Genomic DNA, 112474 nt, shown 5'->3' on the forward strand with positions numbered 1-112474 from the left:
TATGTGGTGCGGCCGAACCTGAGCATCTCTGAGGACGGGACCGAGGGGTACGACACCCCACTGTTGTGAATCCTCAGCGCGTAGCCCCGTGGAGATCGGTAGGCGCGGCAGGCGATTCGGGATCGATTTCCACCCCGTAGGACGTGATGGACGTTATCTCGCGGCCGGCGAATTGGCAGATGTGGCAACTGGAGACGATGGTGAGGCCGTCCGGGCGCTGGTACCGGCCGAGTACCTCTACGACGACGGTGTCGTCCTGCTCGACGGTCAGGCACCGGTCCCAGGTCGCAACGGTTCCGGCCAGGCCGCCCGCGGTCTCCCGGCAGGTGGCGGCGACCGCGTCGGCGCCCTCGAGCACCGAGAAGCCGACAATCGTCCACGCAACGTCACGGGCCAGGTGCGGGAGGGCCTCGCCGAATCGGTGCTGGGCGAAGGCGCGCGCGATCTCCGCTCGGTCGCCAACCTCGGTCATGTCCGCTCCTGTCCTGCACCCTGCCGTCGAGGCTAGCGGCAAGCACGCGAAGCTGGCCCGCGCCGGCCCGACGGCAGCGGTAATGTCTGCCCAATGAGCCCCGGCCACGACCACAAACCCGAGCGTGAACTTCCACCCGGTATGGCCGAGCAGCTGGATCTGCCGTATTCGGGAATGGTCTCGTTCGGGCAGCGCCCCTTCCTGACCGAGCCCGAGCAGCTGGATAGCTGGAAGCCGGATGTGGCGATCGTCGGGGCACCATTCGACATCGCCACCACCAATCGGCCCGGCGCAAGGTTCGGCCCGCGGGCGATCCGGTCCACCGCCTACGAACCCGGCACCTATCACATGGATCTCGGGCTGGAGATCTTCGACTGGCTGGAGGTCGTCGACTTCGGCGACGCACACTGCCCGCACGGCTCCACCGAGGTGTCGCATGCGAACATCCGCGAGCGGGTGCACACCATCGCCTCGCGCGGCATCGTCCCGGTCGTCCTCGGCGGCGACCACTCGATCACCTGGCCGTCGGCCACCGCTGTCGCCGATGTGCACGGCTACGGCAATGTCGGGATCGTGCATTTCGACGCGCACGCCGACACCGCCGACATCATCGACGGCAACCTGGCCAGCCATGGCACCCCGATGCGCCGGTTGATCGAGTCCGGCGCCGTGCCGGGAACGCACTTCGTCCAGGTCGGGCTGCGCGGCTACTGGCCGCCGCAGGACACCTTCGAGTGGATGCAAGAACAAGGCATGGTCTGGCACACCATGCAGGAGATCTGGGATCACGGCTTCAAATCCGTGATGGCCAAGGCCGTGAGCGAAGCCCTCGCCAAGGCCGACAAGCTTTATGTCTCAGTCGATATCGACGTCCTCGACCCGGCCCACGCACCCGGCACCGGCACCCCCGAGCCGGGCGGAATCACCAGCGCCGACCTGCTACGCATGGTCCGGCAGCTGTGCTACGAGCACGATGTGGCCGGCGTCGACGTGGTGGAGGTCGCGCCGGCTTACGACCACGCCGAGCTCACGGTCAACGCCGCACACCGGGTGGTGTTCGAGGCACTCGCCGGGATGGCCGCCCGTCGCCGCGATGCGGCGAAGGTCAAGCCGGGCCCGCCGTCCCCGTTGGCCACCTAAAGGAACTCAGTAGTCGGACTCGGCGGCCAGGATCTCGGCCAGATAGGCGTCGGGTCCCGGCTCGGCCAGCCGGTTGCGGGCGAATCTCCGGACCCGCGCACGGGATTGGGCGGGTTCGGCCGTCTCGGCCCCGACAGTGACAACGGTAGCCGACCAGTTCTGGTCCCACGCCTGGGTGACGGTAGCCGGCCGGCCCGCCGCATCGATAAGTTCGAGGCTCGCCCGCCCCGATTCATCGAGCGCGCCAGCAGCGGTAAAAGCATTGCAGCGCAGTCTGATCGGGATACCGGCGGGCGACCCGGGACCCACCACCGCGACCTGCAACACGGCGTTGACCCGATCACCGTCGGCCGTCACCGCCCAGCCGACGGTGTCCTCGGCGGCGTCGAACACGCCGCCGGGCACCGCAGACCAGGCCATCGACGTGACACCCCTGGCGATCAACCCGGCCGGCGTAGGTCCGGTATCGGTGCCGGCCGCCAGCGCGTAGTCGTCGTGGTGCGCGGATACCAGCGCCGGCGACGCTGTCATCTGCTCGACCGTGTCGGCCAGGTCGGCCCAGCCCGGGGCGTCGACGCCGACGTCCTGGGCCAGCTCCACACACCGGACCACCAACTCCACCACCCGCGGCTCACCGACAATCAAATGCAGGGTCAGCGCAGCGGCGTGCGGGGCCAGCAACGCGCCGATATCGGCGTCGAGGCTGTCCTCCCCCATGAAGTCCTCGGCTTGCGCGGTGAGCAGCGCGATTTCGGCGTCGAGCAGGGCCGGGTCCAGGCCGATGATGCCGTCTTGAACGCTGACCGGCCACCACCGACGCAGCCAGTGCCCGATGGCCAGCCGGCGCAGCCCGTCCAGTGTTCCTGAGCGCACTTCGACACTCGGAAGATCCACTCCCCTATCGACGTCCGGTGGCTGCGCCGCCGCAGCGGCTACGGCTCGGTGTCCGTCCTCGCCGAGTACGCGCCACAACCAGTCGGCTCGGTCGGCATCGGTCAGCGTGATCTGGGCCTGCTTCTCGGCCTCGTCCACGGTCCATGCCAGCACCGCGCCGTCGACCTCCACGACCGCCACCAACGGCACGGCGGCAACGGCGGGGCCGGTGCGCCACAGTCCGGATTCGGCGACCAATCTCATTGCTTCACCTGGACTTCCAGCATGGACTTGATCCGCTGCCGGTGATCGAGGCTCACTGAACGGGCGACCCCCTCGAGCAACGCGCGCAGATCGTCGACGTCCTCGCAGGGTTCCTGCCACACATCGCGCCCGTGCAGCCGCGCCCACAGCCGACCCAGGTACGGCCGGGCAAAACTGGCCAGATCGTCGACGACTTGGCGCTGACGCGGATGAAGCGGCGCGACATCGGCCATGGCGCGGCGCGCATGCAGGACATAGGCCTCTTTGCGCAACCTGGCCTGAATCGTCGCGGCCAGCTGATACCGGCTGCTGGCTCGCTCATCGAGCGGAGTCAGCTGGCCGGCCACCTCGATCCCGGCCACTAGCGCGGCCTGCTTGTCCTCGCCGAGGAAACCCCAAGGGGCGCAGGCACGGTCGACTTCTTCGGCGCACAGTAGTGGCACATCGGGAAGCTCGTCACGATCCAGTGCGCGCCGCAGCGTCGCCCGGACGCGGTCCACCACGCTGCGGTCCAGCGGCCGGTCGCGATCCGATCCCCCGGACAACGGTGGCGGGCGCAGCGGCAATGCCGACGTCAGGCCGAGCTCCAGGATCGACCATGGCAGTGCCGATGGTTGGGTGCGCGCCTGGGCGCCCAGATTGTGCGGGGTCGCGTCGGCGATCAGCGCCGACCACACCCGTTGACGCGCAACGGTGGCGCGATGTCCCTCGGCCGGACCCAGAACGGTGGTCAGACCGGCCAGGAACGGTCCGCTGATGCTGCCGTCGGCACGCACATCGGCCCAACTCCGCTGCAATTGGGCCGAGAGCCGGGAAAGCACCTGCGGCGACGTGACGAGCTCGTTGAGCACCTCGACGCCGGTGCGGTCACGGTCATCGTGCACGGCGCGTAGCGCCCCCGATGCCCTCTGCACACCATCGTCACCGGGTGCACCGTTGGTCACCGCGAGCTCGAAACAGACTGGGAAATAGAGGTCCTGGGCGTTACCGGCGGTGACGCGCAGCCGGCGACGTTCGGCCTTCATCAACTCGAACCATGCCGCGGCCGAGCGCAATCGCTCGGCGTGATCTGCGATCAGGTCAGCCATCTGGGTGGCCACGTCGGCGTCAACGAACGCGGCGGAAAACGCGGGGTTGCTGCGCAGCCGCAAGACGAGGGGGTCGAGGATCCGCTTCACCGTTCGGCGTAGCGGCCCGCCATCGTCGCCGCTGAGGATCTCCACACCGGGTCCGATCGCCCGCCACGCACGGTCGATCACCGCGCGCCGCGGCTGCGACGTGCTGACGGCGGTGACCGTGGTCGAGCCGGCGCTCATCCGGACAGGATAGAGGCAGCGCGAAGTTGGGTTCGGTAGCCGGTGCCCGCAGCCACGCTGCTCCCCATGTCTGATGCACTGCTGGGCGCCATCGCCGTCGTCTCCGCCATCGCACTCGCGTCGATCATCGTCGCGGCCGGCCTGGCCGGCCAGCCACCGAGGGCGCCCCGCTCCCGCCGAACGCGCTGCGTGCGGGCGGTCGGCGTCGGGACGGTCCAGATGGTGGCCGAGGCCGATGACCCTGTCATCGTCATTGAGGTGGAAAGCGTTGCCGGCCATCGTTTCACCGGACGGCTGTGCCACGGCCATGGCGATCCGGTGGTGTCGGCCTTGCGTCCCGGGGTGATCGTGCTGGTGTCCTTCGACCCGGCCAGCCGCAAGGAGCTCTCGCTGGCCGACGACGCCATCGCAGTGCGGGCCGCGGTCGACAACACGCTGCTGCGCCAGGGCGTACTCACCGGCGATCAGCTGGACGTGATCCGGTTCGGCACCCGCTCGTGCGGTGTCGTGACCGGGATGCGACCCACCGGCCGTGAGCGCGCCGACTGCCGCGAGGTCGAACTGGACCTCATGGTCACCCGCCCGGGCGGCGGCCAGTTCCCGGCCCGCGAAACCACGCTCGTGCCCGAAGCCGCGCTGGCCAAAGTCTCCCCCGGCAGCATCATCGACGCCTACTACCTGCCGGAGGACGAGTCCGCGATCGCCGTCTGCCTGCCCCCGGCGTGACAAGTTCACCTCGCACCCCCGACCGCGAAGGTGACCACCGCGGCCCAGTACAACGGGCTGGCGCCCACGTTGCCGGCGCGCCACCGGCGCATCTGCTCCCGCTGCCAGCGGTTCAGGCTCAGCACCGCGTCATCGGCCTCATGCGCGTCGTCGACGGCAATGACGACCTGGGCCATCGGATCCTCAGTGCGGGCGGTGAACCGCCGGTATCCGGCGGTTGTGGGCAGTGACCACAGCGTTGCGGTCACCAGTTCGCTGCCGCAGAGCACCATTGCAGCGACCAGGCCGGTCGCCTCGTCGAACTGATAGTCGCCGCCTGAGCCGCACGCGAGTAGCGCCACCCGGGGCGGCAATGGCAGCTGTACGGCCATCAAGTCCGCGGCCAACAGCGGGCGGTGATCGCCGACGGGTTCGGCGGCACCCTCCGCGGCGGACGTGCAGGCCAGATGCAGAGCTGCGCGGTCGGCGTAGCCGTGCGTACGGTCGGCGGCGCTGGCATGGCCGACGAACAGCAACCTGCTGGGGGCACGTTCCAGGACTGCGGCGAGCCAGCTCCGGTCGGCGTCGCTGCGGCGGAACAACTCCACTGCGGCGCCGACCGCGGGCAGCACCGTGCGGCGTGTGAGGAGCTCGCCGAAATGCAGGGACAGCGTGCTCTCACCCGACGGTCGCCCTAGGACTGACCCCAGCGGTGAATCAGGTCGCTGGCCCGGCACGCGGGGGTCCATCACCAGAAGTGCTGGGGCGCTTTTCCTTTCACGCCAGCACGCGGGTATACGCGACGCGTGGACGATGTTGGGAGGCACCGCCATCACCACGTCGACCATCTCCATGAGACGCAAACCCTCGGTGACGCTGGCGATGTCGACGAGCTGCCATGGAATGTGCGCGGCGTTGGTCCCGGTGAAGGTGATCGCCGATTTCCGGGCGGCAAGCAGCTCCTCGGGGTTGGGGCCGGCCAGCGGGACCGCCAGCAGGCCCCACGGGATACGCGCCAGCCGCGCACTCGGGGAGATGAACAGCACCGGCCGCGGATCGGCGACGTGTTCGGAGATCAGCTGCCAGGCAGGTGCGGGAATCAGCAGCACACCCAGGATGTAAGCGAGGGTCAATTCACCCTGCGCGGTGGCGAATGGTCCGCGGGTCAGGGCCCGGTCGAGAGCGTCTGTGAGGCTTTCGTCGCCGTCGGGGTCGGGCAGCGCCCCCCGCAGCTCCTCGAGCGCGGCCAGCAGGATCGGCTCGTGCACCACCCAGGTGATCGTGCGATCGGGCTGCCCGACCACACGCAGACTGGCGTATGTGGCGACGCCGAGATCGGCGAACCGCAACACGAGTTCGGTGTTCATGGCCACGTCGACCACACGGGGCCGCCGGAGGTGACGGCTTGGCCGTAGCGGCTCTGCGCCAGAATTCGGTAGCGCGCCAGGATAGGTGCGCTGTCGGGGTCCATCTGCAGGGCAGGTAGTGGCCCCAATGTCGTCAGAGTCAGCGCATCGACCGAGAGGCCACTGGCGGCCAGCGCCTCCTCGTCCACGGTTTCGACGGGAACCGTCACCGTCGCCGGGGCGTCCCACCCGCCGGCTTCGCCGCGTGGCTCGCTCGCGAACGTGCCACGCGCACAATGGTATTCGATGAGTTCGCTCAGTAGCGCGTCGTTCTCCCATTCCCAGGCCACCGAGAAGGCGCCGGCGAGCATGCGTGCCGAGACCTGGGAGGCCCATCGCCAGCGCGCGTCAGCATCGGTCATGGCGTATCGCACGGAGTCGACGGCCAGGGCGGCGGGGATCTTGAGCTCGGCGGCCTTCTCTAGCTTCTTGCGCGCGCTGCGGTGGCGCTCGCTTCCGGGGTCGAATCGCGTGACGCCGAGGGAGTCCACTTGGCGTTCCTGGATCTGCTGCCAGCTGTCCGACGGATCGCCGATACCGTCGAAGTTCAGGTCGGCCAGGGCGTCGGCGCGCCAGATCGAGCCGAGGTGGTCGTCAAGGCGGGCATATTGCAACCAACTCGATCGCGGCCAGCTGTCCAGAAACGCGCGGGCCTCGGCGACCTGTTCGACCGCCTCTGCGAACCGGCCGCGGAATACCGAGATCCAGCTGCGCTGCATCAAGATGCGGTGGATGTACAGCGGACGGCCCAATTCGCGCCATTGCGTTTCGGCGTGCCCCCAGGATTCGTCGGCCTCCGCCAGCCAGCCGACGCCCAGCCGGGTGAGCCCGAAGTACAACCAGCACCGAGCGACGTCGTTGGCCCGTGAGTGCTCGGCGATCACCGGATAGGCGGACCCGACCAGTCGTTCGGTGGACTCGTGGTCACCCCGCATCCAGGTGGCTGCGGCGGTCTCGAGTTCGGCTCGCGCCCAATACAGTCCCCACCCCCGGCGTTGAGCCCGGGCGCCCGCCCGGTGCAGCCACAGTTCGCCTTCGGCCAGCCGACCGGTCTCGACGCAGAACCGGCCGTACGCGATGCCGGCCGCGACCAGCAGCTGGTCGGCTTCATCGGTGCCGTCGGGCAGCCCGTCGATGATCGCAATGATGTTCTGCCACAGCTCCGCCGCCGGTACATGCAGGTCGTCATCGCACAGCGCCGTCGCGCACAGGACGCCCGCCAGGGTCGACAAGTGACGGTGTTCGGGTTCTAAGTCGGTGAATCGGTGTGCGGCGTCGTCCTCACGCAACCCGGCCAGTTCGGATGCGGCTTCTTCGTGATCACCGGCGGACGCGGCAAGGCCGGTGCGCAGGAAGCGGGCCCGCAGGGTGTAGCGGGCGACCATGTGGTCGACCTCGACGGCGTCGCGGGCATCGGCGTACTGCGCCAGGCAATCGGTCATCCGTCGCAGGCACTCACGGGTACCGTCGTATGCCGTTCTGGTGAGATAGATTTCGCCGAGCTGGGCGAAAGCCTCGAGTGCCAAATCGTCGCGGTCCTCGCGTTCGATCTCCGGCATGAGCGACAGCAGGAGCTCCTTGGCCGCCTCCTCCTTGGCTGCGAGCGCGAGCTGGCGAGCCCGCTGTAGCTCACCGGTAATGGACACGGCTGGATCATAAGTCGGCCGGCGCAGACTCTGGAGATAACGCCGAGACGGCGGACGTGCTCGGCACGTCCGCCGCCCCTGGCCCGGGATGCTCGTCACCTCACTTGCAGGTGACGGAGATTTCGAACTTCTTGCTGATCATGCCCGCCATGGGGTTCTTCATGTCGGCGCCGGCCGCCTCCCCGGTGATCGTGTAGGTATTGCCGTCCACCTTCACCTCAGCAGAACCGGTCTTCATGCCCATGTTGTCGCTCACCGCGAGTGCGTTGCCATCGACGACCATCCCCAGCGACTGGACCTTCGGCGGCTGACCGTCGGTCATGACCACACCGAGACCCTGCTGACCACCCACGGCCCCGCTGGCGATATTGATGGTGCTGCCCTGCTTCACGCACGTCACGGTGTTCAGGTCCAGGCCCTGCAGGTCGTTTCCCTCGACCTTCACCGATGTCTTCCCGCCGGAGGCGACCGCGGCGCTGGTGGGTGCCGAACCCGTCGCCGAGCTGGTGCCCTTGCTGCTGTTGTTGTCGGAGCACGCCATCAGCAGCATGCTGCAGCCGATAACGCCGACACCGACCGCGAGAATTCGCTTCACCTGTGTTCCCTTCGTTCGCGCGGCGCCTTGGTGGCACCGTCACGAGCCAAGTACAGGCGCCGGCCGTGGCTACCGATCCCAAACTTTGTGGCGCGTCACGGTGGGTACACGTCGATGCCGACGGTGGTGTGAGGCTCACTCGAACTTTCGCGCGCCGGCGTCGATCTCGCCGCCCCGGGCGTGGTGTCAGGTCTTGGCGAGTTGCTGTGCGGCGTAGCGCTGCGCCCACTCCTTGCGGGAGCGGATGGACACGTCGACGTCATTGGCCCTTGCCCGGAGCGCGGCAACCGTCGTGTCCTGCTTGGCGGTGCGGGCGAACGGATCCCAGCTAAAGAACCGGCAGGAATTCTCCCAGGTGATCTTGTTGATATCGGAATCGGAGGCGCCCGCGGCGTCCAGTTCGGCCAGCACTTTCTCGGGGGCGTCGGGCCAGAAGCAGTCCGAATGCGGATAGTCGCACTCCCAGGCGATGATGTCGATGCCGATCTCGTGACGCAGTTTCAGCGACGTCTTGTCGGTGACGTAGCAGGCCAGCGAATGCTCGCGGAACACGTCGCTGGGCAGTTGAGAGCCGAAGTCGCGGCGCAGCCATTTCTGGTTGGTGTAGTGCCGGTCGCTCCTATCCAAGTAGAACGGGATCCAGCCGATACCGCCCTCGGAGAAGGCGAACTTCAGGTCCGGGTAGTTGCGCATCGCCGGGCCCCACAACAGGTCCTGAGCGCACATCGCCGAGATCTGGGTGGCCAGGATGATCATGTTGTCGATCGGCGCATTGGGGGCCGTGCTGATCGCGCCGAACCCGGTGCCGATGTGCAGGCACATCACCGCGTTCTCCTCGGACAGCGTCCGGAACACCGGACCCCAGTAGTCCTCGTCGTGGTAACTCGGCAGACCCTCCAGGTGCGGAAGCTCAGGCATGGTGACCGCCCGGCAGCCCTTGGCCGCAACCCGGCGGATCTCGGCGCACATCCCCTCGGGCGTCCACGTGGGCAGGATCGCGATCGGGATGAAGCGGTCCGGGTACGAACCGGCCCATTCGTCGATGTGCCAGTCGTTGTAGGCCGACACCATCACCAACGTGACGTCTTCGCGGGTCATGTTGAGGTGGCGTGCGGAGAAGCCGGTGAACGTCGGGAAGCACATCGAGGCCAGGATGCCGTTACGGTTCATATCGCGGACCCGCTCGTGCACGTCGTAGACGCCGGGACGCATCTCGGCGAAGCCGGCCGGGTCACGGCCCCACTCCTCGGGCGGCCAGGACACCACGGCGTTGAGACCGCTGACGCCCTGCGGACGGCCCTGGTACATCCACTGGTCGACGCCCTGAGCGTCGGTGACGACGATCGGGGCCTCGGGCTTGAACTTGGCCGGGACGTGGTTGAGGAACATGTCCGGGGGCTCGACCACGTGGTCATCGATGCTCACCAGGATCAGGTCGTCGACGTTCATGGCTTAGTTGTACCCTCGATCTTCGTGACCGTCTCCGCACATTCGGCCAGAGACTTGGCCCAAACGGCCAAGAATCGGCCGGACGCTCGACCGGCCAACATCGGCCAGGTGGAGCTTCGCCGTGGCGGGCGGGTGCTGGCCGGCAGCTACCTCTATGAAGGCGAACTGCTGGTCACCGGGTGGCATTTCCACGACGTCCACCAGATCGAATACGCGATCGGCGGAGTCGTCGACGTCGAGACGGCGTCGGCGCACTACCTGCTGCCGCCCCAGCAGGCGGCCTGGATTCCCGCGGGTCTGGAGCACCAGGCGACCATGAATCCGTCGGTCAAGACGCTGGCGGTGATGTTCGACCCGGAGCTCGTCCCCGCCGCCGGCGACCGGGCCCGGATCCTGGCGGTGTCTCCGCTGATCCGGGAGATGATGCTGTACGCGCTGCGCTGGCCGATCTATCGGGAGTCGGGGGCCGCCGAAGAGGACACAGCGTCCGACTCGTTCTTCCGCACGCTGGCCAATCTCGTGGCCGAGGCGCTGGATCATGAAGCGCCGTTGAGTCTTCCGAGCTCAGATGACCCGGTGGTCGCGGCTGCGATGGCCTATACCAAGGACCACTTGCAGTCAGTAAGCCTGCAGGAGGTGTGTCAGGCGGTCGCGGTCTCCGAGCGCACATTGCGCCGTCAGTTCCAGAAAGACGCTGAGATGTCCTGGCGCACTTATCTTTTACATGCCAGGATGCTGCGGGCGATGGCCCTGCTGGCCGCACCTGTTCAGAGTGTCCAGCAGACCGCGACCGCTGTCGGCTTTGACAGTGTGGGTTCGTTCACCCGGGCCTTCAGCCAGTTCTGTGGGGAAACCCCGTCGTCATACCGTAGGCGTGTCACCAGCACTGGTGTATGAGATGACTGCGCGCCGATGGGTGCGCTCGTGCCAGCGTAGGCGCAACAACAACAATCCGCGGTGCGCCTCGAACCCCAGCGCCAGCGGATGCCGCCAGGGCCCCGATCGTGATCGCCGTGTTTGTGTCACCACACCACTGTGCCAGCCGCCTGATACCTGACGCCGCGCCACGCGGCCCGATGTGCCGCTCGTCACCTGAAGTTCGTTGTCTGTCAAGAATCCTCATCGGTACCGGTGATCGCGGCGACCAGCGTTCCGGGTTCGCCGCCGATCGCGCCGCGAACCTCCTGGCCGGCCCGCTTGGCTGACTCGCTCACGTCGCCGCGAGCTGCGACCGCCGTGGCCCGCAGTTCTTCGATATTGCGGTCGAACACCTGGCGCACGTCGTCGCCCTGCGCCGCGGCGGTCGCCACCGCGAAGACGCCATCGAGGGCCGAACCCGCCACAGTGCCCTGGGCGGAGACCAGCGAACCAGCGATCTCGCCGGCGTATCCGAGGACTGCGACCGGCAACGTGGCCTGATGGCCGACGTAGGTGGTGACAGCCGTGCGCAGCCGGCCGGCGGCCTCGCCGAGCGCGTCCTGCACACCGGCGCCGGTGTGCTCCCAGGCAGACGCGATGGTCTCGCCGTCCTGGATGGCACCCGCAAACGTTGCAGGAGCATGGGCGATCGCGGTGGTCACATCCGTTGCAGCATCCATCAATTGGCTACTCAGTGCTTGGCCGACCGCGATCTGACGCTCGAGGACCTGGCGGATGACAAGTTTCATTTGTTCTTCTTGCTCGTTCCGCTCGTCGTCAGCGGTCGCCTCGCCCGGCAGCCTCTCTTGGTCGACGGGCGAAGCGGTGGAGGCAGTTTCGGAATCGGTTGTGGATTCAGACATGCGCCCAGTCAACGCGTGCGTACCGACCGGACGACATCTGCGAAGTGACGGGCGGTCCTCCGGCAGGCAAAGAGAAGGCAGCGCGGCCATCCGCGGCTACCAGGCTGCAACCAGCTATCCCCCAGCTTGTTGCCAGAAAGCCGTCCTATTCTCAGCTTTCGCGTCCCGGCGACTGTGACGCGCCTTGTTGGTGTCTCCGCTGGAGGACGTTTCTATGACGAAGTTCATCCGAATCGGATTGGGCGCACTGGCCCTTGGTGCGATGTCGATTACGTTCGGTTCCGGTGCCGCACTGGCCGACGACTACGCCGGAAAGTCGTACGCGGACGCCTCTTCGGCGATAAGCAGTGCCGGGCAGAAGTCCGTCATCGCCTCCTCATTCGGCGATGGTCTCAGCCAGAGTGACTGCGTAGTGACGCACTCGCAGAAGGCGCCGTGGCTCAAGGGCGACAACTTCTCCCCGGTCACCGACACCGTGCTGCTGTACCTGAACTGCAACGCCAAGCTCGCGAAGGCGGGCAAGGCGGGCAACTCGCTGGCCAGCCCCGAAGGCCAGGCCGAGAAGGCGGCCGAGGACGAGCAGGCCGCCAAGGATGCCGCTGCTGCTCAGCAGGCAGCCGCGCAACAGAACCAATCGAGCGAGCTGGCCACCCCCGGCGGCGACTGACGATCTCACCCCCCGCTTGCCGCCGGGGCTCTCGGCGGCGAGGATTCGGTGGCAATGGATGCCACATACGCCGCTGAACTCGCTGATCTCGACACGATCGGGCAGGCCGCGCTGGCCGCGTCCGGGGAAGTGACGGCCCTCGAGCTTCTCGACGCGGCGATCACCCGAACCGAAGCTGCCCGCGGGCTCAACGCCGTCATCACCGATCTCTTCGAACGCGGGCGCGAGCAGGCCGCCGCCCTCGATCGATCCGGATCGCTGCGTACCGGTGCGGCCGGTCCGTTGGCTGGCGTTCCGTTCCTGCTCAAGGATCTGGGCGCATCGCTGGCCGGGGCCCCCGAGGCAATGGGTTCGCGGGCGCTGCGCAGCCACGTGGCGACCCAGACGGCGTGGATCGTCGAGCGCTACTTGGCCGCCGACCTGGTGGTGTTCGGCAAGACCAACACCCCAGAATGGGGCAACCACTGCACCACTGAGCCGTCGTTGTTCGGCCGCACCGCCAACCCCTGGTCGCCGGATATCACCCCGGGCGGTTCCAGCGGCGGGTCGGCCTCGGCGGTGGCCGCCGGTATCGTGCCCGCCGCCTCGGGTGGCGACGGAACCGGTTCGATCCGGGTGCCGGCGGCCTGCTGTGGACTGGTTGGGCTCAAACCCCGCCGCGCGCGCACCTCCTTCGCGCCGTCGGGCCACCTCCTGGAGGGGTTGGCCGTCGAGCACGCGCTGACCCGCACCGTCCGTGACAGCGCCGCACTGCTGGACGCGGTGGCCGGAAGCGCACCGGGCGATCCGTACAACGCGCCGCCACCGGCCCAGCCCTTCGTAACTGCCGCCGGCCAGCCGCCGCCACCACAGCGGATCCTGATCGCGACCCACTCCCCCTTTCCCGCGCCGCCGACAGATCCGCGTGTGGCAGCCGCCGTCGAAAATGCCGGGCGCGCACTGGAATCGATCGGTCACCAGGTGGAGCCGGGAGCGCCGGGTTTCGACACCGACGCCGTCGCCAACGCAATCGCGGTGCTCCACAACGTCAGCAACGTGCAGCTGTACAACGTCGCGAAGTCTCATCTCGGCCGCGACCCGTACGAGGACGAATTCGAGCCCAGTAGCTGGGTGATGATGCGCGAGGGCTTCACGACGACGGGTGTGGACTATGCCGACGCCATCGACACCATCCATGCCCAGACCCGCCAGTTCGTCGCCGGAATGGGCGCCCACGACGTGCTGCTGGTTCCGACGCTGCTGGCGCCGCCACCGCACTATGGCGTCCTGGATCAGCCCCGGGGAACCACCCGGGCGTTCTTCGACGTCGAGTTCGCCCACACCGGCTGGACGACGATGGGCAACGTGACAGGCTGGGCGGCCATCTCGCTGCCCCTGGCGATCACCGAGGACGGCCTGCCCATCGGGGTGCAGCTGATGGCACCCGACGAGACGGTCCTGTTGCAGCTGGCCAGCCAGCTCGAGCAGGCCATTCCGTGGGCCCAGCGACGACCGCGGGAATGGCTCGGTACGCCCCCGTCCTGAGCGTTGTGCCTTTGGATGAACCGCACAGTGGCGATCGTCGGCCGTGACACACTGTGCCCATGGTTGTCTCTATCGCGCGTCCGAAGCTGGAAGGCAATGTCGCTGTCGGTGAGGACCGCCAGATCGGTTTCGCCGAATTCGGCAGCGCTGTGGGCCGGGCCATTTTCTGGCTGCACGGCACCCCGGGGGCCAGACGGCAGATTCCAATGGAAGCCAGGGTCTTTGCCGAACAGAACAACATCCGGCTGATCGGGATCGACCGGCCGGGCATCGGGGCCTCGACCCCGTTCCAGTACGACAACGTGCTGGCCTTCGCAGGCGACCTGGCGATCATTGCCGACACCCTCGGTGTCGACAAGATGGCCGTCGTCGGGCTGTCCGGCGGCGGTCCTTACACCCTGGGCTGCGCGACCGCGATGCCCGACCGGGTGGTGGCCGCCGCGGTGCTCGGCGGGGTGGCCCCGACGGTCGGTCCGGACGCCATCGGCGGCGGGTTGATGAAGGTCGGCACGGCCGCTGCCCCGCTCATCGAGCTCGCTGGGGCGCCGCTACGGCTGGCGGCCGTCAGTCTGATCCGGTTGATCAAACCGGTGGCCGAGCCTGCCCTCTACATCTACGCCGGCATCTCCCCCGAAGGCGATCGCAAGATGCTGGTCCGCCCCGAATTCAAAGCCATGTTTCTCGACGACCTGCTCAACGGCAGTCGCAAGCAGCTGGCGGCGCCGTTCGCCGACGTCGTGGTCTTCGCCCGGGACTGGGGGTTTCGGCTCGATGAGGTCAAGGTGCCGGTCCGCTGGTGGCATGGCGACCGCGACCACATCGTGCCGTTCGCGCACGGCCAGCATGTGGTCGCCAGGCTGCCCGACGCCGAGCTTCACGAGCTTCCCGGCGAGAGTCACCTCGCGGGTCTTGGCCGTGCCGAGGATATCTTGAGCGCCATGCTCGAACTCTGGGATCGTGACGAGTCTGCGACCTAGTTGCGGCGAATTCACGTCGCCTGCAATCGATCTGACCAGCGAGCCCCGCGCCGCGCAGATGGACCAGCGCGGCGCGGGACGGCGGGTCTACGCGCCCAGCTGACTCTTGATCAGCGCGTCCTGCTGCTTGCCGAAGTCGGTGACCAAGTCAAGCGGCACCGGGTCGCCGACCGGACCGGTGAATTCCAGTGCCGAGGCCGCATTGCCCTGGGTGAAATACAGGACACTCAGCGATTTCGTGCCATCCGGGGTTTTTCCGGAGATGAGCTGTCCGTTCTGTCCCACCGGAACGGACACGGTCTTCGAATTCGCGACCGGAGTGGCTGCCTGCGCCGAGCTGATCGCGCCGGCTGCGGCGCCGGGATCGGCCAGCACCCAGACGGTGTCGGTGATCGTGCGTCCGTCGCGGTGGGTGTAGACCGTCGTAGCGCCGGGCGTGCCACCAGGGTTGAGGACCGGCGGGGCCGCGGTGTACGCCATTGAATCGGTCACCACGTTGGGATCGATCAGCAATACGGTGTAGTCACCGGGATCGGCAGCGGCCAGGCCGGTGCCGAGAGTCATTCCGGCCGACAGCAATGCGGCGGCGGTCACGCCGCCGAGATGACGAGAATTCATTACGAAGGCTTCCGTTCGGGGAGTTTTCCATTGGCAGGTCATTTCGTCGGTGTGCTTGATCAGCAGGGGTAGCAGCCCCAGCCGTGCCATCCGTCGCGCCAGAAAAAGCCTGAGCCACAACCCATATTGCCCGTGCCGCCCTGGCAGTCCAATGCGGTGATGATGGGCGATTTACCCGGACCAGATGGTGTTGGGTTGGTGGTAGAGGCCGCATTTGCGGTCACTGCGCCGGCTAGCGAGCCGGCGACCATGGCCGCGGTTGCAATACCCATGACAAATTTACGCATCAAAGCTCTCCCCCTATTTGGGTCACGCTGGGTCGGACTTCCATACGTTACGACAGGTAATGCGCGACCAGCAGGAATTTGCACGGTTTGTTTACCAAGGTTTCGGAGTCGGTAATGCCCAAGGCCCCCATGGGCGAGGGCCAGAAGTCCCTGTCGTCCGGGTAGCACAGCGGGAGAAGCTGATTCGCGTCACCGAGACGCGGCGCACCGACGCGCAGGCGGCACCCTGCTATGGAAAGGTCCAGCTATGAATGACGCCCTCGCCGAGCGCAGCTACGCGTGGCGGATGATCCGCACCGCGCGGCTGTCTCAGTCCGCCGCAGCGCATGCCGACGGCGCCGATATCGTCTCGGTGCTCAGCGAAGCCCTCGACGCCGGGCTGGGCCGGGCTGAGATCATTGTCGAACTGGCCGACCTCGCGGCGCGGATGTTTGCCCTGTGCAATCCGGAGCTGACCGACGGCGAAGCCGAATTCTGCCCGGCTTAACTCCGCAGCCCGAGGAGGGTGCGCCGCAGCAGGTGCATCGCCACCGTGGTCGATCGCTCGCGAATGTCGGCTCGCTCCCCGGGTAGGTGCACCGGCCTCGTCACTGTGGAGCCGTCGGCGAGCATCACGCAAAACCACACCGTCCCCACCGGTTTGGCCTCGGTTCCGCCCCCGGGTCCGGCGATCCCGGTGATCGCAACCGCCGTATCGGCGCCGAATCTGCGCAATGCGCCGGCCGCCATGGCCTCGGCGACCTCCTGTGACACCGCGCCGTTGGCGTCGATGAGCGCCGGATCGACACCGAGTACGTCGACCTTCGCCTCGTTCCCGTAGGCCACGACCGCGCCTGCGACATAGGCCGACGAGCCGGGCTGGTCAGTCAGGCGGGCGGCTAGCAGGCCGGCGGTGCACGATTCCGCCGTCGCGATGCGCCGGCCCGCCAGCAGTCGGGCGATCTGGTCATCGATCAGCGAACCATCTTCGGAGAACACCATTTCCCCGTGCCGAGCCCGCACCAAGTCCATCAGCTGCGCGTAGACCTCCGCGCTGTGCGGCTCGTAGCGGGTGACCATTTCGACTTCGCCCCGGCGCAGGCAGGTGGTGATCTCCAGACCGGCGAAGCCCGGGATGTTCTCGGCTTCACGCAGCGTCTCGGCGAGTCCCGACTCGGCCAGGCCGAACATCCGCACCGTGTCCTGGCGGTAGACGGTCCGCCCAGCGATCGCCTGCTGGACGGCGTCGTCTGCGATGGCGGCCGGCCACATCGCCTGAAGTTCGCGCGGGGGTCCGGGAAGCACCAGCACGGTCGGGGTGCCGGGGACCACAACGCCGGGTGCGGTCCCGACCGGGTCGAGGACGTGCGCGTCGACCGGAACCATCGCCTGCTTGCGGTTGGCGGCGCGTACGTCCTCGAAATTGACGCCACTGAACCGGGACATCAGGTTCTTCAGGATGGCGGCGATCTTGGCTTCCAGTTCGGCGTCGAGCGTTAATTCGCGGCCGCAGAAGCGCGCCACGATCTCGACGGTCATATCGTCGGCGGTCGGCCCGAGACCGCCGGTCGTGACGATCAGGTCAACGCCCTCGGCAGCCAGGAAACGAAGCTGCGCCTCGATATCGGCGGCACGATCACCGCAGATGGTGATGTGAGCGAGTTCCACACCTAACTCCAGCAGCCGGTCGGCGACCCACGGGCCGTTGCGATCGGCCACGCGTCCGGTCAGAACTTCCGTGCCGGTGACCACGATTCCCGCGCGCACACTCATACCGAGCGAGACTACGCAGTTCAGCTGACCGGGTCGGGCGTCAGCCCGGTGGCCTCTCCCAGCGCCTGCAGCCAGGTGCTCGTATCGGGGACATAGAAGCCGATCTCACCGGTGGCAGTGCGCAAGACGAGATGCGTCCAGCCGCCCACGACACTGCCCTTGAAGACCTTCGCCAGGCGCAGCCCGACGATCGCGTCGAGCGGAACGCTGATCGTGGTGCCCGTCAGCGTCAGGAAGACCACGCGCCGCCGGGTCAGCGCGATGCGGCCGCTGTTCTTCACCCCCGGATAACCGGGAGCTGTCGCACCACGGTAATTACCCTTCTCAAAGGGCCGGATGATCGTCTCGGCAGCCAGCTCGGTGGTGAGCTGGTCAGCGCCGGCGCGGTACTTACGGCGGTAGATCAGCACGATCGGCAGCGCGATCAGCGCAAGAACAATCGCGATACCGACGACCAGCAGGATGACGTGTACCGCGATGTTCATCCTGGTCGACCTGTCAGCGTGGTGCCGCGCCTGGAGCCCGGATCACAAGGGGCACAGCGGGGAACGCGGCCGCCATCTCCGTGCGGGACTTGCGAAGCGCGCTGGTGCCATAGCCTTTCTTCCGGTGGTCGGGGTGGATCCAGATCCGGACGTTGACCTCGCCACCGACCAGCTCACCGAACACCATGCCGACCTTGTGTTCACCGTCGATGGCGACGAACCAGGCCGCCTCTTCAGCGCTCAATCGGTCACGTGCCGAACGGATTTCGTCATCCAGGTCGCCGGCGGGCGCACCAGAACCGTCACCGGCGGCACCGACCTGCTGGGTCCGGGCGGCGAAGATGTCGCGGTCGGTCTCATCCGAGAACGGCCGAAGCTGCAGGCTCTCGTCCAAGCTTGCCGGGCGCTCCCCGAGCGTGAACGACAGCTGACTGTTGAGGTCGTTGAGTTCGGCGGCGATGCGGTCGCGGGAATCCTTGGTCACCTGGGCGAAGGACAACCCCAGGACTGCTTCGGTGCCCAGGCGGGACGTACCGAGCAGCGTGGTGATGGCGTCCACCGCAGAGGCCCGATCATCCGAGTCGACAATGACGTCGAGCACTTCGTGGCGGCGTTCCAGGGCATTGAGCAGAGCATCGGCAATCTCGCGGCGGGCGGCGGCGCGGTCGAGGTCAGTCATGGGAGCAAGCGTAGTGCGACGGGTGGCGTTCGGCGGGGGTCCGGAGCGAACTCCATCATCGACGTGCACCGATGCCGGTCGACATGCCGTGTTGGGCTCTAGTGCGCATGATGATGACGTTCCCCACGCGTGCGATGCCGGATGCGGCGCGGGCGCTGTCCCTCTGCCAAGATGAACGCGCGGCAGATGATCGGTTGCGCTGGGGTGTCCTGTCGAAGATCGTGATACGAGGAGTTTGAGGACGGTGGCGAAGACCTTCGGGACGATCTTCGTCATCCTGCTCTTGCTGATGTGCGCGGGTGATCTGCGGGTGTTCAGCGGGCCGCAGCCACAGCCCGCGCAGGACATCGAGCTGGCCGACGGCTGGCGGCTCACCTCTGCGCAGGACGTGCCTGACGGCGGTGCGACGATCTCGGCGAACGGCTACGACGCCGCGGCGTGGCATCCGGTGCGCCGGATGCCCGCCACCGTGCTGGAGACCCTGCAAGACGACGGTGTCTACCCCAACCTCTACTACGGCAAGAACCTGCTCGAGGATGTGCCGCAGGACCTCTACCAGCAGGACTGGTGGTACCGCACCACGTTCACCGCGCCGGGTGACTACCCCAACTACGTCCTGGACTTCCCCGGGATCAACTACCGCGCCGAGGTCTGGCTCAACGGCCGCCGCGTAGCCGACAGCCGACAGGTCGTCGGGATGTACAACGACCATCAACTCGACGTCACGCGCTGGATCGCCCCGGGCACGTCCAACACGCTGGCCGTCAAGGTCACCCCGGAACGGGCCATCCAGGATGTCAACGGCGTCGAGCTCGCCGACAGCTGGTACGACTGGATCAACTGGCGCTACCTGGGCTACCAGGGGCCGGACAAGAACCCCGCCAACGGCAATTCATTCGTGCCCGACCGCAACGCCGGGATCTGGAAACCTGTGTACCTCAAGACATCTGGGCCGGTCTCGATCGGCGAGGCCACGGTCAACACCGAGCTCCCCTTGCCCGATACCAACAGCGCCCGGCTGACGGTCTATGCGCCGCTGCGCAACTACTCCGCCGACAAGGTGCGCGGTGTGCTGCGAGCCACCATCACCCGCGACGGCAAGGCGCCCATCCACGTCGACGAGCCGGTCTCGCTGATGCCCGGCGAGCAGCGTGAGGTCACGCTCAGCCCGGATCGATTCGCGGCGCTTGTCGTCGACCATCCCGACCTGTGGTGGCCCTACACGATGGGCCGGCCTGATCTCTACGACCTGAAGCTGGAGTTCCTCCAGAACGGCACACCGACCGAGTCCTCTAGCCTCAAGTTCGGGATCCGCACCATCACCCAGGGCCGCGACTCCGACGATTCCTTCGCCGAACTGGGCACCGGTGGCAACTTCTACCTGCAGGTCAACGGCAAGAACTTCCTGGTTCGCGGCGCCACCTATACCCCCGACCTGCTCTACAAATACGACCCCGACCGCGACGCCGCGATCCTCGGCTATGTCAAAGATCTCGGGCTGAACATGCTGCGGCTGGAGTCCAAGATCTCCTCGCAGCGCTTCGTCGAGATGGCCGATGAGCTCGGCATCCCGCTGATGTATGGGTGGATGTGCTGTAACCAGTGGGAGAAATGGCAGCAGTGGGACGACGAGGATCGCCGGGTCTCGCAGGAAAGTATGCGATCTCAGATCGCGATGCTGCGCTCGCACGCCTCGGTGTTCGTGTGGGCCAACGGCAGCGACGGCCGGCCACCCACCGAGGTGCTCACCGACTATCACCAGATCCTGTCCGACCTGCACTGGCAGAACGCCACCGTCGACACGGTGTCGTCACTGAACCGGGACGCCGACGGCCAGCAGGTGTGGGACGGCATTCAGATGGCCGGTCCGTACACGTGGCGGCCACCGTCCTACTGGTTCAGCGGCGAGTACGGAGCGGCCCGCGGATCATCGGCCGAACAGGGTGACAACGAACACATTCCGCCGTTTGCGAGCCTGCAGAAGTTCATCCCGCCCGACAAGCTGTGGCCGATCAACGACACCTGGTACTTCCACGCCGGATCGGATCCGCAGAACTCCCGCCTGGCCAACGTCCAGCGCGTCATCGATCGCCGCTATGGTCCGTCGACCAACGCGCACATGTTCGCGGACAAGGCCCAACTGGCGCACTACGAGGCCACTCGCGCGCAATTCGAGTCGTTCGCTGCCAACGGCTGGGACGGCCACAAGATGACGATCTACTGGATGCTCAACAGCCACTGGCCGTCGTTCTTCGGCAACATCTTCGACTACTACCTGCGCCCCGGTGGCGCGTACTACGGCGCCAAGAAGGGTCTGCAGCCGCTGTCGGTGGTGTTCGACTCCTACGCCACCGGTAACCACCGCCAGGCCAGAGTTTCGGTTGTCAACCAGACTCAGGACTCGCGCGAGAACCTGCGCGTGCGGGTGCGCACCTACGACCTGAAGGGCGCCCTGCGCGACGACCGCGCTTCCGACGACATCAGCGTCGATCCGGGTGGCGCCGTCGCGGCGATGACACTGCCGCCCGGGCCGGCCGACTCGCCCGTCTTCTTCGTGCGCGCCGAGCTGCTCGACCCGGCGGGCAATGTCCTGGCCAACAACGTGTACTGGCAGTCACGGCAGGCCGACGACGTCGGCCCGCCGGCCAACGATGCGGCGTTCAACTCCAATCAGGTCAGCTGGGCGGATATGACCGCACTGAACTCGATGACGAAGGTGCCGCTGGACGTCACCGCCACCGGCGGTGCCACGGACGGGCGCGACGTCACCATCAGTCTGCACAACCCGACCCGGCAGATCGCGTTTTTCGAGCGGGCCGAACTGCTGCCCAGTCCGTTGGCCGACGAGATCCTGCCGATCGAATACGACGACAACTACGTGACCGTGTTCCCCGGTGAGACCGTCCAGATCAAGGGCCGAGTGCCCGAGTCAGGACCCTCGCCGAGCTGGGTCAGGGTCACCGGGTACAACAGCACACCGGTGGTAGTACAGGTCCGCTGACACGCACGGCGCACCTGCGACCGGCCATCGTTTGCTCGCGTGCCCTACATTCGGTTCTAACGTCGACAGCCCCGACATCGGCGGCCCCACAGACCTCGGAAGGGACGGATCTTGCTGCAGCACGCCCTCGTCGTGGCAGCCGCCCTTGCCGCTGCGGTGTTCGCCGCCATTGGAATCGTGGTGCGCCAGCGGGCCACCATGGACGTGCCCCGCGATCAGGGCGTCAGCACCGTGATGTGGTCCACCCTGCTGCGCCGCCGGCTGTGGTGGGCCGGCACCGCCGCCGCGGTGACGGGTTACGCCTTCCAGGCCGTCGCGCTGGCCTACGGGTCGCTACTGCTGGTCGCCCCGCTGATGGTGTCGGCGCTGCTGTTCGCCCTGCCGCTCAGCGCGCGGCTGGCCCACCGCCGAGTCACCCGCGCCGAATGGGGTTGGGCCGTGGTGCTCACCATCGCGCTGGGGGTATTCGTGGCACTGGCCCGCACCAAGCCCGGCGACTACGAGGGTGCACAGCTGCCGGCCGTGGTCGTGGCCGGAATCAGCCTGCTGTTCGTATCCGGCTGCCTGTTGGTGGCGCTGCGGCTGTCGAACTGGCGCCGCGCGATCCTACTGGCGGTCGGTGTCGGCGTCCTCTTCGGTGTGGTGGCCGTACTGACCAAACTTGTCACGCATATCGTGCGCGCAGACAGCGTGCTGCGGCTGATGACCACGCCCGTGCTCTACGTCGTCGTCGCCGTCGGGGTCATCGCGACCCTGCTGCAGCAGTCGGCCTTCCACGCCGGGTCCCTGCGGGCGTCCGTCCCGGCGATGCTGGTGCTCGAACCGGTGGTGGCCGTGCTGCTCGGCGAGGTGGTGCTCGGCGAGCACCTGGCGGTCAGCAAGCCAGCCGCGGCGGTGCTGGCCATCGCCGTCGTCACCATGGGTGCCGCCACGATCGCACTCGGGCGCGACGAGGGCGCCTGGGAAGAGGAACTGGAAGTGAAGGCCAAGACCCGGGTGCCCGAGGGCGGCTGATGCCGCTGATGCCTCGGCCCACCCAGCCTTAGCCCACCCAGGGGCCGACGCCGCCGATCGAGTCGATCCGGATCCGGGTCAGATATCCCGGTGGTGCGTCGTCGGGCGGGAACGAGATGCCCTCGGCCGTGATCATCACCGCGGCCAGCTCCTGCAGGAGTTCGGGTGCGCCGCCTTCGACGATGCGGGCGGTGCCGGTCACCGACAGATACGGCCGCATCACCGCGCCCGGCTCGGTCGAGACAATGGTCAGCGCGACGCGGCCGTCCCGACGCACGTTACGGACCTTCTTGTATTCGGCCAGGTGAGCTGTCACCAGCTCGTCGCCGTCGTCGCCGGATTGCAGCGCCACCCACACCACTGACACCTGCGGGCTGCCGTCCGGGTTGATCGTGACCAGCGTGGCATCCGCACCAGATCCGATCAGGGCACGAGCCGCGTCGTTGAGCTTCATGTGGCTGTGCAACGCCGCTCGGCGTGAGCCATTCCCGCATGGTCTGGCGTGTTCGGCGTCACGGTGCGTTGGCGAGAGACAGCGTCACCGCTCCACCCCGCGGATCGACGCCGTCGAGGATGCTCGACGGGACCCGGAAGACCCGTCCCGGCGACGCCGGCCAGAGCAAGGTCTTCCTGCCGACAGTCCTACCATCCTGGTGCGCAACGACTTTGGGCGTGCGAACCAACCTGTCGGTCCACAACAGCAGCCGATGCCTGGCGGGTGCGGGATCGCCCGGCCGCAGGATGTTCGGCGCGACCCAGCGCAGCGGATCCGCCGCCTCGATGCGCACACCCGATTGGGCCGGGCGGCTGCCGTTCAGGTGGGCGCGAACGTGCGTGGCGACGTGGCGGCCGTCCAGGGCGGCGATATCGGCGGTGTCCACCGGATGCAGAAGGTTGCCCACAGCGAAGACGCCGGGCCTGCTGGTGCGCAGGGCGGTATCGACCGCGGGACCCAATGTGCCGGGATCGATGTCCAACCCGGCAGCCCTGGCGAGCTCGTGGTCGGGAATCCAGTCGCCGGTGAGCACCACGGTGTCGCACGGGACGACGCGCCGTTCGCCGGTATCGAGACTTTCGATCTCAACACCGCTGACGACTGGCTTTCCGATGATGCGGGTGACACGTGTTCGGCGGGCGATCGTGACGTCCATCAGCGGCGTCTTGGCTGCGAGATTGAACAGTCCGTAGGACTCGGGCGACGGATACTCGGTTGTCATGAGTTCGGTCCGGCAGCCCGCATGCTTGAGCGTGAGTACCGCCGAATAGCTGACCAATTCGGCACCCACGATCACGGCTCGCTGCCCGACCGCGCGGTGTTTGAGGTGAACCAGGTTCTGCAACTGTCCTGTGGTGTAGACGCCCGCGGCGCGGTCGCCGGGGATCAGCCGGGCCGCCCTGGGTCGCTCCCGTGCGCCGGTGGCCAACACGACGGCCCGAGCTTCCAGGGGTGTGCGCCCCTTCGGCGAGGTGGTATCCAGCGTCATTTCACCGGCCCAGCCGATGACCATCGTGTTGGTCTGGATCGTGGCGCCCGCCTCGATCGCACGTTCGGCGAGCCGCCGGGCGTAGGTCGGTCCGCTGATGAACGTCTTCATGTCGCGGATGCCATAGCCGGGGTGGTCGCTGTGTCGCGGGATGCCGCCGGGTTCGGATTCTCGTTCGGCAACAATGACTTTGAGGCCCTGGCCGGCAAGAGTCGCGGCGGCGGTGAGGCCGGCGGGGCCGGCGCCGACAATGGCGACGTCTGCAGTGTCGCTGGCGGTCATCGCTGCCTTCCTGAGCAGGTGTCGAAGAGGTCTTGCACTTCTGCCCCGCAATAAAACGCTTGGCAGCGGCCGTTCATCGCCCGCGTGCGCCGCCGCAGCCCGTCGAGTCCGGCCGGTGGAATCACCGACTGGCACGCGTCGCGAATCTCGCCGTGGGTGACCCGTTCGCAGAAGCACACGATCCGGCCGTACGCAGCGTCGGCGGCGATGGTGTCGGCCTGCTGATATGGCCGCGGAAACGCCTCACCGAGGTTGGGCATCCGCGGTGGATCAGGCAGTGCGCGGCGCGGTGTGAGGGTCAGTCCCGCCGTCGCGAGTTGGCCGCGGACGTATTCGGCGACGGCCATCCCCGCGGTGAGACCGGTGGAGCGGATGCCGCCCACCAGCAGGTAGCGCTGTGCCGGATCGGCCTCGATGAGGTAGTCGCTGCGATCAATTGCCGCTCGCAGCCCGGCGTAGGTGGCGGTGACTTCTTCGTCGAGCAGCTTCGGCATGAGCTGACGGCCCTTGCCGAGCAGGAACTCGAAACCGGCTTCGGAGGTGCCGGTAGCAGCGCGGTCCTGCAGATCTTCGGACGTGGGCCCCAGCATGACGTTGCCGTAGATGGTGGGGCTGATGAGGACGCCTTTGCCGCGGGCGGTCGGAACCGGGAGCACGATCTTGTCGACCAGCGGGCGGGCGAGCTTGTCATAGACGATGAGTTCGCCGCGCCGGGGGGTGACCGTGAACCTGTGGTACCCGAACAGGGCGTCGAGGTGGTCGGCACCAAGCCCTGCGGCGTTGACGATCCATCGGGCCGTGACGGTTTCCTGATTGGTGTGAACCGACGTGGTCGCCGGGGCCACCTCGATCCCGGCGACGCGATGGTTCGTCAGCAGCGCCACGCCGCGGTTCACGGCGTCAGTGGCTAACGCGAGATTGACTGTCCAGGTGCAGATGATCGATTCGTCGGGAACGGTCAGGCCGCCAAGGGCGCCGGCGCCGAGATGCGGCAATTCGGCGTATACGGCTTGTGCATTGACGATTTCGCACCGCTGGTAGCCGTTGGCTTGGGCTTTCTCCAAGAGACCGGGTAACGCATCGAGTTGCTCATGGTCCCAGGCCACCAGGATCGCACCCGTGTGTTCGATCGGAATTCCGGTGCGTCCCGCATAGTCCGACAACAAGCGGTAGCCCCTGCTGACCAACGTCGACTCCAGGGTACCGGGCTTGGTGTCGTACCCGGTGTGCAGGATCGCGGTGTTGGCCTTGCTAGTGCCATCGCCGACGTCGTCGCGCGCTTCGATCAGCGCGACCGACAGCTCGTAACCCGCCAGCTCGCGGGCGATAGCAGATCCGACGATGCCACCACCGATCACCGCCACGTCGTAAACAGCAGTCATCTCTGGCCCTCCTGGGAGTAGGTGGTGTCGGCCAATTGCCGCCAGCGGTCGGCGAATTCGGCCGCGCGGGTCGGGGTCCAGCTCGGCTCGTACGTGGCCGATGGTTGCCAATCGGAGACGACCTCGCGGACCGACTGCTGCGGTTGAAGGCTCAGCCGGGCCAGCGCCGCGGCGCCGAGTGCGGTGGCGTGCGCCGATGGATAGATTTCGACGGGCAACCCAACGATGTCAGCGCAGGCCTGCATGAGCACCTTCGAATGCGTCAGTCCGCCATCAGCGCGCAGCGTCGTCAACGGGCTGGCGGTGTCGGCGTTGATGGCGCTGACCAGTTCGGCGATTTGTGCGGCAATGCCCTGCAGGACCGCCAGCACGATGTGCCCGCGGCCGGTCGACAGCGTCATACCCGAAATCGATGCTGTGGCATTTGCTTTCCACCGCGGCGCGGCCAGGCCGGCGAAGGCGGGGACGCACATGACCCCGCCGTTGTCGGGGGCGGCCAGACCGTCCATCTCCTCGGCGCCGTTGATGACGCCGAGTGAGGAAAGCCACCGGATTGCCGATGCTGCGGTGTAGACCTGACCGTCGACGCAGAAGGTGTCGTTGCCGGCTATCCGCCATGCCAGAGATGAGGTGAGACCGCTGGCTGAACGCACTCCGGTCTCTCCGGTGTTCGCCAACAGGAAGGCGCCGGTACCGAAGGTGCATTTCGCCATCCCCTCGTCGAAGCACCCTTCGGCCAGAAGTGCCGCCTGCTGGTCCACGACTATGCCACCGACGGGTATCTCGGCACCGAATTCGGTAGTGGTACCGATGATTTCGTCGTTGGAAACGATCGCGGGCAGCTGCTCGTCGTCGAGCCCGAAAAGCGCGAGCAACTCCGGGCTCCAGTCCTGGCCGCCGAGTTCGACGGCTAGCGAACGGCTCGCCGTCGTGGCGTCGGTGACGAAGGCGCCGGTCAGCCGGTACAACAACCAGCTGTCCGATGTCGTGACCACCCCACCGGTCTCCCGGTTGCGGCGCAACCAGGCCATTTTCGGCGCCGAGAAATAGGGGTCGAGCACCAGTCCGGTGCGCTCAGCCAGCTGTTCGGCGTGCGCGCTGAGTGCGTCGCACACGTCGCCGGCCCGCCGGTCTTGCCAAACGATCGCCTGAGTCAGGGCGCGCCCGGTCTGCGGGTCCCAGGCCAGCACTGTTTCGCCCTGATTGGCCAGCGAGACAGCGTGAATGGGGCGACCAGCCTGAGCGACAGCGGCGCGGCCGGCACCAAGAACAGACTCGAGCAGTTCGTCGGGGTCCTGCTCGACGCCGCCGCCGTTCAGGTAGCGCGGGTGCACGGAGACCTCGGCCAGGCCGACGATCCCGTCTTCGGGGTCGACCACGATCGCCTTTGTGCCCGAGGTGCCCTGGTCGATCGCCAGCACCGTCACTGAGTCACCGCCCTCGTATCGTCCTCGCCAGCAGCAGTCTGGTCGAGTTGGGCGTCGATCGACCGCAATTCGGGCATCTTGAGCCCGTGCACGCCCCGCGTGAGTAATAAGTAGGCGAGGTAGATCGCGCCGATTCCGACCATGACTGCCACATAGAGCCACGGCTGGGTGAAGGACGAATCCCGGAACAGCGACAAGGCGAGCATCAACCAGATCACGGCGACCACGATGATCGGTATTTCCCAGCGGCCCAGGCTGAATCCGGCGCTGGCGGGAAGCCGCCGTCTGGTGGCGATGTAGAGGCCAACAGTGATGGTGTAGATGATCGCCGGCAACAGGGTGGCCGCCGAGAACAGGATGAACAGGGCGTCGGTGCTGCTGGAGAACAACGCCAGGATCACCGCAGAGATCGCGGTCATGGCGATCGTCGCATTGAGCGGCGTTTTGAACCGCGGCGATACCTTGTGCAGGGCCTGCCAGCCGGGGAACCGCTGATCGCGGGACATCGCCCAGACCAGCCGGACTCCGCTCATCAGGATGACCAGGCCGCACGCAAAGATGGCGATCGCCACCAGCACCAGTAGAGCGGTCCCCACGAACGACCCAAGGATGTCCTGGATGATGTCGGCGATCGGCGTACCGGATTCGGCAAGTGCGGTCGGATCGTTGACGGCGGCGGTGACGACGAGCAGGAAGAGGAATCCGAGCACGCCGGAGGCGAGGACAGCCTGCCACATTGCCTTGGGGACAACGACTTCCGGCCTCTTCGTTTCCTCGGCGAGGTTGGCGGCCGACTCGAACCCCACGATCGTGAAGGCGCCGAGCAGGAAGCCGAGCATCCATGGGCCCACCGATGTTGCGCTGCCCAAGCTCCAGTAGCCCTCGGCCGGGATGTCGCCGCGAGAAAACAGGTTGCCCATTGACAGTTTGTGGGCGATCACACCGACGACGAACAGCAGCACTACCAGTGCGACCATGCAGACGAGTTCGGCGGTGACCGCGAAATTGTTCACGCGCTCGGTCCATTTGGTGGAGAGCCCGACCAGTAGGCCCTGGAGAACGAGAACGCCTGCGGTGATCAGGCACGAGGTCAACGCGGTTCCGGTGAAGTCGAACAGGGCGGGCACCACGGTGGCGGCGACGGTGTAGTCCACGGCCACCGCGACGATCGCCAGGAAGGTGAACGAGATCCAGCCGGTGATCCAGCCGAGGATGGGGTTGGCCAGTCGCGAGACCCATTGGTACGCGTAGCCGGTCACCGGGATACGTGCGGCGAGTGAGCCGAGCAGCAGCGCCACCGCGAGTTGGCCGACAATGACGATCGGCCAGGTCCAGATTCCCAGGGGGCCAGAGCTTTTCAGGATACTGCCATATGTGGTGAAGATTCCGGTAGCGATGGAGACAAACGCAAACGCGACAGCGAATGATGCGAAGCGTCCAGTTGATCGCTCGAGAGTATCGGTGTACTCCCCTCCGCTTACCAGGGGTTTACCGGACGGTGTGGAAGAATCTGTCATGGGATCGGGCTTTCTGACTGGAATTGAGTGTTTCGGGAGAAGCGGTTCGGTCCCGCGGGCGGCGCTGCAACGCCGCCCGCACCCGTTTGCGGAGGAATTCAGGTCAGCTGACGCCGTGCGTCGCGGGCCTGGCTGACAGGACCACACCTCCCGTCTCTTCGAAGGCGACCGCAATCGACGGCTGAGTGTTCTGGTCGGTGATCAGGCCGTCGACCTCCCCGAGCCCGCAGACCCGATAGGGCGCGACCTGACCGAGTTTCGCGGAATCGGCCAAAATGTAGCTGCGGGCACTGTTGGCGATGATGGTGCGCCGAACGTCGATCTCACTGAGATGGAAGTCGGTCAGTCCGGCCCGGGCATCGACGCCGCCGGACCCCAGAAGTGCGATGTCGGCATAGATGTCGGCGAAGAAGGCCTTGGTGTGGGCGTTCGAGCAGGCGAGGTCGCCCGGCCGGACGCGGCCACCGGCCATCAGAATCTCGACGCCGGGGCGATCGGCCAGTTCCACCGCGACGGGCAGCGACGGCGTGATGACGGTTCCGGTGAAGCTTCGCGGGATCGCGCGCGCCACCGCGACCGCCGTGGTGCCGATGTCGATGATGACCGTCTGGCCGCTTTGCAGCAAGCGGACGGCCACCTTGGCCATCTGGGCTTTGGCTTGGTGGCCGATCATCGAGCGCTCGGTGAACGACGGCTCCGCGCCGCGATGATCGGCTACCGACGCGGCGCCGCCATGAACCCTGCGGATCGCCCCCTGTTCCTCCAGGAGTGCCAGGTCTCGACGCACGGTCTCGGCGGAGACGCTGAGCCGGCGCACCAATTCGTCGGTGCTTACGACCTGACCAGCGCTGACAGCTTCGACTATCGCCTCGTGCCGTTCGACCGGGAGCATGTCAGCTGACCGTAGTTGTGGTTTTCTGACTGTGCATGACTGTAAGTGTGGAGTGTTGTGGAGGTCACGTCAACCCCAGGGGCGGGAGTTTGGTCATCGCTTCGCCAGCTAGGTGGACCGCGCGCGGGATCGGCATGATGGTGTGGTGACATCGTCATCGGATCCGCTCGGGCAGATCGCCGGTAGCCCGCCGGGGGCGGCGATCGGGGCGTTCTTCGACCTCGACGGCACCCTGGTGGCCGGATTCACTGCGACCGCGCACGCCAGTGACCGGGTTCGTCGGGGGCAGGCCAGGATCGGCGAGATCATGGGGGTGATCGAGGCATCGCTTCGGTACAAGCTGGGCCGCATGCAGTTCGAGCGGCTGCTGTCCCGCGCCGCGGGCTACCTGCGGGGCGAGTCACTCGAGGAGCTCGACGAGATTGGCGAGCGACTGTACGTCGAACAGGTAGCGGCCCGGGTCTACCCGCTGATGCGTGAGGTCGTGTCCGCCCACGTGGCTCGTGGGCACACCGTCGTGCTCAGTTCATCGGCGCTGACCATCCACGCCGAACCGGTGGCCCGTGCGCTGGGTATTCAGCACGTGGTGTGCAACACCTTCGAGCTCGACGCCGACGGCCGGCTGACTGGGGCCATCAGCAAGCCGATCGTGTGGGGGCGTCAGAAAGCCGCTGCGGTGCAACGGTTTTGCGCGGCCAATGAGATCGACCTGGCGGGCAGTTACTTCTATGCCGACGGGGACGAGGACGGCGCATTGATGGCGCTGGTCGGACACCCGCGACCGGTCAACCCGCGGCCGGGCTTGGCGGCGAAGGCTGCTGCCAACGACTGGCCGGTGCTGCGCCTGACCATCCCTGGCCGGCGTAGCGGAGCGGCGAACGTCGTCGGCCACTTCCCCGCACTGGGCCGAGCCGCCCTTGGCGCGGCGTTCGCGTCCCTTGCGCTGCGGGCCCGCCGACGGGACTGAGGCCGGATTCTCTACGGCATCGCGCGGTGCGGCACGTCCGTGATCAGGCCGCCGTCGACGACGTACTCCGAACCCGTGGAGAACGATGACTCGTCGCTGGCCAGGAACACGATGAAGGTGGCCACTTCCTCCGGCTTGCCGGGGCGGCCCAGTGGGGCGCTGACCATGTCCTCGGGCAGATGCTTGGTCATCGGTGTGCGGATGAAACCCGGGTGCACCGAGTTGACCCGGATGTTGTCCGACGCCAGCTCCAACGCGGCCGATTTCGTCAGGCCGCGCAGGCCCCATTTGGAGGCGACGTAACTGTGCACCCAGGAAGCGCCGCGCATGCCCTCGATGGATGACACGTTGATGATCGAGCCGCCGCCGGCAGCCTTCATCGGCTCCAGGACTGCCTTGATGCCCAGCAGTGCGCCGGTCAGATTGACGTCGAGAACCTTCTTCCACCGCTCGACGTCGAGCGACTTCAGCGGCGCGACCTGGACGATGCCCGCGTTGTTGACCAGTACGTTGACCTTGCCGAACTCGGCGAGCGCGAACTCGACGGCAGCCTGCCACTGATCGGCGTCGCTCACATCGAGGTGGACGTAACGGGCGGCGTCGCCCAGCTCGTCGGCCAGCTCCTTGCCCTTGTCATCGAGGATGTCCCCAATCAACACCTTGGCGCCCTCAGCGACGAGCATCCGCGCGTCAGCGGCTCCCATCCCCTGTGCGCCGCCGGTGATGATGGCCACTTTGTCGTCTACGCGTCCCATGAGGCGTCAGGCTACCGGTAAGCGCCCCGCGCGAGGTAGAACCTGTTCCAGTTTCGGAGCCGAATGCGCATACTGAACCAACCGCCACCCCGAACGTCAGGAGAACTCATGGCCATCCGCGTTGCCCACATCGGCACCGGAAACGTCGGCCGGATAGCCCTATCCGAGCTGATCGAAAACCCGGGCTTCGAGCTCACCGGGCTGTGTGTGTCCGCTGACGAGAAGGTGGGCAAGGACGCGGGTGAGTTGGCGGGCCTGGACGTGAGGACCGGGATCCTCGCGACCAAGGACCTCGACGCCGTGTTGGCTACCGAACCTGAATGCGCGGTCTACTGCGCGATGGGCGACAACCGCATGCCTCAGGCCATGGAGGACGTTCGCAAGATCCTGGCTGCCGGTATCAACGTGGTCGGCTCGGCACCGGTGGTGTTGCAGTACCCCTGGCACGTCATGCCCGACAAGTACATCGAGCCGCTGGAATCCGCTGGCCGCCTTGGCAATTCCAGCATTTACATCAACGGTGTCGACCCGGGCTTCGTCACGGACTTGATCCCGCTGGCCTTCGCCAGCACCTGTCAGAGCATCGAGCAGGTTCGGTGTATGGAGATCGCTGACTACGCCACCTATGACGGCGCCATCGTGATGTTCGACGTCATGGGCTTCGGCAAGCCACTCGACGAGGTGCCGATGCTGTTCCAGCCCGGTGTGCTCGGTATCGCCTGGGGCTGCGGAATCCGCCAGTTGGCCGCGGGACTGAACATCTCGCTGGACTCGATCACCGAAAGCTACGAACGTGAGCCGGCCCCAGAGGCTTTCGACGTCGCCGCCGGCCACATCCCCAAGGGCGGAGTGGCCGCGGTTCGCTTCGAGATCAAGGGCATGGTCGGTGACCACGCCGCGATCGTCGTCGAGCACGTCACCCGGCTGCGCGAGGATCTGCGCCCAGACTGGGCGCAACCGGCCCAGCCCGGCGGCTCCTACCGGGTGGAGATCACCGGCGAACCGTCCTACGTCGTCGACATCTGCCCGACGAGTAAGAAGGGAGACCACAACTACGCCGCCATCGCAGCGGGTGCCGGCCGCATCGTCAACGCCATTCCGGCGGTGATCGCCGCCCCGCCGGGCATCCGGACCACGCTGGACCTGCCGCTGGTTTCCGAAGTGGAGTTGTTCACGGCGCCCTGACCCTCCGGTCGCCACCTCCGATGGCAACGGCGGCAGCATCGGCTGCGGCAATGCGATTTCGCAAGACCTCGCATCGGCACGCGAGGTCAACAGCAAGGGCATCGCCAACGTGCCGATCCTCAACGAGATCATCCAGCACCCCGACTTCGTGGCGCAGCGGCGTCGGTTCGAAGACCTAGGGGCGATAGCCCGGGACGATGAGAGTGCCCGGGTAGTTCACGTAGTACGAGAGGCAGATCGGGTTGTGCCGGCAGGCGATGAGCGCCCCCGCATCGGGGGCCGCCCCGATCACCTGAGTCTTGCGCGGGGGCAGATTGCAGTTCACCACATACGGGTTGAGTGGGACGACGCCGTTGGTGCAATCCGGTGCAGCGGTGGCAGCCGGCGCGGCGGCGGGCGCGAGCATCACCGCCAGCGCTGTGGCGGCCGACAAAGCCAGCCTCGAGAAAATCATGGCGGACCCTCGCTTAGAGCAGACAACCCAACCGTACTCCCGGCGGGGGCGACGACCGTAACTTCACGGCGGCAGGAGCGGCGCAATTCCGCCCTGGGGTTGCGTTCGCCCAACGCGAGGAGCTGGGCCGTCGCCTGCCAATAGCTATTCGTCAACTCGGTGATGGTGGATACCTGCAAATCGGTCATTGTCGGCGTACTAAACTAGAACACGTTCCAGTCTGGTTATGCCCCCGCTTGAAGGAGCCGGTTCCATGCACACTGCCCTCTGCGATGAGCTCGGTATCGAGTTCCCCATCTTCGCGTTTACCCACTGTCGTGACGTCGTCGTCGCCGTCAGCAAGGCCGGCGGCTTCGGCGTCCTCGGCGCGGTCGGCTTCTCCCCCGAACAGCTCGAGATCGAATTGAAGTGGATCGACGAGAACATCGGCGACCACACCTACGGTGTCGACATCGTCATTCCCAACAAGTACGAGGGGATGGACTCCACGGATCTGTCCCCCGAGGTGCTGAAGAAGACGCTGAACGACCTCGTGCCGCAGGAACACATCGATTTCGCCAAGAAGGTCCTCGCCGATAACGGCGTCCCGGTCGAGCACAGTGACGACGACGCCATGGGGCTGCTGGGCTGGACCGAGGCCACCGCGACGCCGCAGGTCGAGGTCGCGCTCAAGCACCCGAAGTGCACCTTGATCGCCAACGCACTTGGCACTCCGCCGGCAGAGATGATCAAGCACATCCACGCCGAGGGCCGCAAGGTCGCCGCGCTATGTGGATCGCCGTCGCAAGCGAAGAAGCACGCCGCGGCCGGGGTGGACATCATCATCGCCCAGGGCGGCGAGGCCGGCGGGCACTGCGGTGAGATCGGCTCGATCGTGCTGTGGCCGCAGGTCGTCAAGGCGGTGGCGCCGGTGCCGGTGCTGGCCGCCGGCGGCATCGGCAGCGGACAGCAGATCGCCGCTGCACTGGCGCTGGGCGCTCAGGGGGCGTGGACCGGTTCGCAGTGGGTCATGGTCGAGGAGTCCGAGCACACTGAGGTGCAGCACGCCGCGTACGTCAAGGCCGAGAGCCGCGACACCGTGCGTAGCCGCTCGTTCACCGGCAAGCCCGCCCGCATGCTGCGCAACGAGTGGACCGAGGCCTGGGAGAAGGAGGGCAACCCCAAGCCGCTCGGAATGCCGTTGCAGTACATGGTTTCTGGCATGGCCGTCGCGGCCACACACAAGTACCCCAACGAGAGCGTCGACGTCGCGTTCAACCCGATCGGTCAGGTCGTGGGTCAGTTCACGAAGGTCGAGAAGACGTCCACGGTGATCCAGCGGTGGGTGCAGGAATACCTCGAGGCCACCGGCCGGCTCGAAGAGCTCAACGCCTCGGTCTAAGATCGCCTAGACCTATGTGAGTGTGCCGTCAGGGTTTTCGCCCTGGCGGCACACTTGCGTTCAGCTGGCCGGGTAGAAGTCGTTGCCGTTACCCCAGTCGCCGGAATGCATGGACCCGGGCTGCCAGCCCTGGGCGCCCAGGCACAGCATGGGCAGGCCATCGGGCGACTGGGCTGCGGCCTGCGACCCCGGGCACGGCGAACCGACGGCTTGCACGCCGTAGATCTTGGGCGACAGCACCCAGAAGCCGACCCCCTCTGGCGGCCGGTCCATGCCGATCGGTGACTGCCCCGGAATCCAGTGGCACGCCAGCGGCTCACCACCGGGGCCGCGGCCGAACACGAACCGGTCCCAGCGATAGCAGGGTGCGTTCAGGTAAGCGTCGTAGCTCATTCCCGGCGGATCGCCCGGGAACGGCCCGTGGGGCTCATCGGCAGCGCTGGTCGGCGCCACTGCCAGCGCGGTGCCTGCAACGGCTGCTGCGATGACGAATTCGCGGAGCATCTATCCACCCTCTGGTTCTCTACCGCCGGGCCCTGTGCCCCCGCCGGCCCTGCGCTGAGCCTAACGGCTGTGGCAGGTGTGCTTCGGGTGAAACCGCAAAGGCGTGCGAGTTAGCACTTATTGTGACGACTCCGCAGATTTTGCCTTTGCTGACTCTCCGCCCACACCGAAGCTTGCTAAGCTGCGGCGATTGCGTCGTCGGGGGTGAAGATGACGACGGGAGATTGTCCGTGGCAAACGCGTGTGCTGCCATTTGTGCTGCCGACATGCTGATGACGGCACCGGCTTCCGGGGCCGGGCTTAGAGTTGTGCTGACCGCTTCGCCGGTTGCCGCCGCTGAAATTGGAACCACCGTCGACAAGCTCGAGGAGTTGCGCTGATGGCAGAGGCCCAGTTCCGGGTCACGGTGGTCGAAAACCTGGAGTCGCCGCATGTGGTTGCCTCCGGTGAGATCGACCTGGCCAATGTCGGCGAATTTCAGGACGTGATGGGCAAGGCCGCGGCGGATTCCGCCACGCTGACCGTCGACCTGGCCGGCGTCAGCTATTGCGATAGCGCCGCGGTACGCGCTCTGTTCGCCTTGGCCGCCACGACCGAGCTCACGATGATTGTGGCTGCGGAGGGACCGATCAGGACACTGCTGGCGATCTCGGGCCTGGACCGGGTGGCCACCGTCGTCACCAAGGAGTGAACCGAACACCATGCCTGTGCCCGAGTTCCACCCGCGCGAGGAGTCCCAGCGGGGTGAGTTGTTCGAGCGGATTCTCGAACGCGTCCATCTGGACCTGCCCGATGCCGTCGGCCTGGCGATCACCGTGCACGATCGGCGCCTCGACGAGGACGAGATGACCGTCTTGGCCGCCCGCGGCTACGGCGGTGAGGTCGCCGAGGCTCAGTTGGCCGGATTGGGCGGTCCGGTCGTCGATGCGTTCGTCCATCAGATCCCGGTGCTGAGCCTCGATCTGTGGGCCGACGAGCGTTGGCCGGAGTTGAGCCTGCCGGCCATGGAGGCCCGGATCGCTGAGCACAGCGCGGCCTGGCGAGAGGTCCGCGGTTCGGTCGCAGTGCCCGGCGTGTGGGAGGCCGACGGCACGGTCGTGTTGTCCTGCGTGCTGGACCGGCCGGCCACTGCGGGCACAGTGGCCACCCTGATTGGATACGAGCAGCTGGTCTCGGCGGCCATGGTGTCGGCCGGCGCCGAGGACGGCACCGCGATCGCCGACATGCTGGCGGTGCTGCAGTCTCGCGGGGCGATCGAGCAGGCCAAGGGCGCGATCATGGGGCGGTTGGCGTGTGACGCCGACACCGCGTGGGCAACGTTGCGCCGCGCCAGCCACGAATCCAACGTGAAATTGCGATCGCTGGCGGTGGCGCTGGTGGAGCACATCAGCGGTTCACCGGCCGAGCAGCCGGTGGCGGGGTCGCCGATCGTGCCCGATGACCAGGCCCGGCACGCCGCCGGTCTGTTGTGGGCGGTACTCACCCACGATTCCACGCCGATCGAACCGGTGAGCTGACCGCCCGGCTGAGCATGGTGACGGTGATTACTCGCCGAAACGCCGTCGCACCAGCGCCGGAATCGCCGCATGAGGTGGTTCGCTTAGGCCATGTCCGCTCACGATCCGCACTCGTCGTCGAATTTGTTGCCGTGGCTGGGGGTCGGCGGGGTTCTCGCGGCGGTCGGTCTGGTGATTGGGGTGACCGTGACGACGGGCGCATCGGACACCCTGCCGGTCGCGCAGGCGGCGCCCAGCACCTCGACGTCCGCGTCGGCGACGACCACGACATCCGCGCCGACATCTGCCACGACGACGGCGTCGGGCGCACCGGCGTCATACCAGGCCGACTCGCGCGGCTATGTGGATACCGGCGCGCGATGCGACGAGAACCAGACGCTGATGGCCTACGGCCGCACCACCAAGTCGCTGGTGGTGATCTGTGTGAACCGGGACGGCGGCCTGGAGTACCGCGGCGTGCGCCTGTCCGACAACGCTCCCCTGCACCTGCCGATCACCCGAAGCTCCGACGGCACCCTGGTTGCCTCCAATGACGGTGTCACCTACGCGGTTTCACCCACCCAGATCCTGGTGTCCTCGGGCGACGACGTGATCTACAAGGACTCGTGGATCGAGTTCAAGGAAGCCAGCTTCTCGCCGTCGAGCACCTCGTCGAGCGCGACGACGTCGGGCAGCGCCACGACGACGGTGAGTACCACGACGGTGACCGTGACGACGTCGGTCACCCCGACCACGACGAAGCCGGGCGGCTAACTCTTTAGGTGTTACGTCCGCCGTTGACGCCGAGGATCTGCCCGGTGATGTAGCCGGCCTCTTCGGAGACGAAGAAGGCGCAAGCGGCCGCGATGTCCTCTGGTCTGCCGATCCGGCGGACCGGAGTGGCCTTGATGGTTGCGTCGATGTCGCCGAGGTTGCCGCGGGTCTCCGCTTTGCGCAGCATCGGCGTGTCGATGAAGCCGGGCGGGACGGCGTTGACGGTGATCCCGGCCGGGCCGTATTCCAGGGCAAGGCTTTTGGTCAGGCCGTTGACCCCGGACTTGGCCGCGACGTAGGCCGACATGTACGGAACCCCGGAGTGCGTGCTCGAGGACGAGATGTTGACGATGCGGCCCCAGCCGGCCTCGATCATGTCGGGCAGGACGGCTTGGATGGTGTGGAACACCCCGTGCAGGTTGATGTCGACGATCCTCTTCCAGTCCTCGAAGCTGATGTCGAGAAACCGGCGAAACGAGTCGCGGCCGGCGGCGTTGACCAGGATGGTCACCGGTCCGAGCGCGGCGTGGACGTCGGCGAGGGCGGCATCGATCTGCGCGCGGTCGGTGACATCGGCGACGTAGGAGAAATCTGCCTCGGACGGATTCAGGTCGATCGTGGCGACGTGGTAGCCGTCGGAGCGCAGCCGATCGGCCACCGCCGCACCGATCCCCGAACCGCCACCGGTCACCAATGCTGTCTTCGTGGTGGACACAAGCTTCCCCTTTCCGGCGGCTGCGCCGCCTGGTGAACCAACCGCGCCTGCTTGCGCTCTTTGCTTAGTTCATCGCAAAACTGTTGTGGAACTACGACGTTCGTCGAGGCGTGCGCAGCCCGAGCGCGCGCCGTCCGGCGTCGAGCAGTTGGCCGTGCAACCACTCGTCGTCGGCTGTGCGTTTGGGGTCGGCTGAGCCGGCGATCCCGGCGAACACGAATTGTGCCCGGATGAAACCTTCCGGGCCGGGATGCACATCGGCGAGCAGGGTCATCTGTCGCGAGATGATGTGCATCCACTCGCGGTTGGCCTTCAACACGGTGTGCACGCTCGGGTCTGATGCCAGGACCGAGACCAGCATCGGACTCTCTACGGCAAGCCGGGCATAACCGTTGATCATGCGTTCGGCGCGGGCGTGAGTCCCGCGCTGCCGCTCGGCGTCTTCGACCACCGCAGCCACCTTGGCGATGATTGGCTCAAGGACCGCTGCCAAGAGTTGCTCGCGGGTCCGAAAGTGGTGGTAGATAGCGGCTTTGGTGAAGCCGAGCTCGTCGGCGATCATCTGCAGTGACGTGCCGGCGAAGCCGTGCCGGATGAACAGTGCAATAGCCGCGTCGATGAGTCGTTGCCGGGTATCGGGGGCTGGGACTGCGCCGGCCGCAGCGACTGCATTCATCGTCGGCTCCCTTCGCCAGCTTTACGATTGGCTAGCAATCTACCATACGATCGACTAGCATCGCCCTTGCCGATCGTATGGCAGATTCCGTGCGGTGAAGGGACCCCTCAGTGACTGATGTCGACAGCGTGAACTTCTTCATGGACCGCGATGTGGTCGCCGATCCCTATCCCTATCTGGAAGCCCTGCAGGCTCGTTGCCCGGTCTCGCGGGAACCGCACAAGGGCGTGTGGATGGTCACCGGCTGGGAAGAGGCCACCGAAGTCGCCGGCGACGCCGACCGGTTCTCGTCCTGCATCGCGGTGACCGGCCCCTTCCCCGGCTTCCCCGTGCCCGTCGAGGGCCGCGACGACGTCGCCGAACTCATTGCCGCACACCGCGATGAGCTGCCGTTCAACGATCAGCTGCCGGCGCTGGATCCGCCCGTTCACACCGATCACCGGGCGCTGCTCATGCGGCTGATCACGCCCAAGCGCCTCAAGGAAAACGAGGACGCGATGTGGACGATGGTCGACCGCGTCCTCGACGATTTCCTCGTCGGTTCTGGCGGCGAGCTGATTTCGGGCTTCGCCCAACCGTTCACACTGGTGATCATCGCCGACCTGCTGGGTGTGCCCGATGCCGATCGTGACGAGTTCCTGGCCGAGATGCACAGCGGCGCGCACCACGGCGGCGGTATCGGCAGCGTCAAAGGCGAAAGCCTGTCGAAATCTCCGCTGGAATACCTCTACGACAAGTTCATCGCCTACATCGAGGACCGTCGCGCCAACCCGCGCGGTGATGTGCTGTCGGAGATGGCCGCGGCGACCTTCCCCGACGGCTCGGTGCCCGATCCCGGTGACGTGGCCCGGGTTGCGGCGAACCTGTATTCGGCCGGTCAGGAGACCACCGTGCGGCTGCTCAGTGCCGCCCTGCAGATTCTCGGTGATCGCCCCGACATCCAGGCGTTGCTGCGGGCGGATCGCTCGAAGGTGGGCAACTTCATCGAGGAGGCATTGCGCTTCGAAGGCCCGGTCAAGGGTGACTTCCGGCTGTCCAAGGAACCGGTCACCCTCGGCGGTGTGGATGTGCCGGCCGGCTCCACGCTGATGGTCGTCCAGGCGGCGGCCAACCGCGACCCCCGACGGTTCACCGATCCCAACACCTTCGACCCGGCGCGGTCGAATGCCCGGCAGCACATCGCCTTTGGCCGTGGCGTCCACAGCTGTCCTGGTGCCCCACTGGCCAGGGCCGAGGCGCGCGTCGCGCTGGAGCGGCTGCTGGATCGCACCACCGATATCCGGATCAGCGAGGAACATCACGGGCCGGCCGATGCGCGCCGGTACAACTATGTGCCCACCTACATCCTGCGTGGGCTCACCGAATTGCACCTGGAGTTCGACCTGTCATGAAAGCCAGCATCGACGACGGACGCTGCCGCGGACACGGCGTCTGCACCACCATTTGTCCGGAGATCTTCGCCATGACCGACGACGGCTACGCCGAGGCCATTGTTGACGAGGTGCCCGACGAGCTTGCCGACAGAGCCCGCGAGGCGGCCGGGGCCTGCCCGGAGAACGCGGTCGTGCTCGACTAGTAGTTCACTATCGAGCGCCAATAGTCCTCGGGTATCTCGATATTCGAGCGCATGACCATCGCCAGCCCGGTGGCCATCGCCACCCCGAGCAGCCCCAGCCACAGTCCGGCCAGTCCGACCAGCACCCAGATGACCACGGTCAGCGTCGGCCAGGGTGACACCACTGCCAGCAGCGGTGCCAGGAAGAAGCCGGTGCCGACGAACCACGCGGAGCCGGCGCGGTCGCATTTGAGCACGATGCCAAGCCAGCTCGGGACCGGGGGTCGATCGCTGTTCGTCACGGTGACTACGGTCCTCTGCGGAGGTAGGCGAGGCAATTACCTCCGAGGTAATCGCATTGCGTATCGACTTGGGTGATGCTGGCGGAATGGGTGGCGCAGCGTTCGGCGAGCTGTTACGGGATTGGCGACGCAGGCGCCGGCTCAGCCAACTCGACCTCGCGCTGGAGGCCGACGTATCGGCCCGTCACGTCAGCTTCATCGAGAGCGGGCGATCGGCGCCGAGCCGGGCGATGGTGCTGCGGCTGGCCGATGCCCTGGCGGTACCGCCGCGCGAGCAGAACCACCTGCTGCTGGCCGCCGGACTGGCGCCCCGGATCCGCAACCTCGGTGAGCATCGAGGCGTTTCTGCCCGCCGACACCGCCACCGCCGAGGCGATACGGCCGTCGTCAACCGAACTTTAGAACACGTTTCAGTTACCAGTTTCCGTTAAGGCGCCCCGAGGCTTCCGTGCGTGGTGTAGGCATGGATCACCGGGCACTAGATGACGTCGTATGGAGGTGTGTTTTTTATGCCAAGTCCGAACCTGCCCCCTGGTTTCGACTTCACTGATCCCGATCTGAACAATGAGCGGCTTCCCGTTGAAGAGCTCGCCGAGCTGCGCCGCGTCGCGCCGATCTGGTGGAACGAGCAACCGAGAGATGTCGGCGGTTTCGATGACGAGGGCTACTGGGTCGTCAGCAAGCACAAGGACGTCAAGGAAATCTCGCGGCGCAGCGACATCTTCTCGAGCCTGGAGAACACTGCACTGCCCCGTTACCCCGACAATGCGGCGGTGTCGCACAAGGACACCGGCCAGTTCATCCTGCTGAACATGGACGCGCCGCGGCACACCCATCTGCGCCAGATCGTCTCGCGCGCGTTCACTCCACGGGCCGTCGAGACGTTGCGCGGGAATCTCAGAGAGCGTGCCCAGGCGATCGCCAAGGCCGCGGCCGCGGAGGGTTCCGGCGACTTCGTCGAACAGGTCTCCTGCGAGTTGCCCCTGCAGGCCATCGCCGACCTGATGGGTGTCCCGCAGGACGAGCGCAAGAAGCTGTTCGACTGGTCCAATCAGATGGTCGGGGAAGCCGACCCCGAGTTCGCCCGCAACGATCCCCAGGGTGCCGCCGGCGAGTTGATCATGTACGGCATGGCCATGGCCGCCGATCGGGCGGCCAACCCCGGCGACGATCTGGTGACCAAGCTGGTGCAGGCCGATGTCGACGGTCACAAACTCTCCGACGACGAGTTCGGCTTCTTCGTCATCCTGTTGGCGGTGGCCGGCAACGAGACCACCCGCAACTCGATCACGCATGGCATGACGGCGTTCGCCGACTTCCCGGACCAGTGGGAGCTGTACAAAGCACAGCGCCCCGTGACTGCGGTCGACGAGATCGTCCGCTGGGCCACCCCCGTGACGTCGTTCCAGCGGACCGCCTTGGAAGACGTCGAGCTCTCGGGCGTCCAGATCAAGAAGGGCCAGCGTGTGGTGATGTCGTACCGCTCGGCCAACTTCGACGAAGAGGTCTTCGAGGAACCGCTGCGCTTCAACATCCTTCGCGACCCGAATCCGCATGTGGGCTTCGGTGGTACCGGTGCGCACTACTGCCTCGGTGCCAACCTGGCCAGGATGACGATCGACTTGATGTTCAACGCGATCGCCGACCACATGCCGGATCTGGCCCCGCTGGCGAAGCCGGAGCGGTTGCGGTCGGGCTGGCTCAACGGCATCAAGCACTGGCAGGTCGACTACACCGGAGCCGGCGCCCGCACGTGAGTGCTGCGCCGGCCACGGCCGGCACCGATGGAGCAGTGGCACATACCGATACTGTCGAGGCGTGACGGACACAGCCTGGACATTGACCGCTGCCGAAGGCGAACTGCAGATACTCACCGGGGTTGCCGGACCGGCCGCCAAGATGGGGCACCGGCTGACCATCGCGATGGCATCGTGGCGTGCCGACGTGCAATGGCGCGGCACTGAGCCGGCCGCCGCCGCCCTGGTCGTCGACGTCGATTCGCTGCAGGTAATCAAGGGGGAGGGTGGCCTCACGCCGTTGACCGGGCCGGAGAAGGGTGTGGTCCGCTCGAATGCGCTCAAGGCGCTCGACGTCAAGAAGTATCCGCAGATCACGTACAGCACGCAGGACATCACCAAGACCGCGACCGGGTATCGCTTGGACGGCACCGTCGAGATTCACGGCAGGTCGCGGCCGCAGGCCGTCGACCTCGCGGTCGAGGACTCCGGCGGCGCCTGGGTGATGACGGCTTCGGTGCCGGTGTTCCAGACGCAGTTCGGGGTCAAGCCGTACTCACTGTTCGTGGGGTCGTTGAAAGTCGCCGACGAGGTAAACCTGCGGTTCACCGCACGCCACCCCAAGTAACCTGCGCCGAGATCGACGAAGCGGTCTAAACCGCACGCAATAGTGCGTCCGGTTGGTGTTGGCGCGCCGAAATTGGTCAGACCACTTGACCTCTTCCGGCTGGAGTGGGCATGCTGGGTCCGTGGCATTGCAGCCGGTGAACCGGCGTTCGGTCCCCCAGGACGTCTTTGAGCAGATCCTCGCCGATGTCCTCAGCGGCGAAATGCAGCCCGGTGAGGCGCTTCCCTCCGAGCGACGACTGGCCGAGGTGCTCGGCGTATCCCGCCCCGCGGTGCGCGAAGCGCTCAAGCGGGTCGCGGCCGCAGGCCTGGTTGAAGTCCGCCAGGGGGACGCCACCACGGTGCGCGACTTCCGCCGTCACGCCGGGCTCGACCTGCTCCCCCAATTACTGCTGCGCAACGGCCAGCTCGACGTATCGGTGGCCCGCAGCATCCTCGAGGCCCGCCTGCACAACGGGCCAAAGGTGGCCGAGCTGGCTGCCGAACGCCGCCCGGCGGGGATGGCCGACCGGCTGGAGGAATCGATCGCCGCACTTGCGTCGGCGCAGGATCCGCTCGACCAGCAGCGGCATGCGCTGACCTTCTGGGATGACGTGGTCGACGGAGCCGACTCCATCGCATTTCGGTTGATGTTCAACACATTACGCGCCGCCTACGAACCGGCACTGCCGGCACTGGCCACGCTGATGGCCGCCGAGGTCGGTCAGACACAGGCATACCGCGCGCTGGCTGCGGCCATCACGGCGGGCAAACCGGCAGTGGCGGTTACCGCCGCCCGTGAACTTCTGGAGCCCGCAACCACCGCACTGGTCGCGGCACTGAACGCGCTGGAGGGATAGTGATGGGCACCTCGATGAACACTCGCCGCGGACTCGGCTTGGCCGACGCCGGCCGCGAGTTCTGGCGGCACCCCTCGCCATGGCTGTTCGCGGTGGCGCTGACCGCCGCCGTCATCGCCCGGATCGCCGCCGGCGACTGGCAACTCACCGACGCGGTCGTGCCGTTCGCGATCGCGGTCGGATTCCCGTTCTTGGAGTGGATGATTCACGTCTTCATCCTGCATTGGCGGCCGCGCCGCATCGGCAGGATCACCTTAGACCCGCTCCTTGCCCGCAAGCACCGCGAACACCACATCGCCCCACGTGATGTGAATCTGGTATTCATTCCGCTCCAGTCGGGGGTCGGCGCGGTCATCGCGGCGGTGGCCATTGCGATGTTGCTCTTCCCGCGCACCGGCATGGGGCTGACGTTCTTGGCGGTGATCCTGACCTGCGGATTGCTCTACGAGTGGTGCCACTATCTGGTTCACACTGACTACAAGCCGAAAACCGCTGTCTACCGGATGATCTGGCGCGACCACCGGCTACACCACTTCAAGAACGAGCACTACTGGTTCGGGGTGACCACGCCGGGTACCGCCGACCGGGTGCTAGGCACCTATCCCGACCCCGCCACAGTGCCCGCATCCCCCACCGCGAAGAATCTGCACGCCGCCGCGTGACGGGCGGCGGGTGGAAAGCCTTGTCGAGCTTAGGCGTTGATGACGACCGGGTCGCCGATGTGAACCTGATCGAAATACCAGGCGGCGTTGTCGGGGCTCAGGTTGATGCAGCCGTGGCTGACGTTCGCATAGCCTTGCGAGCCGACCGACCAGGGTGCGGAGTGCACGTACACCCCACCCCAGGTGACCCGAACCGCGTCGGAAACCGTGAGCTTGTAGCCCTCCGGATCGCTGAGCGGGATCCCGATGGTGCGGGAGTCCATGACCACCGAGGCCTGCTTCTCCAGGACGTTGAAACTCCCCACCGGCGTTGGGTGTTTGGGTTTGCCCATCGAGGCGGGCATCTGGCGAGCCACCTGGCCGTCGATGCTGACGGTGAACGTGTGAGCTGAGATGTCGGCCACGCCCAGCACGATCGCGCCGGTGCCGAAGGTCCGCGGAATGCCGCCGGCCATCATGGTGATCTCGGAATGCGCCGGCCAGTACTGAGCCGGCACGAACTGAACTGTTGTGTCGTCAAGCCAGTCATACCGCCCCGCCACATTGGCCGGCGCCGTGACGCTGATCGATTGCTGGGCGGCCCAGCGGTCGATGACCGGCTTGGTGAACGTCACGGTGATCGGCATGGCGACACCCACGACTTGGCCGTTGGTGGGCTGGACGGAGGCGATGGTGGTCCCGCCAATCGAGGGAGCGACCGCGGCCACGCTGGTCTGCACCGAAGTCGCCAGCGCCAGCGCCGCGATCCCTGCGGCGGCAAATGCTCGTCGAACTGCTCTGGCCATGGATCCGTCCTTGCGTGGGCGATCAGCAAAGGCCCAGTCTAAATGGTCGGCACCAATGCGCCCGCCAAACATGCGGGGACATGCCGCAACTGCGGTGAGTTGGCGGTCGGACGCGTGTCAGCGCCGACTGTCAGCGAAACTTTCCGCTATCCGCCGTGCAGGCGCTCCCAGATGCGCTCCCGCAGGGACTGCTTGGGCTCCTGCGCAGGCAGCGGTGTGACCGCCGGCGGCGGTGCCGGCACCGCCGCCTCGGGTGGCGGTGCGTCGAGGGGCATATCGGCGGGCGGCGCCTCAGGAGGCGGCATGTTCATCGTCATCGCGACGACCGGAGCCGCGTCGAAGGTCGGCTCGGTTTCCGGCGGCGCGGCTGGCCGGGACTGGGCGTCGTCGGGGGCAGCCAGTGCCGGACCGCCGGGTGCCGGAGCGGCGGGTGCCGCCGGCGCAGGGGCGCTTTCGGGCAGCAGCGCCGGGGTCTCGGCGGTATTCACCACGTCGCGGTGTCCAGAGTGCGTCCCGTGGTCGGGCAGCAGTTCCAGCCCCACCGCTACCGACGCCGACACCACGAACGCCACCACACCCCCAGCCAGCAGCGCTGTCGCGCCACGCAGGGCCTTGGAGCTGTGACGGCGGTCAGCCGGCGCCGCAGGCAGGGCGAACAGCGGATCGTCGAACACTGCGATGCCGTTCACCGAGGCCAAGGCCGCGCCGCGGGCCAGGGCCAGCTCCGCCTCGGCCGGCGCGAACACCGGGATACCCACGATCTCTTCGAGGCGACGTGCGATCGACGCGAAGCCGTCCCCGGAGCCCAGCAACACCAGCCCGTCGGGATGCCATTCGCTGGCGACGATCATGTCGGACAGCCAGGCGATCAGGTCTTGATCGGTTTCCAGGTCGTAGCTGATAGCGGTCTGCACGGCACCCTCGTCGGCGTCGACGACCAGGGCGACGACGGCGTCGGGCTCGACGACACAGACGGCGGTTACATCAGCGCCGATCACTTGTCCGATGCCGCGAGCGAACGCTTCGGTGGCCTCGGGCAGCCGGATCGGGATCACGTTGTCGAATCCGGAGTCCGTCAGCGAGTCGAGCAGCAGCGAGGCCTCGACCGACGCGTCATCGCTCCAGGTCACCCCGATGGATTGCAATTGCTGGCCGCCGGCAATGGCTTGGGTGCGCAACAACGCCTCTGCGACGAACTCCGACGTTGTGACCGGGCTGAATCCGCCGCGGCGCACCTCGAACGTGTCGTGCCCCTTGGTGGCGCCGTCGACTCCGTCACCTTGGACAAGGACGAGTCCGACAGTGGTCGGGGTCATCGACAGTCCCAGGACCGTGTCCAACTGAAGCACTCCTCTCCGGTCCTGACTTCGCCGGTCTCACAGCAACGCGCGCCGCGGGGCAGTCAATACCTGCTGCGATGCATCGCGCTGGAAGCGCCGGAAGCGAACCGGGACAGCGTGGTCGGTTTCGATCTCCGTGGAGCCTACCCGCAGTCGCATATACCGGCGACTGAGCACGGTGCGGTCTCGCTACGGCGACGATCCGATAACGGCCGGAATCGAGGGTTACCGGCGAGGAAGAGTCTCGATCAGTGCTGCTCGTGCGGCAGAGCGGCAACCATCGGGGTGTCCACGCCGACCGGCCCCAGCTCATACGAGCCGCCCGGGTTCCCGATCGGGGCGTCGCGGCCCGGCAGGATGTCGCTGAAGAACGCGGCGTTGTCGGCGAGGAACTTCTTCTCCTCCTCGGGCAGGTCGCCTTCGAAATAGATGGCGTCCACTTCGCACAGAATCTTGCAGGCCCCGCACTCCACACATTCGGTGGGATTGATGTACATGGTGCGGTCACCCTCGTATATGCAGTCGACCGGGCATTCCTTCATGCAGGCCTTGTGCTTGATATCGACACACGCACTGCTGATCACGTAGGTCATAACCGCAGCTTAACTGTAACTTTGCGTACCAGACACGAGGTAGAAGGCCCATGCCGTAGGGACCAAAGTCCCCATCTTCCGGGGACCCGGCTGAGTTCAGCGAGGCAATGCGGCAGTGACGTCGACCCAACCGGTCGAGTCGCTGCGATGGTCGCTGGTGTTCCGGCATTCACCGTAGATCTGCATCGTGGCCCGGTTGGTCTGGTCGGAATTGCGGAAGTAGATGGCCGTAACCCCGTCCCGAGTGAAGGTCCGGCCACCGGGGTGACGGTTCGGCGGCGTCGCCTCGGTCCAGCCCTTCGCGGTCAACGCCGCCGCGAGCGACCCGAAGTACTGCGGGGTGTCCAAGACGCCCGGCACATCGAAGTTGAGGTAGACCGCACCCTGGTAAGGCGGCTCATCGGCGTTCTTGCACGACATCAGCAGATAACTTGCGGTGGCGGCCTTCAGCTTGCCGGTGCCGGCGATCTCCTGCGCAGGCTCGAGGACCTGCAGCTTGGCCTGCTCGTCAGTCAGTGGGTGCGCGACCGGATCGACGGCTTCCCCACGCAGATCCCGAAACCGGTGCATCACAACGAAACCCAGTCCTAGTGCCAGGCTGACGAGCAGTGCAGCCGCGATGAGCGGCACTGCGGGCTTGGCGCGAAGGCCGGTTGCGGCAGGCATCACATCAAGACAATGAGGAGCAGCTGAAGGGCCGTTGGTCGAAGAAGTGAACGGCGGGCATGCCCTCGACGTAGGTGTATTCCACGCCCGGCCCCCAGCTGGTGCCGGGCACCACCCACGGCGGGACGCCAGCCGGGTAGGCCACCGTGAAATCGGTGTAGAACGCTGCGTTGTCGGGGCAGCCGGGCTGGCCGGGGGCGGGATTCCAGGCGTGCACCACGATCGGGTTGTACAGATGCGGGCCCTGCGCGCAGTTCGGTTGGCACTGAACGGCATTGTCGGTCCCGGCTCCCCTGGCGCCGTCGGCTCCCCACGAACTCCACGTCATGTTCTCCATAACGCTGGTGGAGTCGCACCCGTACACCACCTGCTGCGGTTTCTCCTGCAGCGGCTGGCTCGGGTCGTAGCAACTGCCGAACACATATACGGTCGCAGCCGGGTCGGCCAAGGCCCGGGGGCCGGGGATGCCGCCCAGGCCGGCCGCCATCATGGCCAATGCCGCGCTACCCATTGCCACTGCGCGGACCATTGCATCTCCTTACCGACACCAACGACGCGCGCATGCTAACACCCTGGTGAGGACCATTGGCCCTACGAGATGTGGGCCTTTCGACTCGCGACGCCACCAACGCGGAGCCGATAGCGTCAACGACGACACCGTGATTGTGGCGCACACCGGGGGATGCGCGCAGGTGTGCCCGTTCACCCGCACGTGGTGAGGCGAAGGGCTGGCAGCGACTCGTCAGCCCTTGGCCAGGGTGAACTGGCAGATGTCGGTATAGCCATCGCGGAACAGCTCAGCGCAGCCGGTCAGGTACCGCATGTATCGGTCGTATACCTCGCGCGACTGCAGGGCCACGGCCTCTTCTTCGTTGGCCTCCAGCGCCGCGGCCCAATAGTCGAGGGTGCGGGCGTAATGCAGCCGCAGCGGATGGATCCGGTTGACAGTGAAGCCAGCCAGGGTGGCGTGCTCTTCGACGTCGGTCACCTTGGGTAACCGGCCGCCGGGAAAGATCTCATCCATGATGAATTTGAAGAATTTCAAGTGCCGCATGGTGATTGGCATTCCGCGCGCGGCGAAGTCCTCGTCACTCGGCAGAACGATGGTGTGCAGCAACATCAGGCCATCGGCGGGCAGCGCCTCGTAGGCCATCTTGAAGAACGCGTTGTAACGATCGGATCCGAAGTGCTCGAACGCGCCGATCGAAACGATTCGATCAACTGGTTCGTCGAACTGCTCCCAGCCCTCGAGCAGGACTCGCCGTGACCGGGTGCTCTCGGAATCGTCGAACAACTGCTGGACATGCAGCGCCTGATTCTTGCTCAGGGTCAGCCCGACTACGTTGACGTCATACTTCTCCAGGGCCCGCATCAAGGTGGCTCCCCATCCGCAACCGATGTCCAGCAATGTCATGCCCGGCTGCAGGCCGAGCTTGCCCAGCGATAGATCGATCTTGGCGATCTGCGCCTGCTCCAGCGTCAGATCCTCGCGCTCGAAGTAGGCACAGCTGTACGTCTGGGTCCTGTCCAGGAAGAGCCGATAGAAGTCATCGGACAGGTCGTAATGGTGCTGCACGTTGTCGAAACGCGGCTCCATGTACTCAGCTTGATCGGCGTTGGCCGGTGTATCTAACAAAACGGTGTCCTGTTCTTGCGTTGCACTCCGGCCCACCCCCGCAAGACCGACCACACTCCCCGGGTGACCTAACCCCGGTAGCCTACGTGACTGAACTGCGAAGTCCCCACTTGAGCAAACTGTGAAGCAGCTAAGTGTTCGTCGCTATGCGGAAGTTTCGGCATTGTCGTCCTTGCCGTAAATGGGCTGTCCTTCCTCATCAAGCCATTCGTTGACTGCCGTGCCGGTAACGGTGTTGTGGGACCCCGGCAAAACCGCGGTCGGCCGGTCCTCGTAGGCCTTCATCATGTCTTTTGCTTTAGCCCGCGCATGCTCGTCCGGCACCGGTTTGTCGGCCCGGCCTTGCTGCTTGGGGACTTGTTCGGAGGGCCGTTCGGAGCGTTCTGGAGTGCTCACGATTGGAGTCCCTTCTCGTCCGGTACGGGCGATGTCGAGGATTGAGCTCAAGCGGGCAATTGATGCTGGGCAAAGGACTGCCCAAATGTGTGCTCCACCAAACCGCGATGGTCAGGCCAGCAACGCCAGAAGCGGCCAAACGGCGGTCCGAGTGCCATACGAGCCGCTTTTCAGGCAAAGTTGAGCTATGGACGCAAAGCTTCCGCTTCGCCGCGGCCGCCGGCTCATGACCGTGCTGGCGGCCCTTCTGCTGGTGCCGGGTTTGCTCGCGTGGCCCGCGAACGCCACACCGGCGCTGGTAGGCCCTGCTCCCCTGGCGCCGTTGGACCAGTCCGCGGTGCTGGGCCAAGTGACCCCTGGACTCGTCGATATCAACACGACGCTCAACTATCAGGGCGCGGTCGGCGCAGGCACCGGCATCGTGCTCGACGCAGGCGGCGAGGTGCTGACCAACAACCACGTCATCGAGGGCGCCACCGGGATCACCGCCACCAGCTTGGCAAACGGGAGAACCTACCCCGTCGACGTCATCGGTTATGACCGCGCGAATGACATCGCGCTGGTCCGGTTGCGCGGCGCCAGTGATCTCCCGGTCGCGGCACTGGGCACGTCATCGGGGGTGGCGGTGGGTGATCCGATCGCGGCGATCGGGAATGCGGGTGGCGCCGGCGGCGCTCCGAGCTTCTCGCCGGGCAATGTGACGCAACTGGGCGCCTCGGTGCGGGCGTCCGACGAGTCCGGCGGCGGGACTCGGGAACTCACCGACCTGATCCGGGTGGCCGCCGACGTCCGACCTGGCGACTCGGGTGGTCCGTTGGTCAATGCGGCAGGTCAGGTAGTTGGCGTCAACGTCGCCGCCACCTTGACCTACCGGATGGGCAGCGTCCGCGGCGGCGAAGGCTTTGCCATTCCGATCGACCGTGCCCTCGGCATTGCCAACACGATCCGATCTGGCGGCGGCCCGGGTGTGCACATGGGCGACACCGCGTTCATCGGTGTCGGCATTGCCGACGCGAGCAACGGCGGCCCTGCTGGAGCCGTTGTGCGCCAGGTACTTCCGGACACGCCGGCCCGAGGAATCGGTATCGCGAGTGGTGATGTCATCGTCGCGGTGGACGGCGCCCCCATCAATACCGCCACGGACCTGTCCAACGTCATGGATGCCCACCACCCCGGCGACACCATCCTGCTGAGCTGGGTGGACCGCGCCGGCAATCCGCAGAGTGCCAGCCTGGTGCTCAGCGCGGGACCGGTCGGCTGATGTCGACCGCCCTGGCGCGTGGCGCCACGACGGTGGTGGCAATGCTGGCGGTAGCGACGGCCGCACCGGCGCGGGCCGATTCACCCGAACCGCTGTACAACCTGGTGGACGCGGCGGCGCAGCGTCTGCAGACCGCCGATGCGGTGGCCGCCAACAAGTGGCTGACCGGTGGCCCGATCACCGATCCCGCGCGGGTCAAGGTGGTGTTGGATGCGGTGTCAAAGGACGCCGAATCCCGTGGCGTGGCAACTGATTACGCCACAGGCGCCTTCACCAATCAGATCAATGCGACCGAGGCGATCGAGTATGCGAGGTTCGCCGGTTGGAAGTTCGACCCGGCCAGTGCGCCGAATGCGGCACCGGACCTGTCGGCGTCCCGGTCGGTGATCGATGGGCTCAACCGTCAGATCGTCGAGCAGTTCTCGCTGCAGTGGCCGCTGCTGAACTCCCCGGGCTGCGGGTCCGCGCTGGCCGCCGCCAAGGGAGTCGTTGCCGGCGAGCGACAGTTCGACGATCTCTACCGCACGGCGTTGGACGTCGCCACTCGGTCATACTGCCCCACAGGCTAATTCGCTGGGTGTGGGTTGCCCAGGTAGGGGAAGACGTCGAGTGTGTCGGTGTGCGGAGCCAGCCCGCTGGGCGGGCAGTCGCCCTTGGTCAGGAACGCCAGCCGATAGTCGATGACATCGTCGGTGAACACCCGTCCGTTGGGGTACTTCGCCGGCTTGGCCGGATCGAAGTGCAGCATGTCGGGCAGGGTGCCCTCGCGGTCGATCTCTGCGACGGCCTCCTCTTCGGTGTAGCCGCCGGTGTGCCCCATCAGGTGGACGAACTGCCCGGTCCAGCGGTCCCGGTCGTTGATCGGGACGCTGGCGTTGTATTCGAGTTTGGTGTCGTCAGTGTTGAAGAAACTGCTCACTGACGGATGCCCGGCACGGTCGACGTGGAGCAGTTCCCCGTTCTGCTTGAGGCTGCACCGGCCCCAGATCCGGATATCGGGGTTGGCGCCCAGTTCTGCCGTCGGCAGTTCGATGGCGATCGAGAACACGTTGGCGCTCAGATTGGAGTCGACCCCGGTCCACGGTGAGGTGTCGCCAAGATGGGGCGCGGTGAAATTGCGACCGCCGGTGATGTCGAACAAGTTCTTGATGCCGTCGAAATCGAAGAAGAACGCGTCACTGCGCGCGCCTGCGGCGAACGTGTAGTCCCCGGACCGGTGGACGTTGGCGGTCGGCCCGAATGACACCTCGACCGCGTCGAAAATCTTCTCGCCCAACGGAAGTGGCGATTCCGCCTCGTCCCCGACGGCCTTGAAGACGTCGACGGTCTGGCGTCCGTCCTCGGGCACCGAGAAGACGAAGCTGAAGGCGATGTCGTTGAGCAGGTCCCCGTCGTTGTCGACCGCCAGCCGATAGATGGCGTCTGGGTGCAGCGCATCGGCGTTCGGGTTGGCGTTGAGGATCAGCACCGTTCGAGTCGGCTCGGTGGGCGCCTGAAACGCATACAGGTCGCAGAGATCCAGTCGCTGGTCACCCAGTGGCGGGCCAAGGCTCAGGCCGGTGAAATGATTCGACATCGCAAAACCCCTCCGCCGCTGCAGTCTTCTAGAGATATGTCCAGTGGTGTGTACGCATCCCTGCGCGGTACTCTGCCGGATCAGTTCTGGCGGGGCAACAACTCGTCGATGAAACGGTCGATGAACTCGTCTGCGGGCGTCTCGCCGAGCGGGCGGATGACGAACTTACTCAGCCCCGCGGCGATCAGACCGTCGAGCTGGGCGTGCAATTGCTGCCAGCCGCCGGCCACGAGGTCAGCCGGATCCGCGTCGGGCCGTCGAGCGCGGACACCGGCGACAACGGCGTCGGGCAAGCCGCCATCGGCGACGGCAAGGCTGAGGCCGAAGTGGTCCGGTTCGATGACTCGGCCGGCCTCGGCAGCGGCGAGCTCGATGCTCTCCCGGGCGACGCGGGCCTCGCCGGGGGTGAGGAAGCTCCCCAGCCAGCCGTCGGCGAGGCGCCCGACCCGACGGAAGGCCGCCGGCGCCGACCCGCCGAGCCAGATGTCGACGGGCGTGGGCGGGCGGATGCCCAGCGATGCGGCGGTGAGCGCAAAGAACCGGCCGGCGAAGGTCACCTCGTCACCGGTCAGCAGCGCGCGCACCACTTCCACCGCCTCGTCGAACACCACGGCGCGCTGGCCGTCGGGAACCGGAAACAGATTCCATTCCGCCTCCGACGCCGGGCGCAGCCCGAACGCGGGCAGCACCCGTTTGGGCCCGAGCGCGGCCAGCGATGCCAGGGTCTTGGCGACCAGAACCGGGTTGCGGCCCGGCAGCACCGCCACCGACGTGCCGACTTTGAGGCGCTCGGTGCGGCCCAACGTGTAAGCCATGCCCGCGAACGGGTCGACGGCCGGGGTGTAGACCAGTTCCGAAAACCAGAGTGAGTCGACGCCTGCGGACTCCAGCCGGTCGACCACGTGCGGGAGCTCGGCAACACTGCTCCCGAAGCTGATACCGAACCGGATCTTCACGTCGCTCACCCCGCCACGGTAACCCTGCCGGATATCACGACACAGCCACGGATGTGCGCGGTTTCCGAGGTCGCGAACCTTAATCTATCCGTGTGACGGATGTTACGGATGTGGTTTCTGGGACCTGCAAGTGCCCGAGGTAACCCGGCGCCAATTCGTCATCGGGCTGCTGGCTTCGGCCAGCCTCGTCGGGACATCGAGTGCGATCGCAATGTCACAGACCAACTCACCGGCGGCGGCCACCAAGGCTTCCCTGCCGCCGGTCGATGCGGCGCCGTTGCTGCCCCCACCGCCACCGGCGGCCCGGGTCGCCTTGCCGGGCGGCGCTGAGCTGACCAAGCTGCCCGGAAAAGGCGACCTACTGGCCATCACCGTCGACGACGGGGTGAACTCCGAAGTGGTGCGGCTCTACACCCAGCTGGCCAAGGACACCGGAATCCGGCTGACGTACTTCGTCAACGGGGTCTACGACTCCTGGCGCGACAACGCCGCCCTATTACGGCCGTTGGTGGACTCCGGCCAGATCCAGCTCGGCAACCACACCTGGTCGCATCCCGACCTGACCACGCTGCCCAAGGATCAGATCGCCGATCAGTTACGGCGCAACGACCAGTTCCTACGCGCCACGTTCGGCGCCGACGCCACACCGTATTTCCGGCCGCCCTACGGCAGCCACAACGACGACGTCGATTCCGTCGCCGCCGATCTGGGGTACCGGGTTCCGACGCTGTGGTCGGGGTCGCTGGCCGACTCGACGCTGGTGACCGAGGACTACATCGTCAAGATGGCCGACCAGTACTTCATCCAGCAGAACATCGTTATCGGCCACCTCAACCACCTGCCGGTCACTCACGTCTACCCCGCGCTGGTGGACATCATCCGGTCACGCAATCTGCGCACGGTCACACTCAACGACGTTTTCCTGCAGCCGGAGATACCGCACGTCACGTCGGCCTAGCTTCCCCGAGTCGCTTCGCTCCTGCCCGCCGGCCTAGCTTCCCCGAGTCGCTTCGCTCCTGCCCGCCGGCCTAGCTTCCCCGAGTCGCTTCGCTCCTGCCCGCCGGATCTAGGATCGCGCTCATGGAAGGCTCCGTCACCGTGCACATGGCTGCACCGGCAGACAAGATCTGGAATCTCATCTCCGACGTCACCAAGACCGGCGAGTTCTCGCCAGAGGTGTTCGAGTCCGAATGGCTTGGCGGTGCCAGCGGACCGGCGCTGGGGGCAAAGTTCCGCGGGCACGTGCGCCGCAACGAGATCGGTCCGGTGTACTGGACCACCTGCCGTGTCACCGCGTGCGAGCCGGGACGCGAATTCGGGTTCGCCGTCCTGGCCGGTGACCGTGCACTCAACAACTGGCACTACCGTCTTGATCCGAGTGGCGACGGGACCGACGTGACGGAATCGTTCCGGCTCGACAAGTCCGCGCCAATGCGGGTGTTCTGGTTGTTCGGCGGGTATCTGCGCGGCCGGCGAAACCGGCGAGACATGCGCACGACGCTGGAACGAATCAAGAAAGTTGTTGAGAACGACTGAATCTCGGCCGCGGTCGCCGACCGGTTTGATAGAACCGGTGCATGGGTCGATGGTCACGCGAAGAAATTGAGACAGCGTTCGAAGAACACAAGCAGGTCGTCGTCGGGATCGGTGAGAGCTGGGACTGGTCCCGGTTCGCCGACCAGTTCACCGAGGACGCCACCTACGTCGAGCACTCCTACGGGACGTTCCAGGGACGCGAAGCGATCCGCAACTGGATCGTCGGCACCATGAACACTTTCCCGGGCACCGAGATGCCGTTCTTCCCCGCGACCTGGCATTCCATCGATGTCGACAAAGGCTGGGTGATCTGCGAATTCCAGAACCGGATGCGCGATCCCGGCGATGGCAGCATCCACGAGGAGCCCAACCTGTCGGTGCTCAAGTATGCAGGCGACGGGCTGTGGAGTTACGAGGAAGACGCCTACAACCCGATGAACTTCATGCCGATGGTGCGCGGCTACATCGAGGCGTCGAAACGACTGGGAACCATCTCCGATGATGCGGTGACGTTCGCCAAGAACATGGGCTGGGATCTGGCCTGAGCCGGCAAGTCTCACTCACCGGGATGTTTGAGTCCCGCACCGCATAGCGGGATCACAACGTCGTTGTTGGCCAGCAGCTCGCGCACGAGCGGCCAGCCCGGCCCCGTTCGGCTCGCGGCACCGGCCGCCGCGGCGTAACAGGCTGCTGCCGTGGGCTCCACGAAAAGGCCCTCGCTGTGTGCCAGCACCCGGCGCCCGGCGATCACAGCGTCGTCGTCGACGGCGACGAACGTGCCCCCGGAATCCCGCACGGCGGCCAGGATCTGATCGGCGCGCGGCGGTGCGGTGATCGCGATACCTTCGGCAACGGTCGGCGCTGTGACGTAGGCGTTGTCGTCCAGGTCGTGCCATGCCGCGGCCAGCGGTGCGCAGCCGGCCGCCTGGACTGCCAGTAGTGCCGGCAGCCGGTCGGCCAGCCCGGCGGCCACCAGCTCGCTGAACGCCAAATAGCAGCCCAGCAGCAGCGTCCCGTTGCCGACCGGGACCAGAACCGCCGAGGGCAGGCTGTTCCCGCTCTGACGCCAGATCTCGTAGCCGTAGGCCTTCACGCCGTGCATGAAGTACGGGTGATAGACGTGGCTGGCGTAGAACACCCCGGGACGATCGGCGATCTGCGCGGCGGCCTCTGCGGCGTCGGCGCGGCTGCCAGGGACCAGGGTTAGCTCGGCTCCGTGTGCCCGGATCTGCGCGAGTTTCTCCGGTGAGGTCGACGCCGGCACCAGCACCTCGCAGTCGATGCCGGCCCTGGCGAAATATGCGGCCGCCGCGGTCCCGGCATTGCCACTGCTGTCGACCACGGCCTTGCCGACCCCAAGGTGTGCGGCCAGCGAGGCCAGCACCGCTGCGCCGCGATCTTTGAAAGACAATGTCGGACTGAAGAATTCCAGCTTGAACCGAGCCCCTGCCAACGTCAGAGACGGCACGACCGGGGTGTTCCCCTCGCCCAGGGTGATCGACGAGTCGACGACCGGCTGCCATGCCGCGCTGACGTCGAACAACCCGCCGCAGGGGCAGCGCCACGCCAGCTCGGCGACACCGAATTCGCTTCTGCACGAGCGACATACCAGCGGTGGCAAGTTCATGGCTCAATGCCTTTGCGCTCGTCGATCACGGACATGACCAGGGTGACAGATAGGACGCCGAGCTTGCCTGAATTCGGAAACGATCCCGACCGCGGCCGACGGACTCTACTGTTTCGACATGGGCATCGCCACGCGAGTCAACGGTCAGGCGCCTCCCGAGATGGCACTGGCGGACATCAATCTGGGCACCTTCGAGTTCTGGATGCTCGACGATACGCTGCGCGACGGCGCATTCGCGACCTTGCGTCGCGAGGCACCGATCACGTTCTTCGAGGAGGTCGAGCTGGAGGGAGTGCCGCACGGCGAGGGCCACTGGGCGTTGACGAAGCTCGACGACGTCTTCTACGCCAGCCGTCACCCCGAGATCTTCAGCTCCTACCCCAACATCACCATCGGCGATCAGGTCCCCGAGGTTGCCGAGTATTTCGGCTCCATGATCGCCCTGGACGATCCGAGACACTCCCGCCTGCGCAACATCGTCCGCAGCGCGTTCACCCCCAAGGTGGTGGCCCGCACCGAGGTGTCGGTGCGCGACCGTGCCGAGCAACTGGTGTCGGCGATGCTCGCCAACCATCCCGACGGCAACGCCGACCTGGTCTCCGAACTGTCCGGGCCGCTGCCACTGCAGGTGATCTGCGACATGATGGGCATTCCAGACGACGACCACGACCGGATTTTCGGATGGACCAACATCATCCTTGGCTTCGGCGACCCCGATCTGACCACCGATTTCAACGAGTTTCTCACGGTGGCGTTGGACATCGGTGCCTACGCGACGGCGCTGGCCGAGGACCGCAGAACCAATCCTCGCGACGACCTGACCACTGCGCTGGTGGCAGCCGAAGTCGACGGCGAGCGGCTGACATCCGCCGAGATCGCCTCGTTCTTCATCTTGCTGGCCGTTGCCGGTAACGAGACCACCCGCAACGCGATCAGCCACGGTGTTCTGGCCCTGACCCGCTATCCCGAACAGCGCCGTATCTGGTGGAACGATTTCGAGGCCGTCACTGACACCGCGGTCGAGGAGATGGTGCGGTGGGCGTCGCCGGTGATCTACATGCGCCGCACCGTCACTCGCGACATCGAGCTGTCCGGGGTCAAGATGACCGAGGGCGACAAGGTCACCATGTGGTACGCGTCGGCCAATCGCGACGAGGACAAGTTCACCAACCCGTGGCTCTTCGATGTGACCCGCACACCGAACCACCATGTCGGATTCGGCGGCGGCGGTGCGCACTTCTGCCTGGGCGCCAACCTGGCCCGTCGCGAGATCGCCCTGGTGTTCTCCGAACTGCACCGCCGCATACCGGACATCGAGGTGACCGAGGAGCCGGCCATGCTGCTCTCGGCGTTCATTCACGGGATCAAGCGGCTGCCGGTCACCTGGGCCTAGGCGGGGGTTGTGGCGCTAGCGGTGCCGCACTCGTAGCGTTGGTGGGCATGAAACAACGGCTGCACTGGCTAGCGATGCACGGAATGGTTCGCGCGGTCGCCAATTTCGCGGCGCGCCGCGGTGATCCACAAGCCCGAATGGTGGCCGACCCGGCGGTACGGGTTGACCCGGTCGCCTTCTATACCGAGCTGCGGCCACAGGGACCGATGATCCGTACTCGCGTGGGCTACCTGACCGTCGACCACGCCGTGGCCCACGAGTTGCTGCGCTCCGATGATTTTCGGGTCATCGTGCTCGGCGCCAACCTGCCCGCGCCGGTGCGCTGGCTGGAGCGGCACACCCGCGACGATCTCCTGCACCCGCTTCGCCCGCCCTCGTTGCTGGCGGTCGAGCCACCTGAGCACACCCGATATCGCAAGACCGTCTCGTCGGTGTTCACCAGTCGTGCGGTGGCCGCGCTGCGCGATCGGGTCGAGGACACCGCCGGGGAGCTGCTCGACGGGCTGGCCGCCGGTCCTGGCGTCGTCGACATCGTCGAGCGGTACTGCGCGCAGCTGCCGGTCGCGGTGATCGGCGACATCCTCGGTGTGCCGGACGCCGACCGGCCGCGCATTCTGGAGTTCGGTGAGCTCGCGGCTCCAAGCCTCGACGTCGGCCTGTCCTGGCCGCAATACCAGCGCGTGCAGCACGGCCTGGCCGGGTTCAACCGGTGGTTGTCGGCGCATCTGCGTCACTTGCGCGAGCACCCCGGCGAGGACCTGATGAGCCAGTTGATCGCGGCGTCCGAGGACGGCGCGCAGCTGAGCGAAGTGGAGTTGGAGGGCGTCGCGGGCCTGGTGCTCGCCGCAGGATTCGAGACCACCGTGAACTTGCTGGGCAACGGAATTCGGCTGTTGCTGAACTCCCCTGACCAGCTTGACCGGCTCGTGGCCGATCCCTCGCTATGGCCCAACGCTGTCGAGGAGATCCTGCGGCTGGAGTCCCCGGTGCAGCTCTCAGCCCGGGTGGCGCTCACCGACACCGAGGTGGCCGGAACGACGGTGAAGGCCGGCGAGATGGTGGTGATCTATCTGGCCGCCGCCAACCGCGATCCCGCTGTGTTCGACGATCCGCATCGCTTCGACGTGGGACGACCCAATGCCGGTAAGCACCTTGCCTTTTCCGGCGGCAGGCATTTCTGCCTGGGCGCGGCGCTGGCGCGGGCCGAGGGTGAGGTCGGCCTGCGCAGGTTCTTCACGCATTTTCCCGAGGTGCAGCTGGCCGGGCTCGGCAGCCGCCGCGATACCCGAGTGTTGCGCGGTTGGGCCGAGCTGCCGGTCAGCCTCCGCTCGGCCGGGCTCATTACTTCGCGAGATTGAACCCACGCAGACCCGTACTCGTACTTCTGCTGCGTGGGTTCAATCTCGGCGGTTACTTCGCCTGATGCTCGACTTCAGGATCGAGCTCGTCGGCGTGTGACCACTTCTCGTCGAGCTCGCCGCGCTGTTCGGCTGCCACGCTGCGGTGCTGGGCGGCGTTCTCCTCCAGGCGCGCAGCTTCGGCGGCCTTGGCCTCTGCTTCGGCTTGTGCGGCACGGGCTTTGGCTGCGGTTTCGTCGGCAAGTGCCTCCCGGCGCTGTACCTTGACATTTTCCAAGCGGACTTCCTCGCGGATCTCGCCTGCCTGCGCCCTTCGGCGGCTGACCTGGCGATTACGTCCAACCCAGACCAGCGCCGCGATGACGATCAGCGCGGCGATCACGGCGATGACAATCCACACAGTGTTCGTGGCCATCCTCGGCTCCATTCATTGAGCGGGCCGCTGATGCGGCGCCGTCAATTAGCGGCGTTCCCGTCCTGGCCATGCGTCAAACCGTTCAACGCTGTCAACATGCCCGCTGCCGCGCGCGGCCAGGTGAAGGTTTCGGCCCGCCGCCGCGCGCAGAACCTGCGTTGCTGCTCGGGGCGATCCATGAGACCGGTGACGGCCTCCGCAATGGCGTGCGGATCATTGTCGGCACATGCGCCACTATCGGATGTCAGGATCTCGGTCAGCGCGGAGGTACGGGACACGACAGCCGGAGTTCCGCACGCCAACGCCTCCAGAGCCGCCAGGCCGAAGGTTTCGTGCGGGCCCGGCGCCAGCGCGACATCGGCGGTGGCCAATAGTGTCGCAACCGCAGTGCGGGATTCGATGAACCCGGTGAAGTCCACCGGTAACCGCGCAGCCTGCCGTTGCAGCCGGGGCCGCATCGGTCCGTCGCCGGCGATGACCAAACGGGCATCGACACCCGAATCAAGCAGGGCGGCAAGGGCATCGACGCTACGGTCGGCCCGCTTCTCCACCGACAACCGACCGCAATGGACCAGCAGTAGCTGGCCGGGAGCGGCCCAGCGATTACGGGTCAACGGGCAGAACCGGTCGGGATGAAACATGTCGAGGTCGACGCCCAACGGCACCGTCATCACATTTCGGGCACCGATTCGGTCGAACTCTTCGCGGGCGAAACTCGTGGTACACAGCACCGTGTCGTAGTTGGCTGCGGTCCGGCGATTGGCCATGTCCGCGATCCGACGCGCCAGCCGCTTGGGCATGATCTGGCCGGTCAGCCGGTCCAGACGTTCATGGGAGATCATCACCGTCGTGACACCGTGCCGCGCTCCCCATCGGCCCAGGGATCGCAGGGTGAACCGGTCAGACACTTCGACCGCGTCGGGTGCCAGCTCCTCCAGCAGGGTGGTCACCGGAGCGGGCATGACCGCGCGGTATCCCCCGGTGAACGGAATCTGCTTGGCAGGAACGGTTATTCGGGTGACGCCGCCGGGAAGCTCGGTGTAGGAAGCAACCGATCCCGGGACGATCAGAAAGACCTCATGTCCGGCGGCGCAGTATTCGGCGCCGAGCCGATCGACGGCGGTACGCAGACCACCTGACCGGGGGCCGTAGAAGTTCGCGACTTGCGCGACCCTGATCATGGCCGTATCTGAACCCGTTGCGGTGTGCGCATGGCTACGTCCGCCCTTCGGTGTCCTGAACACGCGGTGAACAGCCACAATTGGACTACCGTTGATCCCGTGCAGATTTCCGGTGCGTTCCAGGCGGCCGCACGCGCAGTCAACCGCGGTGCCACCGCCCTGATCGCCTCACCGCGGTGGGGCCGCATCGTGGGGCTGGGGCTGACCACAATTCGGTACACCGGCCGGCGCAGTGGGCGCACGGTCGAGCTGCCGGTCGGGTATCGCCGCAAGGGCGGGGACATCCTGATCGGGGTGGCCATGCCCGACGGCAAGAAATGGTGGCGGAACTTCACCGGTGATGGCGCCCCGCTCTCCATCCTGTTGGCCGGCGCCGAGCAACCCGGCCACGCCGTCGCCACCAGGGACGCCCGCGGCCGCGTGACGGTGACCGTGTCCCTGGACCGCTAGAGGTTGCGAGAGAACCAGTCCTGCAAGCGATTCCATGCATCGGCGGCCGCGACTGGGTTGTAACGCGGCCCGGCGTCGTTGAAGAACGCGTGATCGGCGTCGGGCTCGATGACGAGGTCGTTGACCAGACCGGCCTGATCCAACGCCGCCTTGGCCGCGGGCTCCGATGAGGTGACGCGCTGGTCGAGCGCGCCGTACAGGCCGAGCACGGCGGCGTCCTTCGACCCGGCGAAGTCCGGATCCTCGGGCAGCGGACCGTAGAACGGCACCGCCGCGGCCAGCCGTGGCTCCCCGGCGGCCAGCAGCTGCCACACCAGCCCACCGCCGAAACAGAAGCCGACAAGAGCGAGCTTCTGGCCCGGCGACCGGCGCGCCACCTCATCGAGCCCTGACCTTATGTCGGCGATGAACCGGTCGGGAGCGATCGTGCCGAGCGCGGCGGTGGCCGCCGCCGGGTCACTGAAGGAACCGGTGCCGCCTTCCTCGGAGAGCAGGTCGATGGCCAGCGCGGAGTAGCCGATGCCGGCCAGCCGGCCGGCGACGGTGCGCACCCAGTCATTGAGGCCCTTGTTTTCGTGGATGACCAGGACCGCTCCGCGTGGTGTGGCGGCCTGCGCCCAGCTGCCCCGCAGCTGCCCTTTCGGCCCCGCCCAGGTGATGGGCGTGGTGGCCAGCGCGCTGGCCATCCCCGGCGACGGCGAGTCGGATGTCGGCGCGGACGGTGACGGTGATGGTGACGGTGAGGAGACTGCGGTCTTTGGTGTGTCCGTGGCGCACGCGGCGATCAGTGCGCTGGCGGCGGTGGTGCTCACGCCCAACAGTGCGAGGCGGCGCAGCGCTTCTCGGCGGCTCAGTAGGCCGTCGACGTGATCGGTGGCGATCTCTTCGGCGATGTACCTCTGTAGTGGAGTCACCCTCGCGAGTATGCGCCTTTTGGGTAAGCGTGGACTGTAGGGATGATCCCCGAGGGAGGTGGCCGGTATGGCTGAGCACGCGGTGCTACCGGGTTCTGAAGCATTCGAACGGGTGGCGGCGCTGCTCGATTACCCGATGTTCGTCGTGACCACGCGGGCCGAGGATGAACGCGCGGGCTGCCTGGTGGGGTTCAGCAGTCAGGTGTCGATCAACCCGCCGCGCTATCTGGTCGGATTGTCCAAACGCAACCACACGTATCGGGTCGCGGCAGGCGGCGCGACGCACCTGGCATTGCACCTGCTGGCCGAAGAACACCGTGACCTTGCCCGGCTCTTCGGCGCGGAGACCGGAGACCGGATCGACAAATTCAGTCGCTGCCGGTGGTCCGATGGCCCAGAGGGGCTGCCGGTCCTGACCGACTCCGCCGCATGGTTCACCGGCCGCATCCTCGATCGGTTCGACCTGGGCGATCATGTCGGACACCTGATCGAGCCGGTCGCCGGCGTCGCGCCGGAGCAGCTCGGGCGGCTCGTCACATTCGCCGACGTCAAGGACCTGGACCCGGGCCATGAGGCCTGACCGGCCTACCGCGCCCGTTGCCGGCCGCCACGGCCGCCACGGCCGCGCCTGGTCACACCCGCAGTAAACACATCCGAAAAACTGTCCACTAAATCGTTGACACCCGTCCCAGCAAACGGTTCTATTGACGTTCGTGACATACGACACGATCATCCGCAACGGCCGATGGTTCGACGGCACCGGCGCCGCGTCCGGAATCCGTGACATCGGCATCAAGGACGGCCGCGTCGCCGTGGTCAGCCTGCGTCCGCTCGACGTGACCGGCTGCGCCGATGTCGTCGATGCCGGCGGGAAGTGGGTGATGCCGGGCATGGTCGACATCCACACCCACTACGACGTCGAGGTGCTGGGCGGTCCTGGCCTGTCGGAGTCGGTGCGCCACGGCGTCACGACCGTCATGCTCGGCTCCTGTTCGCTGTCCACCATCCATGTCGGCGGCAGCGACGCCGGCGATCTGTTCGGCCGGGTCGAGGCGATCCCGCGCGAACACGTCATCGCTGCCGTCGACGGGGCCAAGACGTGGAGCACCGCCGAGCAGTATGTCCAGGCCTTGGAATCCCGGGCGCTTGGCCCGAATATCGCGGCGTTCATCGGGCATTCCGATATGCGCACCGCCGTCATGGGATTGGATCGCGCCACCCGGAACGACGTGCGCCCCAACGCAAGCCAGCAGGCCGAGATGGAACGCATGCTCGCCGAGGCGCTCGACGCCGGGTTCGTCGGGATGTCTTCGATGCAGTTGTTGTTCGACAAGATCGACGGCGAGACCTGCCGATCCCGCACACTCCCGTCGACGTATGCCAAACCGCGCGAGCTGCGCCGGCTCAAGTCATTGCTGCGCAGGCGTGGCCGGGTACTGCAGTCCGGCCCCGACATCCAAAACCCGATGAACCTCATCTCGCAAGTGGCGCAATCACTTCCGGTGTTGCGGGACAAGCTCAAGACCAGCCTGCTGTCGGCGGCCGACGTCAAATCCAATCCGTTCGCCATCCTACTGTTGGGTCCGCTGGCCAAGGTGACCAACAAGTTCGGCGGCGACTTCCGCTGGCAACACCTGCCCGTTCCGTTCGAGGTCTACGCCGACGGCATCGACCTGGTGGTGTTCGAGGAGTTCGGCTCGGGCGCCGCCGCGCTGCATCTGCGTGACGAGGTCGAGCGCAATGCCCTGCTCAAAGACGAGACCTACCGGCGCCAGTTCCGCAAGGACTACGACACCAAGTACGGCGTGCGGGTCTGGCATCGCGACTTCTTCGACGCCGACATCGTCGGCTGCCCTGATGAATCCGTGGTGGGCAAGTCCTTCGGGCAGGTCGGTAGGGAGCGGGGCGGGTTGCACCCGGTCGACGCGTTCCTGGACCTGGTTCTCGAACACGGCACCAAGCTGCGCTGGCGCACAACAATTTCCAACCACCGACCCGAGGTGCTCAAGAAGCTGGCCAAGGATCCGGGCATTCAGATGGGCTTCTCCGATGCCGGTGCGCATCTGCGCAACATGGCGTTCTACAACTACGGGTTGCGGCTGTTGCGTCATGTGCGTGATGCCCAGCGCAGCGGACGGTCGTTCATGTCCGTCGAGCAGGCCGTGCACCGGATGACCGGCGAGCTGGCCGACTGGTATCAGATCGATGCCGGCCACCTGCGCGTCGGGGACCGCGCCGATCTCGTCGTGGTGAACCCCAATCACCTCGACAGCCGCCTCGATGACTACGCCGAGCAGCCTGTCGAGCAGTACGGAGGCCTGTCCCGGATGGTCAATCGCAACAACGACGCCGTCGAGCTGGTGTTGATCGGTGGGCGCGCGGTGGTCCGTGACGGTGAACCGACGCCGGTGCTCGGTGCGCAGCGCACCGGGAGTTTCCTGCGGGTGGGCCGGACGACCCCGGCACCCGGAACGACGAAGGAATCGGAGCTGGCCCATGTCAATTGACACCTCGGCGGTCCCCACAGAGGTTGCCCAGACCGTACTGGGAATGTGGAATGCGTTGTCCAATCGCGATTGGGAGACGCTCAAGACGTTCCTGTCCGACGACTGCATCTATGTCGACATGCCGGTCGGTCCGATCGCGGCCGCGCGCGGCCCCGAGGACATCGTCAAGCGGCTGAAGATCGGCTTGGAGCCATTGGCCGGCTACGAGAATCACGACGGCGTTCTGGTGAGCAACGGCGTGGACACTATGTACGAGCACTCCGAGACATGGACGTTCAAGACCGGCGAGCAGGGTGTGCTGCGCTTCGTCACGGTGCACAAGGTCGAGAACGGGAAGATCACGCTGTGGAAGGACTACTGGGACATGAACGGGCTGACCGGCTTCGCCCCGTCGACCTGGCTGGAAGATCTCGCCCAGGCCGACATGTCGTGGATGTTCGACGCCACCGGGCTGATCTGATCGTCTCCTGATCCGACGCGGGCGGCGATTGTCGGGCTGGTGGCCGGAGGGGTCCCCTGGACGAGGGACCCGACATTTCGGTAGCTCCGCTGGATCGCAACCGGATCATGACGCGGTTACCCGCCGAAGGTCGGACCCCTTCCGGACGGTTACTTATTTTGCGCTAAATTCTGTTGCTCGGCCGGATCGGCACATCTAGGAGCAGCAGATGAAGATCGGGATGCCCGTTCCCGCTCCGCAGGAGTGAGCTGCCTCATTGCCGAGCCACTGGCGCCGTCGCACGCGGAGCGCGTCGATCACGCCGCTCGGCTCAAGAGCCTCACCGATTGGTTGTCGTTTGCCCTCGGCAGCTCCGCGAGGTGTGCCTGTGCAGCCTCGTACTGACCGGCACATCCCTCCAGTGGCACTACCGGGGAGTTCCCAAACCCGCCTGGGCAGCGCGACGCGATTGGCCTGAATTCTCGTTAGAACAGATCGGGTCGCTGCTGGTCGCTCACGGATTAATTGGGCTCGCCGTCCTGTCTTCCACCCGAATCCACTCGATTAATCCTGAGTAAAAACTCCGCCTTCGAATTGTTGACTGCTGTCAGAGAATCCTGTTACGGTCAGCATCAGTGACTGCGCTCACACCACCAAGGGAGGGTCATGCACGCCACACCCAAGACCGCCATCATCGGCGCCGGTATCAGCGGACTCACTTCCGCCAAGAACCTCGCCGACGCCGGTGTCGAGTACGACTGTTTCGAATCCTCCGACCGCATCGGCGGCAACTGGGCGTTTCGCAACCCCAACGGACATTCCAGCGCCTACCGGTCGCTGCACATCGATACCTCACGGGACTGCCTGTCGTTCAAGGACTTTCCCATGCGTGATGATCTCCCAGACTTCCCGCATCACACCCAGATCAAGTCCTATCTCGACGACTACGCGGATGCTTTCGGCCTGCGCGCACGCATCCAATTCGAGAACCCGGTCCGGCACGCCCGTCGACTCGACGGCGGCGGGTGGGAACTGCGCACCGGCGACGGGCAGACCCGCCGGTATGACGCCCTGGTGGTCGCCAACGGGCACCATTGGGATCCGCGCACCGCGGTCTTTCCCGGCGAATTCACCGGGGAGAGCATCCACGCGCACGCCTATATCGATCCCACCGAACCGCTGGACCTGCGCGGCAAGCGCATCGTGGTGGTCGGCATCGGCAACTCGGCCGCCGACCTGGTCTCCGAGCTGTCGCAGAAGTCCTGGCAGAACACGGTTTATCTGTCCACCCGCTCGGGTGCCTGGATCGTACCCAAGTACATCTTCGGCAAGACCGCAGACAAGATCGCGCGCACTCTGCCGGTGATACCGCTGTCGTGGCAGCGCCGCGCCATGCGACCCATCCCCCGCCTCTTGTTCGGCAATCCCGAGGACTACGGCCTGCCGACACCGAACCACAACTTCCTCGAAGCTCACCCGACGCAATCCGCGGAGCTGCTGATGCGCCTGGGCGCGGGCGACGCCACGGCCAAGCCGAATATCGAACGATTCGATGGCAGCACAGTGCACTTCGTCGACGGTTCGGCCATCGAGGCCGACGTGGTGATCTACGCAACGGGCTACAACATCACCTTCCCCTTCTTCGACGAGGACTTCCTCTCGGCGCCCGACAATCACCTGCCGCTCTACAAGCGCATGCTCTCCCCCGGGCTCGACGACCTGATCTTCGCGGGCTTCGCTCAGGCGGTGCCCACCCTGTTCCCGTTCGTGGAGTGCCAGGCCCGGCTCACGGCCGCCTATCTCGCCGGCACGTACCGTCCGCCGTCCGAAGCCGAGATGCATCGCACGATCAAGGCCGACCAGCGCAAGTACGTCGGACACTTCGCCGACAAACCACGTCACACCCAGCAGGTGGACTACTACGACTACGAGCGCGATATGCGCAAGCGCGAACTCCCCGCGGGGTTACGCCGGGTCGAGAAGTTCGGTCCGGTGGTGCTGGCCGGCCGCGCCGAGCGGCAGGGTGCCGGTGTCGGCTGAGATTGCGGCTGTCTCGCGATGGCAGCCTCGGCGCCCCCAACCGCGGGGCGAACAGCGTCGGGCCCGCCTGCTCGAAGCACTCGAACGACAGTTGCAGTCGCAGCCATTCGATGCGATCAGCATCAGCGGCGTGGCCGATGCTGCCGGCCTCGGACGGTCGGCGTTCTATTTCTACTTCAGCAGTAAGCACGACGCGGTGACTCAGCTGCTCGGTGACGTCTTCGACGACGAGATCACGCAGGTGGGCGCAATTCTGCGGAGACCCGGCGATCCCGACATCAACATCAGCGACGCGCTGGCCTTCATCGTCGATTCCTGGCGCACGCGCGCCACGTTGCTGGCGGCGATGCTCGACGCCCGCGACGGCGATGCCGATGCGCGGACGATCTGGGAGAGCTGGATCAATCGGTACGAGGAATTCGCCGCCGACTACATCGTGCGGACGACGACCTTCGACGCCGCCGACAGCCGAGCCCTCGCCCACGTACTGATCGCCATGAACGAGCGCGCACTCGAGCGCCACACCCGGTCGGGGGCGAATCATGCTGCGGCAGAACAACTACACCGAAGCCTGGTCCAGGTGTGGCAGGCAACTCTGAGGAGGACCCCATCACCACCATCCCATCGACGGCGAAGCCTGCCGTCCAAAGCAACACGCTGAGCATTGCCAGTGGCGGAGTGACGTTGTCGGCCAGGCACTTTCCGGCAACTCACGACGAGCTGACCTCTGCGGCTGGGCGGCCCTGCGTGGTGCTGGCCCACGGAATCGGCGCCACCCAGGACAGCGGACTGCACCCCTTCGCCGAAGCATTCGCCGCCGCGGGTGCGGACGCCATTACCTTTGACTACCGGCACTTCGCCGGATCCGGCGGGCAACCACGCCAACTGGTCTCGATCCCGGGACAACTCCAGGACTACCAGGCGGTGGTCGACCACGCCCGGCAACTGCCCGGTGTGGATCCCGAACGCATCTTCGTCTGGGGCGTCTCCTTGTCCGGGGGGCATGTCATCCGAGTAGCGGCCCGGGACCGACGGATCGCGGGTGTGTTCTCGTTGACTCCGGCTACCGACGGCCTGCCGGTCATCGCCGGCATGGTCCGCGACCACGGGATCCGATACGCGCTGCGAATATCAGCGCGAGGACTGGCTGACTTGGCAGCACGTCTGCGTCGCCGATCGCCGGTCCTGTTGCCGGTGGTGGGCGCGCCCGGTGAATTGGCCGCGCTCACTTCCCAAGGCGCCGAGGCGGGTATGTTCGCAACCGCCGGCCCGACGTGGCGAAACGAGTTCGCGGCACGCTTGGTTCTGACCGTGGGTGGTTACCGTCCGGGCCGCAGCGCAGGGAAGGTGCGCTGCCCGGCATTGGTCCAGATCGCCGATGGCGACCAATCTGCACCCCCGGCATGCGCGACGCAGGCAGCGACGGCAATGCGGGCCACCGTGCACCACTACCCCTGCGACCATTTCGATGTCTACCCCGGCGCGGTCTGGCACGAACGCGTACTGCGCGACCAGATCGCCTTTCTGCGCCGGATCGCCGTACCCCGTGCAGAGGTCCGGGGTTGATGCGGGCACTACAGCTGGTCGATCCGGGCGTGTTGGCCGTCGTCGACATTCCGGTCCCTGACATCGGTCCGGATGAGGTTCTGCTGAAGGTGGGCGGCGCCGGACTGTGCCACTCCGACATCCACATCCGGCACCTGCCCGTCGAATTGTTTCCGCTCCCCTTGACTCTGGGACATGAAACGGCCGGAACCGTGGTGTCCGTGGGTTCCCAGGTATCGGGTTGGACGGTCGGCGACAATGCCCTGGTCCATCTGATCTGGGCCTGCGGGTCCTGCCCGGCCTGCGCACGCGGCGACGACAATGTGTGCGAGTCCGCGGGTCGCATGGCGCAACCGCCGACTCCCGGACTGGGCCCGGCGGGCGGGATGGCCGAATACATGGCCGTTCCCGCTCGCTACCTGGTTTCTCTGGGCGACCTCGATCCCGTGACCGCAGCCCCGCTCGCCGACGCGGCAATGACGCCGTATCACGCCGTGCGCAATTCCACTCGGGCATTGCGTCCCGGATCAGCGGCCGTCGTGGTGGGTGTTGGCGGCCTGGGACACGTGGCCGTTCAGCTGATCAAGACGCTCACCGGGGCCCGCATCATCGCCGTCGACGTCTTGGCCGACCGACTGCAAGCCGCTTCCGCGCACGGTGCCGATATCGTGCTCGCCGCCGATGAGTCGACGGCCGCAGCGATTCTGGACGCAACTGCGGGCCGCGGCGCCGATGCCATTTTCGACTTTGTCGGTGCGCAACCGACCAGCGACCTGGCCGTGGAGACGATCGCGCCGGACGGTATCTATCAACTGGTCGGTATCGGCGGCGGTGCGCCGCGCATTACCGCTGAACCGCGGCTGGGCCAGGGCTGGCCATACGGCGCCTCGGTACGGACGTCCTACGGCGGGACGAAGGCCGACCTCATCGAATGCGTGGCATTGGCACGGGCCGGCCGGCTGAAGATCGATGTCGAGCCGTTCCCGTTGACCGAGGGCATCACCGCGTTCGACCGCCTGGAATCGGGTTCCATTAACGGAAGGGCAGTTCTGGTTCCATGACAACACGTTTCGATGGTCAGTCGGTTCTGGTCACCGGCGGCGCCCGTGGCATGGGGGAAGCCCACGTCCGCGGCTTCGTCGCCGAAGGCGCCCGGGTCGTCATCGCCGACGTTCTCGAGGAGGAAGGCGAGGCGCTCGCCGAGCAGCTCGGCGATTCGGCGATCTACGTTCACCTCGACGTCAGCGACGAAGCCCAGTGGCGGTCGGTGGTGCAACGCGCCGAGGCGGAATTCGGGCCGTTGCGCGTGCTGATCAACAACGCTGGTATCGGCGGGGTGCCCACGACGCTGGTGGACACCGATATCGACGTCTGGCACCGGGTGCTGGCGGTGAATCTCGACGGCACGTTCCTCGGGATCAAGACTGTGGTGCCGTCGATGTTGCGCGGTGGCACCGGTGGGGCGATCGTCAACATTTCATCGTTCGCCGGGCTGATGGGGTCGCCGTTGCTCGGCGCCTACGGGGCGAGCAAGTTCGCCGTCCGCGGGTTGACCAAGACCGCGGCAATGGAGTTGGGACCGCACGGGATACGGGTCAACTCCATCCATCCCGGTTACGTGCGCACGCCGATACTCGACGGCATCCCGGACGAGGCGATACACGGACGGTTGGCCATCGAACGGGTGGCCACCCCTGCCGACGTCACACCGGTGGTGCTGTTCGCCGCCAGCAGCGATGCGGGTTACTGCACTGGAGCGGAGTTCGCCGTCGACGGCGGTTGGTCGGCCGGTGAGCCCGGCCCGATCTTCGTACCTCCCGGTGCCCAGGTGCCAGAGTTCGCCACTTAGCGCTCCGCTGCTGCGTCAAAACGACGCACCCACAACCTGATTCGCACCGAGGAGAACACCATGCCGTTCGCCGCCGAGAACACCGTCGGGTCGTTGACTGCCCACAGCATCACCACGATGATTCGGAGCTCTGGCAAATTCCCGGATGCCACCGTCGAGGATGTGACGGCGTCACCGATCGGCACAGGCCAGATGGCCGCAAGCTACCGGCTCGAACTCCGTTATGCCACGGCCGTTCCGAACGCCCCGGCCTGCGTGGTGGCCAAGGTGGCCAGCACCGACGCGGCCAGTCGGCAGATGGCCGCCACCACGGGCGCCTACCGCCGCGAGGTGCAGTTCTATCAGAAATTGGCCGGCCAGGTGAGGACTCGCACCCCGGAGTGCTTCTACGCCGATATCGCCGAAGACGGTGTCAGTTTCGTCGCACTGCTGGAGGACCTGGGCCCGGCGAAGATGGTCGAGCAGATCGGGGGCTGCACCGCCGACCAGGCGGCACTGGCACTGGGACAGGCGGCCGCGTTGCACGGCAGCTCGTGGCAGCAGGACTATCTGCGGGAACCGTGGCTGCCGGCTGATTCGGTCTGGAACATGCTCGGCTCTGCCATCCCCGCGGTCGCGGCTCCCTGGTTGGACCGATTCGGTCAGTACCTCAACCCCGAACACGTCGCCGCGGTGAACCGGTTGGCCGACGAGGTCGGCAGCTGGTTGGCGACGCTACGCAACCATCGGACGCTGTGGCACGGCGACTTTCGGCTAGACAACCTGTTGTTCGACGCCCAAGGCGGCGCCGTGCCGGTGGCGGTGGTGGACTGGCAGAGCGTGGCCGCCGCCCCCGGAGTCATCGACGTGTCCTATTTCCTGGGCACCTCCATGACCGAGGCCGAGCGCGAGAAGCACGAACGCGACCTGGTGACCGAATACCACGAGCAACTGTCGTCCTACGGCGTGACGAACTATCCGCTCGAGGTGTGCTTGCAGGAGTATCGGGCACATGCGCTGTTCGCTCTGGTGCTGACGATCCCGGTGTCGATGGGGGTGCAGGCCACAGAGCGCGGTGACGCCATGTTCGCAGCGATGGCCCGGCGCGCCGCCGACCAGATCATCGCCAACGACAGTTTCGAGGCGCTGCGCTCACTGTAGACGGGTTGAGCGCACCGCACACCAGCCAGACATTGTGACTCCAGACTGAATCGTCGCGGCCCGCAAGATCATCTGCGGTGCACTGTGGACCCACATCCTAATAGGCCGCCAGGATCGGCTCGAGCTCGGTGGGCGTCGCACCGTGCAGGATCACACCGTCGGCACCGAGCGCCAGCTGCTCGCGGATGGTGGCGACGCAGGATTGCGCGCTGCCCGTCGCTGCGGGCGCCGTCCACTCCGCAGGCAACAACGTCGCGATGTGTTCCAGCTTGTCGATGGGCGTGGTCGGGCTGTCGATCGCCTGCAGCCCGCCCTCATAGAAGCTCTTGACCACCGCATCGTCCCGGAAACGTTGCAGGACTGCAGGATCCCACCGATTCGTGCGCACCATGAGGTCGCCGTAGCCTTGCAGATAGGTGGCCAGCCGGCCGACGAGTTTACGCAGCCGCATCTCCTCGGGAATATGGTCCCCGATCGTTGCCAGGCAGGACCACACCTTGACATCGTCCGGATTGCGCCCAGCCCGTTCGGCGCTGGACTTCACGGTCTGTACACACCGGGCCAGTGTCTCGTCGGTGAAGAAGGTGTGCAGGATGACCTGGTCCATCACGCGGCCGGCCAGCTCCAGCGAGTTCGGTGCGAACGCCACCATGCCCATCGGGATATCGACGTCGTAGTCCTGGCCGAGTCGAAGCAGCGGATATCGTCCCATCGGGCCGTCATGCCCGATGATGGTCTCCCCACGGAAGAGTCGGCGCATGACGCCGACGAAGTCTTCCATCTGCGCAGTCGTGATGCGCGGCATGCCGAACGCGTCCTGGAGTGGTGGCACTCCCCTACCGATACCCAACGTGAACCGGCCGTTGCTCATCCCGTGCATCGTGAGCGCATACGCCGCCGTGACGATCGGATGGCGGGTGTTGTGATTGGTCGCGCCCGTGGCGATGCCGATGTGCTCTGAGGCCGCAGCGGCCGCGCCTGACAGCGTGCAGGCCTCCTTGGTGTTGAAGCGCTCGGAGATGAAGGCGTGGCCGAGTCCCAGTGCTTCGGCGTGCCGAATTTCGTCAACGAGCACCCGTGGTGATTCTGGTTGTCCGCCAAGGGTGTAGAAGCCTAGCTCCGGCCGAATCGAAGTACTCATTCATTCCTCTCCGTGGCGAACTCAGGCCATCGGTCATGGTCGTAATTACAGGGGTTCCACACCTCGACGATTCGCCCGCGGTCAACGCGGAAGACCTCTATCGCGGCGATGTAGTCCGGGGTGTCGTCATGATTGACGATGTCCGCCTGGTAGACGATCGAGCACAGTTGATCGTCGGCGACGACGCGCAATAGCGTGAAATGCACACTCTTGACCGTGGCCCAGAGATCGCGGACGCGCTGCACCGCTTGTTCGCGCGTCTGCACGATCCGCCCGCCCGGCGTATTGCGGACGATCTCGGCACCCAGGATGTCCTCGGCGACGGCGTAATTCCTTGCGTTCCAGAGCTCGTAGTTGTAGCGCTCGACGACGGTCTTCGGGCTCGCCACCGATGCGTTGGTCGCGCTCACCGGCCGGCCATTGCCGGTTGCTGACGCCGGAGGTCCCGCGCCAGCAAGCTGGTGAGCGCACGCGGGGCATCGACCAGGTACGAGCTGATGCCGATACGCCGGGGCAACCGCACCGAACCTCGCCCGTTCTCGATGGCAGCCAGCGTTGCGCTGGTGATCTCCGTGGGCGTGATCAGCCGACTCATGTGCAGCCGATACATCCGCTGCACCAACGCGGTGAAGACCGCGTCGGTCCGCCCCTTCTCCATCAGACCGGTGTCGGCCACCTCGCCGATCTCGACCTTGGTGAAACCGACAGGCGCGTCATGGAACTCGGCGGCGAGATTGGCCGTCAGATGAGTGATGAACGCCTTGGTGGCCGCGTAGACGGCCAGATTGGGCGGGCAGATCAGGCCGCCAACGGACGACACGTTGACCACATGTCCCCGACCCCGCGCGACCATTCTGGGTATCGCTTGGCGCTGCAATTCGACCACCGCGCGGACGTTGAGGTCCAGAATGAAATCCAGGGTTTCGGAGGTCATTTCGTCGAATCGACCGATCTTCTCGTCGCCAGCGTTGTTGACGAGGATATCGATGGCACCGTCAGCCTCGACGCGATCCAGGAGTCCTCGAACAGCCTCGTGATCGGTGAGGTCGGTGGGGTACGCCTGTGCGCCGAGTTCCTCGGCCAACGCGAACAACTCCTCGGATGGGCGGGCGACCAACGCCACCGTCGCGCCGCAGCGCCGCAGTCCGCGCGCCAGGTCCGCGCCAATCCCCCGACTGGCACCGGTGACGAGTGCGCGGCTGCCGGCGACTTTTAAGCCATGTGTAACCATGACCACATTCATACTTGCTTGTGGGCAAGTAAACAACTACTTTTCTAATATGACTTCAATAACTTCGCGGTTCCCGTGTTCTGCCACCGAGCTCACCGCCGACTGGCTCGCCGATGTCCTCGTTTCAGCGGGGGCCATCGCGCGGGGAACTCGCATCCACCGCATGCGAGTGGAGAGGATCGCCGAGGGGGTTGGATTCGCGTCTTTCCTGTACCGGGCTCACCTCGACCTCGACGGAGACGGTCCGGCAACAGTCATCATCAAATGGCCGACCGACTATCCCACCTTCCTGGAGCTGGCCAAGTCGATTCACCTCTACGACCGCGAGGTGGCGTTCTACAACGATGTGGCGCCTTCCGCCCCCGTCAACGCACCGCGGGCCTACTTCGCCGCTATCGAGGATGACAGCACCGATTTCGTCATCGTCATGGAAGACCTCGCGGGACTCGACAACGCTGACCACCTCGAGGGTTTGAGCTTCGACCGCGTGCAGGCCGTGTTGGACGAGCTGGCGCGCTTTCATGCTTGGGGTTGGGACATGAAACCGGCTGCCACGAAGAACGCTGCTTTCCTGGGGCTCGACGACGCTCGTATGGCGGGTCTGTTCAGTGTCGGCACCGGCGCCGGATGGCCGATCTACCTGCAACACGGCCGCGCTACCGCCCCCGAGGGTTTGACCGACATCCTCGATCAGTACTCCGCGCTGGCTCCCGCTCTGCTCGGGTCGCTGACCGAGCCGGCCACGCTGGTCAACGGTGATCTTCGGGCCGACAACCTGTTCTTCAACGAGTCTGGCCCGCATCTCACCGTCGATTATCAGTTCGCCGGACGTGGGTGCGGTATGTGGGATGTGGCCTATCTGGTCGGTCAGGGCCTGACCCCGCAAGAGCGCGCCGGACGGGAACGCGCCCTGGTCACTCGCTACGTCGAGACCTTGGCCGAGTCGGGCATCGATTACCCATTCGACCAGGCGTGGCAGCAGTTCCAGATCGCCGTCGTGGCGCAGATCGCCTTGCCACTACTGGCGATGATCTCCTGGGACACCCTGAACCCCAGAGGCCAAGAGCTGCTTCAGGTTCTGATGGAACGCAGCTTTGCGATCATCGCCGACACCGACGCGGTGAGCGCGGTACGGGCACTGCGGCCGACCGCATGAGCCCCGCAAACCACCGCCGCACCCCCTCGGCCGCACAGGAACAGATGCTGGCCACGTTCATGGCGGTCGGCCCCAACCACGCATTCGGCCTTCGGCTCGATCACGCCGACGGCGACCGCGTCGATGTCAGCTGGTCCATCGACGATCGTCACCTGCAGACCTACGGCATCGTTCACGGTGGGGTCTATTGCGCCGTCGTGGAGACCGCCGGAAGCATCGGCGGTGGACTGTGGTTCGGCGACCAAGGCCGAGTCGTCGGACTAGCCAATCACACTGAATTCCTGCGCCCAGTCACCCATGGCTGCAGCCTCACCGCCACCGCGCTGCCACTACATCGCGGTCGTACGCAACAGCTTTGGGAGGTCCGCATCAGCGACGACTCGGCCCGTCTCATGGCCCATGGGCAGCTCCGGCTCCAAAACGTGCCGCACCTGGCCGAGTAGCGCCCGTCAGCCGCTGAGCCGCTCAGCCATGCGGTCGTGCCAGCGCGTCAACACCGCGTCGAAATCGACGGCGGCCGGGTCCAGGATCCACGCGTAGGCGTAGCCGATGCCGGTGGCGATCATCTCCGAAGCGACCTCGTGGGCATCGCACGACCCCGATACGGAACCATCAACCTGACCGTCGGTCACGGCGCGGCGAATACCCTCCTCCAACTGTGTGAGCCATTCCTGGATGCGCTGCCGGAGCGCGTCATGGTCATGCAGCGCTTCGAAGTTCAGGCTCAGCACCGCGCGCAGCAGTCGTGGGTCCTCAGCCGCGAAATCCCGTAGGGCCAGGATCGGGGCCAACACCCGCTGCAAACCCGGCGTCCCGGTCTGTTGGGGCACGTCGATGCGGCCTTCGTAGTCCTGCAGGACCGCCTCGAGCAGCGCCTCCTTGGATCCGAACCGCTCACGCACCATGGCGCGGCTGTACCCGGCTCGGATGCCGATCTCTTGGGCGGTGGTGTTGCTATACCCCTTCTCGGCAATCAACTCGATGGCGGCCTCGGCGAGTCGGCGTGACGACTCCTCCACTCGTTCGCGCTGCGATCGGCGCGACGGCGAGCTCATGGCGTTCCCCACCGCACTGCGCCATCACGGCGCGATCGGCACTGCACCGGCTCGCCCGCCGGGCGTCCTGAGCAAACCAATACGTACACACGGAGAGTTTAGGGTCAACAAGGCCGAGGTGCTGCTGGCCCCACTGCATTGCACTGTGGAAGTATCACTTTCTAATATACAGTAAAAACTGTATCGCCGATCGAAGGGCCAGTGACTGACGTGAGCATTCCCCACCCCATAGACGACATCGACGCCTTTGCGGCTGCGTACTCCGTTGCGTGGACCAAGGACCCCGAGGGACTGCTCGAGTTCTTCGATCCGGCAGGCACATACACCGACATGGCCATGGGCACAACGTATGCGGGTCACGACGGCATCGCGCGTTTCCACCGGTGGATGCTGAAGTTCGCGCCGGACTCCGTCATCGAGTTCTGCGCGCCGGCAGCTCGCGACGGCGTGCTCTACCTCGAATGGCAGTGGGAGGGATCTTTCGAAGGTGCACTCCGACTGGCTGACGGCTCACTCGTCCCCTCCAACGGGCAACGATTCAGCGTCCCCGGGGTCGCCGCCTGCCACATCGGTACGGATGGCACGCTGACCAGCCATCGGGACTTCTGGGATGTCACCCAGATGATGGCGCAGCTGCGCACCACATGACCGTCGATATCGTGGCCGACGACAGGCGCGAGACACTGGCGGATCCATGGCCCCGTCTGTTCACCTGGGTCGAAACGGTAACCGGCGGCCGAATCGTGTCCTGGCGCCGGCAAGCGCGGTGGCGTCCGGCATGGTTCCTCACCGTCGAGGTGCAGGGCCAGCGGCGCGAGCTCTATGCACGTTGCCAACGCGAGGAATCCATGCCGTGGACACAAACCCTTTCGTTGCGTCGCGAATACGAAATCATGCGCGTCCTACATGCCAACGGTGTCGCGGTGCCCGCGCCGTTGGCATTCTGCGAGGAACCCGAATCGATTCTGATGGAGTCGATCCGGGGCCGGGACCGCTTCGATGAACGCGATGACGCCGCGACCCGTGGCGCCGTCATCAACGACTACGTCGCACAACTCGCCGAGGCGCATCGCCTGGACCCAGCCTTGTTCCAAGCGATCGGCCTATCCCGTCCGGCTACTCCCCGCGATATCGGCTACATGGGCTTCGGCCTTTCGGAGAAGTGGTACCGGCAGATCAAGCCGGGGCCCGATCCGACGATCGAGTTCATCGTGTCGTGGCTGCATCGCCACGTGCCGACACACCGCGAGCAGACATCGTGGATTCACTTCGACGCCGGACAGTTCCTTCATGCCGACGACCGGGTGACGGCACTGATGGACGTCGAATTCTCTTGTCTGGGTGACCCACTCGCGGACCTGGGCGCCATGCGGATGCGGGATACGGCCCAGCCCATCGGAGATCTCACCGGGGCGTACGCCGCCTACGCGAACGCGACCGGACAACCGATCGACCGAAGTGTGGTCAACTTCCATGCGGTGCGCTTTGCACTGCTGACACCCATGTTGTCGGCAGCGACGCGGGCCGATCCGCCGGCAGAATTCGATCTGGCGCAATGGCAGGCCTGGTCGCTGATGTCCTTCATGATCTGTCTGCAGATCATCGCCGAAGAGGGCGGCTACTCGCTGGAATCGCCACCCGCGGTGACATCGGTGCCCCCACGGAACGACCCGAGCTTCGTCTCCGCCGAGCGCATCCTCGCCGACGTTCTCGATGACGTGAACCCCGATGACCACGTGGCTTTCCGGCTGGCGATCGTACGCGATCTGTTGCCGGGTCTACACCGCAGTGCCGCGGCCGCGGCATCGGTGGAGGCCGCTGATCGCGAGGAAGAGGAAGAGCTACTCGGCGTGCGACCCGATGGCTGGCTCGACGCCGACCAGCGACTCGAACGTTTCGTCGCCGAGCGCGGCGCCGACCGGGAACGCGATATCGTCCGGCTGCTCACCCGCCGCGTCCGTCGCCAGATCGAGCTCATCGACCCGGGGATGCGCGATGTCCGCGGGTTTCGGGTGCAACCGATCGACTGGTCGGCGGTACCGACGACCTCCTGACGGTGAGCGGCGTGCCGGTCAGGCAGTGATCCAATCGACGACCTCGTCGAGTGGAGCCCGGGAGGTGCGATAGCCGTTGGTCGGATGGTCGATGTCGGGGTAACCGAAGGAGATACCGCACACAACGGTGCGGTCCGTCGTCAGACCGAGTTCTTCGCGAAGGACGTTGGGATACATCGCGAGCGCGGCTTGGGCGATGCTGCCAACACCGTGTGCGGTCGCAGCAATGAGGAAGTTGCTGACGTATCCGCCGCAATCGACCGCGCCGTAGGGCCCCAGTGCCTCATCGGTGTGGATAACCGCCACGTGCGGTGCGCCGAAGAACCTAAAGTTCTCCAGCGTCTGCGCCATCTGACGCGGGTGATCGCCACGTTCTATGCCCAACGCAGAATAGAGCTGGTATCCACTTTCGCGACGCCGGTCGCGATGAACCCCGCGATACTCCCGTGGAAAGGGAATGTCGGGAGTCTCAAGGTGGTCACTCGAGGCTGCGGCGTAGAGCGCATCACGAAGCCGTTCGGTTCCCGCCCCGCTGGTGACCACGAGCTGCCAGGGCTGGCTGTTGCACCAGGAGGCCGTCAGCTGTGCGGTGGCCAAGATCGCCCGAATAGTCCCTTCGGCAACGGGTTCCGGTTTGAACGCTCGGCAGCTCGCTCGGACGGCAAGTAGATGCGTCAGCGTCGTGGCCGCATCGACCGGAAGCTGATCAGACCTACGCGATTCGACGATGGCGCGAAGATCGGTGGTCATTTGCGGTGTCCTCCGAATCTGTCGGTGTTCTCGCGGTCGCCGCCATCAAGCAAGGTCGGGAACGGTTCGTCGATTCTAGCGCGTGTTAAATTCGTTGCACCGGCCGTAGCGCAGGGACTCACCGAAGGTCGTCGTTGATCAACCAATCAGGCGTTGAGGAGATTTCGGCATGAACGAGGAGTACCGGGCGGACTACGTCGTGGTCGGAGCAGGGTCGGCCGGCTCGATCATCGCCAGTCGGCTTGCAGGGGCCGGAGCGAGCGTCATCCTGGTGGAGGCGGGCGGGACTGATCGACGACTCGACGTGGCCCTCCCCCTCGGTATCGTGACCCTCTACGCGACGGCCAACTGGAAGTACCCCACCGCGCCCGAGCCAGGCAAGGGCGGAAAGCCGAGCGCCTTCGCCAGTGGACGAATCGTTGGGGGCAGCGGATCCATCAACGCGATGGTCTACGCGCGCGGTCGACGAGCCGACTACGACGGTTGGGCGCAAGCAGGGGCGACCGGCTGGTCCTACCGCGACGTGCTCCCCCACTTCAAAGCGCTGGAGAACTGGGTCGACGGACCCGACGAGTATCGCGGCGGCTCCGGGCCCATCGCAGTCTCGTGGTGCGGCCACCACCACGAGATCGACGACGCCTTCATCCAGGCGGCGGTCGACGCCGGCCACCGGCTCAACCCGGATCCAAACGGTTCCGACCAAGTGGGAGTGGCGCGCAGCCAGGTGAACCAGCGCCGGGGTTTGCGCAGCTCATCAGGCCGGGAATTCCTGCGCGGGTTGCCCCGCGGCCAGCGCCCACGCGTCCTGACGCGGACGACCGCCACTCGCGTACTCGTCGAGCACGGGCGGGCGGTCGGTGTTCAGGTCGGTGAACGCGTCATTTGGGCCCGCCAAGAAGTGGTGCTGTGCGCTGGGGCAATCGGGTCGGCTGCACTGCTGATGAACTCCGGCATCTGCGCGGGCGGAAGCGCTGCCGACGTTCCGGGCGTCGGTGAGAACTTCCATGACCATCTCGTCGTCACCCAGCGCTGGGCTTCGAAGGTGCCGACGATCAACACCATGGGTCCGGTCCGCACCGCCAAGGCGCTTGGAGAATTCATCGCGCGCGGTGAGGGCCCGCTGACCACCACCCCCTTCGAGGCTCAGCTTTTCACCGAGCACTTTCAGATCGCCGTGACCCCGGCCCGTTACGAGCTCGACCCCGTGAGTGGCCGGGCAAAGTTGGAGCGCTCCGACGCATTCACGGCCTACACGGTGTTGATGCATCCCGAGGCCCGCGGGCGGATTCGCGTCCGGGACGGCAAGCCGTTCATCGAATTCGATCGGTTGGGCCGGCCCGCGGACGTGCGAAAGTTGTTGGAGGGTGCCGAGCTGACGCGGGACATCGTCGAATCCCAGCCAGCCATGCGTGCAGTGACTGGCGCCAATCTGAGCCCGACTGAAGGCGACGAGCGGCGTTGGCTCGCCACCGCTGAAAGCAGCATCTACCACGCGGTCGGCACGTGCCGGATGGGAACCGACGACGGCTCGGTCGTCGGTCCAGACCTCCGTGTACACGGTGTCGATGGTCTTCGCGTTGCCGATGCCTCGGTGATACCGGCCATCACCTCTGGTAACACCAACGCCCCCACCATGATGATCGCCCTTCGCGCAGCTGAGCTCATCCTCGAGCGACCTTCTGCTCCTTCGCCCGCCCGCTAACTGACGACGCACTGGAAAATTGATGGCCGGATTCTGGGAGGTTCCAGCCACCACCGCCGGCACCCGCATGGTGCCGGGGTGCACAACCGGTCAGTGAGCCCCCGGGGTGGGCTGGTAGGTCGTCACGTCGGTCCGAAACTCCGCGCCGCTGTAGCGTTCGAGCAGTGTGGAGACCTTCCGAGTTAGACGACGGTCCGCCAGGTCACTGACATAAGGCAGCCGATCGGCAATCGCGTACGGGGCCATCTGCGCGAGGACATGGAGCATGGCGGCGATCGCCCGCGCACGGTCTGCGCGGGTAATGATTATGCCCATCTTCGCGGCCTTCGCCGTGTCGCCTCCGACGTACGTGCGGGCAAAGAAAACCTTGCTGAGGCTGCGCTCGAAGGGCTCGCGAATACGAGTGGCCAGCGAGCCGTCCGGTTCGAAGCGGGCACTCATGGTGCCACTGACCAGACGGCCACAGGTGTCATCGTCCCATCCGGCCCGTAGCGTCGCGTGCCGAGTTGCCATGACATCCACGATGTCTTGTGGAGTGGTGGGCAACAATTCTTCAGGCAGTCCGAGAAGGAAGCATCGGTACCGGTGGAACTCCACCCGGGCCCGTTCGTCGGCGGTGAACTCGCGGCGGCCCTTGCCGAGAACCTTCATCGCCAGGGCGAACGTGGCAGCGCTGCCGGCCGGCATCTGATCGGCTTGCGGGATCGGCACACCGTATTCGGCACTGTCCCAACGGCCTTTACGCATGACGTTGATCCGCACCATCGAGTGCATGAGCCGAACCATTGCCGCACTCTTGAAGCTGTATCCGTCGCGCGCGAGCGCACCGGGCAGAACCGACGAGACGAAGAACGCGGCAGTCTCCTTGACCCGCTTGCCGGAGGTTCGTTCGCTGAACGCACCTGTCACAGCCATCGGCAACGCCGCATACTTGTTGGCAAAGGTCCCGAGCAGGCCGCCGCGGATGACGTAGGGCAGCGCGTGTGCGGTGGCGTTGCGTTCCAGCCGCGCGCCACGCTCGACGAGAGCCAGGTCGATCCAATCCGGGACACGCTCCATATCCTCGATGAAATCGACTAATTCCGTTGGGGCGCCATCGATTTGATCCACACCCTTGTCACAGGCCTCGGCCAGCATGTCGACCAGGCGCTTGAACCCGTACTCCGACATGAGCCCGGCATAAGCGTCGCCGACGCGATCCCCGAGCATCGTGTAGTCCGCGATTACCGACACCAACTCCGGATTGGCCAGTAGTCGTGGACGCTGGTCTGCCAGCTCGTCTCGCATCTGAGCCGGAACGCTGGGGTCCGTCGTGAAACGCAGCGGCAGCGTGTCGAAGTCGATCGAGCCATAGATCTCGGGCTGCGCCTCTCGCTGACCTCGAATACGAGCGGCCCGCTCCTGTGCAGTGAGCATTCCTCTGGTCCTCTTTCATTCCGGCAACCCGTTGACTGTGCATCGCCCGAGCCCAGCGCGGAAACGATCGGCGCTGGTGGCCCATTGATGCCAAGGTGGCACTCAGTGGCAGATTAGCGTCCGGGCGCACCGAATGCCAGCACCATCGGTCCGCCTAAAGGCGAGTTCGGCGGTCGCCAACCGCCTCAGCTGGTTCGACCTGCATACGGAGCCGGGGTGAGGGCCGCGAATGCTTCATCGAAGAGCTTCGAAATCGAGTCACCGCCGCCCGACTGAGCCCACACCTTTCCCGCCGCCCGATAGGCGCCGGTGGCAGCGGCGACGAGCACCGGCAGATACAGGTCGTTGCTGGAATCCGCGAGTCTGCTACGGGCCGCGGCGACGAGGCCGGCCTGCCAGCGATCAACGCGATCTAGATAGCGAAATCGCAAGGTGGGTGACTTCTCGATCAGTGCAAGGAACGCCAACGCACGCGAGTGGTCCTCGTCGACCCAATCGACGAACGGGGTCAGGCTGTGCCGAAGCGCGGTCCAGACGTCCTCGCCAGGAGGCCGGGCGAGAAAGGCCTCGCAGCCCAGGTCGGACAACACCGGGAGCTGAGAGATCACGACGTCTTCCTTGGTCGTGAAATAGCGAAAGAAGCTACGCCGGGACAGGCCCGCAGTCGCGCATATTTCGTCGACCGTCGTCTCGTCAAAGCCCTTGGCGATGAACAATTCGATTGCCATCGCGGCAACTTCGGACCGCATGCGGTCCTTCATCCGCCGCTGAAGCGATTGTCCGGCGCCATCAGGGCTGATCATGTTGGCAGTGTAGTTAGCGTCGCCCCGAAGTCCACGACACATCGCAGGGCGAATCCGGTGGCTCGATCACGTCGGGAAATCATGGCCGCAGTGTCCGAGTGCTTCTGCCCTGGAGTTCCTGGATCTGCTCAACCTCTGCTGACCGACCCGCCGACCGACCTCAGCGGCCGAGTTCGCACTCAACGACCGATAGGAGCACGATGACGCTTGGGCCGACAAGAGCAACTCCCGCGGTGACAGTTCACATTGTGGATACGATGGGGAGTATCTGCCCAAAAATGCTGCACGACAGCCTTATTGGTGCAATGGAGGATTAACGCCCGGGTGCGCCAGCTATCCGGCACCGCCCTTCCCCCGCGACCAGGCCTTTCAGCCACCCGGTAGTGGATCCGCGGAGGCAATCAGGTTGCCGTAACAGTGGCCCGGTAGTCGGGACAAACTCAACGCGACGGGGTGGTCACGGCGCTACGCTGATCAGGCCGGCAGAGTCGGCCCGACCGCCAGGAGGCAGGGATGCGCACAATCGTCGTCGTGCCGATTATCGCGTGCGGTCTACTCGGCGCGACGATCTCGCTCGCACCTCCGTCGTCAGCCACCTCGTGCCACTCGGCGAGCTGCGTGCCGAACGTGGCCAAGAATGTGGTCGGCGGCACGCCCTGTACGCCGAGCCCCTCCTTCGTATTCGGGCTGGACGCCAACAACGGCACTCTCATCTGTGCGGCCAGCGGTGTGTGGATGCCGACCGGCCCGCTGGTGGGCGAGGCTCAGAACTCGCTGCGCTGCTCTACGCCGGGTGCCACCGCGCAAGAACGGATGGCCGGCGACGAGTGGGAGGTCAACGTGCCGGGCGTGCCGCTAATCTGCTCCGGCCCTGCTGACATCGCGCGATGGGTGCACTTCCCACCCGCCTGATCAACTACAGCCGATAGACCCGTCTGGCGTTGGCGCGCCCGATCAGGTCGACCACCCGGATCGCGTCGGGTTCGCTCCACTGCCCGCGGGCCACGAACCCGGTCAAGACGGCGGCCATCGCCGCCCGCCACAACGCCGAACCCAGGTAGTGCAATTCGGCGGGGCCGAATGCGTCCGAGGAGTAGAGGATCTTGCGGAACGGCGCCAGTTCCAGGGTCCGTGCGACGAAGGCTTCGGCGCGGGCGCCGAGATGATTGATGCTCAGGCCGACATCGAGATACACGTTGTTGAACGCCTGGGCCAGATAGCCGGCTTCGCGTTCGTACGGATAGCAGTGCAACAGCACGATCGGTGTCGTACCCGACTGCCGCAGCAAGTCCAGCAGCAACAGCGGATTGGTCCGATGCAGATCGCAGTCGCGGTCGCCGAGACCGACATGGAACTGCAGGGGCTTGCCCAGTCGAAGCGCTTCGTGCACCCCGAATCGCAGTAGCACCCGGTCGGCGAGCCGCACTCCCCCGGCATCACGCCACCGGGCCGCCGCGGCGTCGACGGCGCGTTCGTCGGGTTCGGACAGATCGCCGTTAAACCCGCCTCGGTAGGCCAGTACGGTTTTCGTGGCGACGGCAGTCGCGGTGCGTTCGTGCAGGATTCGCCGGAACGCATCGGCGTAGTCGCCCGCGGCTGCCGCCGCCTGCTCAGCGATCTGTTCGAGCCGGACGATCTCGCCGACGGCGCTGCCGGACACGTCCGCCATCTCGGCCAGCCCGCCGATCGCGCCGGGCAGACCAGTGTCGACCAGCCAGTCACTGACTCCCGCGGCCGGAAGGAAAACCCGAGCCAGCTGATCCTCGGTCGATTCGCGGCGGCGCTCCCAATAGGTCTGCGGGTCAACATGTTCGGGCAAGCCGAGCAGTGGGGCGCAGTGTGCCCGCACCGCAAAGCCGAGTTGGGTGTCGAAGCCCGAATCGAAGTCCGCCAGCGGGTCGATGTTGGCCTCGTTGAGGCCGTTCTCGAAGCGCCGCCGATCACCGGAGGTCAGCCAATAGCCGTGTACATGGTTGTCCACCAGGCGAACACCCGCGATGTGGTCGGCCAGCGCAGAAGACATTTATAGGCTCCAGGCCATCCGGAACTTCTCCGTCAGCGCCTCGGCGTCCAGTTGCGAATACGTCTCGTGCTCGTAGCGGCGAACGGCGACCAGCGCGTTGACGGCCGCATCGCCGAGGATGGCTCGCAGCCGCGCGGAACCGTCCAACGCGGTGATCTGTTCGGACTGGTCGGCGCTGAGCGCCAGCACGCCCGCCGCGGCGCGTGCGTCGTCGGACAGGGTGGCCGGGTCGACCGACGTTTCCCGTGGCAACGGGGCGCTGTGCTCGATCCCGTCAAGTGCCAGGCCCAAGATCGCGGCGGTGGCGAAGTACGGGTTGGCCGAGGGGTCGACGACCTTGACCTCCGCGTTGGCCCCGTGCGGATTGCCATGCGTGCCACGCACGAAACGTACGGCTGCCTCGCGATTCTCGGTGCCCCAACAGGCGTAGGCGCCGGCCCAATTGCCCGGCTTCATCCGCAGTCCCGACACGATTGAGCCGCAGAAGATCAGTTGCGCCTGCGGCAGCCCGCTCACGATCCCTCCAATCGCGCTCTCCCCCTCCGGGGTCATGCCCTGCGTACCCGTCCCGCCGGAAAATACCGGCACGTCCCCGCGCAGCAGTGAAAAGTGTTGATGAGCACCCGAACCCACGCTTCCGGCGAACGGCACCGGGGACAGGCTCACCCGAAGACCGTACTTGCGGGCGACCCGGCCGATGATGATCCGGGCCAGGATCAACTGGTCAGCGGCGGTCACCGCAGACCTGGGCGCGAGTGAGATCTCGAACTGGTTGACGCCGTACTCGGGATGGAACTGTTCGATGTCCACACCGGCGGTGCCCGCCGCGACGGTCACCTCCCGGATGAAACCCTCGTACTCCAGCACACCCGCGAGTCCGTACTGTGCCCACAGGTTGCCCGGTAACCGGTTTCCGTTGGAATCGACGAGCAGGAATTCGATTTCGTGGCCGACCAGGGCCCGGAATCCGGCCTGTGCCAACCGGGACTCGATGCGCGCCAGTGTGCCGCGCGCACAGGCCGGGATCGGGTTGCCGTCCTGGTCGAAGAAGGAGGCGGGTGCCCATGCCAGGCCGTCGCCGATAGTGCGTAGCGCATCCAGATCGATCCGGATCCGTTGGTCGCCGACGACGCTGATGCCCTCGGCGAATGCGATCCCGGTGCGATCGATGGTGAAGCCATGGGTGACCGGGCTGAAACCCAGCCCCGCATCGGCGAACGCGTCGAGCCGGCGGATTGGCACGGTCTTGGCGTGCGTCAGGCCGGCGGGGGTGACGACCGTCCCGACGACGGTGTGCACGCCGTCGGCTTCCAGTTGGGCAGCCGGTGTGGTCATGGCAGTCATTCTGCCGACCACACGCGTGGGATGCGCCCGATAACCGCTAGGCGCGGCTAGGCAGCGTCAGCTTGCAGCTCTGCCCGATATCCAGGGTGCTGAGCATGCGGCCCATCCCGATCCACATCGCGCACGACAACGTCAGGTCGGCCAGCAGCTCGTCGGAGAACTGCGCGTGGGCGCGCTCCCAGAAATCCTCGTCGTACTTAAGGTTCACGTGGTCGGTGCCGAACCGGTGGGCGAACTCCGCGGCGACTCGCTCCTGCTCGCTGTAGCCCGGCCAGGTTGCCCACTCCAGGGCGTGATCGTAGAGCTCCTCGTCGACTCCGGCGGCGGGACCATCGGCGTCGCGGGTGTTCTGGCACAAGACACATTCGTTGTCATGGGCGATCACCGCGCGGGCGAGCTCGCGCACCCGCATCGGCAGACGGTTCTTATCGCTGTAGACCGCACCACTGAAGCCCGCCATCGCCTTTCCGATATCCGGGGACTTGACGATCCAGCCAGCGATGTCGTCTTCGGCGAAGTTTCCGATTCGGCTCATGGCGCGATGCTACGCCGCAGGAGGCGAATCTGGAACGTGTTCTAGTTTTCCCGCCGAGGTTGTGCTCAGCTCGGCGGGCGGGACACGCACTGCGCGGAGTAGAGCTCGACGCCGAGCTTGTCCATCAGCTCGAGCTGCGTCTCGAGGTAGTCGATGTGGTGTTCCTCGTCGGCCACGATCTCCTCGAACAGGTTGGCCGTGGTGGAGTCCAGCTTCTCGCGGCACAGGATGATGGCCGGCTTGAGGCGGCCGACCACCTCGTACTCGATGGCCAGATCGCTCTCGAACTGCTCACGCAGGGTCTGCCCGACGCGAAGCGAGCCCAGCCGCTGATAGTTGGGCAGCCCGTCGAGGAGCAGGATGCGGTCGGTGATCGCCTCGGCGTGTCGCATCTCGTCGAACGACTCGTCCCTGGTGTGCTTGGCCAGCTCGGTGAAGCCCCAGTTGTCCTGCATCTTCGAATGCAGGAAGTACTGATTGATGGCGGTCAATTCGCTGGTGAGCTGCTCGTTGAGCAGGCGAAGAACTTCCGGGTCACCTTGCATGACGTCTCCCCCTAGGTGGCTGTGGAAATCACCCTAGTGCAGGCCCGATGCCGGACTCGCGAAGTTCGCGGCATGAAGGTGTTGTAGGCGGGCCTAACTAAGGTTAGTCTGCACTAACACGGCAGATGTGACGCCGCCTGCGATGAGAGGGAACCGCTGATGTACGTGTGCCTCTGCGCAGGTGCTACCAGTGCGACCGTCCGGGAAGTCGTCGCCGGCGGAGCTTGCACGTCGAATCAGGTCGCAGCGGCCTGTGGCGCAGGAGGCGACTGCGGGCGATGCCGTCGCACCGTGCGAGCCATCATCGAGCAGCACTTCGCCGCTGCCGCCGACGAGCAGCCCTGCCGGCAGTGCACCAGCAGCCTGTTCTGCCAGCTGCATGCCGGCGCCCGCCGTGCTGCGGCGCGGGCCAGCTGATCTAAGACTTGCCGCGGTGAAAGTCCGCCAGCGCCTCGGCGTTGGCGGCCGCCCCCATCAACGTCTCGAAGAACGCGTTCTCTCGCGCGGTCGCCTCGGCGATCCCGGGACGCAGCGGTTCGACCATTGTCTGCTTGACCGCCATCAGGCTCGAAATGGGCCGGGAAGCCAGCACTTCGGCGTGCTTGCGGGCGTCGGCGAGTAATTCGTCGGGTTCACTGACCCGCCAGACCAGACCCATGCGCAGCGCCTCGGGGGCGTCCACCCATTCCGAGGACATCAGCAGCCAGGCGGCGTTCTGCCGACCGATCAACTGCGGCAACAGATATGACGAGGCCGCCTCCGGGGCGACACCCAAGCTGGTGAACGGGCACTTCAGCCGCGCGGTCGAGGACATGAACGCGAGGTCCGCGTAGCCGAGGATCGTCGCACCGATGCCAAGACCGACACCGTTGACCGCACAGATCAGCGGCTTGGGAAACTGGCTCAGCGCGGTGATCAGGCCGGGGAATCCGTGTGCGCCCGCCGTGAAATCGGGATCGGTGATGCGGGCCTGCATATCACCGAGGTCTTGGCCGGCACTGAATGCGCGACCGGCACCGGTGATCAACACGACGGCGACCTCGGGATCGTCGGCCGCGGCCAACAGGGCTTCGGCGGTGGCGTCATAAAGCGCCTCGTTGAAGGCATTGAGAGCCTCGGGCCGATTGAGGGTGATCGTGCGGACCCGGTTCTCGTCTTCGATGAGCAGCGTCACGCGCGGAAGCCTAACGGGGTGATGGCGCGTGACGGGGTGCCAAAGCCCGACAGGTGGGACCTAGCCGCCTTCGTCACTTTTCGGTAGGAAGCGCTCGGGGTGGTGGTAGGTGTTGACTCCGCCGATGAGTGGCAAGTGTGGCGGTGGGATCCATTCAGTGTCGCCGTTGGCGAGTTTGCGGGTCTCCCAGCCACCGGTTTCGACGAGCTGATTATCGGGTGGGCAGGCGAAAGCCAGCTCATCGATATTGGTGTTTCCGCCGTCGGACCAATCCTTCGCGGCATGGTGGACTTGCGCGGCGTAGCCAGGCACCGCGCATCCCGGTTTGGTGCAGCCACGATCTTTGGCATGCAACACAATTCGCTGATCGGCGGAAGCGATGCGCTTGGTGCGGCCCAACCACAGCGCCTGGCCGGTGACCCCGTCGAAGATCGTGAGGTAGTGGTAGCTGTGCCGACTCATCCGGATGACATCGGTGATCGGCATCATGGTGCCGCCACCGGTGACGCCGTGGCCGGTCTTGCTCTGCAGTTCCTGCAGGGTGGTCGAGACGATGACGGTGACGGGCAGGCCGTTGTGCTGGCCCAGTTTCGGGTCGCCGAGCTTGCTGCGCAGCATCGCCATCAGCGCATCATGTTGGCGTTGCCCGACGGTGCGGGTGTCTGCCTGCACTTGTTCTGCAGCGGGTTCACCCTCGGTGACCGCGGTCTGGTCGGCAGGATTGCACATGCCCAAGCCGGCGAACTTGGCGAACACCGCCTCGACATAGGAACGCAGCTCCGGCGTGGCCTGGATGCGGATCTCGGTCATGCCGTCGGGTTGTTGGCGACCGACCACGACAGACCGTTTGCGGGCCCGGTCTTCATCGGAGAACTCGCCATCGGGGTTGATCTCCAAGGCCAGCCGATGCGCCAGCCGGCTCAGCTGATCGGGGCGCATCCGCGCGGCGTGGTCAGCTAGGAAGAGTTCGGCTTCGTCCCGTACCTGTGCCGGTACGTCGAATGGCAACGCGCCGAGGAACTTTTGAATAACCCGCACGTGCTCGCCGTCGAGCTTGCCGTCACGCCAGGCTGTTGCGGTCCCCGGCTGGCGCGGCGCAAGCGGTGCGCCGCTCAACGCAGTTCCCGGCGTCAAAGGTTCGGCGAGTTCGGCGCGGCGGCGAGCCTCGGCCGGCGTGATTCGCAGCCAATCGGCCAGCACTTTGCCTGGCTTCCCGCCGATTTCAGTTATCTCACGCCGATGAAGTTCATGGCTCGCGTCGTAGCGCACCACATCGTGGCGGCGGGCCGCCTTCTCACACCGGGCGGCCAGCTCCAACACATCCGCCACCGCAAGCCCGGTCAGATCCACCTTCGCCAACGTGGACAGCGCGGCATCGACTGCGTCGAGCGCCTCACCCACATCAATCGAAAGCATGTTCGAATCGTATGTCTGCCTGCCGGCGCGAACGAGCGACTCAGCCCTGACTGTGGATGAACTCGAGGCTGTGGATGAACGCCGGACTATCCGTTGGAGTAGACGCGGGTCGGTGTGACCAGGACGGCGACGCGGCCTTGGTCGACCATGGTCTGGTCGTATTCGGCCCAGTTGTCATGGGCGCCACCACAAGCGGTGAACACCTCACGCAGCAGCAGCCGCAGCTGATCGGGCCCGCCCAGCCAATCCGGGCTATCGCCGGGACCGGCGAGCTCGGCGCGGCCTTCCACCGTTGCCCACCGCCAGCCGTCGCGGAACGTCAGCGTCACCGCCGGCCGCTGCCGCAGATTCGCCAGCTTGACCCTGCCGTAGGTGACGAACCCGAGCACCGTCTCGGCGGTGGCCGGATGCGCCAGTATCCCGGCATTGATCAGCGAGGCCTGAATGGTGTTGTCGGCCCGCAGAGTAGAGACGACCGCCAGGCCGCGGTCGGCCTGCGCCAGCGCGACGGCCTCGCCCAGTGTGGTCATGCCGGGCCGGCCTGGAACGGGCTCCGGTAGAGGTAGCGGCTGGTGGGCACCGCGTCGATGTTGACGTTGGCCCCGAATGCCGCTGTGCTGGCGACCATCTGCTCCATCCGACTCTGCAGGTCGGCGTCGTCAGCGGCGCCGAAGAACGCGTGCAGGCTGCTCACCGACTCGATCGGGAAGAGCTCCTCGACGATCGCGTTGATCACCGGGGCGTTCTCGGTGAGCGCGCGCACCACGTAATTCTGGACGTAGCCGAATGTCGACTGGGTGGCGATCGCCACCGGCGTGTGGTTGCCGTGCCAGCGGGACAGCCACGTCGGCTCGTCCATGTCGGGCGGCCGACGCAGCAGCGCCATATTGGACAACCCCGGCGCGCGCTCCCCGAGTGGTGTCGGCGGCGGAGGCAACGGGGCCGACTCAGTGACCAGGTAGGCGGCGATCTCCTCAGCCTGGTGGCCGAGCAGCTCCAGCGCCATGAGAACCTGATCGCCGTAGTACTGCTGGGTCCACAGGCTGACCAGCGCCTGCACCGGCGGGTCCAGCGTGGTCAACGTCATCAGCGAATCGCGGACATCGCTGTCACGGACGTTGACCGTCAGCCCGGGAAGGCCAAGGGCGAGCAACTCCTGTGCCACCGGACCGCGCATCTGCTCGGCCCACTGGTCGTCGGCGGCGCCGGTGCGCAGCGTGACTATCACCTTCTCCATGGCTGGAACCTACCTGTCAATGTGCAGGCGACAACGTGTAGATCCCACTCTGGCGGTGATCGCTCGGCGTAGGCTGGCCCGCCTCAGGGGATCGTGACGTGGTCTCCTCGTGGTCGAGGAGGACCGATGGCGAAAGACTCATCGCAGCTCAGCAACGCCGAACCGGCGCCGGTACGCCGCGATGTCCTGCCCATCCCCGATACTCGGCATGTCGGGCTGACCACCTACGACGCCAAGGACCCCGACACCAGCTATCCGCCGATCGCCACGCTGCGGCCCCCAAAAGACGCGCCCAACGTGTTGATCGTGCTGATCGATGACGTCGGCTTCGCCGCGTCCTCCGCCTTCGGCGGTCCCTGCAACACCCCGGTCGCAGAGCGGCTGGCCGGAAACGGACTCAAGCTCAACCGGTTCCACACCACCGCGCTGTGCTCCCCCACCCGCCAGGCCCTGCTGACCGGGCGCAATCACCACTCGGTCGGGATGGGCGCGATCACCGAGATGGCCACCTCGGCGCCGGGAAACAGCAGCATCCGGCCCAAGGACAAGGCCCCGATCGCGGAAACCCTTAAGCTCAATGGGTATTCGACGGCGCAGTTCGGCAAGTGCCATGAGGTTCCGGTATGGGAAGTCTCCCCCGTCGGACCGTTCCACCAATGGCCGACCGGCTCGGGTTTCGAATACTTCTACGGGTTCATCGGCGGTGAGGCCAACCAGTACTACCCGGGCCTCTATGAGGGGACGACGCCGGTCGAGCCGCCCCGCACCCCCGAAGAGGGTTACACGCTCACCGAGGACCTCGCCGACCATGCGATCACCTGGGTGCGCCAGCAGAAGGCGCTGATGCCCGACAAGCCGTTCTTCATGTACTTCGCTCCGGGCGCCACCCACGCCCCGCACCATGTTCCCGCGGGGTGGTCGGACAAGTACCGCGGCCAATTCGATCAGGGCTGGGATGTGTTGCGGGAAAAGATCTTCGCCCGCCAGAAGGAGCTGGGGGTGATTCCCGAGAGCGCCGAGTTGACCGCGCGCCACGACGAGATCCCGGCCTGGGATGACATGTCCGATGAGCTGAAACCGGTGCTGGCCAGACAGATGGAGATCTATGCCGGCTTCCTCGAGCAGACCGACTACGAGATCGGCCGGGTGGTCGGGGCGCTCGAGGACCTGGGCGTGCTGGACGACACCCTGATCTACTACGTCATCGGCGACAACGGGGCCTCCGCGGAGGGTACGCCTGTCGGCTGCTTCAACGAGATGGCCGTACTCAACGGCATGGCGGGCCTTGAGACCACCGAGTTCCTGCTGTCCAAGATCGACGACTTCGGCACCCCGGACGCCTACAACCATTACGCGGTCGGCTGGGCGCACGCGTTGTGCACCCCCTATCAGTGGACAAAGCAGGTGGCGTCGCACTGGGGCGGGACACGCAACGGCACCATCGTGCACTGGCCCAACGGCTTGGCCGACAAGGGGACGGTGCGCAATCAGTTCCACCACGTCATCGACGTCGTCCCCACCATTCTCGAGGCGGCCGGTATCCCGGCGCCGCTGAGTGTCAACGGAATTGCGCAGGCGCCGTTGGAGGGCGTGAGCATGCTGGGCACGCTTCGGGACGAAGCCGCACCGGAGTCACATGTCGTGCAGTACTTCGAGATCATGGGCAACCGCGGCATCTATCACAAGGGCTGGACGGCGGCGACCAAGCATCGCACCCCGTGGAAAGCCGACGCCCCACCGGCGTTCGACGACGACATATGGGAGCTCTACGGTCCCGACGACTGGACCCAGGCCCGTAACCTCGTCGCCGACAACCCTGAGAAACTCGCCGAACTGCAACGCCTTTGGCTCATCGAAGCGGTCAAGTACAACGTTGTTCCCCTCGACGACCGGTCGTTCGAGCGGATCAACCCCGACATTGCCGGGCGTCCTCAGCTCATCCGCGGCACCCGGCAGCTGTTGTTCGACGGCATGCGGGTCAGCGAGAGTTGCGTGCTGAACCTGAAGAACAAGTCGCATTCGGTAACCGCCAACATCGTCGTGCCGGCCACTGGCGCCGCCGGGGTGATCATCACCCAGGGCGGACAGGTCGGTGGCTGGGCGCTGTACGTCCACGAGGGTCGGCTGAAGTACTGCTACAACTTCTTCGGCATTCAGTACTTCTTCGTCACCGCCGACACGCCGCTGCCCGCGGGGGCGCATCAGGTGCGGGTGGAATTCGCCTACGACGGTGGCGGATTGGCCAAGGGCGGCACCGTTACCCTGTATCACGACGGCACGCCGGTCGGCACCGGACGGGTAGAGGTCACCATCCCGATGGGGTTCTCGGCTGATGAGGCCTGCGATATCGGCCGGGACACCGGGTCGCCGGCCTCGCCCGACTACGGACCGTCCGGCAACTCCTTTACCGGGCAGATCGACTGGGTGCAGATCGACATCGGCGACGACAACCACGACCACCTGATCACCCCGGCGGATCGGCTCAAACTGGCGATGGGCAAGCAGTAGTCTCAGTCGCGCAGCCAGCGTGGCGTGATGAAGACGCCCTCGGCCTCCACGGTGATGCCCTCAGCGTCAGAGATATAGCCGGAGGCAAAGGTTTTCACACCATCGACGCGGGTGATCTGAGCTTCGGCATGCAGCGGCCCGAGCGGGCAGGCTCGTAGATACCGCACGGTGATACTGCCGGTGAAGCGGGGCTTGCCGTCTGGGCTGGCCGCCTCGCCGAGCACGTGATCGAGAACCAGGGCCGACACCCCTCCGTGCACATGCCCGGGCGGACCTTCGTAGGCCGCGCCGAGATGGAAATCGGTCCAGCGCCGGCCGTCCTCGTCGCGGTGGATCACCAGCGGCGGGGCGCTTGCGTTGCGCAGGCCGATCACCGCGTTACCCCAACTGATGCTCTGTCCGGAAGCGGTCCTCCGCACACCGAAGGCGCCGTCGATCTGATCGCTTCGCAGCCGGGCCGTCGCCGCGTCGATGTCGGCCTTCACCGCGGCAACGGTTTCGGCGTCCACCTCGGTACGGATCGTCGCGTCGACCAGCTCCCGCACCGAGATGGCCAGTGGCTCATAGATGGCCCGCAGCCGTTCGATGTCCTCGGCGGACAGGTCCTCGGTGGTGAATTCCAGCACCCCAGCACTAGAGCACGGGGCCGACGCGGTGTCGAACCGGGGTCTCGACGCGCGGCTAACACGATTGACATATAACCGACCTCCAGTTGGAACGCGAGCGTCGAGAATCCTCTTAGCGACGGACAGCGACGCAGGAGTCGGCTCGGGTCGCGCCACGCTGTCCCGACGCCCCCAGGAGGTCTGCCCATGAGCACTGACGTCACTGAGCCAGCACCACCGACGCCGAGTGAGCTGAAGATCCCCTGGTGGACCCGCGGTGATCTCAACGCGTTCTTCGGGCTCGGGTTCAACATCCTGGTCAACGTCTTGACCCTGACCACACTGATGATCGGCGTGGTGAAGCTGCCCGCCGACGACGTGCTGGGCACCGTACTGCCTGCCCTGGGCGTTGCCCTGGTGCTGGGCAACCTCTACTACACGTTCCTGGCGCGCAGGCTGGCCCGGCGCGAGAGCCGCACCGACGTGACCGCGCTGCCGTACGGCCCCAGCGTGCCGCACATGTTCATCGTCGTCTTCGTCGTCATGCTCCCGGTCTATCTGGCCACCAAGGATCCGATTGAGGCCTGGAAGTCTGGTCTGGCCTGGGCATTCATGATCGGCATCATTGTCATCATCGGCGGGTTCGTCGGCCCCTACATCCGCAAGCTCACCCCGCGGGCGGCGATGCTGGGCACGCTGGCCGGCATCTCGATCACGTTCATCTCGATGCGCCCGGCCGCGCAGATGTGGGAGGCCGCCTGGATCGGCCTGCCGGTGCTGGCGATCATCCTGATCGGCTTCTTCACCGACGTGAAGCTGCCGGGCAACATCCCCGTCGGCCTGGTGGCGTTATTGGTCGGCACCGCGATCGGCTGGATCGGCGGCTTCATGTCGGCGCCCGATGTCAGCCAGGCTGTCTCCGACATCGCCATCGGAATTCCTGACCTTCGGCTCGATCTGCTGATGTCCGGTCTCGCGCATCTGGCTCCTCTGCTGGGCACCGCGATCCCGTTGGGCGTCTACAACTTCACCGAGGCGATGAGCAACGTGGAGAGCGCGGCGGCCGCCGGGGACAACTACAACCTGCGCAGCGTGCTGCTGGCCGACGGTGCCGGCGCGGTGATCGGGTCGGCGTTCGGTTCACCGTTCCCCCCCGCGGTCTACATCGGCCATCCCGGGTGGAAGGACGCCGGCGGTCGGGCCGGCTACTCGTTGGCCAGCGGTGTGGTCATCGGATTGCTGTGCTTCCTCGGGTTGTTCGGAGTGTTGGCCGCGCTGCTGCCGGTGCCGGCGATCGTGCCGATCCTGCTCTATATCGGCCTGTTGATCGGCGCTCAGGCCTTCCAGGCCGTGCCGCGGCTGCACGCGGTGGCGGTCGTCGCCGCACTGTTGCCCAACCTGGCGCAGTGGGCCAGCGGCCTGATCGACAACGCGCTCAACGCCGCTGGAACCTCGGCGACCAAGGTCGGCATGGACGCCCTCGGCGGCGCCGGCGTCGTTTACGACGGGCTGCAGACCCTCGGTGAGGGGGCCATCCTGGTCGGGCTGCTGCTTGGCACGATGGTGACGTTCATCCTGGAAAAGAAGTTCCGGTACGCCGCGCTGGCCTCGGTGGTGGCGGCCGCACTGTCGTTCATCGGATTGATCCACGCCCCCGAGATTGGGTGGGCGGCCAATCCGCAAGTGGCGCTGGGCTATCTGTTCTTCGCGGTGGTGTGCCTGGCGTACTCGCTGCTGCCAGGCGCCAAGGAACCGGTCACCGTCGACGAGTCCGATATCGTCGCCGGGCACTGACTGCTCGCGGAAGGGTCAGTCGACGACGAACGGGACGTCGACACCATCGGCCAGCACGATATAGATCCGCCGCCACGGGTCCTCGCCCACCAGACGCCACTGGTGTCCGGATCCGACGGTGTCCTCGGCCAGCAGCACGTCTCCGGGAGCCAGGGTGAACTCCTGCCCGTCGCGGGTGGTGAACACCAGGGTCCCGGCGAGCGTCACGACGAGTTGGCGTACCGGGGCGGTATGCCAGGCCAGCGTGCCGCCGGTGGCGGTCTCCTCCGCTGTCGCGTGGATCGCGGACATCGCCGCCGACACCAGGTCGCCGTTGCGACCGGGCGTCAGGTCGAGGCGGCCGATCTCGACGTGAGATTGCTCGTCGGCTCCGGTGAACAAACGCACGCAGCGAATCACGGTGTGCACCCTTTCGTTCTGGTCGGTTGCAACGGTATCCGGGCTCGGCGTGCTCACCTAGGGTGGGCGGCATGACGGTTCCGCTCGGCGACACCGAGCCGTACTACAACCTCGGGGATTACCACCGTGGAGTCGACACGCCTTCGCCTGCGGCGCAGCTGTGGGTCGATCGCGGACTGGTGTGGGCCTACGCGTTCAACCACGAGGAGGCGATCGCCTGCTTCGAGCGTGCACTGGCCTTGGACGCCGACCTCGCGATCGCTCGCTGGGGTATCGCGTACGCCATCGGACCGAACTACAACAAGGCATGGGAGGCCTTCGACCCGGTTGATCTGGCCGCCTCCCTGGCCCGGGCCCGGATGGAACTGGCGCTGGCCGCCAACGGCCGTGCCAGCGCCGTCGAACGCGCCCTGATCGCGGCACTAGCCACCCGATTCCCCACCGACGACCCCGATGACACCGAGGCGCTGGTGGCCGGACACGCCACCTACGCCGATACGATGGCCGAACTGGCGCAGACCTATCCCGACGACATCGACGTGCTGGCCCTGGCTGCCGATGCGCTGGTGAATCTCACGGCATGGGCGTTGTGGGACACCACAACCGGAGAGTCCGCCCCCGGGTCGCGGGTGCTGGAGGCCAAACGTCTTCTGGACCAGGCATTGACCACCGAGGCCGGCCGCGCCCATCCTTTCGTGCTGCACCTGTATATCCACGCGATGGAAATGTCGGCGCACCCCGAGGACGCGCTGCCGGCCGCCGATCTGCTGCGCGGGCTGGTACCCGATGCCGGCCACCTGCAGCACATGCCGTCTCACATCGACGTGCTGTGCGGCAACTACCGAGATTCGGTGCTGGCCAACCAGACCGCGGTGACCGCCGATCGGCGTTTCGTCGAACACGCGGGACCGCTGAACTTCTACTCGCTCTACCGGGCGCATGACCTGCACTTCATCGTCTACTCGGCGATGTTCGCCGGCCAGTCGCGGATCGCACTGCAGGCCGCCGACGAGTTGTCCGGGCAGTTGACGCCCGAGCTGCTGTCCATCGAATCTCCACCGATGGCCGACTGGCTGGAAGCCTTCGTTCCGCTGCGGGTGCATGTGCTGATCCGGTTCGGCCGCTGGGACGAGCTGATTGCCGAGCCGCTTCCCGATGACTCCGAGTTGTATTGCAGCACAACGGCAACGATCCATTATGGTCGAGGCGTCGCGCACGCGGCCAAGGGGCAGTTGGCGCAGGCCGCAGCCGAACGCGAGGCGTTCACGCAGGCGTATGCCCGCGTCCCGGAATCGCGCTATCTGTTCAACAACACCAGCCGTGACATCCTGGCGGTCGCGGCGGCCATGCTGGACGGTGAGATCGCCTACCGGAACGACGATTTCGACCAGGCATTCGAGCATCTGCGGCGCGCGATCGCACTCGACGATGCGCTGCCCTACGACGAACCCTGGGGATGGATGCAACCCACCCGGCACGCGTACGGCGCGCTCCTGCTGGAGCAAAACCGGGTCGACGAGGCGGCCGCGGTATATGCCGCTGATCTCGGCCTCGACCCGACCTTGAGCCGGCCGTGCCAGCATCCGGGCAACGTGTGGAGCCTGCACGGCTATCACGAATGCCTGCAGCGACTGGGGCGCACCGCGGAGGCAATGATCATCGGTCGCCAGCTCGAACTGGCCAAGGCCCGCGCGGACGTGCCGATCCTGGCGTCGTGTGCGTGCCGGCTGGAGGTCTTCGAGATCCCGGCCAACGAGTGTTGCCACTGACACCGTCCCACGTAACCTCAACACGTGCACGACGGCCCCCGACAACCCGCGCCGGTTACCGCGCAGCGCGTCATGTCCCGGCCGATTGCGCATTTCATCCGCTCGGCGCCGGTGACGTTCACCTGGCTGGCGGTGCTGTTCCTGACGACACTCGCCCAGCATCTGTTGCCCCGGTGGCACCTGATGACGCTGCTGCGCAAGGATTCGACCAACCTGCACCACCTGGCATCCGACCCCATCCGGGTGCTGATCACCAGCTTGTTGTGGCTCGACGGCGCCGCCTGGTGGCCCTATCTCGTGCTGTTCTGCCTCTTCTTGGCCCCGGCCGAGCGCTGGCTTGGCCACCTGCGTTTCGTCATCGCCGGGCTGACCGCCCACATCGTCGCCACCTATGCCAGTGAAGGCTTCCTGTACTGGCAGATCCAGGAGGCCATAGTCTCCCCGCGCTACCTCAACGCCCGCGATATCGGGGTCAGCTACTTCGCTGTCGGCATCATCGGGCTGCTGACCTACCGCATCGTGCGCCCGTGGCGCTGGCTGTACCTGATCACCGCGCTCGCGTGGTTCATCGGGGCGGTGTTGATCAGCCCCACGTTCACTCCAGTCGGGCATCTGGTCGCGCTGATGGTCGGGCTGGCGTGTTATCCGCTTGCCCGTAGGCGGCCCGGCCCTGGAATCGATCCGTCGTGGCTGCTACGACGCCGGAGCCGTGCGTAGAGTGAGACAGCGTGGCGCTCGACGACGAGGACATCCGGCGGCTCGGCCGCTGTGTCGAACTCGCCCGCACCGCGCTGACGGCCGGTGACGAGCCGTTCGGCTCGATTCTGGTCGACGCCGACGGCCACGTCCTGTTCGAGGACCACAATCACGTCGCAGGCGGTGACGCCACCGCGCATCCCGAGCTGGCGATCGCGCAGTGGTCGGTGGCCAACCTGGCCCCCGACGACCGCGCTCGCGCCACCGTCTACACCTCGGGTGAGCACTGCCCGATGTGCGCGGCCGCACACGCCTGGGTTGGCCTGGGCCGCATCGTGTTTGCGGTTTCCGGCGGGCAACTGGCCCAGTGGCTGACGGAGTGGCGGGTGCCACTTCCACCGGTGGCGACGCTGCCGATCACCGCGGTGGCCCCACAGCTCACGGTCGACGGACCGGCGCGGGAGTACCGCGACGAGATGATGGCCCTCTACGCCGCGAAGTTCGCGCCGTGAGCGGGCCGAACTGGGTACGTCACGCGATCTGGTGGCACCTCTATCCCCTGGGCTTCGTCGGCGCCTTCCCCAACGCCCAACCGCCCGAAGCGAAAGAGCACCGGCTGCGCCGCGTCATCGACTGGCTCGACCACGCGGTCGAACTCGGCACCTCCGGCATCGCGCTGGGCCCGGTCTTCGCGTCCCGCACCCACGGCTACGACACCACCGATCACTTCCACATCGACCCCCGCCTTGGTGAGGATGCCGATTTCGATCACCTCGTGCAAGAAGCTCACCGGCGTGGGCTGCGGGTGCTACTCGACGGTGTGTTCAACCATGTCGGAACCGATTTCGACCGTTACCGCCGCGCTGTCGAGGACGAAGACGCGGAATCGATCGGCTGGTTCCGCGGCCGGCCCGGCCGCTTCCACACCTTCGAGGGTCACGGCGAACTCGTCACTCTCAACCACGGCAGCCCGGCCGTCGTCGACTACACCGTCGACGTGATGAACCACTGGCTGGGCCGTGGCGCCGACGGCTGGCGCCTCGACGCCGCCTACGCCGTGCCAGAATCCTTTTGGGCGCAGGTGCTTCCCCGGGTCCGCGACGCGCATCCTGAGGCGTGGTTCGTCGCCGAGGTCATCCACGGTGACTACGCCGCGTTCGTCGACGGCTCCCGCGTCGACTCGGTGACGCAATATGAGCTGTGGAAGGCGATCTGGAGCAGCCTCAACGACGGCAATTTCCACGAGCTGGACTGGGCGCTGCAGCGCCACAACGACTTTCTCGCCACCTTCGCTCCCCTGACCTTCGTCGGCAATCACGACGTGACCCGCATCGCCAGCCAGCTGCACCGCCCCGAGCATGTGGCGCATGCGCTGGTGCTGCTGTTCACCACCGGCGGCGTGCCCACTGTCTACGCCGGCGACGAGCTCGGATTCCGCGGTGTCAAGGAGGAGCGGGCCGGTGGCGACGACGCGGTTCGCCCCGAGTTCGGCCCGCCACCGGCGCAACTGGACGAGGCTGGGCGCGCGACACTGAGCCTGCACCAGTATCTGATCGGGCTGCGCCGGCGAAATCCATGGCTGCACGAAGCGAAAACCACTGCGCTGCAACTAGACAACCGGACCTACGCGTACGAGACCCGTAACGGTGACGATGCGCTGATCGTCGCGCTGAATATCGACAACTCGCCGATGCCCCTGCCGGTGACCGCGCTCATCGGCGGGCAGGCCCAGCTGGTGGGCGGCACGGCGGCACCGCCGGAGGAGATCGTCAGCGACGTCGTCGTCCCCCCACAGGGTTGGCTGGTCCTGCGCCCTCGTTAGAGCAGTTGCAGGGTGTGCGGATCCTGTTCGCCGGCGTAGAACTTGTGTAGGACCCCCAGGAAATCCGCGTTGTCGTCGCCGGCTTGAGCGAAGAGCGTCATCGACGAGCGCACCTTCAGGTTGTCCGGCCAGGGGAAGATCTCCTTGATCGAGGCGCCTTCGATGGCTGCCAGCAGCCGAGTGCACTCACGCAGCCGTGCGCCGAGCACCGGATGGGCCAGGTAGGCCTGCGCTTCGGCTAGCGATTTGATTCCGTAAAGCCTTGCCGTTGAACTACTTCCGAGTCCTGCGAGCTGTGGGAAAATGAACCAGATCCAGTGGCTGTGTTTGGTGCCGGCTCGCAGCTCGGCGACCGCCCGGTCGTACATACGATCCTGCGCATCGATGAAGCGTTGCAGGTCGAACGGGTCATCCATTGCTCCACCGTATCGTTGCCGGGGCGTGACCGTCCCGTTATTGACGACTAATTCAAAGTTGTTGAGATACCGCAGATCCCGAGTCCAGCACGTCTCCTTATCGTTAGCGAACCGCGACTTGGCGCACCGCGGCGCGTACCGAGTCGGGGCTACGCATCGTGATTAGCTACCGGCACACAGCACTTCTCCACTGTGAAACACGTACGAAAGGTGATGGTTTCCGTCATGAAGATCGTCGAGATGATGCGAGGCACATGGTTGCGCCGCCTGGCGGCAGCCGTTGTGGCCGCACTCTTTCTGCCCGGCCTAATCGGCGTTGTCGGCGGGTCGGCGACCGCGGCCGCCTTCTCCAAGCCGGGTCTGCCGGTTCTCTACCTTGATGTCCCGTCAGCCGCGATGGGCCGCAATATCCGAATCCAGTTCCAGGGCGGTGGCCCGCACGCGGTGTACCTGCTCGACGGTCTGCGCGCGCAGGACGACTACAACGGCTGGGATATCAACACCCCGGCGTTCGAGTGGTTGTACGGCTCGGGCCTGTCGACTGTGATGCCGGTCGGTGGCCAGTCGAGCTTCTACACCGACTGGTATCAGCCGTCGCAGGGCAATGGTCAGAACTACACCTACAAGTGGGAAACGTTCATGACCCAGGAACTGCCGGCCTACCTGGCCGCCAACTACGGTGTCGACCCCAACGGCAACGCCGTCGTCGGTCTGTCGATGGCCGGTAGCGCGTCGTTGACCTACTCGATCTACTACCCGCAGAAGTACACCTACGCCGCATCGCTGTCGGGCTTCCTGAACCCTTCCGAGGGCTGGTGGCCGATGCTGATCGGTCTGGCGATGAACGACGCGGGCGGGTTCAACGCGCAGAGCATGTGGGGTCCGTCGTCTGACCCGGCATGGCGGCGCAACGACCCGATGGTCAACATCAACCAGCTGGTCGCCAACAACACCCGGATCTGGATCTACTGCGGCACCGGTACGCCGTCGGATCTGGACACCTCCGGTGGCGGCGGCAACCTGATGGCCGCGCAGTTCCTCGAAGGCTTCACGTTGCGCACCAACAAGACCTTCATGGACAACTACCTCGCGGCTGGTGGACGCAACGGCGTGTTCAACTTCCCCGCGAACGGGACGCACAGCTGGGGCTACTGGGGACAGCAGCTGCAGCAGATGATCCCGGACATGCAGCGGGTTCTGGGGGCCACCCCGTCCGCTGGCTGATCCAGCGCACAACACAACAGCGAGCCTGTCGCCCCCCGGCGGCAGGCTCGCTGCTTTGTGTGGGGAACAAACTGGAATCGATCAAGGTTGAGTCGATCAGACTGAACTTTGGAGGATTGATGGCTGAAGCCAAATCTGTGCCGGTCCTGTTTGTCAGCGAGCCGATCGTGCTGCCGGGGATGGTGGTGCCGATCGAGCTCGACGACGCCGCGCGTGCCGCAGTGGATGCTGCGCAGGCCACCCCGACCGGCAAGCTCTTGATCGCCCCGCGCCTGGACGATCGCTACCCCACCTACGGCGTCATCGCGTCGATCGTGCAGGTGGGCCGCATTCCGGGCGGCGGCGCCGCTGCCGTCGTGCGCGGTGAGAGCCGCGCCCACATCGGATCCGGAACCACCGGTCCTGGCGCGGCGCTATGGGTCGAGGTCGAGGAGATAACAGCGGCCGAGCCCACCGAGGACACCAAGGCACTCGCCGCCGAATACAAGAAACTGCTGCTGGCCATGCTGCAACGCCGCGAGGCCTGGCAGATCGTCGACGTGGTCAACAAGATCGCCGATCCGTCCGCGCTCGCCGACACCGCCGGCTACGCGTCGTACCTCACCGATGTGCAGAAGCGTCAGCTGCTGGAGACCGAAGACGTGGCCGAACGGCTCCGCGTGCTGATCGACTGGACCAGTGACCTGCTGGCCGAGGTCGAGGTCAACGACAAGATCGCCGAGGACCTCCGCGACGGCATGGAGAAGACGCAGAAGGAATTCCTGCTGCGCCAGCAACTCAACGCCATCCGCAAGGAACTCGGTGAAGGCGAGCCCGACGGGTCTGATGACTATCGGGCCCGAGTGGAGGCTGCTGACCTACCCGACAAGGTCCGTGAGGCCGCGCTGCGTGAGGTCGGCAAGCTGGAACGCTCCAGCGAGCAGAGCCCCGAAGGCGGCTGGATTCGCACCTGGCTGGACACCGTCCTGGACCTGCCGTGGAACTCCCGCACCGAGGACTCGACCGATCTGAAGGCGGCCCGGGACATCCTCGACGCCGATCACCACGGCCTGGACGACGTCAAGGACCGCATCGTCGAATACCTGGCGGTGCGCTCCCGTCGTGCCCAACGCGGCCTGCAGGTCGTCGGTGGCCGCGGCTCGGGCGCGGTGATGGTACTGGCCGGTCCCCCCGGCGTCGGTAAGACGTCGCTGGGTGAGAGCGTGGCCCGCGCGCTGGGCCGCAAGTTCGTTCGGGTAGCCCTCGGCGGTGTGCGTGACGAGGCCGAGATCCGCGGCCACCGGCGCACCTACGTCGGCGCGCTGCCTGGCCGGATCGTTCGCGCGATCGGCGAGGCCGGGTCGATGAACCCGGTCGTGCTGCTCGACGAGATCGACAAGGTCGGCTCGGACTACCGCGGCGACCCGTCGGCGGCCTTGCTGGAGGTCCTGGACCCGGCGCAGAACCACACGTTCCGCGACCACTACCTGGACCTGGATCTCGACCTGTCCGATGTGGTGTTCCTGGCCACGGCCAACGTGATCGAGAACATCCCGTCCGCGCTGCTGGACCGGATGGAGCTCGTGTCCATCGACGGCTACACCGAGGACGACAAGGTGGCCATCGCCCGCGACTACCTGCTGCCCCGGCAGCGGGACCGGGCGGCGCTGACCGCCGAAGAGGTCGAAGTCACCGACGCGGCACTGCGCAAGATCGCGGCGGACTACACCCGGGAACCCGGTGTGCGTCAGTTCGAGCGGCTGTTGGCCAAGGCGATGCGGAAGGCCACCACGAAGTTGGCGGGCGACGTCGAGTCGTTGATCATCGACGAGCCTGATCTGGTCGCGTACCTGGGCCGGCCGCGGTTCATGCCGGAGTCTGCCGAGCGCACGGCGGTGCCGGGCGTGGCGACCGGACTGGCAGTGACCGGGCTGGGCGGCGACGTGCTCTACATCGAAGCCGGGTCACCCGGATCGGAGGGGGTCGGCGAGTCGGCTCTGATTCTGACCGGTCAGCTGGGTGATGTGATGAAGGAGTCGGCGCAGATCGCGCTGTCCTACGTTCGCAGCCATGCTGAGCAGCTGGGCGTGGATCCCGCGGCGCTGAACCGCAAGATCCATGTGCACGTGCCCGCGGGCGCGGTGCCCAAGGACGGTCCGTCCGCCGGTGTGACCATGGTGACCGCGCTGGTGTCCATGGCCACCGGGCGGCAGGTCCGCTCGGATGTCGGGATGACCGGTGAGGTCACTCTGAACGGCCGGGTGCTGCCCATCGGCGGTGTCAAGCAGAAGCTGCTGGCCGCGCAACGTGCCGGGCTGTCAACGGTTTTCATCCCGCAACGCAACGAGGCCGACCTGGACGACGTTCCTGCTGAGGTGCTCGAGGCGCTGACCGTGAAGCCGATGACCGATGTCGCCGAGATCGTGGCCCAGGCGCTCGAGCCGGCCGCCGAGGCGGCCACGACCGCAGCCTGATCACCCACGACTAGTCGCAGAATCGCACGAATCCTCTCGGATTCGTGCGATTTTGTGTCTGCCGGCCGTGGTAGGACAAATCGCATGGCCTACGACGAAGATCTGGTGAACCGGCTGCGCGAGCTTCTCGCTGCCGAGCGTGGCATCGACGAGAAGCGGATGTTCGGCGGCCTGGCCTTCCTGATCAACGGCAATATGGCGGTGGCGGCCAGCGGGGGCGGTGGCCTGATGGTTCGGGTACCGCCCGAGGACACCGCCGCTCTGGTGGCCCGTGCGCACGTCGAGCCGATGATCATGGCGGGCCGTGAAACTCGTGGCTGGATTCGGGTCGAAGACCCCGGCATGCGAACCAAGCGCCAGCTGGAGAGCTGGGTGACCCGTGGGATCGATTATGCGAGATCCCTGCCGCCGAAGTAATCCGGAATAAATCACGATGAGTGCCGCTTGTCGCGTGCATGACCTTTCCCGTGCGCATTGCCGTTCAGATTCAGCCGGCCGACACCCCTGACTACGCCACCTGGCGGCAGGCCGTCCTGCATGCCGAGGAGATCGGGGTGGACGTCATCTTCGGCTACGACCACTTCCACGCACCGTTCATCGAGTCGATCGTCGATGCGAAACCGGTGCTGGCCGAAGTTCAGCCCGATGTGAACAACTTCGAGGGCTGGACGGCGCTGGCATCCTGGGGCGAGATCACCACGCGTGCCGAGCTCGGACTGCTGGTGGCGGGGATCGGCTATCGCAATCCGGACCTGCTCGCGGACATGGCGCGCACCGTCGACCACATCAGTGGTGGGCGGGCCATCCTTGGCGTCGGCGCCGGTTGGTACGAGAAGGATTACACCACTTACGGTTTCGACTACGGAACGGTCAAATCCCGAGCCGACCTGTTCGATGAGGGACTCCTGCGCATCGAGCGCCGCTTCGAGCTGCTGCGGCCGGCACCGCTGCGCAAGATTCCGATCCTGATCGGTGGATCGGGCCCGAAGCGCACGTTGCCCGCCGTCGCGCGCCACGCCGATATCTGGCATACCTTCCTGCCGATCGACGCCTACCGCGAGGCCAGCACCCGTGTCGGCGAGTTGGCCACCGGATTCGGGCGCGCGGACAGCGATATCGAGCGATCGACGTTCTGGACCGATCCGCGGTCGGCGGACGACTACCTGTCAGCGGGAGCGACGTTGTTTCACACCGAGGTCCGCGCGTCCGCGGGCAAGTATGACCTCAGCACCGTCGAGAAGATGATCGACTGGCGCGATACGAAGCGCTGATCACAGTGGTGTCAATGACGCGCGGTCGCTGCGGGGAAAACTGACGCCGTTTCACTAATTGGCCCCGGGGGTATCGCCGCCTGATGGACGACTGGGAGGCTCGGGATCTCGTGCGGCGGCTGCGCAAGCATGCCGGCACCACCTATGCCGCCGAAGCCGGGATCACCCTGCGGGACGCCCCGATGCCGTTGTTCCAGCTGATGGTGCTGTGCATGCTGGCAAGCAAACCTATCGACGCCGCCATCGCGGCACAGGCCGCCAAGGAGCTGTTCCGGGCGGGGCTTCGCACGCCGAACTCGGTACTGACCGCCGACCGGCCGACGATGCTCGAGGCATTCAGTCGGGCGCGCTACGTGCGCTACGACGAGAGCTCTGCGTCGCGGCTCAGCCAGATCGCCAACCGGGTCGACAGGGATTATCACGGCGACCTTCGCATCCTGGCCCGGATCGGCAAGCCCGATGTGCGGGCCACCAAGGTGCTACTCAAGCAGTTCGCCGGAATCGGCGACACCGGGGCCGACATCTTCCTGCGCGAGGTGCAGGATGTATGGCCTTGGGTGAGGCCGTACTTCGACAAACGCGCACTGGACACCGCCAGCGAACTGGGGCTCCCCCGCGAGCCCGACAAGCTGGCGGCTCTCACCGGGCGGGCGGTCGCACCGCTGGCCGCAGCGCTGGTGCGCGTCTCGCTGGATGACGGGATCCGCGAGCTACTCGGTCGTTGAGTCCGGTTCGAGGAGTCTCTTTCGGGCGGTGGCGAATTCGGCGTCGGTGAGGTCGCCCCGGTCTCGCATGGTTTTCAGCGTGCGCAACCGGTCAGCGACTTCGGGCTCGAGATCAGTGGGTTGTGGGGCGGCCCGCAGGATCGGCTCGTCTTCGATCAGCTCGATATGGTCTGGCCGATCCGGGTCGATGCGCACCGCCACCCGGTCCTCGGACTCGGGCACCTCGCCGAGGGTGAACGTCCCGGTCAGGCGGGCCTCGTAAGACGCTGCGCCGTCGGATCGTTCGATGCTCAGGCGCAGCACACGGCGGCCGGCATCCTTGTTGACCACGACGTTGAAGACCGGCCGGATCACCTCGAGGACAACACCGGTCCCCCGCACGCCGTCGCGGCGTAGCCGATCCACTTCTGCGACCCGGACGACCAGCAAGGTCGCGTATCCGGCGATAAGTACGGTCCACAACACCAGCCACCACAGGGACAGCGGCGCCGTCCAGTCGGCGGCCCACGGAACCATTGACGCAATGAACCATCCGGGCAGTACGGGGCGCGGTGATCGGCGCGAAATCATCAGGAAGACAACGAACTGCGCGACGTACCCGACCAGCCAGACACCGAGCACCCGGCCGCTGGCCGCCGCCGAACCGACGTGGTCGAGCATCCGGGTACCAATCAGGGCCGGCACCACGATCAGTGCGTACCACAGCGCCGAGAGGATCGCGATCGTCCGCCACATCACCGGGACACGGTATACCTCACCTCACGCCCCCACGACGTGGCAGGCCGGGGCGAGCACGGTGATCAGCCCGGACGAACCGTCGACGCGGACGCGCATGCCCGAGCACAGCCGCGTGGCACCATCGGCAATACCGGCCACGAAGGGCACCCGGAGTTCGGTCGCTGCTCGCGCCGCGTCGGCCAGCGTGGCTCCGCCGTCGGTGAGTACCGCGGCCGGTGTGCCGAGCAGCGGGACGGAATCGATGTCGGCGGTGGTGACGACGGCGATCTCGCCGGCCTGCAGGCGGGCATCGGCAGCCGAGTCGATCACCCGGACGGTGCCCTCCACGACACCGGGAAAGAGGCCAGATCCGTGCAGCTCGTCGGCAACCCGCGCCGCAACGGGCACCGCGAGAGGCGTCCACGTGGTGTCGATCACCGCGGGCAACCGCACGCCCTGCAGCCGCTCCCGCTCGGTGATGCGGCCCTTGATGCGCAGTCGGCTGTCGGCCGGCGGGCCGAGAGCTTCCTCGACGGTCAGGTAGAAGACGTCGCCGGGCGCCGTGTGCTTGTCCTCGGCAACCAGCCGGCGGCCCAATTCTCTTACCGTAAGCCGCATTTGGTGGGTGAATCGCATCGTGGTGTCATACGCCAGCGCCCGGCATGCCTGCGGGCCGGGCAGTGTCGGCTCGTCCTCGCGCGCCGCCGGACTCGGCACCCGCAGCGCGGCCGCGATCACCGCGTCGGGCCGGTCGGACAGCACCGAGGCCGCCAGCTCGGCAGAACCAGGGCCGCGATGCCCCAGGTGGGCGAGGGCGGAGTCGAATGCAGTTGCGACCATGGGCGCGGCGGTGCGGGTGGTCGCCAGGTCGCCGGCTTCCAGTGCGATCTGTGCATAGGGGTGTGCGCGCAACACCCGCGCCAACGAGTCGATCTCGGCGCGCAGACTCACCGTCTCGCCCGCGGCGTCCAGCTGTGCCGGCGCCACCTCAGCGAACAACAGCGCAAGTGCCGCGAGCACCCATCCTTCATGAATCCTGCTGCGCAGCAGTCGCACTCGTGCCTCGAGCTGAGCGTCACCCAGCAACGTGAGCTTGGCGGCGTCGCACCGCTCGGTATCCGCGGCCGCGCGGTAGGCGTGCAGATGACGACCGTACATGCGTGCTGAGGAGATCAGGCGGGTCGTCGACATGGCTGCGGTGATCGATGCGAGCAGCCCCGGCCCTGGCGCCGGCCGGTCAGCGGGGGCGCGCAGCCGCTGCGACAACGCGGAGGCGCGGGTGGGCAGACGAGGTTCGGCCGCGGCGAGGGCCGACGCACCGAGATAGATCCGATGGCCGAACACCGCGACCAGTCGGCTCTCCCACTCGGCGGCCACCGGGTCGCGCAGATCCAGCAGCTGGGCCAGGGTCCGCCCGGCGACCCGCAAGCCGGCCAGATGCAGATCCAGCGACATCGGGGTGAGCGGTCCGGCGGTGGTCTCGCGCAGCGGACTGGCGACGAACAGCGGGAAGCGTGGGTCGATGCGATCGTCGAATTCGCCGCCGGCATCCCCGATTGCTGCGCTTCGCACTTCGTTGCCGCCTGAGCGCGGAAGACCCGCGACGGGCATCGGGATCCGGCCGGCGGCCGCAACCGCACCGTCCGGACCCATCTTGCGGCCCTGTAGGCCGCGCACGGTATCGGTGACGGCCTCGGTTGCGCCCCAGCCGCATTCGAATTTCCAGTTGCGGCCGACGCCGGCCAGATCCAGCGGCGGGCACAGCTGGGGCCAGCCCTGCACACCGCGCACTTTCGGTCGCGGGTCAATGCCGCCGAGAATCCGACGCGCCGACGCCGCGGTGGTGGTGTCGACGGTGGCGAGATCCACCACGCCGGTGCGGTCGCTATCCACGGCGATAACCAAAAACCGGATCAGATCGTCGATGTGCAGCACATGCAGCGGCCCCGGGACGTCGGTGTTCAGTAGCGCGGCCACCGATCGGCAGACCAGCGCGTCGGCCTGGCGACCCAGCGGTGCGGCGATGCGTACCACCAGGTTTGGCGCCCAGCCGGAGCTGACGAGGTCTTCGGCCTGCTGCCAGGTGTCGGGTGCGAGCAGGGACAGCGAGGGGAAGATCATGCGGGCACCGCCGCGGGCAGCGGCATCGCAGATCCGGGCGACGTCAGCTGAGCCGGTGGTGCCGCCGGCGGCTGGGAGGTGAACGATGACGTCTGCGATCTCCGCCAGTCGGTACAGGACCGGGTGGGTCAGCGCGGCGCAGACGAAATCGACTCCGGGATCGAGGTCACGATGGGCTCGTTCGGCGATGGCGTAGACGTCATGACCGGCTGCCAGCAAGCTCTGGGCGAGTGCGCGACCCAGCTCTCCGGCGACCTCAGTGAGCAAAATCCGCATGCCAGGCCCTACTTCCCCGTGCAATGACGAGAATAGGCAGGCCCAGGGAAAAATTCGACACTTTGGGCGGTCGCCCAAACAGAATCCAGTGGGCGGTTGCCCAACGCGCTCAGACCAGGCTGGCCCTGCCGTCGGCATGCACCCGCACCTTGGCGCCCGCGATGTCTTCGCGCACGGTCACCGCTGCCGCCTCGGGGTCCTCGACAAGGGCCATCACCCTGGCGTCGTCGCTGGTCCGCACCGTGAGGAAGGCCTTTTGCGGCTGCCCGTCACGGTCGAACGGCGTGGTCCAGGACTCCACCGTGCCCTCGCCGTCCCACTCGACGAGTGCCCGGCGGGTGGGCTTACGGTCGACCTCGGCCTGGACGTCCTCCCAGCGGAAGGCCGCGGGCGGCGGGGTGGCGCTGTAGACGCCGAAGCTGTGCTTGGTGAGGTAGCCGCCGTTGGCGGTGATCAGGCCGCGGGCAGCGGGGTTGGCACGCAGCAGATCGGTCATGGTGGCGATCGAGTGCATGACGTAGTTGTTCCACGGTCCGCCGGCGAAGGTGAGCCCGCCGGTGACCGTCAACAGCCGCTGCGGGTCGTCGGTGGGCAGTCCGAGTTCGCGGGCGGCCACCTGTACCGCCGACGGGAAGCACGAATAGACGTCGATATGGTCGAGGTCGTCGACGCCGACACCGGCCAGTTCGAGGGCGCGACTGCCGCCGATCCGGATCGCCGGGGAGCGATGCAACTCGTGGCGTTCGGCCACGGCGTAGGTGTCATGCGAGTCGGTGCCCGCGTAGGGGAAGACCCACTGATCGCGTGGGATCTGCAGATAGGTGGCCTTCTCCGCCGAACAGAGGATCACCACAGCGGCCTGGTTGACCATGTTGTTGGAGTTCATCAACTTCGGGTAGGGCCAGCTGATCATGCGGTTGTCCGGGCTGGCCTGCCCGATCTGCTCGGCAGTACGCGCCTGGCGGCTCCACGCGTGCGGGTTGCCCGCCGCCACCTCGCTGAACCGTGCCCACAGCGCCGCGATGCGGTGCTGGTGCTCCTGGACGGTCTCGCCGTTGGCGATCCGCAGCGCCTGCTCGAACAGTGGATAGACGAACGAGGGCCGGTCCAGCCCGATGCGGTCCTCTGCGGGGCCCGACATCGGAACGTCCTCCCCACCGGGCGGCACTGGCACCGTATCGTCCTGTTGGGTCCAGTCCGGCTTGATCCCTTTGGCGCGCAGGCGCATCCGAGTCCGCCAGGTTTCCCCGCCGGCGAGCAGGACGACATCGGCGCGGCCGTTCTGAATGTCCAGGCAGGCTTGATTGACCAGCGATTGCGGCGTGTTGCCGCCGACCCCGGTGTAGCGAGTGGCCGCCTCGGGCGCCCCGATCCGCTGGCCCAACAGCAGCCCGGGATCGCGGTAGCGCCACGACAGCAGGTTGACCACCCGGATCGCATCGACGGCCCGCAACACCCGCGGATCGGCCGCCTCCCGTGCGGCCGCGACCATCAGGTCGACGGGTTCGATGTCGGCGTCGTCGCGTTGGTTGACCTGTCCAGCCCCGACGAGTACCGGCGTCCGAGGATCCATCGACGATGCCTTCCGTAGTCATGGCCGTGTTTGACGGCTGTCAAAACCTAGCACCGGCTGCCGAGGCAGCGACGATTGGTATCGGCGTCCATGTCAGGATGTCGCCATGACGGTGGTTCTGGTGCATGGCAATCCGGAGACCGACGCGATCTGGGGTCCGCTGGTCGCCGCACTCCAACGCGACGACGTGGTGCGGCTGTCCCCACCGGGATTCGGGGCTCCGCTGCCCGCGGATTTCCCAATGACATACCTGGCGTACCGGGATTGGCTGGAAGCCGAGCTGGAACGTTTCGACACCCCCGTCGACCTGGTCGGCCATGACTGGGGCGGCGGTCACGTGATCAACCTCGTGATGCACCGTCCAGAACTGGTGCGCAGCTGGGCCAGCGATGTGCTCGGCATTCTGCACCCCGACTACGTCTGGCATGACATGGCACAGGTGTGGCAGACCCCGGACGCCGGCGAAGAACTGGTCGAGGCGATGATCGGCGGCTCGGTCGAAGACCGCGTTCCCCAGCTCACGATGCTCGGGATTCCCGAGGACGTCGCCACCGAATTGGCCGTCGCGCAGGGCCCGGAGATGGGCCGGGCGATCCTGGCGCTGTACCGCTCGGCCAGCCAACCGGCGATGGCCGAGGCGGGGCTCTCGCTCGGCAA

General features: G+C 66.3%; 116 protein-coding genes and 2 pseudogenes (2 of these 118 cut by a window edge). 59 read left to right on the top strand and 59 right to left on the bottom strand.

Going from position 1 to position 112474, the window contains the following annotated elements:
- Positions 1-69, top strand: the 3' end of a protein-coding gene (locus G6N38_RS25885) for a GGDEF domain-containing protein (protein ID WP_163750986.1). The gene continues 1056 nt to the left of window position 1, outside the view; the window shows 69 of its 1125 coding nt (coding positions 1057-1125); its start codon lies off the left edge, out of view; the stop codon is at positions 67-69.
- Positions 70-73: 4 nt separating this feature from the next.
- On the opposite strand, the gene G6N38_RS25890 is transcribed toward G6N38_RS25885, so the two are convergent.
- On the bottom strand, positions 74-472 hold the full coding sequence (locus G6N38_RS25890) for a nuclear transport factor 2 family protein (protein ID WP_163750987.1): 399 nt from the start codon (positions 470-472) through the stop codon (positions 74-76).
- A 141-nt stretch (positions 473-613) separates the two neighbouring features.
- Between G6N38_RS25890 and speB the strand changes: the two genes are divergently transcribed.
- A complete protein-coding gene (gene speB / locus G6N38_RS25895; protein ID WP_163752411.1) occupies positions 614-1612 on the top strand; it encodes an agmatinase in 999 nt (332 codons plus the stop codon).
- Between the two features lie 6 nt (positions 1613-1618).
- Here the strand turns inward: speB and G6N38_RS25900 are convergent, their stop codons facing one another.
- Both G6N38_RS25900 and G6N38_RS25905 read right to left on the bottom strand, forming a co-directional pair.
- Positions 1619-2749, bottom strand: coding sequence for a hypothetical protein (locus G6N38_RS25900; RefSeq protein WP_163750988.1), 1131 nt, complete (start codon positions 2747-2749; stop codon positions 1619-1621).
- Entirely contained in the window at positions 2746-4065 is a 1320-nt protein-coding gene (locus G6N38_RS25905; protein WP_163750989.1) for a hypothetical protein, read from the bottom strand. Before G6N38_RS25905 ends, G6N38_RS25900 begins: the two co-directional genes overlap by 4 nt.
- Positions 4066-4359: 294 nt before the next feature.
- On the opposite strand from G6N38_RS25905, the gene G6N38_RS31120 reads away from it, so the two are divergent.
- A complete protein-coding gene (locus G6N38_RS31120; RefSeq protein ID WP_407663019.1) occupies positions 4360-4791 on the top strand; it encodes a hypothetical protein in 432 nt (143 codons plus the stop codon).
- 5 nt (positions 4792-4796) lie between these two features.
- Here G6N38_RS31120 and G6N38_RS25915 read toward each other — a convergent pair whose 3' ends face one another.
- The 4 genes from G6N38_RS25915 to G6N38_RS25930 form a co-directional block, all read right to left on the bottom strand.
- On the bottom strand, positions 4797-6137 hold the full coding sequence (locus G6N38_RS25915) for a CHAT domain-containing protein (protein WP_163750990.1): 1341 nt from the start codon (positions 6135-6137) through the stop codon (positions 4797-4799).
- On the bottom strand, positions 6134-7822 hold the full coding sequence (locus tag G6N38_RS25920) for a hypothetical protein (RefSeq protein ID WP_163750991.1): 1689 nt from the start codon (positions 7820-7822) through the stop codon (positions 6134-6136). The genes G6N38_RS25915 and G6N38_RS25920 overlap by 4 nt, the downstream gene beginning before the upstream one ends.
- A 100-nt stretch (positions 7823-7922) precedes the next feature.
- Positions 7923-8417: a lipoprotein LpqH gene (locus G6N38_RS25925; protein ID WP_246227444.1), complete on the bottom strand. Its 495-nt coding sequence runs from the start codon at positions 8415-8417 to the stop codon at positions 7923-7925.
- Between the two features lie 186 nt (positions 8418-8603).
- Positions 8604-9866: an amidohydrolase family protein gene (locus G6N38_RS25930; protein ID WP_163750992.1), complete on the bottom strand. Its 1263-nt coding sequence runs from the start codon at positions 9864-9866 to the stop codon at positions 8604-8606.
- 24 nt (positions 9867-9890) lie between these two features.
- On the opposite strand from G6N38_RS25930, the gene G6N38_RS25935 reads away from it, so the two are divergent.
- Entirely contained in the window at positions 9891-10763 is an 873-nt protein-coding gene (locus G6N38_RS25935) for an AraC family transcriptional regulator (protein ID WP_163750993.1), read from the top strand.
- Between the two features lie 212 nt (positions 10764-10975).
- Here G6N38_RS25935 and G6N38_RS25940 read toward each other — a convergent pair whose 3' ends face one another.
- Positions 10976-11533 (bottom strand): hypothetical protein, encoded by a 558-nt coding sequence (locus G6N38_RS25940; protein ID WP_163750994.1) that lies wholly within the window; start codon positions 11531-11533, stop codon positions 10976-10978.
- 328 nt (positions 11534-11861) lie between these two features.
- Here G6N38_RS25940 and G6N38_RS25945 point away from each other — a divergent pair, with 328 nt between their 5' ends.
- Genes G6N38_RS25945 through G6N38_RS25955 form a run of 3 tightly spaced genes read left to right on the top strand, consistent with a single transcriptional unit; the run spans position 11862 to position 14815 of the window.
- Positions 11862-12314 carry a hypothetical protein gene (locus G6N38_RS25945; protein WP_163750995.1) on the top strand — a complete coding sequence of 151 codons (453 nt, stop codon included), beginning with the start codon at positions 11862-11864 and terminating at the stop codon, positions 12312-12314.
- Positions 12315-12368: 54 nt separating this feature from the next.
- On the top strand, positions 12369-13838 hold the full coding sequence (locus G6N38_RS25950) for an amidase (RefSeq protein ID WP_163750996.1): 1470 nt from the start codon (positions 12369-12371) through the stop codon (positions 13836-13838).
- A gap of 59 nt (positions 13839-13897) precedes the next feature.
- Complete coding sequence (locus G6N38_RS25955; RefSeq protein ID WP_163750997.1) at positions 13898-14815, top strand: alpha/beta fold hydrolase; 918 nt, start codon at positions 13898-13900, stop codon at positions 14813-14815.
- A gap of 87 nt (positions 14816-14902) precedes the next feature.
- Here G6N38_RS25955 and G6N38_RS25960 read toward each other — a convergent pair whose 3' ends face one another.
- Positions 14903-15433, bottom strand: a complete 531-nt coding sequence (locus G6N38_RS25960) for a hypothetical protein (RefSeq protein WP_163750998.1) — start codon at positions 15431-15433, stop codon at positions 14903-14905.
- A gap of 534 nt (positions 15434-15967) precedes the next feature.
- Between G6N38_RS25960 and G6N38_RS25965 the strand changes: the two genes are divergently transcribed.
- Positions 15968-16207, top strand: coding sequence for a hypothetical protein (locus tag G6N38_RS25965; RefSeq protein ID WP_163750999.1), 240 nt, complete (start codon positions 15968-15970; stop codon positions 16205-16207).
- Here the strand turns inward: G6N38_RS25965 and G6N38_RS25970 are convergent.
- Genes G6N38_RS25970 through G6N38_RS25980 form a run of 3 tightly spaced genes read right to left on the bottom strand, consistent with a single transcriptional unit; the run spans position 16204 to position 18636 of the window.
- Entirely contained in the window at positions 16204-17472 is a 1269-nt protein-coding gene (locus G6N38_RS25970; protein WP_163751000.1) for a competence/damage-inducible protein A, read from the bottom strand. The genes G6N38_RS25965 and G6N38_RS25970 overlap by 4 nt on opposite strands.
- Before the next feature lie 20 nt (positions 17473-17492).
- A complete protein-coding gene (locus G6N38_RS25975) occupies positions 17493-17957 on the bottom strand; it encodes a hypothetical protein (RefSeq protein ID WP_163751001.1) in 465 nt (154 codons plus the stop codon).
- Between the two features lie 13 nt (positions 17958-17970).
- Complete coding sequence (locus G6N38_RS25980) at positions 17971-18636, bottom strand: GNAT family N-acetyltransferase (protein ID WP_163751002.1); 666 nt, start codon at positions 18634-18636, stop codon at positions 17971-17973.
- Positions 18637-18925: 289 nt separating this feature from the next.
- Between G6N38_RS25980 and G6N38_RS25985 the strand changes: the two genes are divergently transcribed.
- Complete coding sequence (locus G6N38_RS25985) at positions 18926-21637, top strand: glycoside hydrolase family 2 protein (protein WP_163752415.1); 2712 nt, start codon at positions 18926-18928, stop codon at positions 21635-21637.
- A gap of 111 nt (positions 21638-21748) precedes the next feature.
- Positions 21749-22651, top strand: coding sequence for a DMT family transporter (locus G6N38_RS25990; protein WP_163751003.1), 903 nt, complete (start codon positions 21749-21751; stop codon positions 22649-22651).
- A 28-nt stretch (positions 22652-22679) separates the two neighbouring features.
- On the opposite strand, the gene G6N38_RS25995 is transcribed toward G6N38_RS25990, so the two are convergent.
- The 7 genes and pseudogenes from G6N38_RS25995 to G6N38_RS26020 all read right to left on the bottom strand — a co-directional run bounded on the left by G6N38_RS25995 (position 22680) and on the right by G6N38_RS26020 (position 29635).
- Positions 22680-23078, bottom strand: a complete 399-nt coding sequence (locus tag G6N38_RS25995; RefSeq protein WP_407663020.1) for a TIGR03618 family F420-dependent PPOX class oxidoreductase — start codon at positions 23076-23078, stop codon at positions 22680-22682.
- Positions 23014-23145 (bottom strand): annotated as a pseudogene (locus tag G6N38_RS31275) (hypothetical protein); the annotation flags it as partial. The pseudogene G6N38_RS31275 and the gene G6N38_RS25995, both read right to left, overlap by 65 nt.
- A gap of 18 nt (positions 23146-23163) precedes the next feature.
- Complete coding sequence (locus G6N38_RS26000) at positions 23164-24417, bottom strand: NAD(P)/FAD-dependent oxidoreductase (protein ID WP_163751005.1); 1254 nt, start codon at positions 24415-24417, stop codon at positions 23164-23166.
- Positions 24414-25799, bottom strand: coding sequence for an NAD(P)/FAD-dependent oxidoreductase (locus G6N38_RS26005; protein WP_163751006.1), 1386 nt, complete (start codon positions 25797-25799; stop codon positions 24414-24416). Before G6N38_RS26005 ends, G6N38_RS26000 begins: the two co-directional genes overlap by 4 nt.
- The gene (locus G6N38_RS26010; RefSeq protein WP_163751007.1) at positions 25796-27226 is read right to left on the bottom strand and encodes an FGGY family carbohydrate kinase; all 1431 of its coding nucleotides are present in this window, start codon (positions 27224-27226) and stop codon (positions 25796-25798) included. Before G6N38_RS26010 ends, G6N38_RS26005 begins: the two co-directional genes overlap by 4 nt.
- Entirely contained in the window at positions 27223-28743 is a 1521-nt protein-coding gene (locus tag G6N38_RS26015) for an amino acid permease (RefSeq protein ID WP_163751008.1), read from the bottom strand. Before G6N38_RS26015 ends, G6N38_RS26010 begins: the two co-directional genes overlap by 4 nt.
- A gap of 103 nt (positions 28744-28846) precedes the next feature.
- Entirely contained in the window at positions 28847-29635 is a 789-nt protein-coding gene (locus tag G6N38_RS26020; RefSeq protein ID WP_163751009.1) for a DeoR/GlpR family DNA-binding transcription regulator, read from the bottom strand.
- Positions 29636-29777: 142 nt separating this feature from the next.
- Between G6N38_RS26020 and G6N38_RS26025 the strand changes: the two genes are divergently transcribed.
- The gene (locus G6N38_RS26025) at positions 29778-30602 is read left to right on the top strand and encodes an HAD family hydrolase (protein ID WP_163751010.1); all 825 of its coding nucleotides are present in this window, start codon (positions 29778-29780) and stop codon (positions 30600-30602) included.
- A gap of 11 nt (positions 30603-30613) precedes the next feature.
- Here the strand turns inward: G6N38_RS26025 and G6N38_RS26030 are convergent, their stop codons facing one another.
- Positions 30614-31357 (bottom strand): glucose 1-dehydrogenase, encoded by a 744-nt coding sequence (locus G6N38_RS26030; RefSeq protein ID WP_163751011.1) that lies wholly within the window; start codon positions 31355-31357, stop codon positions 30614-30616.
- Between the two features lie 108 nt (positions 31358-31465).
- Between G6N38_RS26030 and G6N38_RS26035 the strand changes: the two genes are divergently transcribed.
- The gene (locus G6N38_RS26035) at positions 31466-32542 is read left to right on the top strand and encodes an NAD(P)H-dependent amine dehydrogenase family protein (RefSeq protein ID WP_163751012.1); all 1077 of its coding nucleotides are present in this window, start codon (positions 31466-31468) and stop codon (positions 32540-32542) included.
- 175 nt (positions 32543-32717) lie between these two features.
- Here G6N38_RS26035 and G6N38_RS26040 read toward each other — a convergent pair whose 3' ends face one another.
- Positions 32718-32996, bottom strand: coding sequence for a hypothetical protein (locus tag G6N38_RS26040; RefSeq protein ID WP_163751013.1), 279 nt, complete (start codon positions 32994-32996; stop codon positions 32718-32720).
- Between the two features lie 253 nt (positions 32997-33249).
- Here G6N38_RS26040 and G6N38_RS26045 point away from each other — a divergent pair, with 253 nt between their 5' ends.
- Complete coding sequence (locus G6N38_RS26045) at positions 33250-34377, top strand: nitronate monooxygenase (protein ID WP_163751014.1); 1128 nt, start codon at positions 33250-33252, stop codon at positions 34375-34377.
- 60 nt (positions 34378-34437) lie between these two features.
- Here G6N38_RS26045 and G6N38_RS26050 read toward each other — a convergent pair whose 3' ends face one another.
- A complete protein-coding gene (locus G6N38_RS26050) occupies positions 34438-34881 on the bottom strand; it encodes a hypothetical protein (protein ID WP_163751015.1) in 444 nt (147 codons plus the stop codon).
- A 379-nt stretch (positions 34882-35260) separates the two neighbouring features.
- Here G6N38_RS26050 and G6N38_RS26055 point away from each other — a divergent pair, with 379 nt between their 5' ends.
- From G6N38_RS26055 to G6N38_RS26065, 3 genes are all read left to right on the top strand, one after another.
- Positions 35261-35572 (top strand): STAS domain-containing protein, encoded by a 312-nt coding sequence (locus tag G6N38_RS26055; RefSeq protein ID WP_163751016.1) that lies wholly within the window; start codon positions 35261-35263, stop codon positions 35570-35572.
- 10 nt (positions 35573-35582) lie between these two features.
- Positions 35583-36398: an ANTAR domain-containing protein gene (locus G6N38_RS26060; protein WP_163751017.1), complete on the top strand. Its 816-nt coding sequence runs from the start codon at positions 35583-35585 to the stop codon at positions 36396-36398.
- Between the two features lie 90 nt (positions 36399-36488).
- The gene (locus G6N38_RS26065; protein WP_163751018.1) at positions 36489-37151 is read left to right on the top strand and encodes a hypothetical protein; all 663 of its coding nucleotides are present in this window, start codon (positions 36489-36491) and stop codon (positions 37149-37151) included.
- Between the two features lie 4 nt (positions 37152-37155).
- On the opposite strand, the gene G6N38_RS26070 is transcribed toward G6N38_RS26065, so the two are convergent.
- Entirely contained in the window at positions 37156-37866 is a 711-nt protein-coding gene (locus G6N38_RS26070) for an SDR family NAD(P)-dependent oxidoreductase (protein ID WP_163751019.1), read from the bottom strand.
- A gap of 91 nt (positions 37867-37957) precedes the next feature.
- Positions 37958-38542, bottom strand: a complete 585-nt coding sequence (locus tag G6N38_RS26075; protein WP_163751020.1) for a TetR/AcrR family transcriptional regulator — start codon at positions 38540-38542, stop codon at positions 37958-37960.
- Between the two features lie 140 nt (positions 38543-38682).
- Here G6N38_RS26075 and G6N38_RS26080 point away from each other — a divergent pair, with 140 nt between their 5' ends.
- Positions 38683-39933: a cytochrome P450 gene (locus G6N38_RS26080; protein WP_163752418.1), complete on the top strand. Its 1251-nt coding sequence runs from the start codon at positions 38683-38685 to the stop codon at positions 39931-39933.
- The gene (locus G6N38_RS26085) at positions 39930-40118 is read left to right on the top strand and encodes a ferredoxin (protein ID WP_163751021.1); all 189 of its coding nucleotides are present in this window, start codon (positions 39930-39932) and stop codon (positions 40116-40118) included. The genes G6N38_RS26080 and G6N38_RS26085 overlap by 4 nt, the downstream gene beginning before the upstream one ends.
- Here the strand turns inward: G6N38_RS26085 and G6N38_RS26090 are convergent.
- Positions 40115-40399, bottom strand: coding sequence for a hypothetical protein (locus tag G6N38_RS26090; protein WP_163751022.1), 285 nt, complete (start codon positions 40397-40399; stop codon positions 40115-40117). The genes G6N38_RS26085 and G6N38_RS26090 overlap by 4 nt on opposite strands.
- Before the next feature lie 86 nt (positions 40400-40485).
- Here G6N38_RS26090 and G6N38_RS26095 point away from each other — a divergent pair.
- From G6N38_RS26095 to G6N38_RS26115, 5 genes and pseudogenes are all read left to right on the top strand, one after another.
- Positions 40486-40710 (top strand): annotated as a pseudogene (locus tag G6N38_RS26095) (helix-turn-helix transcriptional regulator); the annotation flags it as partial.
- A 198-nt stretch (positions 40711-40908) separates the two neighbouring features.
- Positions 40909-42156: a cytochrome P450 gene (locus tag G6N38_RS26100; protein WP_163751023.1), complete on the top strand. Its 1248-nt coding sequence runs from the start codon at positions 40909-40911 to the stop codon at positions 42154-42156.
- Between the two features lie 61 nt (positions 42157-42217).
- On the top strand, positions 42218-42763 hold the full coding sequence (locus G6N38_RS26105) for a YceI family protein (RefSeq protein WP_163751024.1): 546 nt from the start codon (positions 42218-42220) through the stop codon (positions 42761-42763).
- A gap of 121 nt (positions 42764-42884) precedes the next feature.
- Positions 42885-43601: a FadR/GntR family transcriptional regulator gene (locus tag G6N38_RS26110; RefSeq protein WP_163751025.1), complete on the top strand. Its 717-nt coding sequence runs from the start codon at positions 42885-42887 to the stop codon at positions 43599-43601.
- A gap of 2 nt (positions 43602-43603) precedes the next feature.
- Positions 43604-44263, top strand: coding sequence for a sterol desaturase family protein (locus tag G6N38_RS26115; RefSeq protein WP_407662824.1), 660 nt, complete (start codon positions 43604-43606; stop codon positions 44261-44263).
- Between the two features lie 29 nt (positions 44264-44292).
- Here G6N38_RS26115 and G6N38_RS26120 read toward each other — a convergent pair whose 3' ends face one another.
- The 7 genes from G6N38_RS26120 to G6N38_RS26150 all read right to left on the bottom strand — a co-directional run bounded on the left by G6N38_RS26120 (position 44293) and on the right by G6N38_RS26150 (position 49679).
- Positions 44293-45048 (bottom strand): L,D-transpeptidase, encoded by a 756-nt coding sequence (locus tag G6N38_RS26120; RefSeq protein WP_163751026.1) that lies wholly within the window; start codon positions 45046-45048, stop codon positions 44293-44295.
- A gap of 146 nt (positions 45049-45194) precedes the next feature.
- Entirely contained in the window at positions 45195-46364 is a 1170-nt protein-coding gene (locus G6N38_RS26125; protein WP_163751027.1) for a DUF7159 family protein, read from the bottom strand.
- A gap of 272 nt (positions 46365-46636) precedes the next feature.
- Positions 46637-46981, bottom strand: a complete 345-nt coding sequence (fdxA, locus tag G6N38_RS26130; RefSeq protein ID WP_163751028.1) for a ferredoxin — start codon at positions 46979-46981, stop codon at positions 46637-46639.
- Between the two features lie 96 nt (positions 46982-47077).
- Complete coding sequence (locus G6N38_RS26135; RefSeq protein ID WP_163751029.1) at positions 47078-47647, bottom strand: lipoprotein LppJ family protein; 570 nt, start codon at positions 47645-47647, stop codon at positions 47078-47080.
- Between the two features lie 4 nt (positions 47648-47651).
- Entirely contained in the window at positions 47652-48176 is a 525-nt protein-coding gene (locus G6N38_RS26140; RefSeq protein ID WP_163751030.1) for a hypothetical protein, read from the bottom strand.
- Positions 48177-48389: 213 nt separating this feature from the next.
- Entirely contained in the window at positions 48390-49244 is an 855-nt protein-coding gene (locus G6N38_RS26145) for a cyclopropane mycolic acid synthase family methyltransferase (protein ID WP_163751031.1), read from the bottom strand.
- A gap of 183 nt (positions 49245-49427) precedes the next feature.
- Positions 49428-49679, bottom strand: coding sequence for a hypothetical protein (locus G6N38_RS26150; RefSeq protein ID WP_163745679.1), 252 nt, complete (start codon positions 49677-49679; stop codon positions 49428-49430).
- A gap of 187 nt (positions 49680-49866) precedes the next feature.
- Here G6N38_RS26150 and G6N38_RS26155 point away from each other — a divergent pair, with 187 nt between their 5' ends.
- Together G6N38_RS26155 and G6N38_RS26160 are read left to right on the top strand one after the other, a co-directional pair.
- On the top strand, positions 49867-50940 hold the full coding sequence (locus tag G6N38_RS26155) for a S1C family serine protease (protein ID WP_163751032.1): 1074 nt from the start codon (positions 49867-49869) through the stop codon (positions 50938-50940).
- On the top strand, positions 50940-51509 hold the full coding sequence (locus tag G6N38_RS26160) for a chorismate mutase (RefSeq protein ID WP_163751033.1): 570 nt from the start codon (positions 50940-50942) through the stop codon (positions 51507-51509). The genes G6N38_RS26155 and G6N38_RS26160 overlap by 1 nt, the downstream gene beginning before the upstream one ends.
- On the opposite strand, the gene G6N38_RS26165 is transcribed toward G6N38_RS26160, so the two are convergent.
- Together G6N38_RS26165 and G6N38_RS26170 are read right to left on the bottom strand one after the other, a co-directional pair.
- Positions 51506-52516 (bottom strand): DUF4331 family protein, encoded by a 1011-nt coding sequence (locus G6N38_RS26165; RefSeq protein WP_163751034.1) that lies wholly within the window; start codon positions 52514-52516, stop codon positions 51506-51508. The two genes, G6N38_RS26160 and G6N38_RS26165, sit on opposite strands and share 4 nt — an antisense overlap.
- Before the next feature lie 80 nt (positions 52517-52596).
- Complete coding sequence (locus tag G6N38_RS26170; protein ID WP_163752421.1) at positions 52597-53472, bottom strand: TIGR03854 family LLM class F420-dependent oxidoreductase; 876 nt, start codon at positions 53470-53472, stop codon at positions 52597-52599.
- Positions 53473-53602: 130 nt separating this feature from the next.
- Here G6N38_RS26170 and G6N38_RS26175 point away from each other — a divergent pair, with 130 nt between their 5' ends.
- From G6N38_RS26175 to G6N38_RS26185, 3 genes are all read left to right on the top strand, one after another.
- Positions 53603-54430, top strand: a complete 828-nt coding sequence (locus tag G6N38_RS26175; RefSeq protein ID WP_163751035.1) for a polysaccharide deacetylase family protein — start codon at positions 53603-53605, stop codon at positions 54428-54430.
- Positions 54431-54552: 122 nt separating this feature from the next.
- On the top strand, positions 54553-55008 hold the full coding sequence (locus tag G6N38_RS26180) for an SRPBCC family protein (protein ID WP_163751036.1): 456 nt from the start codon (positions 54553-54555) through the stop codon (positions 55006-55008).
- A 41-nt stretch (positions 55009-55049) separates the two neighbouring features.
- Positions 55050-55553, top strand: a complete 504-nt coding sequence (locus G6N38_RS26185; protein WP_163751037.1) for a nuclear transport factor 2 family protein — start codon at positions 55050-55052, stop codon at positions 55551-55553.
- Positions 55554-55564: 11 nt separating this feature from the next.
- Here G6N38_RS26185 and G6N38_RS26190 read toward each other — a convergent pair whose 3' ends face one another.
- Positions 55565-56635: a pyridoxal-phosphate dependent enzyme gene (locus G6N38_RS26190; RefSeq protein WP_246227445.1), complete on the bottom strand. Its 1071-nt coding sequence runs from the start codon at positions 56633-56635 to the stop codon at positions 55565-55567.
- Positions 56636-56753: 118 nt separating this feature from the next.
- Here G6N38_RS26190 and G6N38_RS26195 point away from each other — a divergent pair, with 118 nt between their 5' ends.
- Both G6N38_RS26195 and G6N38_RS26200 read left to right on the top strand, forming a co-directional pair.
- Positions 56754-58028 (top strand): cytochrome P450, encoded by a 1275-nt coding sequence (locus tag G6N38_RS26195; protein ID WP_163751038.1) that lies wholly within the window; start codon positions 56754-56756, stop codon positions 58026-58028.
- A gap of 47 nt (positions 58029-58075) precedes the next feature.
- Positions 58076-59386, top strand: coding sequence for a cytochrome P450 (locus G6N38_RS26200; RefSeq protein ID WP_163751039.1), 1311 nt, complete (start codon positions 58076-58078; stop codon positions 59384-59386).
- A gap of 52 nt (positions 59387-59438) precedes the next feature.
- Here G6N38_RS26200 and G6N38_RS26205 read toward each other — a convergent pair whose 3' ends face one another.
- The gene (locus tag G6N38_RS26205; RefSeq protein WP_163751040.1) at positions 59439-59801 is read right to left on the bottom strand and encodes a hypothetical protein; all 363 of its coding nucleotides are present in this window, start codon (positions 59799-59801) and stop codon (positions 59439-59441) included.
- A gap of 41 nt (positions 59802-59842) precedes the next feature.
- Positions 59843-60979, bottom strand: a complete 1137-nt coding sequence (locus G6N38_RS26210; RefSeq protein WP_163752426.1) for a glycosyltransferase — start codon at positions 60977-60979, stop codon at positions 59843-59845.
- Positions 60980-61081: 102 nt separating this feature from the next.
- Between G6N38_RS26210 and G6N38_RS26215 the strand changes: the two genes are divergently transcribed.
- Positions 61082-61432 (top strand): hypothetical protein, encoded by a 351-nt coding sequence (locus G6N38_RS26215; protein WP_197748108.1) that lies wholly within the window; start codon positions 61082-61084, stop codon positions 61430-61432.
- On the opposite strand, the gene G6N38_RS26220 is transcribed toward G6N38_RS26215, so the two are convergent.
- A complete protein-coding gene (locus tag G6N38_RS26220) occupies positions 61429-62346 on the bottom strand; it encodes a dienelactone hydrolase family protein (protein ID WP_163751041.1) in 918 nt (305 codons plus the stop codon). The two genes, G6N38_RS26215 and G6N38_RS26220, sit on opposite strands and share 4 nt — an antisense overlap.
- A 67-nt stretch (positions 62347-62413) precedes the next feature.
- On the opposite strand from G6N38_RS26220, the gene G6N38_RS26225 reads away from it, so the two are divergent.
- The 9 genes from G6N38_RS26225 (at position 62414) to G6N38_RS26265 (ending at position 71866) form a co-directional block, all read left to right on the top strand.
- Positions 62414-62926, top strand: a complete 513-nt coding sequence (locus G6N38_RS26225) for a flavin reductase family protein (protein WP_163751042.1) — start codon at positions 62414-62416, stop codon at positions 62924-62926.
- A gap of 133 nt (positions 62927-63059) precedes the next feature.
- Positions 63060-64853 carry an N-acyl-D-amino-acid deacylase family protein gene (locus G6N38_RS26230; protein WP_179968450.1) on the top strand — a complete coding sequence of 598 codons (1794 nt, stop codon included), beginning with the start codon at positions 63060-63062 and terminating at the stop codon, positions 64851-64853.
- Entirely contained in the window at positions 64843-65313 is a 471-nt protein-coding gene (locus G6N38_RS26235) for a limonene-1,2-epoxide hydrolase family protein (RefSeq protein WP_163751044.1), read from the top strand. The genes G6N38_RS26230 and G6N38_RS26235 overlap by 11 nt, the downstream gene beginning before the upstream one ends.
- 645 nt (positions 65314-65958) lie before the next feature.
- Positions 65959-67332, top strand: a complete 1374-nt coding sequence (locus G6N38_RS26240) for a flavin-containing monooxygenase (protein WP_163751045.1) — start codon at positions 65959-65961, stop codon at positions 67330-67332.
- On the top strand, positions 67322-67993 hold the full coding sequence (locus G6N38_RS26245; protein ID WP_163751046.1) for a TetR/AcrR family transcriptional regulator: 672 nt from the start codon (positions 67322-67324) through the stop codon (positions 67991-67993). Before G6N38_RS26240 ends, G6N38_RS26245 begins: the two co-directional genes overlap by 11 nt.
- Positions 67915-68898: an alpha/beta hydrolase gene (locus G6N38_RS26250; RefSeq protein ID WP_246227446.1), complete on the top strand. Its 984-nt coding sequence runs from the start codon at positions 67915-67917 to the stop codon at positions 68896-68898. Before G6N38_RS26245 ends, G6N38_RS26250 begins: the two co-directional genes overlap by 79 nt.
- A complete protein-coding gene (locus G6N38_RS26255) occupies positions 68898-69938 on the top strand; it encodes an alcohol dehydrogenase catalytic domain-containing protein (RefSeq protein ID WP_163751047.1) in 1041 nt (346 codons plus the stop codon). The genes G6N38_RS26250 and G6N38_RS26255 overlap by 1 nt, the downstream gene beginning before the upstream one ends.
- Positions 69935-70726, top strand: coding sequence for an SDR family NAD(P)-dependent oxidoreductase (locus tag G6N38_RS26260; protein ID WP_163751048.1), 792 nt, complete (start codon positions 69935-69937; stop codon positions 70724-70726). The genes G6N38_RS26255 and G6N38_RS26260 overlap by 4 nt, the downstream gene beginning before the upstream one ends.
- Before the next feature lie 60 nt (positions 70727-70786).
- Positions 70787-71866, top strand: a complete 1080-nt coding sequence (locus G6N38_RS26265; protein ID WP_163751049.1) for a phosphotransferase — start codon at positions 70787-70789, stop codon at positions 71864-71866.
- Between the two features lie 97 nt (positions 71867-71963).
- Here G6N38_RS26265 and G6N38_RS26270 read toward each other — a convergent pair whose 3' ends face one another.
- From G6N38_RS26270 to G6N38_RS26280, 3 genes are read right to left on the bottom strand one after another with little or no spacing between them, the layout of a single operon-like run.
- A complete protein-coding gene (locus tag G6N38_RS26270) occupies positions 71964-73007 on the bottom strand; it encodes a TIGR03857 family LLM class F420-dependent oxidoreductase (RefSeq protein ID WP_163751050.1) in 1044 nt (347 codons plus the stop codon).
- Complete coding sequence (locus tag G6N38_RS26275; protein ID WP_163751051.1) at positions 73004-73417, bottom strand: nuclear transport factor 2 family protein; 414 nt, start codon at positions 73415-73417, stop codon at positions 73004-73006. Before G6N38_RS26275 ends, G6N38_RS26270 begins: the two co-directional genes overlap by 4 nt.
- A complete protein-coding gene (locus G6N38_RS26280; protein ID WP_163751052.1) occupies positions 73414-74238 on the bottom strand; it encodes an SDR family NAD(P)-dependent oxidoreductase in 825 nt (274 codons plus the stop codon). The genes G6N38_RS26275 and G6N38_RS26280 overlap by 4 nt, the downstream gene beginning before the upstream one ends.
- 49 nt (positions 74239-74287) lie before the next feature.
- On the opposite strand from G6N38_RS26280, the gene G6N38_RS26285 reads away from it, so the two are divergent.
- Positions 74288-75394 (top strand): phosphotransferase, encoded by a 1107-nt coding sequence (locus G6N38_RS26285; protein ID WP_163751053.1) that lies wholly within the window; start codon positions 74288-74290, stop codon positions 75392-75394.
- Positions 75391-75837, top strand: coding sequence for a PaaI family thioesterase (locus G6N38_RS26290; RefSeq protein WP_246227447.1), 447 nt, complete (start codon positions 75391-75393; stop codon positions 75835-75837). The genes G6N38_RS26285 and G6N38_RS26290 overlap by 4 nt, the downstream gene beginning before the upstream one ends.
- A gap of 6 nt (positions 75838-75843) precedes the next feature.
- On the opposite strand, the gene G6N38_RS26295 is transcribed toward G6N38_RS26290, so the two are convergent.
- Positions 75844-76449, bottom strand: a complete 606-nt coding sequence (locus G6N38_RS26295; RefSeq protein WP_163751054.1) for a TetR/AcrR family transcriptional regulator — start codon at positions 76447-76449, stop codon at positions 75844-75846.
- A gap of 210 nt (positions 76450-76659) precedes the next feature.
- Here G6N38_RS26295 and G6N38_RS26300 point away from each other — a divergent pair, with 210 nt between their 5' ends.
- Both G6N38_RS26300 and G6N38_RS26305 read left to right on the top strand, forming a co-directional pair.
- The gene (locus tag G6N38_RS26300; protein ID WP_163752434.1) at positions 76660-77097 is read left to right on the top strand and encodes a nuclear transport factor 2 family protein; all 438 of its coding nucleotides are present in this window, start codon (positions 76660-76662) and stop codon (positions 77095-77097) included.
- Complete coding sequence (locus G6N38_RS26305) at positions 77094-78503, top strand: phosphotransferase (protein WP_163751055.1); 1410 nt, start codon at positions 77094-77096, stop codon at positions 78501-78503. The genes G6N38_RS26300 and G6N38_RS26305 overlap by 4 nt, the downstream gene beginning before the upstream one ends.
- Before the next feature lie 18 nt (positions 78504-78521).
- Here the strand turns inward: G6N38_RS26305 and G6N38_RS26310 are convergent, their stop codons facing one another.
- Positions 78522-79253 (bottom strand): nitroreductase, encoded by a 732-nt coding sequence (locus tag G6N38_RS26310; RefSeq protein WP_163751056.1) that lies wholly within the window; start codon positions 79251-79253, stop codon positions 78522-78524.
- 169 nt (positions 79254-79422) lie between these two features.
- Between G6N38_RS26310 and G6N38_RS26315 the strand changes: the two genes are divergently transcribed.
- Positions 79423-80955, top strand: coding sequence for a GMC family oxidoreductase (locus G6N38_RS26315; protein ID WP_163751057.1), 1533 nt, complete (start codon positions 79423-79425; stop codon positions 80953-80955).
- 90 nt (positions 80956-81045) lie between these two features.
- Here the strand turns inward: G6N38_RS26315 and G6N38_RS26320 are convergent, their stop codons facing one another.
- A complete protein-coding gene (locus G6N38_RS26320; protein ID WP_163751058.1) occupies positions 81046-82371 on the bottom strand; it encodes an oxygenase MpaB family protein in 1326 nt (441 codons plus the stop codon).
- 185 nt (positions 82372-82556) lie between these two features.
- On the bottom strand, positions 82557-83174 hold the full coding sequence (locus tag G6N38_RS26325; protein ID WP_163751059.1) for a TetR family transcriptional regulator: 618 nt from the start codon (positions 83172-83174) through the stop codon (positions 82557-82559).
- A 513-nt stretch (positions 83175-83687) separates the two neighbouring features.
- Here G6N38_RS26325 and G6N38_RS26330 point away from each other — a divergent pair.
- Positions 83688-84086: a hypothetical protein gene (locus G6N38_RS26330; protein ID WP_163751060.1), complete on the top strand. Its 399-nt coding sequence runs from the start codon at positions 83688-83690 to the stop codon at positions 84084-84086.
- Between the two features lie 4 nt (positions 84087-84090).
- On the opposite strand, the gene G6N38_RS26335 is transcribed toward G6N38_RS26330, so the two are convergent.
- From G6N38_RS26335 to bfr, 4 genes are all read right to left on the bottom strand, one after another.
- A complete protein-coding gene (locus G6N38_RS26335; protein WP_163751061.1) occupies positions 84091-85197 on the bottom strand; it encodes an amidohydrolase family protein in 1107 nt (368 codons plus the stop codon).
- Entirely contained in the window at positions 85198-86541 is a 1344-nt protein-coding gene (locus G6N38_RS26340) for a type I glutamate--ammonia ligase (RefSeq protein WP_170314187.1), read from the bottom strand.
- A 37-nt stretch (positions 86542-86578) separates the two neighbouring features.
- Positions 86579-87076: a carboxymuconolactone decarboxylase family protein gene (locus tag G6N38_RS26345; protein ID WP_163751063.1), complete on the bottom strand. Its 498-nt coding sequence runs from the start codon at positions 87074-87076 to the stop codon at positions 86579-86581.
- A gap of 65 nt (positions 87077-87141) precedes the next feature.
- Positions 87142-87621, bottom strand: a complete 480-nt coding sequence (gene bfr / locus G6N38_RS26350; RefSeq protein WP_108054510.1) for a bacterioferritin — start codon at positions 87619-87621, stop codon at positions 87142-87144.
- Positions 87622-87780: 159 nt separating this feature from the next.
- Between bfr and G6N38_RS26355 the strand changes: the two genes are divergently transcribed.
- The gene (locus G6N38_RS26355; protein WP_163751064.1) at positions 87781-88038 is read left to right on the top strand and encodes a (2Fe-2S)-binding protein; all 258 of its coding nucleotides are present in this window, start codon (positions 87781-87783) and stop codon (positions 88036-88038) included.
- A 1-nt stretch (position 88039) separates the two neighbouring features.
- Here the strand turns inward: G6N38_RS26355 and G6N38_RS26360 are convergent, their stop codons facing one another.
- From G6N38_RS26360 to G6N38_RS26375, 4 genes are all read right to left on the bottom strand, one after another.
- Entirely contained in the window at positions 88040-88795 is a 756-nt protein-coding gene (locus tag G6N38_RS26360; RefSeq protein ID WP_163751065.1) for an enoyl-CoA hydratase/isomerase family protein, read from the bottom strand.
- A gap of 60 nt (positions 88796-88855) precedes the next feature.
- Positions 88856-90211 carry an HNH endonuclease signature motif containing protein gene (locus G6N38_RS26365; protein ID WP_163751066.1) on the bottom strand — a complete coding sequence of 452 codons (1356 nt, stop codon included), beginning with the start codon at positions 90209-90211 and terminating at the stop codon, positions 88856-88858.
- An 86-nt stretch (positions 90212-90297) separates the two neighbouring features.
- The gene (locus tag G6N38_RS26370) at positions 90298-90741 is read right to left on the bottom strand and encodes a TIGR03618 family F420-dependent PPOX class oxidoreductase (RefSeq protein WP_163751067.1); all 444 of its coding nucleotides are present in this window, start codon (positions 90739-90741) and stop codon (positions 90298-90300) included.
- Entirely contained in the window at positions 90738-91448 is a 711-nt protein-coding gene (locus G6N38_RS26375; RefSeq protein ID WP_163751068.1) for an EthD domain-containing protein, read from the bottom strand. The genes G6N38_RS26370 and G6N38_RS26375 overlap by 4 nt, the downstream gene beginning before the upstream one ends.
- 126 nt (positions 91449-91574) lie before the next feature.
- Between G6N38_RS26375 and G6N38_RS26380 the strand changes: the two genes are divergently transcribed.
- Complete coding sequence (locus G6N38_RS26380; RefSeq protein ID WP_163751069.1) at positions 91575-93956, top strand: arylsulfatase; 2382 nt, start codon at positions 91575-91577, stop codon at positions 93954-93956.
- A gap of 2 nt (positions 93957-93958) precedes the next feature.
- Here G6N38_RS26380 and G6N38_RS26385 read toward each other — a convergent pair whose 3' ends face one another.
- Positions 93959-94582 carry a PaaI family thioesterase gene (locus tag G6N38_RS26385; RefSeq protein ID WP_163751070.1) on the bottom strand — a complete coding sequence of 208 codons (624 nt, stop codon included), beginning with the start codon at positions 94580-94582 and terminating at the stop codon, positions 93959-93961.
- Positions 94583-94768: 186 nt separating this feature from the next.
- Between G6N38_RS26385 and G6N38_RS26390 the strand changes: the two genes are divergently transcribed.
- Complete coding sequence (locus G6N38_RS26390) at positions 94769-96355, top strand: SulP family inorganic anion transporter (RefSeq protein WP_163751071.1); 1587 nt, start codon at positions 94769-94771, stop codon at positions 96353-96355.
- A 15-nt stretch (positions 96356-96370) separates the two neighbouring features.
- Here the strand turns inward: G6N38_RS26390 and G6N38_RS26395 are convergent, their stop codons facing one another.
- A complete protein-coding gene (locus tag G6N38_RS26395; protein WP_246227449.1) occupies positions 96371-96763 on the bottom strand; it encodes a cupin domain-containing protein in 393 nt (130 codons plus the stop codon).
- Positions 96764-96825: 62 nt separating this feature from the next.
- Between G6N38_RS26395 and G6N38_RS26400 the strand changes: the two genes are divergently transcribed.
- From G6N38_RS26400 to G6N38_RS26415, 4 genes are read left to right on the top strand one after another with little or no spacing between them, the layout of a single operon-like run.
- Complete coding sequence (locus G6N38_RS26400) at positions 96826-98523, top strand: tetratricopeptide repeat protein (RefSeq protein WP_163751073.1); 1698 nt, start codon at positions 96826-96828, stop codon at positions 98521-98523.
- Positions 98524-98547: 24 nt separating this feature from the next.
- Complete coding sequence (locus G6N38_RS26405) at positions 98548-99240, top strand: rhomboid-like protein (protein ID WP_322790546.1); 693 nt, start codon at positions 98548-98550, stop codon at positions 99238-99240.
- A gap of 11 nt (positions 99241-99251) precedes the next feature.
- Positions 99252-99731 (top strand): nucleoside deaminase, encoded by a 480-nt coding sequence (locus G6N38_RS26410; protein WP_163751074.1) that lies wholly within the window; start codon positions 99252-99254, stop codon positions 99729-99731.
- Entirely contained in the window at positions 99728-101041 is a 1314-nt protein-coding gene (locus G6N38_RS26415; RefSeq protein ID WP_163751075.1) for an alpha-amylase family protein, read from the top strand. Before G6N38_RS26410 ends, G6N38_RS26415 begins: the two co-directional genes overlap by 4 nt.
- Here the strand turns inward: G6N38_RS26415 and G6N38_RS26420 are convergent.
- Complete coding sequence (locus G6N38_RS26420; RefSeq protein ID WP_163751076.1) at positions 101038-101457, bottom strand: DUF1810 domain-containing protein; 420 nt, start codon at positions 101455-101457, stop codon at positions 101038-101040. The two genes, G6N38_RS26415 and G6N38_RS26420, sit on opposite strands and share 4 nt — an antisense overlap.
- Before the next feature lie 225 nt (positions 101458-101682).
- Here G6N38_RS26420 and G6N38_RS26425 point away from each other — a divergent pair, with 225 nt between their 5' ends.
- The 5 genes from G6N38_RS26425 to G6N38_RS26445 all read left to right on the top strand — a co-directional run bounded on the left by G6N38_RS26425 (position 101683) and on the right by G6N38_RS26445 (position 107130).
- Positions 101683-102681 (top strand): esterase family protein, encoded by a 999-nt coding sequence (locus G6N38_RS26425; protein ID WP_163751077.1) that lies wholly within the window; start codon positions 101683-101685, stop codon positions 102679-102681.
- Between the two features lie 119 nt (positions 102682-102800).
- A complete protein-coding gene (gene lon / locus G6N38_RS26430; protein WP_163751078.1) occupies positions 102801-105134 on the top strand; it encodes an endopeptidase La in 2334 nt (777 codons plus the stop codon).
- A gap of 84 nt (positions 105135-105218) precedes the next feature.
- Complete coding sequence (locus G6N38_RS26435) at positions 105219-105551, top strand: TfoX/Sxy family protein (RefSeq protein WP_163751079.1); 333 nt, start codon at positions 105219-105221, stop codon at positions 105549-105551.
- A gap of 38 nt (positions 105552-105589) precedes the next feature.
- The gene (locus G6N38_RS26440; protein ID WP_163751080.1) at positions 105590-106405 is read left to right on the top strand and encodes an LLM class F420-dependent oxidoreductase; all 816 of its coding nucleotides are present in this window, start codon (positions 105590-105592) and stop codon (positions 106403-106405) included.
- An 83-nt stretch (positions 106406-106488) separates the two neighbouring features.
- The gene (locus G6N38_RS26445) at positions 106489-107130 is read left to right on the top strand and encodes an endonuclease (RefSeq protein WP_163751081.1); all 642 of its coding nucleotides are present in this window, start codon (positions 106489-106491) and stop codon (positions 107128-107130) included.
- Here G6N38_RS26445 and G6N38_RS26450 read toward each other — a convergent pair.
- The 3 genes from G6N38_RS26450 to G6N38_RS26460 form a co-directional block, all read right to left on the bottom strand.
- Positions 107116-107865, bottom strand: a complete 750-nt coding sequence (locus G6N38_RS26450; RefSeq protein ID WP_246228104.1) for an SHOCT domain-containing protein — start codon at positions 107863-107865, stop codon at positions 107116-107118. The two genes, G6N38_RS26445 and G6N38_RS26450, sit on opposite strands and share 15 nt — an antisense overlap.
- 24 nt (positions 107866-107889) lie before the next feature.
- The gene (locus tag G6N38_RS26455; protein WP_163751083.1) at positions 107890-110244 is read right to left on the bottom strand and encodes a PEP-utilizing enzyme; all 2355 of its coding nucleotides are present in this window, start codon (positions 110242-110244) and stop codon (positions 107890-107892) included.
- A gap of 109 nt (positions 110245-110353) precedes the next feature.
- A complete protein-coding gene (locus G6N38_RS26460) occupies positions 110354-111817 on the bottom strand; it encodes an acetyl-CoA acetyltransferase (protein WP_163751084.1) in 1464 nt (487 codons plus the stop codon).
- A gap of 106 nt (positions 111818-111923) precedes the next feature.
- Between G6N38_RS26460 and G6N38_RS26465 the strand changes: the two genes are divergently transcribed.
- Positions 111924-112474: the 5' portion of an alpha/beta fold hydrolase gene (locus G6N38_RS26465; protein ID WP_163751085.1), read on the top strand. Its footprint extends 196 nt past the window's final position; the window shows 551 of its 747 coding nt (coding positions 1-551); it begins with the start codon at positions 111924-111926; its stop codon lies beyond the right edge, outside the window.

It is taken from the genome of Mycolicibacterium helvum, assembly GCF_010731895.1.
Classification (GTDB): Bacteria; Actinomycetota; Actinomycetes; order Mycobacteriales; family Mycobacteriaceae; genus Mycobacterium; species Mycobacterium helvum.

Bases quoted from the DNA above. Each gene is read 5' to 3' on its own strand.
- G6N38_RS25890 (WP_163750987.1), bottom strand. From the start codon at position 472: ATGACCGAGGTTGGCGACCGAGCGGAGATCGCGCGCGCCTTCGCCCAG.
- speB (WP_163752411.1), top strand. From the start codon at position 614: ATGGCCGAGCAGCTGGATCTGCCGTATTCGGGAATGGTCTCGTTCGGG.
- G6N38_RS25900 (WP_163750988.1), bottom strand. From the start codon at position 2,749: ATGAGATTGGTCGCCGAATCCGGACTGTGGCGCACCGGCCCCGCCGTT.
- G6N38_RS25905 (WP_163750989.1), bottom strand. From the start codon at position 4,065: ATGAGCGCCGGCTCGACCACGGTCACCGCCGTCAGCACGTCGCAGCCG.
- G6N38_RS25915 (WP_163750990.1), bottom strand. From the start codon at position 6,137: ATGAACACCGAACTCGTGTTGCGGTTCGCCGATCTCGGCGTCGCCACA.
- G6N38_RS25930 (WP_163750992.1), bottom strand. From the start codon at position 9,866: ATGAACGTCGACGACCTGATCCTGGTGAGCATCGATGACCACGTGGTC.
- G6N38_RS25940 (WP_163750994.1), bottom strand. From the start codon at position 11,533: ATGAAACTTGTCATCCGCCAGGTCCTCGAGCGTCAGATCGCGGTCGGC.
- G6N38_RS25945 (WP_163750995.1), top strand. From the start codon at position 11,862: ATGACGAAGTTCATCCGAATCGGATTGGGCGCACTGGCCCTTGGTGCG.
- G6N38_RS25950 (WP_163750996.1), top strand. From the start codon at position 12,369: ATGGATGCCACATACGCCGCTGAACTCGCTGATCTCGACACGATCGGG.
- G6N38_RS25955 (WP_163750997.1), top strand. From the start codon at position 13,898: ATGGTTGTCTCTATCGCGCGTCCGAAGCTGGAAGGCAATGTCGCTGTC.
- G6N38_RS25960 (WP_163750998.1), bottom strand. From the start codon at position 15,433: ATGAATTCTCGTCATCTCGGCGGCGTGACCGCCGCCGCATTGCTGTCG.
- G6N38_RS25965 (WP_163750999.1), top strand. From the start codon at position 15,968: ATGAATGACGCCCTCGCCGAGCGCAGCTACGCGTGGCGGATGATCCGC.
- G6N38_RS25970 (WP_163751000.1), bottom strand. From the start codon at position 17,472: ATGAGTGTGCGCGCGGGAATCGTGGTCACCGGCACGGAAGTTCTGACC.
- G6N38_RS25975 (WP_163751001.1), bottom strand. From the start codon at position 17,957: ATGAACATCGCGGTACACGTCATCCTGCTGGTCGTCGGTATCGCGATT.
- G6N38_RS25980 (WP_163751002.1), bottom strand. From the start codon at position 18,636: ATGACTGACCTCGACCGCGCCGCCGCCCGCCGCGAGATTGCCGATGCT.
- G6N38_RS25985 (WP_163752415.1), top strand. From the start codon at position 18,926: ATGTGCGCGGGTGATCTGCGGGTGTTCAGCGGGCCGCAGCCACAGCCC.
- G6N38_RS26000 (WP_163751005.1), bottom strand. From the start codon at position 24,417: ATGACCGCCAGCGACACTGCAGACGTCGCCATTGTCGGCGCCGGCCCC.
- G6N38_RS26005 (WP_163751006.1), bottom strand. From the start codon at position 25,799: ATGACTGCTGTTTACGACGTGGCGGTGATCGGTGGTGGCATCGTCGGA.
- G6N38_RS26015 (WP_163751008.1), bottom strand. From the start codon at position 28,743: ATGACAGATTCTTCCACACCGTCCGGTAAACCCCTGGTAAGCGGAGGG.
- G6N38_RS26020 (WP_163751009.1), bottom strand. From the start codon at position 29,635: ATGCTCCCGGTCGAACGGCACGAGGCGATAGTCGAAGCTGTCAGCGCT.
- G6N38_RS26030 (WP_163751011.1), bottom strand. From the start codon at position 31,357: ATGGGACGCGTAGACGACAAAGTGGCCATCATCACCGGCGGCGCACAG.
- G6N38_RS26035 (WP_163751012.1), top strand. From the start codon at position 31,466: ATGGCCATCCGCGTTGCCCACATCGGCACCGGAAACGTCGGCCGGATA.
- G6N38_RS26040 (WP_163751013.1), bottom strand. From the start codon at position 32,996: ATGATTTTCTCGAGGCTGGCTTTGTCGGCCGCCACAGCGCTGGCGGTG.
- G6N38_RS26045 (WP_163751014.1), top strand. From the start codon at position 33,250: ATGCACACTGCCCTCTGCGATGAGCTCGGTATCGAGTTCCCCATCTTC.
- G6N38_RS26050 (WP_163751015.1), bottom strand. From the start codon at position 34,881: ATGCTCCGCGAATTCGTCATCGCAGCAGCCGTTGCAGGCACCGCGCTG.
- G6N38_RS26055 (WP_163751016.1), top strand. From the start codon at position 35,261: ATGGCAGAGGCCCAGTTCCGGGTCACGGTGGTCGAAAACCTGGAGTCG.
- G6N38_RS26060 (WP_163751017.1), top strand. From the start codon at position 35,583: ATGCCTGTGCCCGAGTTCCACCCGCGCGAGGAGTCCCAGCGGGGTGAG.
- G6N38_RS26065 (WP_163751018.1), top strand. From the start codon at position 36,489: ATGTCCGCTCACGATCCGCACTCGTCGTCGAATTTGTTGCCGTGGCTG.
- G6N38_RS26075 (WP_163751020.1), bottom strand. From the start codon at position 38,542: ATGAATGCAGTCGCTGCGGCCGGCGCAGTCCCAGCCCCCGATACCCGG.
- G6N38_RS26080 (WP_163752418.1), top strand. From the start codon at position 38,683: ATGGACCGCGATGTGGTCGCCGATCCCTATCCCTATCTGGAAGCCCTG.
- G6N38_RS26085 (WP_163751021.1), top strand. From the start codon at position 39,930: ATGAAAGCCAGCATCGACGACGGACGCTGCCGCGGACACGGCGTCTGC.
- G6N38_RS26100 (WP_163751023.1), top strand. From the start codon at position 40,909: ATGCCAAGTCCGAACCTGCCCCCTGGTTTCGACTTCACTGATCCCGAT.
- G6N38_RS26115 (WP_407662824.1), top strand. From the start codon at position 43,604: ATGGGCACCTCGATGAACACTCGCCGCGGACTCGGCTTGGCCGACGCC.
- G6N38_RS26120 (WP_163751026.1), bottom strand. From the start codon at position 45,048: ATGGCCAGAGCAGTTCGACGAGCATTTGCCGCCGCAGGGATCGCGGCG.
- G6N38_RS26125 (WP_163751027.1), bottom strand. From the start codon at position 46,364: ATGACCCCGACCACTGTCGGACTCGTCCTTGTCCAAGGTGACGGAGTC.
- fdxA (WP_163751028.1), bottom strand. From the start codon at position 46,981: ATGACCTACGTGATCAGCAGTGCGTGTGTCGATATCAAGCACAAGGCC.
- G6N38_RS26135 (WP_163751029.1), bottom strand. From the start codon at position 47,647: ATGCCTGCCGCAACCGGCCTTCGCGCCAAGCCCGCAGTGCCGCTCATC.
- G6N38_RS26140 (WP_163751030.1), bottom strand. From the start codon at position 48,176: ATGGTCCGCGCAGTGGCAATGGGTAGCGCGGCATTGGCCATGATGGCG.
- G6N38_RS26145 (WP_163751031.1), bottom strand. From the start codon at position 49,244: ATGGAGCCGCGTTTCGACAACGTGCAGCACCATTACGACCTGTCCGAT.
- G6N38_RS26155 (WP_163751032.1), top strand. From the start codon at position 49,867: ATGGACGCAAAGCTTCCGCTTCGCCGCGGCCGCCGGCTCATGACCGTG.
- G6N38_RS26160 (WP_163751033.1), top strand. From the start codon at position 50,940: ATGTCGACCGCCCTGGCGCGTGGCGCCACGACGGTGGTGGCAATGCTG.
- G6N38_RS26165 (WP_163751034.1), bottom strand. From the start codon at position 52,516: ATGTCGAATCATTTCACCGGCCTGAGCCTTGGCCCGCCACTGGGTGAC.
- G6N38_RS26180 (WP_163751036.1), top strand. From the start codon at position 54,553: ATGGAAGGCTCCGTCACCGTGCACATGGCTGCACCGGCAGACAAGATC.
- G6N38_RS26185 (WP_163751037.1), top strand. From the start codon at position 55,050: ATGGGTCGATGGTCACGCGAAGAAATTGAGACAGCGTTCGAAGAACAC.
- G6N38_RS26190 (WP_246227445.1), bottom strand. From the start codon at position 56,635: ATGAACTTGCCACCGCTGGTATGTCGCTCGTGCAGAAGCGAATTCGGT.
- G6N38_RS26195 (WP_163751038.1), top strand. From the start codon at position 56,754: ATGGGCATCGCCACGCGAGTCAACGGTCAGGCGCCTCCCGAGATGGCA.
- G6N38_RS26200 (WP_163751039.1), top strand. From the start codon at position 58,076: ATGAAACAACGGCTGCACTGGCTAGCGATGCACGGAATGGTTCGCGCG.
- G6N38_RS26205 (WP_163751040.1), bottom strand. From the start codon at position 59,801: ATGGCCACGAACACTGTGTGGATTGTCATCGCCGTGATCGCCGCGCTG.
- G6N38_RS26225 (WP_163751042.1), top strand. From the start codon at position 62,414: ATGGCTGAGCACGCGGTGCTACCGGGTTCTGAAGCATTCGAACGGGTG.
- G6N38_RS26235 (WP_163751044.1), top strand. From the start codon at position 64,843: ATGTCAATTGACACCTCGGCGGTCCCCACAGAGGTTGCCCAGACCGTA.
- G6N38_RS26240 (WP_163751045.1), top strand. From the start codon at position 65,959: ATGCACGCCACACCCAAGACCGCCATCATCGGCGCCGGTATCAGCGGA.
- G6N38_RS26255 (WP_163751047.1), top strand. From the start codon at position 68,898: ATGCGGGCACTACAGCTGGTCGATCCGGGCGTGTTGGCCGTCGTCGAC.
- G6N38_RS26260 (WP_163751048.1), top strand. From the start codon at position 69,935: ATGACAACACGTTTCGATGGTCAGTCGGTTCTGGTCACCGGCGGCGCC.
- G6N38_RS26265 (WP_163751049.1), top strand. From the start codon at position 70,787: ATGCCGTTCGCCGCCGAGAACACCGTCGGGTCGTTGACTGCCCACAGC.
- G6N38_RS26270 (WP_163751050.1), bottom strand. From the start codon at position 73,007: ATGAGTACTTCGATTCGGCCGGAGCTAGGCTTCTACACCCTTGGCGGA.
- G6N38_RS26280 (WP_163751052.1), bottom strand. From the start codon at position 74,238: ATGGTTACACATGGCTTAAAAGTCGCCGGCAGCCGCGCACTCGTCACC.
- G6N38_RS26285 (WP_163751053.1), top strand. From the start codon at position 74,288: ATGACTTCAATAACTTCGCGGTTCCCGTGTTCTGCCACCGAGCTCACC.
- G6N38_RS26290 (WP_246227447.1), top strand. From the start codon at position 75,391: ATGAGCCCCGCAAACCACCGCCGCACCCCCTCGGCCGCACAGGAACAG.
- G6N38_RS26295 (WP_163751054.1), bottom strand. From the start codon at position 76,449: ATGAGCTCGCCGTCGCGCCGATCGCAGCGCGAACGAGTGGAGGAGTCG.
- G6N38_RS26305 (WP_163751055.1), top strand. From the start codon at position 77,094: ATGACCGTCGATATCGTGGCCGACGACAGGCGCGAGACACTGGCGGAT.
- G6N38_RS26310 (WP_163751056.1), bottom strand. From the start codon at position 79,253: ATGACCACCGATCTTCGCGCCATCGTCGAATCGCGTAGGTCTGATCAG.
- G6N38_RS26315 (WP_163751057.1), top strand. From the start codon at position 79,423: ATGAACGAGGAGTACCGGGCGGACTACGTCGTGGTCGGAGCAGGGTCG.
- G6N38_RS26320 (WP_163751058.1), bottom strand. From the start codon at position 82,371: ATGCTCACTGCACAGGAGCGGGCCGCTCGTATTCGAGGTCAGCGAGAG.
- G6N38_RS26325 (WP_163751059.1), bottom strand. From the start codon at position 83,174: ATGATCAGCCCTGATGGCGCCGGACAATCGCTTCAGCGGCGGATGAAG.
- G6N38_RS26330 (WP_163751060.1), top strand. From the start codon at position 83,688: ATGCGCACAATCGTCGTCGTGCCGATTATCGCGTGCGGTCTACTCGGC.
- G6N38_RS26335 (WP_163751061.1), bottom strand. From the start codon at position 85,197: ATGTCTTCTGCGCTGGCCGACCACATCGCGGGTGTTCGCCTGGTGGAC.
- G6N38_RS26340 (WP_170314187.1), bottom strand. From the start codon at position 86,541: ATGACTGCCATGACCACACCGGCTGCCCAACTGGAAGCCGACGGCGTG.
- G6N38_RS26345 (WP_163751063.1), bottom strand. From the start codon at position 87,076: ATGAGCCGAATCGGAAACTTCGCCGAAGACGACATCGCTGGCTGGATC.
- bfr (WP_108054510.1), bottom strand. From the start codon at position 87,621: ATGCAAGGTGACCCGGAAGTTCTTCGCCTGCTCAACGAGCAGCTCACC.
- G6N38_RS26355 (WP_163751064.1), top strand. From the start codon at position 87,781: ATGTACGTGTGCCTCTGCGCAGGTGCTACCAGTGCGACCGTCCGGGAA.
- G6N38_RS26365 (WP_163751066.1), bottom strand. From the start codon at position 90,211: ATGCTTTCGATTGATGTGGGTGAGGCGCTCGACGCAGTCGATGCCGCG.
- G6N38_RS26370 (WP_163751067.1), bottom strand. From the start codon at position 90,741: ATGACCACACTGGGCGAGGCCGTCGCGCTGGCGCAGGCCGACCGCGGC.
- G6N38_RS26375 (WP_163751068.1), bottom strand. From the start codon at position 91,448: ATGGAGAAGGTGATAGTCACGCTGCGCACCGGCGCCGCCGACGACCAG.
- G6N38_RS26380 (WP_163751069.1), top strand. From the start codon at position 91,575: ATGGCGAAAGACTCATCGCAGCTCAGCAACGCCGAACCGGCGCCGGTA.
- G6N38_RS26390 (WP_163751071.1), top strand. From the start codon at position 94,769: ATGAGCACTGACGTCACTGAGCCAGCACCACCGACGCCGAGTGAGCTG.
- G6N38_RS26400 (WP_163751073.1), top strand. From the start codon at position 96,826: ATGACGGTTCCGCTCGGCGACACCGAGCCGTACTACAACCTCGGGGAT.
- G6N38_RS26420 (WP_163751076.1), bottom strand. From the start codon at position 101,457: ATGGATGACCCGTTCGACCTGCAACGCTTCATCGATGCGCAGGATCGT.
- G6N38_RS26425 (WP_163751077.1), top strand. From the start codon at position 101,683: ATGAAGATCGTCGAGATGATGCGAGGCACATGGTTGCGCCGCCTGGCG.
- lon (WP_163751078.1), top strand. From the start codon at position 102,801: ATGGCTGAAGCCAAATCTGTGCCGGTCCTGTTTGTCAGCGAGCCGATC.
- G6N38_RS26435 (WP_163751079.1), top strand. From the start codon at position 105,219: ATGGCCTACGACGAAGATCTGGTGAACCGGCTGCGCGAGCTTCTCGCT.
- G6N38_RS26440 (WP_163751080.1), top strand. From the start codon at position 105,590: ATGACCTTTCCCGTGCGCATTGCCGTTCAGATTCAGCCGGCCGACACC.
- G6N38_RS26445 (WP_163751081.1), top strand. From the start codon at position 106,489: ATGGACGACTGGGAGGCTCGGGATCTCGTGCGGCGGCTGCGCAAGCAT.
- G6N38_RS26450 (WP_246228104.1), bottom strand. From the start codon at position 107,865: ATGTGGCGGACGATCGCGATCCTCTCGGCGCTGTGGTACGCACTGATC.
- G6N38_RS26455 (WP_163751083.1), bottom strand. From the start codon at position 110,244: ATGCGGATTTTGCTCACTGAGGTCGCCGGAGAGCTGGGTCGCGCACTC.
- G6N38_RS26460 (WP_163751084.1), bottom strand. From the start codon at position 111,817: ATGGATCCTCGGACGCCGGTACTCGTCGGGGCTGGACAGGTCAACCAA.